Annotated in this window: 104 protein-coding genes, 3 tRNA genes and 1 riboswitch (2 of these 108 running past the window's edge); of the genes, 71 read left to right on the plus strand and 36 right to left on the minus strand. The window is 70.4% G+C overall.

All coding sequences use genetic code 11. The features are described 5' to 3' along the window. Positions 1–1,220 carry the 3' portion of a metallophosphoesterase gene (locus C6Y14_RS34955; RefSeq protein ID WP_318658079.1) on the plus strand. It extends 115 nt beyond the left edge of the window, so the window shows 1,220 of its 1,335 coding nt (coding positions 116–1,335); its start codon lies beyond the left edge, outside the window; it ends in the stop codon at positions 1,218–1,220. A gap of 135 nt (positions 1,221–1,355) precedes the next feature. Here C6Y14_RS34955 and C6Y14_RS34960 read toward each other — a convergent pair whose 3' ends face one another. After that, the gene (locus C6Y14_RS34960; protein WP_107020896.1) at positions 1,356–2,081 is read right to left on the minus strand and encodes a hypothetical protein; all 726 of its coding nucleotides are present in this window, start codon (positions 2,079–2,081) and stop codon (positions 1,356–1,358) included. A gap of 501 nt (positions 2,082–2,582) precedes the next feature. Here C6Y14_RS34960 and C6Y14_RS34965 point away from each other — a divergent pair. The 9 genes from C6Y14_RS34965 to C6Y14_RS35005 all read left to right on the plus strand — a co-directional run bounded on the left by C6Y14_RS34965 (position 2,583) and on the right by C6Y14_RS35005 (position 9,239). Continuing rightward, complete coding sequence (locus tag C6Y14_RS34965) at positions 2,583–3,323, plus strand: hypothetical protein (protein WP_107020897.1); 741 nt, start codon at positions 2,583–2,585, stop codon at positions 3,321–3,323. A gap of 21 nt (positions 3,324–3,344) precedes the next feature. Continuing rightward, positions 3,345–4,196, plus strand: a complete 852-nt coding sequence (locus C6Y14_RS34970) for a hypothetical protein (RefSeq protein ID WP_107020898.1) — start codon at positions 3,345–3,347, stop codon at positions 4,194–4,196. Then, entirely contained in the window at positions 4,193–5,503 is a 1,311-nt protein-coding gene (locus C6Y14_RS34975; protein WP_107020899.1) for a CpaF family protein, read from the plus strand. Before C6Y14_RS34970 ends, C6Y14_RS34975 begins: the two co-directional genes overlap by 4 nt. Positions 5,504–5,591: 88 nt before the next feature. Further along, a complete protein-coding gene (locus C6Y14_RS34980; RefSeq protein WP_199854976.1) occupies positions 5,592–6,566 on the plus strand; it encodes a type II secretion system F family protein in 975 nt (324 codons plus the stop codon). Then, positions 6,563–7,495 (plus strand): type II secretion system F family protein, encoded by a 933-nt coding sequence (locus C6Y14_RS34985; RefSeq protein WP_199854973.1) that lies wholly within the window; start codon positions 6,563–6,565, stop codon positions 7,493–7,495. The genes C6Y14_RS34980 and C6Y14_RS34985 overlap by 4 nt, the downstream gene beginning before the upstream one ends. Before the next feature lie 94 nt (positions 7,496–7,589). Beyond that, entirely contained in the window at positions 7,590–7,841 is a 252-nt protein-coding gene (locus C6Y14_RS34990) for a hypothetical protein (RefSeq protein ID WP_055509289.1), read from the plus strand. A 112-nt stretch (positions 7,842–7,953) separates the two neighbouring features. Next, complete coding sequence (locus C6Y14_RS34995) at positions 7,954–8,334, plus strand: TadE family protein (protein ID WP_107021015.1); 381 nt, start codon at positions 7,954–7,956, stop codon at positions 8,332–8,334. Then, on the plus strand, positions 8,335–8,769 hold the full coding sequence (locus C6Y14_RS35000) for a TadE/TadG family type IV pilus assembly protein (RefSeq protein WP_107020901.1): 435 nt from the start codon (positions 8,335–8,337) through the stop codon (positions 8,767–8,769). 8 nt (positions 8,770–8,777) lie between these two features. Continuing rightward, a complete protein-coding gene (locus tag C6Y14_RS35005; protein WP_107021016.1) occupies positions 8,778–9,239 on the plus strand; it encodes a pilus assembly protein TadG-related protein in 462 nt (153 codons plus the stop codon). A gap of 37 nt (positions 9,240–9,276) precedes the next feature. On the opposite strand, the gene C6Y14_RS35010 is transcribed toward C6Y14_RS35005, so the two are convergent. Further along, complete coding sequence (locus tag C6Y14_RS35010; protein WP_107020902.1) at positions 9,277–10,347, minus strand: hypothetical protein; 1,071 nt, start codon at positions 10,345–10,347, stop codon at positions 9,277–9,279. Next, a complete protein-coding gene (locus C6Y14_RS35015) occupies positions 10,344–10,997 on the minus strand; it encodes a hypothetical protein (RefSeq protein WP_107020903.1) in 654 nt (217 codons plus the stop codon). Before C6Y14_RS35015 ends, C6Y14_RS35010 begins: the two co-directional genes overlap by 4 nt. Before the next feature lie 329 nt (positions 10,998–11,326). On the opposite strand from C6Y14_RS35015, the gene C6Y14_RS35020 reads away from it, so the two are divergent. From C6Y14_RS35020 to C6Y14_RS35035, 4 genes are all read left to right on the plus strand, one after another. Beyond that, complete coding sequence (locus C6Y14_RS35020; RefSeq protein ID WP_107020904.1) at positions 11,327–14,308, plus strand: BTAD domain-containing putative transcriptional regulator; 2,982 nt, start codon at positions 11,327–11,329, stop codon at positions 14,306–14,308. Then, on the plus strand, positions 14,305–15,069 hold the full coding sequence (locus C6Y14_RS35025; RefSeq protein WP_107020905.1) for a prepilin peptidase: 765 nt from the start codon (positions 14,305–14,307) through the stop codon (positions 15,067–15,069). Before C6Y14_RS35020 ends, C6Y14_RS35025 begins: the two co-directional genes overlap by 4 nt. A gap of 103 nt (positions 15,070–15,172) precedes the next feature. Next, positions 15,173–16,372, plus strand: a complete 1,200-nt coding sequence (mqnC, locus tag C6Y14_RS35030) for a cyclic dehypoxanthinyl futalosine synthase (protein WP_107020906.1) — start codon at positions 15,173–15,175, stop codon at positions 16,370–16,372. 26 nt (positions 16,373–16,398) lie between these two features. Continuing rightward, positions 16,399–16,866 carry an imidazolonepropionase-like domain-containing protein gene (locus C6Y14_RS35035; protein ID WP_225891436.1) on the plus strand — a complete coding sequence of 156 codons (468 nt, stop codon included), beginning with the start codon at positions 16,399–16,401 and terminating at the stop codon, positions 16,864–16,866. 150 nt (positions 16,867–17,016) lie between these two features. On the opposite strand, the gene C6Y14_RS35040 is transcribed toward C6Y14_RS35035, so the two are convergent. From C6Y14_RS35040 to C6Y14_RS35055, 4 genes are all read right to left on the minus strand, one after another. Further along, complete coding sequence (locus tag C6Y14_RS35040) at positions 17,017–17,844, minus strand: response regulator (RefSeq protein WP_159074379.1); 828 nt, start codon at positions 17,842–17,844, stop codon at positions 17,017–17,019. Between the two features lie 401 nt (positions 17,845–18,245). Next, complete coding sequence (locus C6Y14_RS35045; protein ID WP_107020907.1) at positions 18,246–18,638, minus strand: hypothetical protein; 393 nt, start codon at positions 18,636–18,638, stop codon at positions 18,246–18,248. Positions 18,639–18,941: 303 nt separating this feature from the next. Continuing rightward, positions 18,942–21,890 carry an nSTAND1 domain-containing NTPase gene (locus tag C6Y14_RS35050; protein ID WP_107020908.1) on the minus strand — a complete coding sequence of 983 codons (2,949 nt, stop codon included), beginning with the start codon at positions 21,888–21,890 and terminating at the stop codon, positions 18,942–18,944. Positions 21,891–22,210: 320 nt separating this feature from the next. Continuing rightward, positions 22,211–22,627 (minus strand): VOC family protein, encoded by a 417-nt coding sequence (locus C6Y14_RS35055; RefSeq protein WP_107020909.1) that lies wholly within the window; start codon positions 22,625–22,627, stop codon positions 22,211–22,213. A gap of 103 nt (positions 22,628–22,730) precedes the next feature. Here C6Y14_RS35055 and C6Y14_RS35060 point away from each other — a divergent pair, with 103 nt between their 5' ends. Next, positions 22,731–23,696, plus strand: a complete 966-nt coding sequence (locus C6Y14_RS35060; RefSeq protein WP_107020910.1) for a helix-turn-helix transcriptional regulator — start codon at positions 22,731–22,733, stop codon at positions 23,694–23,696. Positions 23,697–23,939: 243 nt separating this feature from the next. Here the strand turns inward: C6Y14_RS35060 and C6Y14_RS35065 are convergent, their stop codons facing one another. Next, positions 23,940–24,689 carry a helix-turn-helix transcriptional regulator gene (locus C6Y14_RS35065; protein WP_107020911.1) on the minus strand — a complete coding sequence of 250 codons (750 nt, stop codon included), beginning with the start codon at positions 24,687–24,689 and terminating at the stop codon, positions 23,940–23,942. 142 nt (positions 24,690–24,831) lie between these two features. Between C6Y14_RS35065 and C6Y14_RS35070 the strand changes: the two genes are divergently transcribed. Further along, the gene (locus C6Y14_RS35070; protein WP_107020912.1) at positions 24,832–25,443 is read left to right on the plus strand and encodes a calcium-binding protein; all 612 of its coding nucleotides are present in this window, start codon (positions 24,832–24,834) and stop codon (positions 25,441–25,443) included. A 127-nt stretch (positions 25,444–25,570) separates the two neighbouring features. Here the strand turns inward: C6Y14_RS35070 and C6Y14_RS44320 are convergent, their stop codons facing one another. Further along, positions 25,571–26,611 carry a chitinase gene (locus tag C6Y14_RS44320; protein ID WP_159074380.1) on the minus strand — a complete coding sequence of 347 codons (1,041 nt, stop codon included), beginning with the start codon at positions 26,609–26,611 and terminating at the stop codon, positions 25,571–25,573. 318 nt (positions 26,612–26,929) lie between these two features. On the opposite strand from C6Y14_RS44320, the gene C6Y14_RS35085 reads away from it, so the two are divergent. The 4 genes from C6Y14_RS35085 to C6Y14_RS35100 are packed head-to-tail and all read left to right on the plus strand — an operon-like array spanning position 26,930 to position 31,748. Further along, complete coding sequence (locus C6Y14_RS35085; RefSeq protein ID WP_107020915.1) at positions 26,930–27,358, plus strand: hypothetical protein; 429 nt, start codon at positions 26,930–26,932, stop codon at positions 27,356–27,358. Positions 27,359–27,377: 19 nt separating this feature from the next. Continuing rightward, the gene (locus tag C6Y14_RS35090) at positions 27,378–29,753 is read left to right on the plus strand and encodes a bifunctional polysaccharide deacetylase/glycosyltransferase family 2 protein (RefSeq protein ID WP_107020916.1); all 2,376 of its coding nucleotides are present in this window, start codon (positions 27,378–27,380) and stop codon (positions 29,751–29,753) included. Further along, positions 29,753–31,015 (plus strand): acyltransferase family protein, encoded by a 1,263-nt coding sequence (locus C6Y14_RS35095; protein ID WP_225891438.1) that lies wholly within the window; start codon positions 29,753–29,755, stop codon positions 31,013–31,015. Before C6Y14_RS35090 ends, C6Y14_RS35095 begins: the two co-directional genes overlap by 1 nt. Before the next feature lie 37 nt (positions 31,016–31,052). Beyond that, a complete protein-coding gene (locus tag C6Y14_RS35100) occupies positions 31,053–31,748 on the plus strand; it encodes a demethylmenaquinone methyltransferase (RefSeq protein ID WP_107020917.1) in 696 nt (231 codons plus the stop codon). A gap of 25 nt (positions 31,749–31,773) precedes the next feature. Here C6Y14_RS35100 and C6Y14_RS35105 read toward each other — a convergent pair whose 3' ends face one another. Beyond that, positions 31,774–32,112 carry a PASTA domain-containing protein gene (locus tag C6Y14_RS35105; RefSeq protein ID WP_263973116.1) on the minus strand — a complete coding sequence of 113 codons (339 nt, stop codon included), beginning with the start codon at positions 32,110–32,112 and terminating at the stop codon, positions 31,774–31,776. 91 nt (positions 32,113–32,203) lie between these two features. Continuing rightward, positions 32,204–32,710 carry a GNAT family N-acetyltransferase gene (locus C6Y14_RS35110; RefSeq protein ID WP_107020919.1) on the minus strand — a complete coding sequence of 169 codons (507 nt, stop codon included), beginning with the start codon at positions 32,708–32,710 and terminating at the stop codon, positions 32,204–32,206. A 130-nt stretch (positions 32,711–32,840) separates the two neighbouring features. Between C6Y14_RS35110 and C6Y14_RS35115 the strand changes: the two genes are divergently transcribed. Continuing rightward, on the plus strand, positions 32,841–34,172 hold the full coding sequence (locus tag C6Y14_RS35115; protein ID WP_107020920.1) for a geranylgeranyl reductase family protein: 1,332 nt from the start codon (positions 32,841–32,843) through the stop codon (positions 34,170–34,172). A 170-nt stretch (positions 34,173–34,342) separates the two neighbouring features. Here the strand turns inward: C6Y14_RS35115 and C6Y14_RS35120 are convergent, their stop codons facing one another. Beyond that, positions 34,343–35,179, minus strand: a complete 837-nt coding sequence (locus C6Y14_RS35120; protein ID WP_107020921.1) for a C40 family peptidase — start codon at positions 35,177–35,179, stop codon at positions 34,343–34,345. Positions 35,180–35,968: 789 nt separating this feature from the next. Between C6Y14_RS35120 and C6Y14_RS35125 the strand changes: the two genes are divergently transcribed. The 15 genes from C6Y14_RS35125 to recQ all read left to right on the plus strand — a co-directional run bounded on the left by C6Y14_RS35125 (position 35,969) and on the right by recQ (position 54,525). Further along, on the plus strand, positions 35,969–36,328 hold the full coding sequence (locus C6Y14_RS35125) for an NADH-quinone oxidoreductase subunit A (protein ID WP_033319564.1): 360 nt from the start codon (positions 35,969–35,971) through the stop codon (positions 36,326–36,328). A gap of 94 nt (positions 36,329–36,422) precedes the next feature. Continuing rightward, positions 36,423–36,977 (plus strand): NuoB/complex I 20 kDa subunit family protein, encoded by a 555-nt coding sequence (locus tag C6Y14_RS35130; protein ID WP_018528252.1) that lies wholly within the window; start codon positions 36,423–36,425, stop codon positions 36,975–36,977. Continuing rightward, entirely contained in the window at positions 36,974–37,795 is an 822-nt protein-coding gene (locus C6Y14_RS35135) for an NADH-quinone oxidoreductase subunit C (RefSeq protein ID WP_225891439.1), read from the plus strand. The genes C6Y14_RS35130 and C6Y14_RS35135 overlap by 4 nt, the downstream gene beginning before the upstream one ends. After that, positions 37,792–39,153: an NADH-quinone oxidoreductase subunit D gene (locus C6Y14_RS35140; protein ID WP_107020922.1), complete on the plus strand. Its 1,362-nt coding sequence runs from the start codon at positions 37,792–37,794 to the stop codon at positions 39,151–39,153. Before C6Y14_RS35135 ends, C6Y14_RS35140 begins: the two co-directional genes overlap by 4 nt. Positions 39,154–39,233: 80 nt before the next feature. Further along, positions 39,234–40,151: an NADH-quinone oxidoreductase subunit NuoE gene (gene nuoE / locus C6Y14_RS35145; protein WP_107021020.1), complete on the plus strand. Its 918-nt coding sequence runs from the start codon at positions 39,234–39,236 to the stop codon at positions 40,149–40,151. Next, positions 40,151–41,527, plus strand: coding sequence for an NADH-quinone oxidoreductase subunit NuoF (gene nuoF / locus C6Y14_RS35150; protein ID WP_107020923.1), 1,377 nt, complete (start codon positions 40,151–40,153; stop codon positions 41,525–41,527). The genes nuoE and nuoF overlap by 1 nt, the downstream gene beginning before the upstream one ends. Beyond that, a complete protein-coding gene (locus C6Y14_RS35155; RefSeq protein ID WP_107020924.1) occupies positions 41,524–44,028 on the plus strand; it encodes an NADH-quinone oxidoreductase subunit G in 2,505 nt (834 codons plus the stop codon). The genes nuoF and C6Y14_RS35155 overlap by 4 nt, the downstream gene beginning before the upstream one ends. Continuing rightward, positions 44,025–45,422 carry an NADH-quinone oxidoreductase subunit NuoH gene (gene nuoH / locus C6Y14_RS35160; protein ID WP_107020925.1) on the plus strand — a complete coding sequence of 466 codons (1,398 nt, stop codon included), beginning with the start codon at positions 44,025–44,027 and terminating at the stop codon, positions 45,420–45,422. Before C6Y14_RS35155 ends, nuoH begins: the two co-directional genes overlap by 4 nt. Next, positions 45,415–46,056, plus strand: a complete 642-nt coding sequence (nuoI, locus tag C6Y14_RS35165) for an NADH-quinone oxidoreductase subunit NuoI (RefSeq protein WP_107020926.1) — start codon at positions 45,415–45,417, stop codon at positions 46,054–46,056. Before nuoH ends, nuoI begins: the two co-directional genes overlap by 8 nt. After that, positions 46,053–46,919 (plus strand): NADH-quinone oxidoreductase subunit J, encoded by an 867-nt coding sequence (locus C6Y14_RS35170; RefSeq protein WP_107020927.1) that lies wholly within the window; start codon positions 46,053–46,055, stop codon positions 46,917–46,919. Before nuoI ends, C6Y14_RS35170 begins: the two co-directional genes overlap by 4 nt. Further along, positions 46,916–47,215, plus strand: a complete 300-nt coding sequence (gene nuoK / locus C6Y14_RS35175; protein ID WP_069171239.1) for an NADH-quinone oxidoreductase subunit NuoK — start codon at positions 46,916–46,918, stop codon at positions 47,213–47,215. The genes C6Y14_RS35170 and nuoK (C6Y14_RS35175) overlap by 4 nt, the downstream gene beginning before the upstream one ends. Before the next feature lie 14 nt (positions 47,216–47,229). Next, positions 47,230–49,125 carry an NADH-quinone oxidoreductase subunit L gene (gene nuoL, locus C6Y14_RS35180; protein WP_107020928.1) on the plus strand — a complete coding sequence of 632 codons (1,896 nt, stop codon included), beginning with the start codon at positions 47,230–47,232 and terminating at the stop codon, positions 49,123–49,125. Positions 49,126–49,130: 5 nt separating this feature from the next. Next, on the plus strand, positions 49,131–50,702 hold the full coding sequence (locus C6Y14_RS35185; protein WP_107020929.1) for an NADH-quinone oxidoreductase subunit M: 1,572 nt from the start codon (positions 49,131–49,133) through the stop codon (positions 50,700–50,702). Next, the gene (gene nuoN, locus C6Y14_RS35190; protein WP_107020930.1) at positions 50,699–52,348 is read left to right on the plus strand and encodes an NADH-quinone oxidoreductase subunit NuoN; all 1,650 of its coding nucleotides are present in this window, start codon (positions 50,699–50,701) and stop codon (positions 52,346–52,348) included. The genes C6Y14_RS35185 and nuoN overlap by 4 nt, the downstream gene beginning before the upstream one ends. A 182-nt stretch (positions 52,349–52,530) precedes the next feature. After that, a complete protein-coding gene (gene recQ, locus C6Y14_RS35195; protein WP_107020931.1) occupies positions 52,531–54,525 on the plus strand; it encodes a DNA helicase RecQ in 1,995 nt (664 codons plus the stop codon). A 135-nt stretch (positions 54,526–54,660) separates the two neighbouring features. Here recQ and C6Y14_RS35200 read toward each other — a convergent pair whose 3' ends face one another. From C6Y14_RS35200 to fahA, 7 genes are all read right to left on the minus strand, one after another. Further along, a complete protein-coding gene (locus C6Y14_RS35200; protein WP_404828868.1) occupies positions 54,661–57,471 on the minus strand; it encodes a fumarate reductase/succinate dehydrogenase flavoprotein subunit in 2,811 nt (936 codons plus the stop codon). 11 nt (positions 57,472–57,482) lie between these two features. Then, positions 57,483–58,325 carry an ABC transporter ATP-binding protein gene (locus C6Y14_RS35205; protein WP_107020933.1) on the minus strand — a complete coding sequence of 281 codons (843 nt, stop codon included), beginning with the start codon at positions 58,323–58,325 and terminating at the stop codon, positions 57,483–57,485. Next, on the minus strand, positions 58,309–59,190 hold the full coding sequence (locus C6Y14_RS35210; RefSeq protein ID WP_107020934.1) for an ABC transporter permease: 882 nt from the start codon (positions 59,188–59,190) through the stop codon (positions 58,309–58,311). The genes C6Y14_RS35205 and C6Y14_RS35210 overlap by 17 nt, the downstream gene beginning before the upstream one ends. Beyond that, entirely contained in the window at positions 59,187–60,575 is a 1,389-nt protein-coding gene (locus C6Y14_RS35215) for an ABC transporter substrate-binding protein (RefSeq protein ID WP_107020935.1), read from the minus strand. Before C6Y14_RS35215 ends, C6Y14_RS35210 begins: the two co-directional genes overlap by 4 nt. A gap of 15 nt (positions 60,576–60,590) precedes the next feature. Then, a complete protein-coding gene (locus C6Y14_RS35220) occupies positions 60,591–60,818 on the minus strand; it encodes a 4Fe-4S dicluster domain-containing protein (protein WP_010986276.1) in 228 nt (75 codons plus the stop codon). Positions 60,819–60,866: 48 nt separating this feature from the next. After that, on the minus strand, positions 60,867–61,646 hold the full coding sequence (locus C6Y14_RS35225; RefSeq protein ID WP_107020936.1) for a GntR family transcriptional regulator: 780 nt from the start codon (positions 61,644–61,646) through the stop codon (positions 60,867–60,869). 358 nt (positions 61,647–62,004) lie between these two features. After that, the gene (fahA, locus tag C6Y14_RS35230; protein WP_107020937.1) at positions 62,005–63,279 is read right to left on the minus strand and encodes a fumarylacetoacetase; all 1,275 of its coding nucleotides are present in this window, start codon (positions 63,277–63,279) and stop codon (positions 62,005–62,007) included. A gap of 194 nt (positions 63,280–63,473) precedes the next feature. Here fahA and C6Y14_RS35235 point away from each other — a divergent pair, with 194 nt between their 5' ends. The 3 genes from C6Y14_RS35235 (at position 63,474) to C6Y14_RS35245 (ending at position 67,199) form a co-directional block, all read left to right on the plus strand. Further along, positions 63,474–64,742, plus strand: a complete 1,269-nt coding sequence (locus tag C6Y14_RS35235; protein WP_107020938.1) for a carboxylate--amine ligase — start codon at positions 63,474–63,476, stop codon at positions 64,740–64,742. Between the two features lie 147 nt (positions 64,743–64,889). Then, a complete protein-coding gene (locus C6Y14_RS35240; RefSeq protein WP_107021021.1) occupies positions 64,890–66,098 on the plus strand; it encodes an FAD-dependent oxidoreductase in 1,209 nt (402 codons plus the stop codon). Positions 66,099–66,317: 219 nt separating this feature from the next. Continuing rightward, the gene (locus C6Y14_RS35245; RefSeq protein WP_107020939.1) at positions 66,318–67,199 is read left to right on the plus strand and encodes an HAD family hydrolase; all 882 of its coding nucleotides are present in this window, start codon (positions 66,318–66,320) and stop codon (positions 67,197–67,199) included. Here the strand turns inward: C6Y14_RS35245 and C6Y14_RS35250 are convergent. The 3 genes from C6Y14_RS35250 to C6Y14_RS35260 all read right to left on the minus strand — a co-directional run bounded on the left by C6Y14_RS35250 (position 67,193) and on the right by C6Y14_RS35260 (position 72,022). Then, positions 67,193–67,909 (minus strand): transglycosylase SLT domain-containing protein, encoded by a 717-nt coding sequence (locus C6Y14_RS35250; RefSeq protein WP_107020940.1) that lies wholly within the window; start codon positions 67,907–67,909, stop codon positions 67,193–67,195. The two genes, C6Y14_RS35245 and C6Y14_RS35250, sit on opposite strands and share 7 nt — an antisense overlap. 3 nt (positions 67,910–67,912) lie before the next feature. After that, positions 67,913–68,077: riboswitch (cyclic di-AMP (ydaO/yuaA leader) on the minus strand. Between the two features lie 329 nt (positions 68,078–68,406). Next, positions 68,407–70,503: a CocE/NonD family hydrolase gene (locus tag C6Y14_RS35255; RefSeq protein ID WP_107020941.1), complete on the minus strand. Its 2,097-nt coding sequence runs from the start codon at positions 70,501–70,503 to the stop codon at positions 68,407–68,409. A gap of 10 nt (positions 70,504–70,513) precedes the next feature. Next, positions 70,514–72,022 (minus strand): peptide MFS transporter, encoded by a 1,509-nt coding sequence (locus C6Y14_RS35260; RefSeq protein ID WP_107021022.1) that lies wholly within the window; start codon positions 72,020–72,022, stop codon positions 70,514–70,516. Between C6Y14_RS35260 and C6Y14_RS44325 the strand changes: the two genes are divergently transcribed. The 7 genes from C6Y14_RS44325 (at position 72,015) to C6Y14_RS35285 (ending at position 78,169) form a co-directional block, all read left to right on the plus strand. Further along, positions 72,015–72,263, plus strand: coding sequence for a hypothetical protein (locus tag C6Y14_RS44325; protein WP_159074381.1), 249 nt, complete (start codon positions 72,015–72,017; stop codon positions 72,261–72,263). The two genes, C6Y14_RS35260 and C6Y14_RS44325, sit on opposite strands and share 8 nt — an antisense overlap. Before the next feature lie 97 nt (positions 72,264–72,360). Next, positions 72,361–73,371, plus strand: a complete 1,011-nt coding sequence (locus C6Y14_RS35265; protein ID WP_107020942.1) for a polyprenyl synthetase family protein — start codon at positions 72,361–72,363, stop codon at positions 73,369–73,371. Between the two features lie 160 nt (positions 73,372–73,531). Then, on the plus strand, positions 73,532–73,783 hold the full coding sequence (locus tag C6Y14_RS45345; RefSeq protein ID WP_225891447.1) for a hypothetical protein: 252 nt from the start codon (positions 73,532–73,534) through the stop codon (positions 73,781–73,783). Further along, on the plus strand, positions 73,780–74,574 hold the full coding sequence (locus C6Y14_RS35270; protein ID WP_225891444.1) for a CHRD domain-containing protein: 795 nt from the start codon (positions 73,780–73,782) through the stop codon (positions 74,572–74,574). The genes C6Y14_RS45345 and C6Y14_RS35270 overlap by 4 nt, the downstream gene beginning before the upstream one ends. Positions 74,575–74,842: 268 nt before the next feature. Beyond that, positions 74,843–76,126 (plus strand): LolA family protein, encoded by a 1,284-nt coding sequence (locus C6Y14_RS35275; RefSeq protein ID WP_107020943.1) that lies wholly within the window; start codon positions 74,843–74,845, stop codon positions 76,124–76,126. Between the two features lie 218 nt (positions 76,127–76,344). Then, the gene (locus C6Y14_RS35280; protein ID WP_107021023.1) at positions 76,345–77,268 is read left to right on the plus strand and encodes an ABC transporter ATP-binding protein; all 924 of its coding nucleotides are present in this window, start codon (positions 76,345–76,347) and stop codon (positions 77,266–77,268) included. Next, a complete protein-coding gene (locus tag C6Y14_RS35285; protein WP_107020944.1) occupies positions 77,255–78,169 on the plus strand; it encodes an ABC transporter permease in 915 nt (304 codons plus the stop codon). Before C6Y14_RS35280 ends, C6Y14_RS35285 begins: the two co-directional genes overlap by 14 nt. Here the strand turns inward: C6Y14_RS35285 and C6Y14_RS35290 are convergent. The 3 genes from C6Y14_RS35290 to C6Y14_RS35300 form a co-directional block, all read right to left on the minus strand. Continuing rightward, positions 78,159–78,758, minus strand: a complete 600-nt coding sequence (locus C6Y14_RS35290) for a flavodoxin family protein (RefSeq protein ID WP_107020945.1) — start codon at positions 78,756–78,758, stop codon at positions 78,159–78,161. The genes C6Y14_RS35285 and C6Y14_RS35290 overlap by 11 nt on opposite strands. A 104-nt stretch (positions 78,759–78,862) precedes the next feature. After that, positions 78,863–79,804, minus strand: a complete 942-nt coding sequence (locus tag C6Y14_RS35295) for a M28 family metallopeptidase (protein ID WP_107020946.1) — start codon at positions 79,802–79,804, stop codon at positions 78,863–78,865. Positions 79,805–79,932: 128 nt separating this feature from the next. After that, on the minus strand, positions 79,933–80,397 hold the full coding sequence (locus tag C6Y14_RS35300; protein WP_404828870.1) for a VOC family protein: 465 nt from the start codon (positions 80,395–80,397) through the stop codon (positions 79,933–79,935). A 338-nt stretch (positions 80,398–80,735) separates the two neighbouring features. On the opposite strand from C6Y14_RS35300, the gene C6Y14_RS35305 reads away from it, so the two are divergent. Further along, complete coding sequence (locus tag C6Y14_RS35305; protein WP_107020947.1) at positions 80,736–81,947, plus strand: 4-hydroxybenzoate 3-monooxygenase; 1,212 nt, start codon at positions 80,736–80,738, stop codon at positions 81,945–81,947. Here the strand turns inward: C6Y14_RS35305 and rarD are convergent. After that, a complete protein-coding gene (rarD, locus tag C6Y14_RS35310; RefSeq protein ID WP_404828873.1) occupies positions 81,941–83,020 on the minus strand; it encodes an EamA family transporter RarD in 1,080 nt (359 codons plus the stop codon). The two genes, C6Y14_RS35305 and rarD, sit on opposite strands and share 7 nt — an antisense overlap. A gap of 156 nt (positions 83,021–83,176) precedes the next feature. After that, a complete protein-coding gene (locus tag C6Y14_RS35315) occupies positions 83,177–84,031 on the minus strand; it encodes an SDR family oxidoreductase (protein WP_107020948.1) in 855 nt (284 codons plus the stop codon). 212 nt (positions 84,032–84,243) lie between these two features. Between C6Y14_RS35315 and C6Y14_RS35320 the strand changes: the two genes are divergently transcribed. Beyond that, positions 84,244–84,579 carry a winged helix-turn-helix transcriptional regulator gene (locus C6Y14_RS35320; RefSeq protein WP_225891446.1) on the plus strand — a complete coding sequence of 112 codons (336 nt, stop codon included), beginning with the start codon at positions 84,244–84,246 and terminating at the stop codon, positions 84,577–84,579. A gap of 140 nt (positions 84,580–84,719) precedes the next feature. Here the strand turns inward: C6Y14_RS35320 and C6Y14_RS35325 are convergent, their stop codons facing one another. The 5 genes from C6Y14_RS35325 to C6Y14_RS35345 all read right to left on the minus strand — a co-directional run bounded on the left by C6Y14_RS35325 (position 84,720) and on the right by C6Y14_RS35345 (position 91,867). Continuing rightward, positions 84,720–85,814 carry a 2-oxoacid:ferredoxin oxidoreductase subunit beta gene (locus C6Y14_RS35325; RefSeq protein WP_107020950.1) on the minus strand — a complete coding sequence of 365 codons (1,095 nt, stop codon included), beginning with the start codon at positions 85,812–85,814 and terminating at the stop codon, positions 84,720–84,722. Further along, positions 85,807–87,738: a 2-oxoacid:acceptor oxidoreductase subunit alpha gene (locus C6Y14_RS35330; RefSeq protein ID WP_107020951.1), complete on the minus strand. Its 1,932-nt coding sequence runs from the start codon at positions 87,736–87,738 to the stop codon at positions 85,807–85,809. The genes C6Y14_RS35325 and C6Y14_RS35330 overlap by 8 nt, the downstream gene beginning before the upstream one ends. Positions 87,739–88,066: 328 nt before the next feature. Next, positions 88,067–88,738, minus strand: coding sequence for a response regulator transcription factor (locus C6Y14_RS35335; RefSeq protein ID WP_107020952.1), 672 nt, complete (start codon positions 88,736–88,738; stop codon positions 88,067–88,069). 260 nt (positions 88,739–88,998) lie between these two features. After that, a complete protein-coding gene (locus C6Y14_RS35340; protein WP_107020953.1) occupies positions 88,999–90,357 on the minus strand; it encodes a sensor histidine kinase in 1,359 nt (452 codons plus the stop codon). Between the two features lie 319 nt (positions 90,358–90,676). Continuing rightward, the gene (locus tag C6Y14_RS35345; RefSeq protein ID WP_107020954.1) at positions 90,677–91,867 is read right to left on the minus strand and encodes a sensor histidine kinase; all 1,191 of its coding nucleotides are present in this window, start codon (positions 91,865–91,867) and stop codon (positions 90,677–90,679) included. A gap of 377 nt (positions 91,868–92,244) precedes the next feature. Here C6Y14_RS35345 and C6Y14_RS35350 point away from each other — a divergent pair, with 377 nt between their 5' ends. The 13 genes from C6Y14_RS35350 (at position 92,245) to C6Y14_RS35410 (ending at position 104,564) form a co-directional block, all read left to right on the plus strand. Next, positions 92,245–92,694 (plus strand): NADH-quinone oxidoreductase subunit A, encoded by a 450-nt coding sequence (locus C6Y14_RS35350; protein ID WP_387328384.1) that lies wholly within the window; start codon positions 92,245–92,247, stop codon positions 92,692–92,694. Beyond that, the gene (locus C6Y14_RS35355; protein ID WP_107020955.1) at positions 92,685–93,368 is read left to right on the plus strand and encodes an NADH-quinone oxidoreductase subunit B; all 684 of its coding nucleotides are present in this window, start codon (positions 92,685–92,687) and stop codon (positions 93,366–93,368) included. Before C6Y14_RS35350 ends, C6Y14_RS35355 begins: the two co-directional genes overlap by 10 nt. Further along, a complete protein-coding gene (locus C6Y14_RS35360) occupies positions 93,365–94,555 on the plus strand; it encodes an NADH-quinone oxidoreductase subunit C (protein WP_107020956.1) in 1,191 nt (396 codons plus the stop codon). Before C6Y14_RS35355 ends, C6Y14_RS35360 begins: the two co-directional genes overlap by 4 nt. Then, a complete protein-coding gene (locus C6Y14_RS35365; RefSeq protein ID WP_107020957.1) occupies positions 94,552–95,520 on the plus strand; it encodes a complex I subunit 1/NuoH family protein in 969 nt (322 codons plus the stop codon). The genes C6Y14_RS35360 and C6Y14_RS35365 overlap by 4 nt, the downstream gene beginning before the upstream one ends. A gap of 2 nt (positions 95,521–95,522) precedes the next feature. Then, the gene (locus tag C6Y14_RS35370) at positions 95,523–96,116 is read left to right on the plus strand and encodes a NuoI/complex I 23 kDa subunit family protein (protein ID WP_107020958.1); all 594 of its coding nucleotides are present in this window, start codon (positions 95,523–95,525) and stop codon (positions 96,114–96,116) included. Continuing rightward, positions 96,113–96,832, plus strand: coding sequence for an NADH-quinone oxidoreductase subunit J family protein (locus tag C6Y14_RS35375; protein WP_107020959.1), 720 nt, complete (start codon positions 96,113–96,115; stop codon positions 96,830–96,832). The genes C6Y14_RS35370 and C6Y14_RS35375 overlap by 4 nt, the downstream gene beginning before the upstream one ends. After that, positions 96,832–97,245, plus strand: coding sequence for an NADH-quinone oxidoreductase subunit NuoK (nuoK, locus tag C6Y14_RS35380; protein WP_107020960.1), 414 nt, complete (start codon positions 96,832–96,834; stop codon positions 97,243–97,245). Before C6Y14_RS35375 ends, nuoK (C6Y14_RS35380) begins: the two co-directional genes overlap by 1 nt. Next, the gene (locus C6Y14_RS35385; RefSeq protein WP_107020961.1) at positions 97,242–99,236 is read left to right on the plus strand and encodes an NADH-quinone oxidoreductase subunit 5 family protein; all 1,995 of its coding nucleotides are present in this window, start codon (positions 97,242–97,244) and stop codon (positions 99,234–99,236) included. The genes nuoK (C6Y14_RS35380) and C6Y14_RS35385 overlap by 4 nt, the downstream gene beginning before the upstream one ends. Before the next feature lie 6 nt (positions 99,237–99,242). After that, positions 99,243–100,847 (plus strand): NADH-quinone oxidoreductase subunit M, encoded by a 1,605-nt coding sequence (locus tag C6Y14_RS35390; RefSeq protein WP_107020962.1) that lies wholly within the window; start codon positions 99,243–99,245, stop codon positions 100,845–100,847. After that, positions 100,844–102,391 (plus strand): NADH-quinone oxidoreductase subunit N, encoded by a 1,548-nt coding sequence (locus tag C6Y14_RS35395; protein ID WP_107020963.1) that lies wholly within the window; start codon positions 100,844–100,846, stop codon positions 102,389–102,391. The genes C6Y14_RS35390 and C6Y14_RS35395 overlap by 4 nt, the downstream gene beginning before the upstream one ends. A 251-nt stretch (positions 102,392–102,642) precedes the next feature. Beyond that, positions 102,643–103,506, plus strand: a complete 864-nt coding sequence (gene htpX / locus C6Y14_RS35400) for a zinc metalloprotease HtpX (RefSeq protein WP_107020964.1) — start codon at positions 102,643–102,645, stop codon at positions 103,504–103,506. Then, entirely contained in the window at positions 103,503–103,901 is a 399-nt protein-coding gene (locus C6Y14_RS35405) for a YccF domain-containing protein (RefSeq protein ID WP_107020965.1), read from the plus strand. Before htpX ends, C6Y14_RS35405 begins: the two co-directional genes overlap by 4 nt. Before the next feature lie 96 nt (positions 103,902–103,997). Further along, the gene (locus C6Y14_RS35410; RefSeq protein WP_107020966.1) at positions 103,998–104,564 is read left to right on the plus strand and encodes an SMI1/KNR4 family protein; all 567 of its coding nucleotides are present in this window, start codon (positions 103,998–104,000) and stop codon (positions 104,562–104,564) included. 282 nt (positions 104,565–104,846) lie between these two features. On the opposite strand, the gene C6Y14_RS35415 is transcribed toward C6Y14_RS35410, so the two are convergent. Next, positions 104,847–106,166: an APC family permease gene (locus tag C6Y14_RS35415; RefSeq protein ID WP_107021027.1), complete on the minus strand. Its 1,320-nt coding sequence runs from the start codon at positions 106,164–106,166 to the stop codon at positions 104,847–104,849. 179 nt (positions 106,167–106,345) lie between these two features. On the opposite strand from C6Y14_RS35415, the gene C6Y14_RS35420 reads away from it, so the two are divergent. Next, positions 106,346–106,612: a GlsB/YeaQ/YmgE family stress response membrane protein gene (locus tag C6Y14_RS35420; protein ID WP_107020967.1), complete on the plus strand. Its 267-nt coding sequence runs from the start codon at positions 106,346–106,348 to the stop codon at positions 106,610–106,612. A gap of 103 nt (positions 106,613–106,715) precedes the next feature. Here C6Y14_RS35420 and C6Y14_RS35425 read toward each other — a convergent pair whose 3' ends face one another. Beyond that, on the minus strand, positions 106,716–107,204 hold the full coding sequence (locus C6Y14_RS35425; RefSeq protein WP_107020968.1) for a YajQ family cyclic di-GMP-binding protein: 489 nt from the start codon (positions 107,202–107,204) through the stop codon (positions 106,716–106,718). Positions 107,205–107,405: 201 nt separating this feature from the next. Between C6Y14_RS35425 and C6Y14_RS35430 the strand changes: the two genes are divergently transcribed. Together C6Y14_RS35430 and C6Y14_RS35435 are read left to right on the plus strand one after the other, a co-directional pair. Then, a tRNA-Tyr gene (locus C6Y14_RS35430) sits at positions 107,406–107,487 on the plus strand. A 194-nt stretch (positions 107,488–107,681) separates the two neighbouring features. Continuing rightward, positions 107,682–107,894 (plus strand): hypothetical protein, encoded by a 213-nt coding sequence (locus C6Y14_RS35435; protein WP_107020969.1) that lies wholly within the window; start codon positions 107,682–107,684, stop codon positions 107,892–107,894. 94 nt (positions 107,895–107,988) lie between these two features. Here C6Y14_RS35435 and C6Y14_RS35440 read toward each other — a convergent pair whose 3' ends face one another. Further along, a complete protein-coding gene (locus C6Y14_RS35440) occupies positions 107,989–108,645 on the minus strand; it encodes an NAD(P)H-binding protein (protein WP_107020970.1) in 657 nt (218 codons plus the stop codon). 135 nt (positions 108,646–108,780) lie between these two features. On the opposite strand from C6Y14_RS35440, the gene C6Y14_RS35445 reads away from it, so the two are divergent. Continuing rightward, positions 108,781–109,863, plus strand: coding sequence for a hypothetical protein (locus C6Y14_RS35445; RefSeq protein ID WP_107020971.1), 1,083 nt, complete (start codon positions 108,781–108,783; stop codon positions 109,861–109,863). 223 nt (positions 109,864–110,086) lie between these two features. Here the strand turns inward: C6Y14_RS35445 and C6Y14_RS35450 are convergent, their stop codons facing one another. Next, positions 110,087–111,367 carry an amidohydrolase family protein gene (locus tag C6Y14_RS35450; protein ID WP_107020972.1) on the minus strand — a complete coding sequence of 427 codons (1,281 nt, stop codon included), beginning with the start codon at positions 111,365–111,367 and terminating at the stop codon, positions 110,087–110,089. A 235-nt stretch (positions 111,368–111,602) separates the two neighbouring features. On the opposite strand from C6Y14_RS35450, the gene C6Y14_RS35455 reads away from it, so the two are divergent. From C6Y14_RS35455 to C6Y14_RS35480, 6 genes are all read left to right on the plus strand, one after another. Next, a tRNA-Thr gene (locus C6Y14_RS35455) sits at positions 111,603–111,675 on the plus strand. A gap of 46 nt (positions 111,676–111,721) precedes the next feature. Next, positions 111,722–111,794: transfer RNA gene (locus tag C6Y14_RS35460), tRNA-Met, on the plus strand. A gap of 92 nt (positions 111,795–111,886) precedes the next feature. Then, positions 111,887–112,051, plus strand: a complete 165-nt coding sequence (gene rpmG, locus C6Y14_RS35465) for a 50S ribosomal protein L33 (RefSeq protein ID WP_007265873.1) — start codon at positions 111,887–111,889, stop codon at positions 112,049–112,051. A gap of 109 nt (positions 112,052–112,160) precedes the next feature. Next, the gene (locus tag C6Y14_RS35470) at positions 112,161–112,613 is read left to right on the plus strand and encodes a MaoC family dehydratase N-terminal domain-containing protein (RefSeq protein WP_107020974.1); all 453 of its coding nucleotides are present in this window, start codon (positions 112,161–112,163) and stop codon (positions 112,611–112,613) included. Positions 112,614–112,617: 4 nt separating this feature from the next. Next, positions 112,618–113,046 (plus strand): MaoC family dehydratase, encoded by a 429-nt coding sequence (locus C6Y14_RS35475; protein ID WP_107020975.1) that lies wholly within the window; start codon positions 112,618–112,620, stop codon positions 113,044–113,046. Between the two features lie 133 nt (positions 113,047–113,179). Then, a protein-coding gene (locus tag C6Y14_RS35480) for a TetR/AcrR family transcriptional regulator (RefSeq protein WP_199854974.1) crosses the window boundary here: on the plus strand, positions 113,180–113,526 show its 5' portion. Its footprint extends 223 nt past the window's final position; the window shows 347 of its 570 coding nt (coding positions 1–347); the start codon lies at positions 113,180–113,182; its stop codon lies off the right edge, out of view.

The following is a 113,526-nucleotide window of genomic DNA, read 5'->3' on the forward strand; positions in this document are numbered from 1 at the left end:
TGAACCGGACCGCCTCCGAGGGCCGCGACACCGCTCACCACTATGTGGAGCTGACGGACCTCGAACCCGGGCAGACGTACTACTACCAGGCCCGTTCCCGGGGTTCGGTGGCCACGCCCACACCACTGCACCTGGTGAGCGGCAACGCCGTCGGCACCTCCCTCCATGGATTCGGCTCCCACGGCGGCCCGTACTCCTTCACCACCCCCCAACCCCCTCCCGGGCGGCATGTGTTGTCGATCGCCCTCTGCAACGACCTGCACCTCGGCGAAACCACCGCCGGGCTGGTGACGGGCATGCCGTTGATGCGCGGTATCTCCCAGCGGCTCGGTCTCGGCCCGTACCCGGAGATCATGGGGCGGGCGCTGGTGGAGGAGGCGCATCGGCGCGGGGCCGGCCATCTGCTCGCAGCCGGGGACATATCCGCCGGCGGGGCGCCGCGGGACCTGGCGGAGGCCAGACGCCTGCTGGACGGATTCGGCACGCACGGGCGGGACTACTTCGTCGTACGCGGCAACCATGACCGGCGCGGTCGGCAGGGCCTGCAAGAAGGGCGCGGCGACAACTTCCTGGACGCCTTCCCCGCCAACGGCGGACCGGGCGGCGAGTCCGCGTACTTCGCCCGGGACCTCGGCGGGCTGCGGATCGTTGGGCTGGACACGTACGAGAAGAAGGGGAGCGGCGCAGGGTCCGGCGGGCTCTCCGACGAGCAACTCGCCTGGTTCCGGGCCGATGTGCGGGCGCACAAGGACCAGCCCACCGTGGTCTTCGGGCACCACCCGCTGACCGTACGCAACTCGCCGTTCCCCGTGACCGGCGGACAACGCCTCAACCGCCGCCAGGCCCGCGCGATCCTCGACGCGTACGCCGCCGCCCCCGGCGTCTTCCTCCACCACGCGGGCCACACCCACCGCAACAAGCGCACGGTCCTCCCGCAGGCGCGGCACGTCACCCTGCAGGAGGTGGGCGCCGTGAAGGAGTACCCCGGCGGTTTCTGTCTGCTGCGGATCCACACGGGCGGCTACGCCCTCAACTACTACAAGGCGAGCAGCGACCCGGCGCGCGAGTGGAGCGAGCGGAGCAGGCGTGTGGCGGCGGGCCTGTGGCCGCAGTACGCCCTCGGCCGCTCGGTCCGCGACCGCAACAGCGTCGTCGTACGCGACCTCTCAGGCATCACACCGGCCGTGGCACGACGGCCAGCCCTGCGCGGCGCTGTCTGAACGTCACGCATCGGTCCTGCGCGGCGCCGTCCGAAGCGTCACACGCAGGCCCTGTGTGCGGCGGCAGCTGAAGCCTCACGCACAGGCCCCGACATGTGGTGTCAGCCCAGATGCGGCGTCAACCCAGATGTGGTGTCAGCCCAGCTTCGCGTTCTGCGTCTTCACCACCGTCGTCGCGAGCTCCGTGTCGCTCGGGCGGCCCTCCGCGAGCGCCCTGCCGTCCACCGCGAAGTAGACGGCGACGACGTCACCTCGGCGTACGGCGGCCGAGTGCATCGTGTGCGTGGTGCCCTGGAAGGTCATCGTCGACTTGAAGGCGAGGGACTCGTCGCCCGCCTTGTCGGCCTGCTCGGCGGCGACCGAGTCGTACGGGCTGCTGTTGCCCTTCGCCTCTGCGGTGAATCCGCCGCCGCAGGAGGACACCGATTTGGAGAGGTCCGCCATGGCCGACTCCGCGCCGCCGTCCGCGTAGGTGTTGAGCGTGACGTAGGTGTAGCCGTTGGCGTCCTTCGAGGTGACTCGCGTGAGGTCGGCCGTCGTCTCACCCAGCGGGAGCTGGTTCAGCGCGTACGCCAGCGGGGCGCACTCCTTCTTGTCCACGGTCACCTCGTCCTGGGACTTGGCGAAGGCGTACTCGGTCGCGGGTTCCTCGACCTCGTAAGCGTCCTTGAGCTCGGCCTTGGTGATCATCAGCTTCGCCAGGCGGTCCGCCGGGCTGACCTCCTCGGCCTTGGACGCCGTGGCTCCGGCTCCGGGTTTGCCGGCGGCGTCCGTGTCCGAGTCGCCGCCTCCGCAGGCGGTCAGCCCGGTGAGCAGGGCGAGGGCGAGTGCGGACGTGGCCAGGACGGCGGTTCGCTTCATACGGGACTGGCTCCTCATGGTTTCGGGCAGATCCTGGTGATCCGTCGTCCACCCGTGGCTGAAGATCGTCCCACGCGTCCCGCAGGCCCTCCGTGAGCCTCCGTGAGCATGTCGTGCAGGGACGATGGACGCAGCGTGACCGGTACCCGGCGGGGCGGGAGCGGATGATTCGCTGGTGCACAGTGAGGGCGTCGACCGGAACCCCGTGCGCGGACCCTTCTTCGACAGGGAACCGAACGCCCCGCGTTGCGCGTGGATAACGTCGTGGTGGGTGGGGTTCGCGGTAGTGGTCGCGCCTTGAGGGGCTTATGTGCTGCTGATACGGTGCGGTGGCTTGACACTCGTTCCGGCTGTGGCTGTTCGGCACCTTTGCGGCGGATATTCGACCAGGTCGGGCGGTACGCCCGGTGAGGGCCCGGTGCCCGGAGTGCGTCAAGTTTGCGAAATGTGCCAAGTGTCCTGAATGTTGAAAAACTTCTTGGGTGTACGGGGAGCGGTTGCGTGAAGATCCAAGAGCGTACGGGGGCGGGCAACAACCGTTCCTCCGCGCCGGTTCAGCCGACGATGGGGGAGCGCCTTCCCTCGCCGCCTCGCGAGCGCAAACCCGCACTGGCCGCACTCGCGGTGCTGCTGATCCTCGTGGGCGCGCTCGGGGCGACCATGCTCGTACTGCGCGCCGGTGAACGTGTCGAGGTCGTCAAGGTGACCGGCGACATCCAGGCCGGTGAGTCCGTCGGCGACAAGGTGAAAGCGGTGCTGGTGGCCGACGACGCCGGGATCAACTACGTCAAGTGGACGCAGATCAAGACCCTCAAGAAGCTCAAGGCCAAGTCCACCATCTACGCCGGCACCCTCGTGATCGGCCAGATGTTCGGCACCGAGGCCAGCGTCCCGGACGGCAAGGCCGTCGTCGGCCTCTCCCTCAAGGAGGGGCAGTACCCCGAGGGCATCGAGGTCGGTGACCTCGTGGCCGCCTACCAGGTCGGCAACAACACGTCCGCCAACTCGGGCGACAAGACGGACTCCGGTTCGACGGGCTCGGCCGGTTCGAGCGGTTCCGCGGGCGGCGCCCCGATCGTCGACGACGCCCGTGTCACCAAGGTTCCGGACGACAGCGCCGACAGCACCATCAGCAGCACCAACAAGCGCGTCACCGTGACCGTCGACGAGAGCGATGCCGCCGCGCTGGCCCGTGCCGCCGCGGCCAACGAGGTCGCACTCGTCAAGGTCCCCGGCAACTAGCGGCGGAGAGTCACACACACCATGGCCCTCATCGCCCTCGCCGCGGACAAAGGCTCCCCCGGCGTCACCACGACGGCCGTCGCCCTCGCGGCGGTCTGGCCGCGCCGCGTGCTGCTCGCCGAGACCGACCCGGCCGGCGGCGACCTCGTGTACCGCAGCGCCGCCGCGCACGGCGGACCGCTGAACCCCAACACCGGCATGCTGTCCATAGCCGCCACGGCCCGCCGCGGACTCGTACCGGACCAGATCTGGGACCACGTACAGCCGTTGAGCGGTGGGCTCGACGTGCTCGTCGGGCTCGCGCACGCCGAGCAGGCGGCCGGGCTCGCCGGTCTGTGGCCGACCCTCGGCCGGGCCTTCGCCCAGCTCGCCGACTCCGAGCACGCGCCCGCCGACGTCATCGCGGACTGCGGACGGATCAGCGGGGAGTCCCCGGCCGTCGAGATGTTCGCGCAGGCCGCGCTCGTCCTGCTGGTGTCGCGCACCGAGCCGGAGGCCATCGCGCGGGTGCGCGACCGGGCCGCCGCGCTCACCGCCAAGCTGCACGGCGGACCGCGGGGCGCGGGAGCGCTCGGCACGCCCCTCATCGGTGTCGTGCTCATCACCGACCCGGGCGACTCCGCCAAGATCGTCCACCAGGTCAACGACATGCTGATGGCCTCGCAGACCGGGGCCCGTGTCGTCGGCACGATCGCCGCGGACCCCACGGGCGCCGACCAGTTGGCCGGCCGCAAGCGCGGACGGCTCGACAAGTCGCTGCTCATCCGCTCGGCACGCAAGGTGACCTCGGACCTCTACCAGCAGTTCGGCGCGGCCTGGTCCGTACCGGCCGGCGGTCCCCACGGGCAGCCCGCCGCCGGAGCCGGCCGATGACCGCCGTCGACCATCAGCTCGTCAAGCGGTTCCGGCAGGACGCCGGTGACCGGATCGCCGAGCAGCGCCGCCTCGACCAGGTCTCCGGCGTCACGCCGATGTCCAACGAGGACGAGCGGCAGTACGCCCGCGCGGTCATCGCCCAGATCCTGGAGGACTACGCCCGTACGGAGATCAACTCCGGGCGTACGCCGCTGGACGCCGAGACCGAGGAGCAGTACGCGGCCGCTGTGCACGCCGCGCTCTTCGGGGTCGGCCGCCTGCAGCCCCTGCTGGACAACCCCGACGTCGAGAACATCGACATCAACGGGTACGACCAGGTCTTCGTCGGCTACGCCAACGGCGAGGAGGTCAGGGCCGATCCGGTCGCCGAGACCGACGAGGAGCTCATCGAGCTGATCCAGATCCTCGGCGCGTACTCGGGTCTGTCCTCCCGGCCCTTCGACTCCGCGAACCCGCAGCTCGACCTGCGGCTGCCGGACGGTTCGCGCCTGTCCGCCGTCATGGACGTCACCCGCAGACCCGCGCTGTCCATCCGCCGTGCCCGCATGGGCAAGGTCTTCATGTCCGACCTCGTCGGCAACGGCACGCTCACCCCCGAGGTCGGGCACTTCCTGGCCTGCGCGGTCCGGGCCCGTAAGAACATCATGATCGCGGGCGCCACCAACGCCGGAAAGACGACCCTGCTGCGCGCGCTCGCCAACGAGATCCCGCCGCAGGAACGCCTCATCACCGTCGAACGCGCCCTGGAGCTGGGCCTCGACACCTTCGCCGATCTGCACCCGAACGTCGTGGCGTTCGAGGAGCGGCTGCCCAACTCCGAGGGCCAGGGCATGATCTCGATGGCCGAACTGGTCCGGCGGTCGCTGCGTATGAACCCCTCGCGCGTCATCGTCGGCGAGGTCCTCGGCGACGAGATCGTGACCATGCTGAACGCGATGTCGCAGGGCAACGACGGTTCGCTGTCCACGATCCACGCCAACAGTTCCCACGAGGTGTTCAACCGCATCTCCACGTACGCGCTCCAGGCCACCGAACGCCTGCCCATCGAGGCCAGCCAGATGCTCGTCGCGGGCGCCGTGAACTTCGTCGTCTTCGTCCAGCGCCGCAACAACTTCGAGTCGGGCGGCCGGCTCCAGCGCGTGGTCACCTCGATCCGCGAGGTCAACGGCGTCGACGGCCGCGTCCTGTCCAGCGAGGTGTTCGCCGAGACACCGGACGGCAGGGTCCTGCCGCACGCGCCGATCTCCTGCCTCGAAGACCTGATCCAGTACGGCTATCGCCTGCCCGGCGGGAACTGGGGGTGACTTGATCATGCAAGAACCGACCATGACACCGGCCATGACCACGGGACGGCCGAGCATGACCCTGGCCGCTCTCGACTCGCTCGGCTCCATGGGCGGCCTGTTCTCCACGACGGTCCTGTACGCGCTCGCGTGCGGGATCGCGGTGGGCGGCGGCCTCGCCCTGCTCACCGCCGCGGTCCGCGGCCTGCCCGCCAAGCCCGAGCACGAGAAGCAGAAGGCGAGCGAACGGGCCTCCGAGCTCGTACGGTTCGCCGGCCGACGCGGTTCCGTCGCCGCCATCGCCGGGATCGTCGTCCTGCTGCTCACCCGGTGGGCCGTCGCCGGAATCGCGACCGCCGTCCTCGTCTTCTTCTGGGACAAGCTCTTCGGCGGCGCCTCCGAGGAGAAGGCCGCCATGAAACGCGTGGAGGCCCTCGCCTCCTGGACCGAGTCGCTGCGCGACACCATCGCGGGCGCCGTCGGCCTCGAACAGGCCATCCCCGCCTCCGCCCGCGCCTCCGCGCCGGTCCTGCGCCCGCACCTCGACGCCCTCGTGGACCGCCTGCGCTCCCGTACGCCGCTGCCCGAAGCCCTGCAGCAGCTCGCCGACGAGATCAATGACGCGTCCGCCGACATCATCGTGGCCGCGCTCATCCTCAACGCGCGACTGCGCGGCCCGGGTCTGCGCCAGGTCCTCGGCGCACTCGCCAAGTCGGCGCGTGAGGAGGTCGACATGCGCCAGCGCGTGATGGCCCAGCGCGCCTCGACCCGCCGCTCGGTGCAGATCGTGGTCGCGGTGTCGATCGCCTTCGTGCTCGGCCTGTCCATCTTCAACCGCGAGTTCGTCGAACCGTACGGAACGGCCGTCGGCCAGCTCGTACTCGCGTGTGTCTGCGGTCTGTTCGCGCTCGGCTTCTGGTGGCTGCGCAAGCTGTCCACGATCGAGACGCCGGAGCGGTTCCTGGTGCGGGACGAGTCGGCGGTCCAGTTCGTCCGCCCCCGTACGTCGCCGGGGTCCCAGCCGCCGTCCTCGTCCCCGCAGCAGCCGCTGCCGCTGTCACCGGAGGAGGGGGTACGCCGATGAACTCGACCCTGACCCTGCCCGTCCTGGTCGGTGCCGTCCTGGGCCTGGGCATCTACGTCCTGGTCCGCGCCCTGATGCCCGCCAAGCGCAGCGCGGTCGCCCAGGTCGCCCGCATCGACGCCATGAGGGCGCGGGGAGCGGCGTACGAGTCCGCGCACCGCACCTCGGACGCCGACGCCGGACGGCTCGGCAGCGTACGGGCCCGGGTCGGGCAGCGCGTCGCCGAGCTGTACCTGCAGCAGGGCTGGGAACTGCGCTCGCTGCGGGCCGACCTCGCGGTGCTCGACCGGAGCTGGGAGAACTTCCTCGCGACGAAGGTGCTGCTCGGAGCCGCGGGAGTGTTCTTCGGGCCACTCATGTTCGCGGTCGTCTGGACGCTCGGCTTCGGCCGCAGCCCCGCCATCCCGGTCTGGCTCGCCCTGCTCTTCGCGACCGTGTTCTTCTTCCTGCCCGACCTCGAAGTGCGGCGGGACGCGGCCGAGAAGCGGCGCGACCTGCGGCGCGTCATCGGCGCGTACCTCGACCTCGTGTCCATGAGCCTGGCGGGCGGCCGAGGCCTCCCCGAGGCGCTCATGGCGGCCGCCGAGGTCTCCGACGGCTGGGCCACGCAGCGCATCCGCAACGCGCTCGCGGACGCCCGGATCACCGGCATCAGCCAGTGGCAGGCCCTCGGGTCGCTGGGGGAGGAGATCGGGGTCGAGGAGCTCAAGGACCTGTCGGCCTCCCTGGCGCTGGTCGCGGACGACGGCGCGAAGGTGCGCGAGTCGCTCGCCTCGCGCGCCGAGACGATGCGGCACCGCGAACTCGCCGAGATCGAGGGCAGCGCGGGCGAGAAGTCGCAGTCGATGCTCGTGGCGCAGCTGCTGCTCTGCGCCGGATTCCTGGTCTTCCTGATCTTCCCGGCGGCGATGCGCGTGTTCCAGGTCTGAGGCCGGCGCCCCGCGCCCGGCAGCCGCTTCCGCGACAACTGCATCCGTGAACTGCCCTGCACTGTCTTGAACTGTTTCGAGAGGACAACTCACCATGAACGGACGGAACTACAGCACCGGGATCCCGGGGGTGGACTTCCTGATCACCTTCCTCCAGGGCCGGGTGCAGCGCGCCCGCTCCGGCGAACTCGACCGCGGTGCGTCCGCGGTCGAGTGGGTCATCATCTCGGCGGTCGTCGTGGCGATCGTCGGCGTGGTCGCCGCGATCATCAACGCCGCGCTCAGCGACGGCGCCAACAAGGTCGGCGACTGCATCAAGGGCGCGGACGCGGGCAGCACCTGCTGATTCCGCGACCGTCCCTTCTCTCTCGTACACGGGGTTGCTGGTGAGCGCACGACGCCTGGTCCGCCGGGTACGCCGCCGGGTGGAGGCCGCCTCCGCCCGCGGCGACTCCGGCATGACCGCGATCGAGTTCGTGCTGCTCACTCCGGTCCTCTTCTTCATGATCTTCGCGACCGTGCAGTTCGCGCTGTACTTCTTCGCCGACCACGTGGCCCAGGCGGCGGCCCAGGCCGGAGCGCGCAAGGCCCGTGCCACCGCCGACGAGTCCCCGGGCGCGTGGCGCGGCGAGGCGCGGGACGTCGTGGACAGCTACATCGCGCAGCTGGGGCCGCAGTTGGTGCTCGGCCCCGACGTGAAAGTGCTCCAGCCGGACCCGGACACGGTCGGCGTGGAGATCACGGCGAAGGTGCCGTCGGTGTTCCCCGGACTGGATCTGACCGTGCAGGCGCGGTCGGTGGGGCCGGTGGAGCGGTTCGTCGAGGATGACGGGAACTAGATGCGCGCAGTGGTGAGGCGACTGCTTTCGCGCGGCGCCGACCTCGGTGACCGGGGGCTGTCCACCGTCGAGGTGGTGATCCTCGCACCGGTGATGATCCTCTTCATCCTGGTACTGGTGGCCTTCGGGCAACTGGTCGACGGGCGCGGGGCACTGGACGGGGCGGCCAGGGACGCGGCCCGCTCCGGTTCGCTCCAGCGCGACCAGGGCTCCGCGATGGCGGAGGCGCAGAAGGCCGCGGACGCCGACCTGGCGGACGTCTGCGCCGGTCCGGTCACGGTGAACAAGACCAGCGCCGGTTTCGAGGACGCGGACCTCTTCACCGTGGAGGTCAGCTGCGAGGTGCGGGGCCTCGCGATGCTGGGTCTGGACGTGCCGACCCGCCTTGAGGCGTCGTTCACCTCGCCGCTGGACCCCTTCAAGAGGAAGGCGTGACGGTGCGCGTGAAGAACACCTTGGGCGCGTGGGCGGCGGCGCGCCGCGAACGCCTCGACGACCGCGGGTCGGGCGCCGGCGCGGTGATCATCTTCGCGCTCGTGTTCCTGTCCCTGTCGGCCTTCGTCATCGACGGCGGCCTGTCCATCTCCAAGCGCGAACGGGCCGCCGACATCGCGGAACAGGCCGCCCGTTACGCGGCCCAGGACGTCGACCTCGACGCGCTGTACGAGAACCAGGGCGGCGGCGCCCCGATCCTCTTCGAGAACTGCGGAGCCCGCGTGAAGGCCTTCGCCCAGGAGATGGGCATGACCGGCGCCGACATAGCCGCAACGAACTGCGTCACCGCCAACGCCGACCAGGTCGAGGTGGAGGTCCAGCTCACCTACTCCCCGGTCTTCACAGGAATGTTCTACGGCGGCGACGTGACGGTACGGGGGCGGGCCGTGGCGGAGAACGAGGTGGGGTGAGCGGGAGGCTCGCCGAACTCCGGCGGTGGGTTGCGCGTCAGCGGTTGACCGACTGGATTTCCTGGACGGTCATGGGGCGGGTGGTCTCGAACGTGCCGTTCGGGAGGGTGCCGCCTGCGCCGGCCGTGCCTTCCCAGGTGATCTGCCAGGTGACCGAGGCCGTCAGCTCGTACGGTGTGCCGGCCGTGGCGCGGCGGTAGGAGATGCCGCACGGCGGGTTCGTACCGGCGTCGCCCGTCCTGTACGGGGTGCCGATCGAGCCGTCGTCGTCGATCCCGCAGTCGCCGGAGGCCGGGAAGGTGTCCGCGTCCTCGGTGCCCGGCTCCAGGTGCAGCGCGACGGGCTCGGCGGTCGTCTCCGCCCACAGGTTCGTGTTCGGGAGCTCGGCGCGGACCTTGACCGCCTGGAACGTGCCCTTGTCCAGCCACACCCAGGTCGGCGCGTTCACCGTCGACCTGACGGCCGGCTTCAGCTCGATCTCGGTACCGGGGACTTGGACCTTGTCGTACGCGTACTCGGCGAGGGTTTTGGCGGTGGGGGCGTTCGGGACGGCGGGGATGTCGCCGGCGTTCTGCCAGAACATGACGCGTTCGCAGTCCCACGAGGCCGGGTCGGCGAGGTCGGGGGCCACACCGCGCCAGAAGTAGCCGTCCTTGCCGGTGTTGTAGTCCTCGTACCCCTTGACGGTGTCGAGAGAGCCGTCCTTGAAGTTGTAGGCGTCCTTGCCGTCCCGGTAGTGGTCCGTCCAAAGCTTCTCGCCGCCCCAGGACGTGTGCGGGCTGACGTATCCCAGGCCTTTCGTCTCCGCGAGCGCCTTGAGCTGCGCGGAGGTGAGGACGGGCTCGTACCAGCAGGGCGGTGGCGTCCAGTTCACGTCCGTCGACGAGAGGCTGCCGCTTTTGCCGCCGGTGGGGCCGCTGATCCGGGTGACCTTGATGCGGGAGACGGCGGCGGACACGTCTTGGCCCTGGGCGTCGCCGGAAGCACCGGTTGCCGGAGTGGTCGCCCTGTCCCCGTTCAGGTCGGCGTGGGCGGTGCCGCCGCTCCACAGCACGGCGGCGGCGGTCGCACCCGTGATCAGGAGCCGCGAGGAGGCCGGAATCCTCATGCCCGACATTCCTTCGCCTTGCTGACGACCTCGGAGACCTGCGCTTTCCAGACCTGGGAGGAGCCTGACGGCGGCAGCATGAGCAGCCGGAACTTCAGATAGCTGCTCAGGCTTTCCTCGGTGCGGTTGATCTCCCCGGACTTGATGTCCTTGCTGAAGATCTTCGACTGATTGCTGCAGAAGGTGACGAGGGTGCGTTTGCCATCACTCAGTGTGGTGACGTCCTCGTCGTAGTACTTCTCGGTTCCGGAGGGAGTCCAACCTCCCTTCACGGCGGCCTCGATCTGCGACTTGACGTACTGTGCGGCCTGGCCGCCCGAGTAGTACCGGTAGGCCGGGTCGTCCGGGTCCTGCGCGACGATGCCGTGGTACATCGCCCGCAGGTAGTTCTTCGCGTCGGCTAGTGCGGCCTCGTGCTTCACGTCGGACGGCTTGTCGAAGTCGAAGACGAGGTCGACGTCCTTCGGCAGGCTGAGGTCCGGACCCTCGCCGCCCGCCGATGCGGACGCGGCGGCCGACGGGCTGGCGCTCGACGCCCTGTCCGCGCCCTTGATGTCGTCCGGCGGTGTGTCGTCGTTGCCGCCGCAGGCGGTGAGCAGGAGTGCCGTCGTGGCGGCGAGGGCGGCGGTGGTCACGGTGTGGCGGGCCACGGTGGTACTCCCCCTGTTAAGGCATGTGTGCTCGTGTGCGGCAGGGAACGAAGCTATCAGGGGGGCGTAAAGGCCCTCAGGTCAGCGGCGGGGGATTGTGTGGGGATCGTGAGGGCCGCACCCGTGGCAGTTGCGAAGCCGTACCGATTCGGGTGGCGGGGAGCGGGCGGTTGACCGGGTGAATCGGGTGTAGCGGGCAGATGGTGAGGAAACCGCCACGGTCGAGGCTCGCTCGTTCCGCCCACCCTTCGACAGGCTCAATACGATCTAAGTAGGCTCAGCACACCCCCGCTCTCCCTCCCTTCCCACACGACATCAGGACACCCGCCATGGCGCGACGTACCACTTCCAACCCGTCGGGAAGCTCGCCGGGTCCGAGGAATCGGACGCCGCAGCCCCTGCCCCGGCGCAGCCGCACGGTGGGGGACTTCGTCAAGGCGTTCCTCGCCTTCGTCGCCCTGCTCGTGCTGCTCGTCGGTGTGCCCGGCGCGCTGGCCGTCCAGATCGGCTGGCCGCTGCCCTCCGGGGCGCCGTCGACGGAGTGGCTCCAGCAGGAGATCACCGTCGACACGTTCATCAACGTGCTGACCGTGGTCGTCTGGCTGGCCTGGGCCCAGTTCACCGCCTGCGTGCTCGTCGAGATGAAGGCCGCGCTGTCCGGTGTGGGACTGCCGAACCGCGTGCCGGGGGCCGGCCCGAGCCAGTTGCTCGCGCGCCAGCTCGTCGCCGCGCTGCTGCTGGTCGGTGCCGCCGCGGCGAGCTTCACGCCGGGTCTTTCGCAGTTGGGCCAGCAGTTGGAGGGCAACCAGCGGCCCGCCGTCGCCGCGGCGGCCCAGCAGACCCCGGGCGGGCTGCTGGCGCAGCAGCAGGCGCAGACCGCCGCGAGCGCCGCCGCACTGGCCGAGCAGGCCGCCGACGCCGCGCACGCGGAGGGCGGGGGCGCCCACGCGTCGGAGGACGCCACGAAGTTCTACCGGATCCAGCCGCCCGAGGGCCGTCACCACGACTCCCTGTGGGAGGTCGCCGAGCGCCACCTCGGGGACGGGCGCCGGTACAAGGAGATCTACCAGCTCAACAAGGACCGTGCGCAGCCCGACGGTTCGAAGCTGTCCGAGGCCAGCCTCATCCGGCCCGGCTGGATCATGGAGATGCCCGGTGACGCCCGCGGCGGCGAACTGGTCGAGATGCCCGACGAGGCCCCGAAGGTCTCGCCGGACGTCCAGCGGCAGATCTCCGACTACGCCAGGACCAGCGGCGGCGCCCAGGAGCAGGGCCGGCCGGGACAGCAGGGCGGCGGGTCCGGTGCGCAGGACCGAGACACCGCGCACATCAGTCTTCCCGAGCAGCGCCCCGGCCAGGGGCACGAGCAGGGCGGACAGGGCGGGCAGGAGCATGGCGCGCCCGCCGCCGGTGAGGGCAGCGGGTTCGGGCTGCCGCAGGCGCTCCTCGGCGCGCCCCTTCTCGCCGCCGGGCTCCTCGGTGCCCTCGGCCGGCGCCGCCGCCAGGCGCTGTGGCAGTCCGCGCTGGGTGCCGTCGGCGGGCGCCGCGGCATGGAGCCGCCGACGCCCACCGGCGCCGCCGCCGACGCGCAGGACGCGTTGCTGGTGGGGGCCGACCCCGAGGGCGTACGCCTGCTGGACCTGTCGTTGCGCGGGCTCGCCGCGTCGCTGGCGGGGGAGTCCCGTCCGCTGCCGACCGTGTACGCGGCCTGGATGGGTGGCAACGGCGATCTGCACCTGCAGCTCGCCCAGCCGTCCGGCCGCCCGCCCGCGCCGTGGCAGCTCGGGCAGGATCAGACGTTCTGGATGCTGGCCCGCGCCGACGCCGAGCGGTACGAGGACGTGGACACGGCCGCCCCGTACCCCGGGCTCGTCAGTCTCGGCACGATGGACGACTCGCGGCTGCTGCTCAACCTGGAGTCGGTGCCCGGCATCGTCTCGCTGAGCGGCCGCGAGCAGGACCGGGCGGGCGTCTTCGCCTCCGTGGCCGCCGAGCTGGCGACCAACGGCTGGTCCGACCGCATGACCATCACCCTCGTCGGCTTCGGCGAGGACCTGACGCCGCTCGCCCCCAACCGGCTCCGCCACCTCGACGGCATCGAGGCGCTCGTGGAGACCATGGAGGCCGAGACGCGGCAGCGGCGCGGGGCATTGGGAGCGGCCGGGCACGATTCCGTTCTCACCGGGCGTACGGGCCCGGCCCAGCACACCCGTTGGGCCCCGCACCTCGTCCTGCTCGCCGCCGAGCCGTCCGCCGAGGACGCCGTCAAGCTCGCCGAACTCGCCGCCGACGCCAGCCGGCTGGGCATCGGCTACCTCGTCGGCACCCGGTCGGGCGACCTGCCCGGCGCCGCCTGGGAGATGGAGATCACCAGCGAGGGCAAACTCCTCGCGCCGCTCCTCGGCCTCGAACTCGACGCGCAGCTCCTGCCGGTGTCCCAGCAGCGGGCCGTCGTCGAACTGTTCACCGACGCCGACCCCGAGCACGACGACGACCGGCCCACCCCGACACCGCCGTTCCTCGTCGACATCAGCGAGCAGGGGCGTCCCGCGGTGTACGCGCGGCTCGTCGGCCCGTACGAGATCATCGGGCTCGACACCCCGGACGGTGAGCGCAGCGCGCTGCTCCACGAGGCGCTGGCGCTGCTGCTCCTGCACCGCGAGGGCGTGCACCCGCGGGTGCTGTCCTCCGCGCTCTGGCCGCGCGGGGTCACCGACGACGTACGGGACGCGCTCGTCGAGCGGCTGCGCGCCTGGCTCGGCGCCGACCCGGACGGCACACCGCGGCTCGCCGCCGACGCGACGGGGCGGCTCAAGCTCGCCAAGTCCGTGGTGTCCGACCTGGACGTGCTGCGCTCGCTCTACCACGAGGCCACCCAGGGCCGGGGCGCCGGCAGCCGTGCGGTGCGCGGCCGGCTGCTCACCGACGCGCTCGTGCTCGTACGGGGGCCGCTGCTGGCCGAGCGGCCCGAGGGGCGGTACGGCTGGCTCACCCACGAGATCATCGACGCCCAGCTGCCCCTGCTGGTCGCGGACATCGGTCTCGCCCTCTCCGCGTTCCACCTGGAGAAGGACCGGGCCGAGAAGGCGATCGAGGCGCTCGACGCGGCGCTGGGCTCCGCGCCCGGAGACGAGCGGCTGTGGCACGAGCTGCTGCGGGCCACGCACGCGACCGGCGACAGTGACCGGCTGAAGCGGCTCGCGGCGGACCTCGTCGCCCGCAGCGGCGCGCGCGGGCTGCCGCCGCGCACCGAGGCGCTCCTCGACGAACTGCTGCCGACCTGGCGCAGCGGCGTCGCCGCCGCGGGATGAACGGCCTCGCGCCGATCGACCTGTTGGTGATCGCCGGCGCCGTCCTGTGGGGCGGCGCCGCCGGTCTGTTCGTGCCCCGCCCCGCGTACCGCTTCTCCGTCGGCCCCGACGAGCCGTGGGCGGACCGGTGTCCGGAAGGGCATCCTGTGGGCGGACGGTTCGGGGGCTGGATCGGTCTCGCCCGCTGCCGGGAGTGCGGCGGGCGGCGCGGGCGCGCGTACGGTCCCGGCAGCCTCCCCGTCGCCCTCGCCACCGCGCTCGTGTGCGGTGCCCTCGCCGCGGCCACCGGTACCCGGCCCGAGCTGGCCGTGTGGCTGCTGCTCGCGCCCCTCGGCGTACTCCTCGCCGTCGTGGACTTCCGCGTCCAGCGCCTGCCGGACGTGCTGACGCTGTCACTGGCCGGTGCCGCGCTCGTGCTGCTCGCGGGCGCCTGGGCCGCGCCCGAGCACGCGGGTGACTGGCCGACCGCGCTGTACGGCTCCCTGGCTCTCGGCGGCGGCTACTTCGTCCTCTTCCTCATCAGCCCCAACGGCATGGGCTTCGGCGACGTGAAACTCGCCCTCGGTCTCGGCGCCGTCCTCGGCTGGTACGGCTGGGGGACCGTGCTGCTCGGCACGTTCGCGGGGTTCCTGTTCGGCGGCCTGTACGGGATGGGGCTGGTCGTGGCCCGCAGGGCCGGGCGCAAGACGTCCATCCCCTTCGGCCCCTTCCTGATCGCGGGCGCCCTCGTGGGCCTGCTCATCGGGGCGTTCGCCGCCTGATCCCGGCCCCAGCTCGGGTGTGCACCGCCTGACGTCGGGTGATCACATCGTCTGGCGTACGCTGGATCAGTCCGTCCACACCCCTATGAAAGGGACCGCTCCGGTGACCGAGAAGGCCGACCTCCAGTCCGTCCTCGACCGTGCCGCCGAGGGTGGGCGGATCACCCCGGAAGAGGCGCTCGACCTCTACCGCGACGCTCCGCTGCACGCGCTGGGCTCCGCGGCCGACGCCGTACGCCGCCGCCGGTACGCCGGTACGGAGCACATCGCGACGTACATCATCGAGCGGAACATCAACTACACGAACGTCTGCGTCACGGCGTGCAAGTTCTGCGCGTTCTACGCCCCGCCGAAGGCCAAGGACAAGGGCTGGACGCGCGACCTCGACGACATCCTGCGCCGCTGCGCGGAGACCGTCGAGCTGGGCGGCACGCAGATCATGTTCCAGGGCGGGCACCACCCGGACTTCGGTGTCGAGTACTACGAGGAGCACTTCTCCGCGATCAAGGCCGCGTACCCGCAGCTCGTCATCCACAGCCTGGGTGCGAGCGAGGTCGAGCACATGGCCCGGATCTCCAAGGTCAGCGCCGAGGAGGCGATCCGGCGCATTCACGCGGCCGGCCTCGACTCCTTCGCCGGCGCGGGCGCCGAACTGCTGCCCGCGCGGCCCCGCAAGGCCATCGCCCCGCTCAAGGAGAGCGGCGAGCGCTGGCTGGAGATCATGGAGATCGCGCACAACCTGGGCGTGGAGTCCACGTCCACCATGCTCATGGGCACCGGCGAGACCAACGCCGAGCGCATCGAGCACCTGCGCATGATCCGTGACGTACAGGACCGCACAGGCGGCTTCCGCGCCTTCATCCCGTACACGTACCAGCCCGAGAACAACCACCTCAAGGGGCGTACGCAGGCCACGCTCTTCGAGTACCTGCGGATGATCGCCATCGCCCGGCTGTTCATGGACAACGTGGCCCACATCCAGGGCTCGTGGCTCACCACCGGCAAGGAGGTCGGCCAGCTGTCGCTCCACTACGGCGCGGACGACCTCGGCTCGATCATGCTGGAGGAGAACGTCGTCTCGTCGGCCGGTGCCAAGCACCGCTCGAACCGTATGGAGATCATCGACCTGATCCGCAAGGCGGGGCGCGTCCCGGCGCAGCGGGCCACGACGTACGAGCACCTCGTCGTCCACGACGACCCGGCGAACGACCCCGTCGACGACCGGGTCCAGTCGCACATCTCGTCGACCGCGATCGAGGGCGGGACCGCCCACCCCGAGCTGAAGCTGCTCGCGTCCAACTAGGCGCGAAGCGGAGGGGGTTCGGCCCGGTGGCGCTGACCATTCACGCGGCGGACGAGCTGAGGTACAGCTGGGACGACGCCGGCCCCGGTCCCGGTCCCGTCAAGGGTGGGGCCGTCGCGGTGGAGGGGGACCGGGTCGCCGCGACGGGAGCTCTGGAGGAGCTGCGAGAGCGGTTTCCGGGGGCTCGGGTGCGGGTGTGGCCCGGGGTGCTCGGGCCCGGGCTGGTCCACCTGGGGCCCGTGCCGGACGCGCCTTCGCCTCGGGAGCGGGTGCATGCTCTGCTGAAACTGGGGGCGGTTGCCGTGCTGGCGGAGTACGCGGATACGGCGGACCTGCGGGGTGCCGCCGAGCGCAACGGTGTCGTGGTCCTGCCCCGGGTTCGCCCCGCGGTGATCGTCGAGGCGGGGCGGGCCGATCTCGCTGTCTTCGGCGGCGAGGACGGGGTGTGTCTGGCGACGGTGTGCGGTGGGCGGTTGGTGCATCGGCGCCGATAGCTCCGCCGTGAGCTTTGCTGTTCGTGCGCGTGTCCGGTGCCGAAGGGATCGGTCGAGCACGTGCAGGACGGAGCCTGCACGTGGCCACCGCCTACGCGCACCGATTGCGCAGAACGGGCCTGGCGTTGCGCACGCAGCCGGCCGTACGGGTCAGGCGGGTCCCAGGCCGGCGTTGCGGGCCCGGACGATTGCCGCAGCCCGGTCGTTGACCTGGAGCTTGGAGAAGATGGATCCGACGTGGTTGCGGACGGTCTTGTCGGCGACGAACAGGCGGTGTGCGATCTGGTGGTAGCCCAGTCCGTCGGCGAGCAGGCCGAGGACTTCGCGTTCGCGGGCGGTGAGGGTGGGAAACGCTTCCTTTGCGGGGGCGCCGGCGAAGGAGGCGAACAGGGCGGCCAGGCGCTCGGCCACGGCCGAGCTGAAGACGACACCGCCGTTGCCCACGGTGTGCAGGGCGCGCAGGATCTCCTCGCACACAGCCGCCTTGAGAAGGTAGCCACGCGCGCCGGCGCGCATGGCCGCGAGCAGGTTGTCGTCGTCATCCATCGTGGTCATCACCACCACGCGGGTGCCGGGGTGTACGCGCAGCAGACGGCGGATGGCCTCGATGCCGGAGATGCCCGGCAGCCCGAGATCCATGACGACGAGGTCGGGCAGAACACGGGCGGCGACTTCCAGGGCGCTCTCACCGCTGTGAGCCTGGCCGACGACGGTGAAGCCGTCGTCCAGGTCGACAGCCGCGGCGAGTCCTTGTCGGAACAGGGGGTGGTTGTCGACCAGCAGGACCCGATAGCGGTCCGGGCCGCCTTCGCCTGCCCCCAGAGGACCTGTTGCCGGCTGGGCCGGTACCGGGAGTTGGGGGCTGCCCGCGGGGGCCGCCGCAGCGGTTGCTCGGAGGAAACCGGCCTGGCTGAGGTGGACCGGATGAATGGCAGCCCGGGGCGTACGGGCGGTGCTGTCAGGTGAGCTGTCGTGCATGAACGCTCCTAGGCTTTCCGGTCGTCGTCCGGTCGTCGTCCGGTCCGCGGTGGACCCGATGCACCGTTTGTAGCCGCTCACCCGTTGTTCAAGGCAGGTCGGCCGATGCCGAACAAACGGATGCCGAACAACGTGAGCCGGCCGGTACAGGGCCGACTCGCCCCGAACTCATCGGGTGCGCACCGGCCGGGACCGCCGACGGCCGCAGGGCGAACCGGCCTTGCTCCGGTTCACCCTGCGGCCGTCGGCCGTCGGCGGTCCTCAGGTGTGGACGGTGAGCGCACGTTCCGGCGGTGGGACCCGACCGACCACGTCGCCTTGTCGCCGTCCTGTCCCGCGGCCCGGGCGGGGCGTGTCCTGTGGGGCAGCTCGCCGGGCTGCCGCACAGGACACGGACCCGGTCAGCCGACGATCGCCATGATCACGCGGGCGATCTCCAGGGCGAGGTTGCCGGGAACTCCGCACCCCTGCAGGAACTGAGCGATCTTCTCCACCGCCCAGGACTCGGCGCGCTCAAGGAAGTCGGCCAGCTGCAGGGCGTGACGCAGCACGTACTCGGCGGCCTGCTCGCTGAAGTGCCGCACCAGCCAGGCCAGCGCCTTCCCGCCGTATCGCAGGGCGGCGACGACGAGCCGGCGCTTGAACCCGGCGGCCTGCGCCCGGGACATCTCGTCCAGCTGTGCGAATGCCGCCCTCAGCTCCTCCCCTTCAGTGGTGTCCTGCCCGGCCTCACGCATCCGCTCGACGAGGTCGTCGAGGTCGGCGGTGGTGATGTTGCCCGGAGCTTCCGACATGACAGTGATCCTTTCGTGGTTCCACCAGGACTTCTGGTCGTCCTGGCGGGGTGAGATCACTGTCGGCCGCCCGGTGTCCCAGGCACCTGAGGCATCCGCCTCATCGGCGCCCGGCTCCTGCTCGGCGCGAGGTGCGCAGTCGCTGCGGGCTCACCTTTGGGCCCGCGCTCACGTTCGGTGGCGACATCCGCCGCGACGCTCAGGTCGGCGTCCGGCCGTCGCGCCTCGTGCCGGCCTCGGCCTCGGCCTCGGCCCCAGGTCTTGTACCGGACCGTCCGCAGGCGGGGTTCCGGCCGGTCCGGGTCACCTGCGGCGTGGGCAGGGCGGGGCGTAGTCGAGGAGGGGGAAGTGGCGGGCCCACTCGGCGCGGGTGATGGTGCTGTGGACGTGCCCGCAGGCGTCGGCGAGGACCCGGTCGAGGTCGGTGTACCAGATCTGGACACTGAAGTGGGCGGTCACGGTCAGGAACGTGCCGTCCGCCTTGAGGTAGCGGACCTCCTTGACCGTCCCGCGGGGGTTGGTGAGGTGGGCCAGCGGGGCAGGGTGCGTGCGGTCGGTCACGTCCCAGACGTTCACCGCACCGTCCACGCCGACGGTCACCGCCGTGCGGCCGTGGGAAGCGAAGTCCACGCCGGTGACGATGTCGGCGTGTCTCGCCAGCTCGCCCAGCTCATGGTGGCGGGGAAGATCGCTGACGTCCCACAGCTTCGCCGTGTGGTCGTCGCTTCCGCTCAGCAGGGTGCGGCCGTCCGGGCTGTAGGCGAGGGCGTCCACGGCGTGCAGATGTCCCCTGAGGACGGTGACGAGGGCAGCGTGGCGCGGGTCGGTCACGTCCCAGAGGCGGACGTCGTGGCCGTCGGAGCCCGAGGCCAGGGTCTCTCCGTCGGGGCTGAACACCACAGGCTTGACGTTGCGGGCGTGCCCGGTGAGCTTGTCGAGCATGCGGGGGCGGGTGGGGTCGGTGATGTCCCAGAGCCGGATGGTGTCGTCGTAGCTGCTGGTGGCGGCGATGTCGCTGCCGTGGCGCACGGCGACGGAGTAGACGGCGTCGGTGTGCCCTGTGGACCGCTTCGACAGCAGCGTCGGGTCCTGGGGATCGCGCACGTCCCACAGCCGGAGTGTGCGGTCACTGTCCACACCGAGCAGCGTGTTGCCGTCGGGGGTGAACTGGATCGGGCCCGAGCCGGCTCTGCCGACGCGGGTGGCGCCGAGTCGGCGCGGCTGCCGTGGATCTTTCATGTCCCACAGGACGATGTGCGGGCCGTTGGCCATGGCCAGCATGCGGCCGTCGGCGGTCACGGCCGGTGTGTGCCCGGCCGGTGTGCGCTCGGCCGGTGTGCGCCCGATCAGTCGGGGGCTGGTCGTCCCGGGGTCGATCGACGCGACGGACAGGGTGCTGAGCAGGGCGTCCTGGGTGCGTTTCTGCGCGGTCCGGAAGTAGGAGGCCAGGGCGATCTGGATGGCCAGGGACGGTTTGTAGGGGCTGAGGCGCACGGCTTCGTCGGAAGCTCGCAGGGCCACGGTCTCATTACGCTGCCGGGTGACGGTGTGCTGTGCCTCCACGGCGAAACCAGCGGCGGCCACGGCGCACACGAGCAGGACGACCAGGGCCGCGGCCAGTCGGCGCAGTCGGCGCAGCCGGTGGCGGTCTCGCAGCTGCGTCTGTCGCGCCGCTGACCGGCCGGCGTCGAGGAAGGCACGTTCCCGGGCGGTCAGTGCCTGCGGCGGGAGGTCCGTAGCCGCGGTGAGGCGTACACCGCGGTACAGGATGTCGGGGTCGTGGTCCAGGGACTCCCAGACGGTGGTGGCCTCGGTGAGCGCGCGGTGCAGACGTTCCTGGTCGCGGTCCTCCTCCAGCCATCCGGCGAGCCGGGGCCAGCAGCGGATCAACGCTTCGTGAGCGATCTCCACGTGGTCGCCGTCGGCGCTCAGCAGCCGGGCCCGGGTCGCCTGTTCGATGACGAACCCGGTATCGGGACCGCCGTCGAGTTCCCGACGGGGCACACGGCGCTTGGTGTCCTCGGTGCCCTCGCCCAACGCGACGAGCCGCAGGAACAGCCGCCGCGCCGCCCTTTGCCGGTTCAAGTCAAGGGCGTGGTGGAACTCTTCGGCGGTTTGGGTGAGCGCCCCCTCGAAGCCGCCCGCCGCGTGGTAGCCGGCCAGTGTGAGCGCGTTGCCCCGCCGCCGCTTCCACGTCTCCAGCAGAGCGTGCGAGAGCAGGGGCAGGGCGCCCGGCCGGCCGTGGGCGTCGGCCGTGAGGGTCGTCAGCAGAGCACTTTCGACGGTGAGCCGGGAGCGGGCCGCAGGCTGGACGATCGCCGCCCTCAGTTCCTCGGTGGTCATCGGGCCGACGGGATGCTGCGTGTGGGCCAGGGCGTCGACGAGGCCGGGTAGCCGCGTGCAGTGCGTGTAGAAGTCGGACCGTACGGCGAGGGCGACCCGCGTGCGGCTGTCGGGGGCCTGCGCCGCGTACACAAGGGCGTCGACGAACCGCTCCCGTTCCTGCGCGTCGCGGCAGACGGTGAACACCTCCTCGAACTGGTCGACGACGATGAGCAGTTCGTCCGCCGCGAAGCCTGCCTCTTGTTGCCTGGCGAGGATCCTGCGCACCGTCCGATGGAAGGCGTGCGGCTCGGCCGTGAGTGCGGTCTGCACCGGCTCGTGAGCCATATCGGCTCGGGCGGCCAGACGGACGGCGCATTCCTCCAGCGGATGCGGGCCGGGTGTGAAGATCAGTGAGGTGCTTTCGGAAAAAGCGGGAAGAACACCTGCGCGCAACACCGAAGACTTGCCGGATCCTGATGCACCGAACAGCACAAGGAGCCGTTTTTCCTTCAAATGCTCGACAAGTGTGCCGGTGATTTTTTCGCGGCCGAAGAAAAACCCCGCATCGGCCTGCCCGAACGCTGCCAGACCGACATAGGGGGGTTTCGCATCGCTCCTTCGCCGGTCCTGCGTGCCCGTCCCGGTCCACGTGTCCGTGCCGGCGACCGCGTCAGCCGTCCGTTGCCAGATCAGTTTCCATTCCCGCTCGTCACCGCCGCAGGCACGGACATAGGCGAGGGTGACGGCCAGGCTGGGCAGTTGACGTCCCCCCGCCGCCGAGGACAGCGTCGCGATCCCGTAGTGCGCGTCTCGCGCGAGGTCCCGGTAGGTGGGACGGCCGGCCTGTTCCCGCAGTTTCCGTAAACGCATCGCGAATTCGAACAGTGGGCCGCCGTCCGGGTCCAGAGGGCTCTCTCCCCGTGGCATACGCTCACCCTTCCCCCGGGTCGCACGAATTTGTTCGGAATCCGTCTGTTCGGAATCTGATTGTTCGGCATCCGTTTGTTCGTCGTCGGCCGACTGGCCTTGAACCCAGATTAGCGGCTACAAATCGTGCACAAGGTCCGGCGTTGAGAGACCGGACAGCGAGACGAAAAGAGAAAGAGGGTGGCGCTCTGTCTGCCCACGTCCCGCGAAACCACTGGAGCTTTCATGCGCGACCGCACGCCTGCGTTCGCGGTCTTGACCCTCTGAGACGTGCCCTCTGGGACGTGCCCTCTGGGACATGCCCTCCGGGACGTGGCCGCTCAGCCCATGGCCGCGTACTTCTCCTTCGCCTGCCGCGTCACCGGGGTGAAGAAGTTGATGAGGTTGCCGTCGGGGTCGCGGAGCAGGAGGGAGCGGTTGCCCCAGGGCATCGTCGTGGGCTCCGCCACGAGGTCGGTGACGCTCTCGGTGACGTACTCGGTCAGGTTCTGGTGGACGGCGTCCACGTCGTCGACGAGGAACTCGGTGATCACGCTGTGGTTCTCCGCCGGACGGGCCGAGCCCGGGGCGAACAGCGGAACCGTGCGGGTGCTCGCGATGGCGAGGGTGGCGTTCGGGGTGCCGAGTTCGGCGAAGTCGTCGTTGGCCCAGGCCGCCTTCAGCCCCGTAACCCGTTCGTAGAACGCGACGAGGCGGGCGACGTCGCCGGTGATGACGCGGATCGAGACGAAGTTCATGGTGATCTCCTGGTCTTCCAGCCGTGGAAGCTGTCTGCTGTGCTTCGCAGGCTAGGACCGATAGAGGACAGTTTCGGCCCGGTATCGGCGTTAGGCTGCGAACATGCCCAAACCCGCCGGCCGCGTACTGACCCTCCTGGAGCTGCTGCAGTCCGGCGGCACCCGGACCGTGGCCGAACTGGCCGAGCGGCTCGGCGTCGACGGACGGACCGTGCGGCGGTACGTGGGTCAGCTGATCGACCTCGACGTGCCCGTGGAGTCGGTGCGCGGCCGGTACGGCGGCTACCGGCTGGGCCCCGGACATCGCCTCCCGCCGCTCATGCTCGGCGACGACGAGGCGCTGGCCGTGCTGCTCGGCCTGCTCGCCGGCCGCCGGACCGGGCTGGTGACGGCGGGGCGCACGGCGAGCGAGACGGCGTCGGCGAAGATCCGCCGGGTGCTGCCCCGGCATGTGGCCCGTCGGCTCGACGTACTCCTGGACTCGCTGGCCTTCACGGACCGGCCCGGCGAGTTCGACACCCCGGACGCCGACGTCCTGCTCACCCTCGCCGACGCGGTGGGCCACCGCCGGCCGGTCGCGATGAGATACACCGGCGGCGACGGCCGGCGCGGCGAACGCACGCTGCACGCCTACGGGATCGTCGCCCACGCGGGCCGGTGGTACGTCACGGGCCGGGACGCGGACAGCGGTGAGGACCGTACGTTCCGGCTCGACCGCATCACGGACGCGCGGACGCTGCCGGGCTCGTTCGAACCACCCGAGGGCGTGGACCCGGCCGAGCGGGTGGTGTCCGGGTTCGCGACGGCCGAGTACCGCTACGAGGTGACCCTGCGGATCCAGGGGACGACCGAGCAGATCCGCGCCCGCCTCCCCGCGAGCGTGGCCACCCTGGAGGAGACCGACGAGGAGGGCTGGCGACGGGTCCGGATCCGGGCGGAGCACCTCGACTGGCTCCCCCCGGTCCTGGCCTCCCTCGACCGCCCCTTCGTCATCGAGACCCCGGATGAACTACGCACCCTCACCACCGAATTCGCCGCCCGCCTGACCGCCTACGCCGACCATCCCTGACCCAAGAGGCGCAGCCCTGAAGGGGCACGGGGAACGGCGCAATCTTTTGTCTTCTAGGGGCACGGGGAACGGCCGAGTCTTCTGTCTTTGAGGGGCGCGGGGAACGGCCGAGTCTTTCGGCTTTCAGGGGCGCGGGGAACGGCGCAATCTTTTAAGGGGCGCGGGGAACTGCGCGACCAGCCACAGCGAACCCGCACCCGAAGAACTCACCCCGCGTCGGACGCGGTCTTCAGGGACGTCGTCTCAGGGTCCGTACGGCTCGGGCTCTGGGAAGACCCGGGCAAGCGCCTCGATACGGCTGGAGACCCCGAGCTTGTGGAAGGTGTTCTCCAGATGCTTCCGCACGGTGCTCGGTGAGATGACGAACTGCCGGGCGATCGCTTCGGTGCTCAACCCGTTCGCCACGGCACGCAGGATGTCGAGTTGGCGAGGAGTCAGCCGTACGGGCTCGCGGCGGCGGCGCGCGGCAGTGTGGTAGACGTCGATCAGGTGAGGGCGCAGCAGTTGCAAGGTGAGCAGGTCGCGGTCAGTGAACGGTTTCGCCCTTTCGCGGCTGAGGTTGTACATGCGGATACGCCCCGGGGCAGTGGGCAGCGGCACGACCACCATGGTGAGGAAGGGCCGCATGTACTCGCTGTAGAGAGCCAGGTTGCGGAACTCCCGAACCCCCATGTAGTCCGAGAGCTGGGCGACGCCGAGGTGTCCGTGACTGCGCTCGACGTCGACACAGTGCGGATGCTGGTGCTTCCAGCGCCACCAGGGTTCGTCGTCCGGCTCGGGGTAGCTTCCGCCGTACTCGACGGCCTGACTGGCCAGGACCCGCCTGGTGGGGAGATCGACCTCGCAGAACTCGGCCAGGTCGCAAGGGACCAGCCGGCCCAGCCCCTGCAGCAGCGACAACGGCGGGCCCTCTCCGGTGGTGTCGTGCCGGGCCTCGTCGATGACGTCGAGCATCGCCCGCAAGTGGCTTTCGGTGATCGAGTGACGGCTCATCTTCTCGGCCCCTCATGCAGACCTGCCCGTCCAACGCTACGCCTCTCCGCGGGCGGGATTCGTCAAATGACGAATGGTGGTTGCGGCGGCACAGGAACACCGTGGTTGACGAACCATCCGATCCCATGAACGGGGTGAAGTCATGCAACACCGATCACAGCCGGTTTCCGCCCGACGAGTCGGCCTTTCGAGCGGGCGGATCCGCCCCGGGTTCCTGCTCGCGGCCGGCGGAGTGCTGGCCGTGCTGGCCACGACTGTCCCGCAGAGCTGGGCTGCGACGGCCGCGCCGGCCACGTGCCTCAACGAGGCCGCAACCATCTCGGGAGGCCCGGGCAACGACACCCTCTTCGGCACACCGGGCAAGGACGTCATCGTCGGCCTCGGCGGAGACGACCGTATCTACGGCCGCGGAGGCGCCGACCTCATCTGTGGATACAGGGGGAACGACGTGTTGTCGGGCGGTGGCGGAAACGACTCGCTGGAAGGGGGCAACGGTCAAAACCGGCACTGGAACTGGGGCAACGACCACTTGTACGGAGGTAAGGGCAAGGACACGCTGAATGGAAGTGCCGGCCGGGACACGATCGGCCCCTCCGTCGACAACGGCAAACGCGACAGGGTGTTCGGCCACGGCGGACGCGACACGCTGAACGTACGGGACGGAAGGCCCAATGACAGGGTCAACGGCGGTCCTGGGTGGGACTGGTGCGTCGGGGACCGGGGCGAGCACATGATCAACTGCGAAGCCCCCTGACCGTCGGCGGAGTCGATGGAGTCGATCCGCCGAATGTCGTGCGCCTCACCTTCGTCCGCTCACCGAGGCGGGTCGAGGGCGAGGCGCACTGCCGACTCAGGAGTCCCCGAGTCCCCGGGCCCCCGAGTCATCCCGTGAACGCCTCGCCGAAGTCCCCCGCCCCCTGCTCGACCCCGCTGCAATTCGTCGCCGCGTCATCCGACGCGGCGTCGTCCCCCTCGCACTGCTGATCCCGGAACGTCGACCACATCGACACCCACGCGACCCCCTTCTGCTCCGCGAACGCCCGTACCTCCGCCGCGTCCGCCAAGGTGAACGTCTCGTTGTCCACGTCGTTGACGCCCAGCATCGACGTCAGGGCGAGCCCCTTCCACGCCCCCGCGTCCGACAGTCCGAAGATCTCCTTCAGCTGGTCGTGGGCCGCCCGCGCCGACGTCTTCGCGTAGTCGCCCATGTCCTCGTCGTACGAACTGCCGTAGTTCATGGTCATGATGTTGACCGTGGACACCACGACGCCGTTGTCGTTGGCGGACTCCAGCAGCGCCACGCCGTCGTCGTCGAGCCCGGACGGCATGACGGGCAGCGTGAAGGTGACCGACAGGTCCGCGCGCTCCTTCTGCAGCAGCGCGATCGCCTCCGAGCGCAGCGCGACCGAGTCGGAGTCGGTCAACTGCGTGCCCTCGACGTCGAAGTCGGCCTCCGTCGCCCCGGCCGCGTCGAGCGCCTTCCCGTAGGCGGCGGCCAGCTCCGTCGCGCTGTCACAGGTGGAGGCCAGTTCCTTCCCGGACGCCCCGCCGAAGGAGACGCGCACGGCCGCGCCCGACTCCGTCAGCGCCGAGATACGGGATTTCACCGCCGAGTCGCCGATCGCGGTCGTGCCGTTCCAGGAGGGCGTACAGGCGCTGCCGTCCGCGATGACGAAGGCCAGGTTGTACGTCGAGGGGGAGCCCGCCGAGTCGTTGTCGGAGGCGGTGGTGGCGCTGACGTACGGGGCGTAGGCGGTGCCCGACGAGCTGTCCGACGAGCCGCCGGACGCGCTCCCGGAGGGTGACGCGCTGCTCTGCCGACTGCCCGACCCGTTCGAGTCGTCCGCCCCCGAGGAACACCCCGCGGTGGCCAGGGCGATCACGCAGACGAGCCCGGCAGCCGGCTTCAGGAAAGTCCTCATCGCGCATGCTCCCAATCTCGTGATTTCTGTCTCAGCCTGTCTCAGGATGGAAACAAAGTGTGTTCCCGAAGTGGAAATGTCTCACGGGCGGCCCCGCCGCACGAAGACAGCGAATTCAGGGGAAGTGCACGGAAACGGCCCGGCAAACAGGGTCAACCGGACATCGATATGCGGACATTGGGCATCTTCTCGGCGGTCCGTGCGCTGTCCGGTGATCAAGGATTCTCTCAGGGAAAAGACAGACTCGGGCGTTTCTCATGGCCGTCTCACAACAGAATCAGAGTTTCGGACACATAAACGCTCCCTAATATCCGGGGAATGCATTCCGAGCCTGCCATCGAATCCCGCGCCGCTGTGCGCGGCCGCCGCCGCAAACGCGGCAACGGGCCTGAGGACGGTCCCGTGTTCGTTGACAACTCCGGTCGCAGGGCCAGGCTTCTGCGCCGGATCGGCACCCTCCTCGGTGTCGTCTGTATCGGGTACGCGGTTGTGCTCGGCATGGCGTTCATGGGGTGGGGCCCCTCGCTCACCCCGTCCTCGCTGCTGCCCTTCGGGGGCGGCGGCCCGAACGGCGGTCAGAACTCAGGACCCGGCGGCGGGCTCCAGCCGCAGGGCGGTACCGGCAGTCCGCCCGCGCGGCCCACCGGCGCCCCGCCCTCGGGCGTCGCGACCGGCGCGGCACCCACCGCCGCCCCGTCGGCGTCCGTCTCCGCCCCGTCCGCGTCCGCCTCCGCGGCCGCCAACTGACCGGAACGGACCCACACCCATGGCTACTACGACGCCCCCGCGCGGCCGTCGGCGGGCCCCGTCCCGGATGACCCGGGCCGCGGGCAAGGCAGCGGCGCTGCAGAAACCGCGTGTCATCCTCGCCCTGCTGCTCCTTCTCGCGCTCACCAGCGTGATGCTGCTGGACGGCTATCTGCGTTCGGAGGTCGGCGGCGACGAGCGCGTACGCAGCGACGCCAGCTCCAGCAAGGTCCCGGACTCCGTCATCGACGGCGGGCCGATCCTCTCCTTCAGGAACGGTGAGGCACGGTCCACGTCCGTCCCGGAGAAGACCATCGCGCTCACCTTCGACGACGGCCCCAACCCCACGTGGACACCCCAGATCCTGAAGATCCTGGAGGAGAACGACGTCCCGGGTACGTTCTTCCTGGTCGGCTCGATGGTCTCGCGCTACCCGTCGATCGTGAACGACCTGGTGGACCAGGGCAATGAGGTCGGCATCCACACCTTCACGCACGTCGATCTCTCGTACCAGAGCAGCAGCCGGATCGAGCGGGAGATGGATCAGACGCAGCTCGCCCTGGCGGGTGCGGCGGGCATCACGACGACGCTGTTCCGTGCCCCGTACTCCTCGGAGACGGACGCCATCGACAACTACAGCTGGCCCGTCTACAAGAAGCTCGGCGCCGAGGGCTACACCAGCGTCTTCGTCGACACCGACAGCGACGACTGGAAGCGGCCCGGCGTCTCGAAGATCATCAAGTGGGCCACGCCGTCGAAGAACAAGGGCGCCTCGGTGCTCTTCCACGACGCGGGCGGCGAGCGTTCGCAGACGGTTGCCGCGCTCGGCACGTACATCAAGAAGATGAAGGCGAAGGGCTACACCTTCACCACGATCAGCGGCGCCACGCAGCAGGCGGACGCGGCCGCGCAGCAGTCGGGCACGGACGACGACGCCACCTCCGACGCCACCTCCGATGACGACGCCGGCGCCGACGACGCCGGCGCCGCGGCCGGCGCGAACCAGCAGGCGGACGGCCAGCAGCCCGGCGGCGGCGAGGCGCCCGGCGGTCAGGCCCCCGGCGGTCAGCAGGGCCAGGGTGCCCAGGGCGGCAACGCGCTCCAGGCCGCCCACCGCACCGCCACCGGCACCACCCTCTACGAGGGCAAGGCGCTCGTCGCCGCGGTCGCCGTCGCCGAGTGGACCGTACCGGGGCTCGCGACCGGGCTCGCGATCGTGGGCGTCGCCGTCATGGGCCGCTTCGGGATGATGCTGGTCCTCGCCCGCAGGCACTACCGCAAACGCAACAGACGCCGGTTCAGCTGGGGGGAGCCCGTCACCCGGCCGGTCACCGTCATCGTGCCCGCGTACAACGAGAAGGAGTGCATCGCCAACACCCTGAAGTCGCTGGCGCGGAGCACCCATCCGATCGAGATCATCGTGGTGGACGACGGTTCCACGGACGGCACCAAGGAGATCGCCGAGGCGCTCGGCATGCCGAACGTGCGCGTCATCCGCCAGGAGAACGCGGGCAAACCGGCTGCCCTCAACAACGGTGTGCGGCACGCCCGTTACGACATCGTCGTGATGATGGACGGCGACACCGTCTTCGAGGCGGACACCGTACGGCAGCTGGTGCAGCCCTTCGCCGACCCCGGCGTCGGCGCGGTCGCGGGCAACGCCAAGGTCGGCAACCGCAACACGATCATCGGCGCCTGGCAGCACATCGAGTACGTGATGGGCTTCAACCTCGACCGCCGTATGTACGACCTGCTGCGCTGCATGCCCACCATCCCGGGCGCGATCGGCGCGTTCCGCCGGGAGGCCGTGCTCGCGGTCGGCGGGATGAGCGAGGACACCCTCGCCGAGGACACCGACATCACCATCGCCATGCACCGGGAGGGCTGGCGGGTCGTCTACCAGGAGCACGCCAAGGCCTGGACCGAGGCCCCGGCCTCCCTCAAGCAGCTGTGGTCCCAGCGCTACCGCTGGTCGTACGGGACCATGCAGGCGCTGTGGAAGCACCGCAAGTCCCTGACCGACAAGGGGCCCTCGGGCCGCTTCGGGCGGGTCGGCATGCCACTCGTGGTGATCTTCCAGATCGTCACGCCGGTCTTCGCCCCGCTGATCGACGTGTTCACCGTCTACTCGATGATCTTCATCGACTTCAAGGCGTCGCTGCTCGCCTGGCTGGCCGTCCTCGGCGTCCAGCTCGTCTGCGCGGCGTACGCGTTCCGGCTCGACAAGGAGAAGTACCGGTATCTGCTGATGATGCCGCTGCAGCAGCTCGCGTACCGGCAGATGATGTACCTCGTCCTGATCCACTCCTGCATCACGGCCCTCACGGGCGGCCGGCTGCGCTGGCAGAAGCTGAAGCGCACGGGAGAGGTCGGTACGCCGGCGGGGGTGGGCTGATGGGCTCGCACCGCCGTGGTGGTCCGTCTCCGGCGCCCGCCCCGCCGCCCGCCCCGCCGAGCGTTCCGGCGCCCGCCCCGCCGAGCGCCCCGGTGGCCGTCGGGCCGGGCGCGCTCTCGGACACGGCCCGTCTGCCGTGGGTGAGGCCGGAGCCGGGGCTGGAACCGGAGCCGGGGCCGCGGCCGGAGCCGGTGGCCGCCACGGAAGCCCCGCCGAAGCCGCGCCGCGGCGCCGGACGTGACCGGTACTTCGACACCCTCCGGGCTGTCGCCCTCGTCCGGGTCGTGACCTACCACACCTTCGGCTGGGCCTGGGCGGGCATGGTCCTCCCCTCCATGGGGATCATGTTCGCGCTCGCCGGCACCCTGATGGCGAAGTCCCTGGAGCGGCCCGCCCTCAAGGTGATCAGGAGCCGGATCCGCCGACTCCTGCCGCCCTTCTGGTTCTGGGGTCTCTTCGTCGTGGTCGCGATGCTGATCCACGGCTGGATGCCGGGTTGGCAGATCGTCTACTGGGTCGTGCCGCTGGGCGATCCGCCGGGCAACGCGTGGGGTGAGCAGGCCTGGGAGATCCTCTGGTACCTGCGCACCTACCTCTGGTTCGTCCTGCTGTCGCCCCTGCTGCTGAAGGTCTTCCGGCTGGCCCCGGTCGCCGTCCTGGTCCTCTCGCTCGCCCCGATCGTGGTCCTCCAGTTCCTCTGGGAGCCGCCCGACGACCGCTTCGGCGTCGGACTCCTCGACCTGGCCACGTACCTGTTCTGCTGGATCCTCGGCTTCGCGCACCGCGACGGCGTCCTGGAGCGGCTGAAACCGTTCGCCGTCGTCGTCCTGTCGCTCGCCGCGATCGGGTACGGCGGCTGGTACGCCCTCACGCACCGGGCCGAGACCGGCTCGTACGACCTCGACGACATCCCGTACGCCCAGGCGTTCTGGTCGGCCGGGTTCGTGACCCTGCTGATGTACGCGAAGGCGCGCCTCGGGATCGACTTCGCGTGGCTGGCGCGCTTCAAGCGCCTCGACCGGGTCGTGCGGATCTTCAACGCGCGCGCGGTGACGATCTACCTCTGGCACGAGCTGGCGCTGATCCTCGCCATCCCGCTGATCGACCAGTTCTGGAACGTCCCGGCCTTCGAGACGTATCTGCCGCTGGAGAGCCAGTGGTTCATGTTCGGCGTCGGCTGGATCCTCATCGGCGTGTTCGTCCTGCTGTGCGGATGGGTGGAGGACGTGGCGGCGAAGGCGAAACCGCGACTGCTGCCCTGAGCCGGGTTCATGGGATGCGTACTGCCACAATGGGTCCGTGACCCGCGCATCCCTGAACAAACAGCCGCACGAAGTCGCCTCGATGTTCGACGACGTCGCGGAACGCTACGACCTGACGAACGACGTGCTGTCGCTGGGCCAGGACCGGGTGTGGCGCAAGGAGGTCGCGAAGGCGGTCGACGCGCGGCCCGCGCAGAAGATCCTGGACCTCGCGGCGGGCACCGCCACCTCCTCGCTGCCCTTCGCGCGCACGGGCGCGTACGTCGTCCCCTGCGACTTCTCCCTCGGGATGCTCAGGGTCGGCAAGAAGAACCACCCCTGGCTGCCGCTCACGGCGGGCGACGCGACGAAGCTGCCGTTCAAGGACGACACCTTCGACGCGGTGACGATCTCCTTCGGCCTGCGCAACGTCCAGGACACGGACACCGCGCTGCGGGAGCTGTACCGGGTGACGAAGCCCGGCGGACGCGTGGTGATCTGCGAGTTCTCGCACCCGACCTGGGCGCCGTTCCGCACGGTCTACACCGAGTACCTGATGCGCGCGCTGCCGCCGGTGGCCCGCGCGGTCTCCTCGAACCCCGAGGCGTACGTCTACCTCGCCGAGTCGATCCGTGAATGGCCCGACCAGCCCGCCCTCGCCGAGCGGCTGATCAAGGCCGGCTGGTCGAAGGTGGCCTGGCGCAACCTCTCGGGCGGCATCGTCGCGCTGCACCGCGGTTTCAAGCAGGGCTGAGGCATCTCCGGGCAGCGGCCGGCGCTCACCTGAGGAGTGCGAAGGGGTCGTGCGGAGGGTCGAGTTCGCGCTGCAGGCCGCCCGACGGCGGCTGGGGCAGTCGCGGTTCGCGCACCCCCGCGCCCCCGCCGCCCTCGCCCTCGCCGAGGTCGAACCACACCGTCACGACCGCCCCGCGCGGCACCTCGGAACCGGGCAGCGGGTACTGGCGTACGACGTAGTCGACGACCGTCAGATCGAAGTCGGGCCGGTCGGGCGCGGCGAGGAGCACCCCACGCGCCTCGGCCGTCTCGCGCGCGTCCACGGCCATCAGGCCGACGAGCCGCGGTACGCGCACTTCGGGTGTCTTGCGTGGTATGCGCACAGACGTCACCCCCAGCGGTACCGGCAGGGTAAGCCCATGCCGGGCCCCGCCGGAAGGCGTCGGAGGGCGGGCCGCCGCCGGTCCGGGCCCCTCAGAGAGCCAGCCGGTAGCAGTGCCCGAACTGGTCCGTCTTCGGGGACGTGAACGTCTCCGACAGCTCCATGCCCAGCCGTCTGGTCACGGCGATCGAGCGTTCGTTGCGGGAGTTCACCATGGCCACCACGCGGGTGACGCCCGTCGCGCGCACCCGCTCCAGCGTGGCCTGCGCCGCCGCGGTCACGTACCCCTTGCCCCAGTACTCCCGGCCGAGCCGCCAGCCGATCTCGATCTCGCCCTTGGGGCCCCACTCGTGCGGCCACGGCTGGGCGCCGGTGAAGCCGATGACCCGGCCGTCCTCGTCGAGCATGGTCCAGAAGCAGAACCCGTGCTCGGCGTCGTGCCGGCGCTGGCGGGCGGTCAGCTCCTCGTACACGGACAGTTCGGCGGATTTCCCGCCGTGGAACTCCATCACGTCCGGGTGGTCGAAGGCCCGGTGCCAGGCGAAGGCGTCCTCGTCGGTGGGGACGCGCAGGTGTACCACGGGGAGAGCTCGGTTCACGGGGCAGCCCTTCAGCCAGGTGATCAGTACCGCTGCATAGACTGCCCATGTCCCGTGCCTGTCAGCACGCGGATTTCGAGACTTCGCGCTACGAGATTTTCGAGCCTTCGAGCCTTGGGGAGACCCCGCCGTGACCGAGTCCCAGTCCCAGCCCCTCTCCGAACATGCCGCGCCCCTCTCGGAACACTCCGCCGATGTGATCGTCGTCGGGGCGGGCCCGGCCGGTTCCACCACGGCGTACTACCTGGCCAAGGCCGGGCTTGATGTCCTGCTCCTGGAGAAGACGGCGTTCCCGCGGGAGAAGGTGTGCGGCGACGGACTGACGCCCCGCGCCACCAAACAGCTCGTCTCCATGGGGATCGACATCTCGGAGGAGGCGGGCTGGCTCCGGAACAAGGGGCTCCGCATCATCGGCGGCGGCGTCCGCCTCCAGCTGGACTGGCCGGAACTCGCCTCCTACCCGGACTACGGACTCGTCCGCAAGCGCGACGACTTCGACGAGCAGCTGGCCCGCCAGGCGCAGAAGGCCGGCGCGCGCCTGTACGAGCGCTGCAACGTCGGAGCCCCGATCGTCGACGACCGCACGGGCCACATCACGGGCGTCCACGCGAAGCTCGGCGACGCCGACTCCAAGGAGAAGCGCGAGGTCACCTTCCACGCGCCCCTGGTCGTCGCCGCCGACGGCAACTCCACCCGGCTGTCCCTGGCGATGGGCCTGCACCGCCGCGAGGACCGCCCGATGGGCGTCGCCGTGCGGACGTACTTCACGTCCCCGCGCCACGACGACGACTACCTGGAGTCGTGGCTGGAGCTGTGGGACCGCCGCGGACCCGGCGAGGACCGGCTGCTGCCGGGCTACGGCTGGATCTTCGGCATGGGCGACGGCACCTCCAACGTCGGCCTGGGCGTCCTCAACACCTCGGCCGCCTTCAAGGAACTCGACTGGCGCGAGGTCCTCAAGGCATGGTGCGCCTCGATGCCCGCGGACTGGGGCTACACCCCGGAGAACATGACCATCCCGATCCGCGGGGCCGCCCTGCCGATGGCCTTCAACCGCCAGCCCCACTACACGAAGGGCCTGCTGCTCGTCGGCGACGCCGGCGGCATGGTGAACCCCTTCAACGGCGAGGGCATCGCGTACGCCATGGAATCGGGGCAGATCGCCGCGGACGTCATCGTCCAGGCGCAGGCCCGCGCGACCCCCGCCCAGCGCGAACTCGCCCTGCAGCGCTACCCGAAGGTCCTCAAGGACACCTACGGCGGCTACTACACGCTCGGCCGCGCCTTCGTGAAGCTCATCGGCAACCCGAAGGTCATGAAGATCGCCGCCGAACGCGGTCTGACGCATCCCGTGCTGATGAAGTTCACCCTGAAGATGCTCGCCAACCTGACGGACCCGACGGGCGGCGACGCGATGGACCGCATCATCAACGGCCTGACGAAGGTGGCCCCCAGGGCCTGACGGGACCGGGGCCCGCCCGGGCCCCCGTTCCCGCCGCCCGGTTCCCGCCCCCCCGTGCGCGCGCATGCCTGCGGGCCGTACGCGCGCACGCTTGTGGGCCGTTTCCCCCGCCGGGGAAACGGCCCACAAAAGCGTTCAAAAGGTGTGCCCCAAGGGCGTGTGACCGAAGGTCAGAGCACCCGGACCGCACCGCTCGCCGGGTAGCCCGACAGATCCTGGATGACGACGCCCTTCGAGGGGTTCGCCGCGTCCAGGTACTGGCCGCCGCCGATGTAGACACCCACGTGGTACGCCGAGCCCGCGCCACCCCAGTACAGGATGTCGCCGACCTGGATGTTGGACAGCGAGACCGGGGTGCCGGCCACGGACTGGTCCTGGGAGACGCGCGGCAGGTCGACACCGACCTGCTTGAACGCCGCCTGGACGAGGCTGGAGCAGTCCCACGCGTCGGGTCCGGAGGCGCCCATGACGTAGGCGTCGCCGACCTGCGCCCGCAGGAAGCTGATGACGGTCCCGACGCTGCCGCTGGCGGGAGCCACGGCGTCGCTGCTGGCGGCCGTGGAGGCCGTCGTGAGGGTCGTGCGGCCCGCGGAGCGGGTGGCGCGCTCGGCGGCCTCCTTGCGGGCCGCCTCGGCCTTCTCCTTGGCCTCGGTCTTCTTCTTCGCGTCCGCGAGGTCCGACTTGGCCTGCTTCGCGGCCTTTTGGGCAGCGGCGTCACGCTCGGCACGCAGCTGGTAGTCGGCCGCGGCCTGCTGGGTCACCTCCGCGGACTCGGCGACCTGAGCGGTCATGTCTGCCGTGAGGGTGGGCAGCTCGATGGTCTGGGTCACCGGCTCGGCCGCGTTGGCCGTTCCGGCGGCACCGGCCACTGCCAGGGTGCCGAGGACGCCACCGGCAACTCCGGCGCGCATCGCGAGCGCCGAACTGCTGCGAGGCCGGGGTTTCCGGTGGCTTCGTATGTGAGCGGTGTGGGACATAGGGACAACCGGTATCAGGGGCTCCTCCATACCTTCAAGAAACGTGTGGTGCGCCACAATTGTTCAACGGACGCGCGAATCGGGGTCGTGACGCCCTTTATTGACGCCGTAACGGGCAATCTGGACAGTGCCCGACGCGCCTGTGATCACGGCCTTTTCGCGTTACGTCCGAATTGCCCGCGACCTACCACTCGTTGAGCCGGTTGGCCAAGCCCGGTTGTTTCCGGCCTGTTACCGATGTGACGCACGTCACGGAACGGTAGCCCCGGCGAGCGCGTTGCGCGTGCGGATCGTGGGGAGACTCGGCGCCGATCCGGAGGGTGGCCCCGGGTCGGGTCGACGCCGCCCTCCGCTCGTGAACGGATGCACGCACCCCCGCTGTCCACAACGGACATCCCAACTCCCCCCGACGTGTGAACGAGTTCCTCTATCAAGCACCCAGGTCCAGCACCAATTTGCCTTGGATCCGCCTGGCTTGATAGTGCGCCAAGACCTGGACCAGCGACGACGGGTGAAAATGTCACCTCTGGTGATCACTCGGACGCTTCTCGTACGAAGATCGGCACTGATCCGACTTCATGATCCTTGGCCGGGTGGTGGAGATCACAAAGACGTTGTCGTACCCCGTGTCGCAGATCACAGACCGGCAGGCATAGGATGCGGGGCAGTTGGGCTTGTGACCTGCTTCACATGTGCGCGATCTTCGTGTGAGCCGCACGGGGTTCCGTACACCTCACGAGAGTCGTGGGGTTCGTGGAGCAGGGGCGACGCCTGATGCAACCGCCAGCAGTCAATGCCGACTGAGAGGAGCGAGGAGCGGTGAACGCGTATGCGCCCATCCTCGTACTGGGAGCCCTCGGGGCAGGCTTTGCGATCTTCTCCGTGGTCATGGCCACGCTTATCGGTCCAAAGCGATACAACCGGGCCAAGCTCGAAGCCTACGAGTGCGGAATCGAGCCGACCCCCACGCCGGCGGGCGGCGGGCGGTTCCCCATCAAGTACTACCTGACGGCGATGCTCTTCATCATTTTCGATATCGAGATCGTCTTCCTCTATCCCTGGGCCGTCACCTTCGACGCGCTCGGGGTCTTCGGGCTCGTGGAGATGCTGCTCTTCGTGCTCACCGTCTTCGTCGCCTACGCGTACGTGTGGCGGCGCGGCGGCCTGGAATGGGACTGAACCCCGTATGGGACCGACACCCGTAAGGGCCCCGCATGGGACTGACCCCCGCAAGGGACTGAGCCCCGTATAGGGGACAGAGGAGCCATTGAGCATGGGACTCGAAGAAAAGCTGCCGAGCGGCTTCCTGCTGACCACCGTCGAGCAGGCCGCGGGGTGGGTGCGCAAGTCGTCCGTCTTTCCCGCCACCTTCGGCCTCGCCTGCTGCGCCATCGAGATGATGACGACAGGGGCGGGCCGCTACGACCTGGCGCGCTTCGGCATGGAGGTCTTCCGCGGCTCGCCGCGGCAGGCCGACCTGATGATCGTCGCCGGGCGTGTCAGCCAGAAGATGGCACCGGTTCTGAGGCAGGTCTACGACCAGATGCCGAACCCCAAGTGGGTGATCTCCATGGGGGTCTGCGCCTCTTCGGGCGGCATGTTCAACAACTACGCGATCGTGCAGGGCGTCGATCACATCGTCCCCGTCGACATCTACCTCCCGGGCTGCCCGCCGCGGCCCGAGATGCTGATGGACGCGATCCTCAAGCTCCACCAGAAGATCCAGTCCTCGAAGCTCGGCGTGAACGCCGAGGAAGCGGCCCGTGAGGCGGAGGAAGCGGCGCTCAAGGCGCTCCCCACCATCGAGATGAAGGGGCTGCTGCGGTGAGCGACGCGAACGGCAACGCCAAGAGCCCGACCGGAGACGGCAAGGGCAGGAGCCCCGGAGACGGCAAGGGCACGGGCCCGGCCGGCGACGGCACGAACGGCGCCAACCCGGAGAAGGACCTCGGCGCCTCCAACCTCCCGGGCCAGCGCGGCGACGGCGGCGAGGAGATCCGCGTCCAGCGCGGCATGTTCGGCGCGAACAACGGCGGGGACACCTCCGGATACGGCGGCCTGGTCCGCTCGATCCGCCTCCCCGGCCCGGCCGCCCGCCCTTACGGCGGCTGGTTCGACGAGGTCGCCGACGAACTCGAAGGCGCCCTGGAGGAACAGGGCCTGGTCCCGGAGAACGCGATCGACAAGACGATCGTCGACCGCGACGAGCTCACCTTCCACGTCGAACGCGAGCACCTGCTCCAGGTCGCCAGGACCCTGCGCGACGACCCGGCCCTGCGCTTCGAGCTCTGCACCGGAGTGAGCGGGGTGCACTACCCGGCCGACAAGGGCCGCGAACTGCACGCCGTCTACCACCTGCGCTCGCTCACCCACAACCGGCTGATCCGCCTCGAAGTCAGTGCCCCCGACAGCGACCCGCGCATCCCGTCCCTCGTCACGGTCTATCCGACCAACGACTGGCACGAGCGCGAGACGTACGACTTCTTCGGCATCGTCTTCGAAGGTCACCCGGCGCTGACGCGGATCATGATGCCGGACGACTGGCAGGGCTTCCCGCAGCGCAAGGACTATCCCCTCGGCGGTATCGCCGTCGAGTACAAGGGCGCCCAGATCCCGGCTCCGGACCAGCGGAGGTCGTACTCATGAGCACGCAGTCAACGAGCGCGCAGTCGGCGGACGCGACGAACGCGCAGTCGGCGTCGGCGCGGGAGACCACCGAGGGCACCGTCTACACGGTCACCGGTGGCGACTGGGACGAGGTCGTCGAGACCGCCGCCAAGGCCGACGACGAGCGCATCGTCGTCAACATGGGCCCTCAGCACCCGTCCACCCACGGTGTGCTCCGGCTCATCCTGGAGATCGAGGGCGAGACGGTCACCGAGGCCCGCTGCGGCATCGGTTACCTGCACACCGGTATCGAGAAGAACCTCGAATACCGGACGTGGACCCAGGGCACCACCTTCGTGACGCGCATGGACTACCTGACGTCCTTCTTCAACGAGACCGCCTACTGTCTCGCCGTCGAGAAGCTCCTCGGCATCGAGGACCAGGTCCCGGACCGCGCGACGATCATCCGGGTGCTCCTGATGGAGCTGAACCGGCTCTCCTCGCACCTGGTGTGCATCGCCACCGGCGGTATGGAGCTGGGCGCCACCACGATCATGATCTACGGCTTCCGTGATCGTGAACTCATTCTCGACATCTACGAACTCATCACCGGCCTGCGCATGAACCACGCGTTCATCCGCCCCGGCGGCCTCGCCCAGGACCTGCCCCCGGGCGCGGTGGACCACATCCGCGAGTTCGTGAAGAAGATGCAGAAGAACCTTCCCGAGTACGACAAGCTCGCCACCGGGAACCCCATCTTCAAGGCCCGTATGCAGGACGTCGGCCACCTGGACCTGACCGGCTGCATGGCCCTCGGTGCCACCGGACCGATCCTGCGGTCCGCAGGCCTCCCGCACGACCTGCGCAAGGCCCAGCCGTACTGCGGCTACGAGACGTACGACTTCGACGTCCCGACCACGGACACCGCCGACGCGTACGGGCGCTTCCTCATCCGGCTGGAAGAGATGCGCCAGTCGCTCGCGATCGTCGAGCAGTGCCTGGACCGGCTGGAGCCCGGTCCGGTCATGGTCACCGACAAGAAGATCGCCTGGCCCGCCCAGCTCGCGCTCGGCCCCGACGGCCTCGGCAACTCGCTCGACCACATCAAGAAGATCATGGGCACCTCCATGGAGGCCCTGATCCACCACTTCAAGCTGGTGACCGAGGGCTTCCGCGTCCCGCCGGGACAGGCGTACGCGGCCGTCGAGTCACCCAAGGGGGAACTCGGGGTGCACGTCGTGTCCGACGGAGGCACCCGCCCCTACCGGGTCCACTACCGGGACCCGTCCTTCACCAACCTGCAGGCCATGGCGGCGATGTGCGAGGGCGGCCAGATCGCCGACGTCATCGTGGCCGTCGCCTCCATCGACCCCGTGATGGGAGGCGTCGACCGGTGACCACCATTCCTTCCGGGCCGGGCGTACAGCCACAGGGCACACAGCCGCAGGGCCCGGGGCCGCAGGGCGTCAGCCTGGGCATGCCCCAACTGCCCGCGCCCGACTATCCGGCCGACGTCCGGACCCGGCTCGAAGCGGACGCGCGCGAGGTCATCGCCCGCTACCCGGACTCCCGGTCCGCCCTCCTTCCGCTGCTGCACCTCGTGCAGTCGGAGGAAGGCCATGTCACGCGCACGGGGCAGCGGTTCTGCGCGGAGGTGCTCGGCCTCACCACGGCCGAGGTGACCGCGGTCGCGACCTTCTACTCCATGTACCGCCGCAAGCCGAGCGGCGACTACCAGGTGGGCGTCTGCACCAACACGCTGTGCGCGGTCATGGGCGGCGACGCCATCTTCGAAGCCCTCCAGGAGCACCTGGGCGTCGGCAACGGCGAGACCACCGACGACGGCAAGGTCACCCTGGAGCACATCGAGTGCAACGCGGCCTGCGACTTCGCTCCGGTCGTGATGGTCAACTGGGAGTTCTTCGACAACCAGACCGTGGACAGCGCGAAGGGCCTCGTCGACGACCTGCGCGCGGGCACCGAGGTCGAGCCGACCCGCGGCGCCCCCCTGTGCACCTTCAAGGACACCGCCCGCATCCTGGCGGGCTTCCCCGACGAACGCCCCGGCGCCGTCGAGGCGAGCGGCGGCGCGGGCCCCGCCTCGCTGGTGGGCCTGCGGCTGGCCAAGGGGGAGACGGGTCCCGCGCGCGTGGTGCATCCGCGCGGGTCCAAGGCTGCCGGATCGTCCGCGGCCCCCGGTTCTTCCGGAGCCCCAGGAGCCCCCGGGTCCTCCGGGTCCTCCCGGGACGGGTCGGCGCACGACCCGTCACCGGCCGACCCGTCGCCGTCCGGCCAGCCCTCGTCCAAGCACCTCAGTTCGCACGACGCACCGCAGGACACGTCGGCCTCCGACCCGGACCACCCGGCCGGGCCCGCCGCCGAGGAGGGGGAGTGATGACCTTGTCCACTCAGTACGGGGGCACCTCCCGGCCGGAGACCGGAGCGGACCCCGAGAAGGTGCTCGCACCGGTGCTTTCGGCCTTCTGGGACGAGGACAGGTCCTGGACGCTGGACACCTACCGGCGGCACGACGGGTACGAGGGTCTGCGCAAGGCGCTCGCCATGTCACCGGACGACCTCATCGCCTATGTGAAGGAATCCGGACTGCGCGGCCGCGGCGGCGCGGGATTCCCGACGGGAATGAAGTGGCAGTTCATTCCCCAGGGCGACGGAAAGCCTCACTATCTAGTTGTCAACGCCGACGAATCGGAGCCCGGGACCTGCAAGGACATCCCGCTCCTCTTCGCGAACCCGCACAGCCTCATCGAGGGCATCGTGATCGCCTGTTACGCGATCCGGTCTTCGCATGCGTTCATCTATCTGCGGGGTGAAGTCGTCCCCGTGCTGCGGCGGTTGCACGAGGCCGTACGCGAGGCACAGGAGGCGGGCTACCTGGGGGAGAACATCCTGGGCAGCGGACTCGACCTCCAGCTCACCGTGCACGCGGGCGCGGGCGCGTACATCTGTGGTGAGGAGACCGCACTCCTCGACTCGCTCGAAGGCCGCCGTGGGCAGCCGCGACTCCGTCCCCCTTTCCCCGCGGTCGCGGGACTTTATGCCTGTCCCACTGTGGTGAACAACGTCGAGTCGATCGCGTCGGTTCCCGCGATTCTCCACAAGGGCAAGGAATGGTTCCGCTCGATGGGCAGCGAGAAGTCCCCGGGCTTCACGCTCTACTCGCTCAGCGGCCATGTCACCAGCCCCGGCCAGTACGAGGCCCCGCTCGGTGTCACCCTCCGCCAGCTCCTCGACATGAGCGGCGGCATCCGGGCCGGACACCGCCTCAAGTTCTGGACGCCGGGCGGCTCCTCGACCCCGATGTTCACCGACGAACACCTCGACGTCCCTCTCGACTACGAGGGAGTGGGCGCCGCGGGTTCCATGCTCGGCACGAAAGCACTCCAGTGCTTCGACGAGACGACCTGTGTCGTACGGGCCGTCACCCGGTGGACCGAGTTCTACGCCCACGAGTCCTGCGGCAAGTGCACACCCTGCCGCGAAGGCACGTACTGGCTCGTGCAGTTGCTGCGCGACATCGAGGCCGGCAAGGGCGTCATGTCCGACCTCGACAAGCTGAACGACATCGCCGACAACATCAACGGCAAGTCCTTCTGCGCGCTGGGCGACGGCGCCGCCTCACCGATCTTCTCCTCCCTCAAGTACTTCCGTGAGGAGTACGAGGAGCACATCACGGGCCGCGGCTGCCCCTTCGACCCCGCCAGGTCGACGGTCTGGGCCGACAAGGACAAGCACACGGAGGTGAACGCATGACCGTGACCACGAGCGCTCCCTCCGGAGGCGGGGAAGCGGCGGTCCCGCCGGAGGACCTCGTCTCGCTGACCATCGACGGCGTCGAGATCAGCGTGCCCAAGGGCACCCTGGTCATCCGCGCCGCCGAACAGCTCGGCATCGAGATCCCCCGCTTCTGCGACCACCCCCTCCTCGACCCGGCCGGCGCCTGCCGCCAGTGCATCGTCGAGGTCGAGGGCCAGCGCAAGCCCATGGCGTCCTGCACGATCACCTGCACGGACGGGATGGTCGTCAAGACCCATCTCACCTCTCCTGTCGCCGAGAAGGCCCAGAAGGGTGTGATGGAGCTGCTGCTCATCAACCACCCGCTGGACTGCCCCGTCTGCGACAAGGGCGGCGAGTGCCCGCTGCAGAACCAGGCCATGTCCCACGGCGACTCCGAGTCCCGCTTCGAGGGCAAGAAGCGGACGTACGAGAAGCCCGTCCCGATCTCCACCCAGGTGCTGCTCGACCGCGAGCGGTGCGTGCTGTGCGCCCGCTGCACCCGGTTCTCCAACCAGGTCGCGGGCGACCCCATGATCGAACTGATCGAGCGGGGCGCGCTCCAGCAGGTCGGCACCGGCGAGGGCGACCCCTTCGAGTCGTACTTCTCCGGGAACACCATCCAGATCTGCCCCGTCGGGGCGCTCACCTCGGCGGCGTACCGATTCCGCTCGCGGCCCTTCGACCTCGTCTCCTCGCCCTCCGTGTGCGAGCACTGCTCCGGCGGCTGCGCGACCCGCACCGACCACCGGCGCGGCAAGGTCATGCGGCGCATCGCGGCCAATGACCCCGAGGTCAACGAGGAGTGGATCTGCGACAAGGGACGGTTCGGCTTCCGGTACGCGCAGCAGCGGGACCGGCTGACGACGCCCCTGGTGCGCGGCGCTTCCGGTGAGCTGGAGCCCGCCTCCTGGCCCGAGGCACTGGAGGCGGCGGCCCAGGGACTCCTGGCGGCCCGCTCCCGGGCCGGTGTCCTCACCGGCGGCCGGCTGACCGTCGAGGACTCCTACGCGTACAGCAAGTTCGCGCGCGTGGCCCTCGACACCAACGACATCGACTTCCGCGCGCGCGTGCACAGCGCCGAGGAGGCCGACTTCCTGGCCGCCCGCGTCGCCGGCCGCGGCCGGGACCTCGACGGTACGGGCGTCACGTACACGGCACTGGAGAAGGCGCCCGCGGTCCTGCTCGCCGGATTCGAGTCCGAGGAGGAGGCGCCCGGCGTCTTCCTGCGGCTGCGCAAGGCGTGGCGCGGACACGGACAGCAGACCTTCTCGCTGGCCACGCACGCGACCCGCGGCCTGGAGAAGGCGGGCGGCACCCTGCTGTCGGCCGCCCCCGGCACCGAGACCGCGTGGCTGGACGCGCTCGCCTCAGGCACCGGCCTGGAGGACGACGGGGCGAAGGCCGCCGAGGCACTGCGCCTGCCGGGCGCCGTGATCGTCGTCGGTGAACGGCTGGCCTCCGTGGCGGGCGGGCTCACCGCCGCCGTACGGACCGCCACCGCCACCGGCGCCCAGCTGGTGTGGATCCCGCGCAGGGCCGGGGAGCGCGGCGCGATCGAGGCGGGGGCGATGCCCTCGCTGCTGCCCGGCGGACGCCCCGCCACCGACCCGCGCGCGCGGGACGAGGTCATCGGGGCCTGGCGGATCGGCGCGCTTCCGCACCGGCACGGCCGTGACACCGGACAGATCGTCGAGGCCGCCGCCACCGGCGAACTCTCCGCGCTCGTCGTGGCGGGCGTCGAGGTCGCCGACCTCCCCGACCCCACGCGCGCGCGTGCGGCCCTGTCCGAAGTGGGCTTCCTGGTCTCGCTCGAACTGCGTCCCAGTGAGATCACCGCGCACGCGGACGTCGTGTTCCCGGTCGCCGCGGTCGCCGAGAAGGCGGGCACCTTCCTCAACTGGGAGGGCCGGGCCCGTCTCTTCGAGGCCGCCCTCAAGCCCGACCAGATGACCCGCCGGGTGGCGCCCACCGACGCGCGCGTCCTGCAGATGCTGGCCGACGCCATGGACGTCCACCTGGGACTGCCCGACCTGCGGACCGTGCGCGCGGAGCTGGACCGGCTCGGCGCCTGGGACGGGCCGCGGGCCGCCGAACCGCTGGTGAGCGCGGCGCAGTCGCCGCGGCCCGCCGCCGGGGAGGCCGTGCTCGCCGGGCACCGGCTGCTGCTCGACCAGGGCCGCCTCCAGGAGGGCGACGAGGCGCTCGCCGGGACCCGGCACGAGGCCCACGCGCGCGTGTCGGCCGCCACGGCCGCCGAGGCGGGCGTCAAGGACGGCGACACGCTGGCCGTCACCGGGCCCTCGGGAGCGGTCGAACTCCCGCTGCGGATCACGCAGATGCCCGACCGGGTGGTCTGGCTCCCGCTGAACTCCGCCGGGGGAGGCGTCGCCTCGGACACGGGCGCGGCCCCCGGCGCACTCGTCCGCATCGGTCCGGCGACGCTCGCCGGCGAGGCCCCCAAGGAGGTGGAGGCATGACCCCGAACCTCACCGCGCCGGTCTACCTGGCCGCGGAGGACCTCTCCGTGTTCGGCCGGGACGTCTGGTGGCTGGTCGTCATCAAGGCGGTCTTCTGCTTCGCCTTCCTGATGCTCACCGTGCTCTTCTCCATCGTGTGGGAGCGCAAGGTCGTCGCCTGGATGCAGCTGCGCATCGGCCCCAACCGGCACGGCCCCTGGGGCATGCTCCAGTCGCTCGCCGACGGCATCAAGCTGATGCTCAAGGAAGACCTGATCGTCAAGCGCGCGGACAAGGTCGTCTACGTCCTCGCGCCGATCGTGGCGGCCATCCCGGCCTTCATGGCGATCGCCGTGATCCCCTTCGGGCCGCCCGGCAACGAGATCTCGATCTTCGGCCAGCGCACCACGATGCAGCTCACGGACCTGCCGATCGCGATGCTCTACATCCTCGCGGTCGCCTCGGTGGGCATCTACGGCATCGTGCTCGCGGGCTGGTCCTCCGGGTCGACGTATCCGCTGCTCGGCGGCCTGCGCTCGTGCGCGCAGATGATCTCCTACGAGATCGCCATGGGCGCCGCGTTCGCGTCGGTGTTCCTGTACTCCGGCTCGATGTCCACCTCGGAGATCGTCGCCCAGCAGGAGGACCGCTGGTTCGTCATCCTGCTGCCGGTGTCGTTCCTGATCTACATCGTGACGATGGTCGGCGAGACCAACCGCGCCCCCTTCGACATGCCGGAGTCCGAGGGCGACCTGGTCGGCGGCTTCAACACCGAGTACTCGTCCATCAAGTTCGCGCTGTTCATGCTCGCCGAGTACGTGAACATGGTGACCGTCTCGGCGGTCTCCGTGACGCTCTTCCTGGGCGGCTGGCGGGCCCCCTGGCCGATCAGCACCTTCTGGGAGGGCGCCAACCACGGCTGGTGGCCGATGCTGTGGTTCGTCATCAAGGTGCAGCTGCTGCTGTTCTTCTTCATCTGGCTGCGCGGCACGCTGCCCCGCGTCCGCTACGACCAGCTGATGAAGCTCGGCTGGAAGGTCCTGATCCCGGTCTCCGTGGTCTGGCTGATGCTCGTCGCGACCGTACGGACCCTGCGCAACGAGAACTACGACTTCGCCGACATCGCCCTGTACGTGGGCGGCGGCGTCCTCGTCCTGCTGCTGCTCTCGTTCGTCGTCGACATGTTCCGCGAACGCAAGGACGCCGAGGGCGCCAAGCAGGCACTGGACGAAACCGCCGCCTTCGACCCGATGGCGGGCGGCTATCCCGTGCCGCCGCTGCCCGGACAGGAGTTGCCGCCGGTGCCCAGGCGCCGCCCGCGCCGGGAGCGGGAGTTGATTGTCAGTGGTGGCATGAATACTGACAGTGACGGATCCGATGGACCTCGTGACGGAAAGGAGGCGTCCGATGGCTGATGAGCAGAAGGAGACCAAACCCGGTTTCCAGAACCCCGTCGCAGGCTTCGGCGTGACCTTCAAGGCCATGTTCAAGAAGCGGCTGACCGAGCAGTATCCGGAGCAGGAGAAGACCACCGCACCGCGCTTCCACGGCCGGCACCAGCTCAACCGGCATCCGGACGGCCTGGAGAAGTGCGTCGGCTGCGAGCTGTGCGCCTGGGCGTGTCCCGCCGACGCCATCTATGTGGAGGGCGCGGACAACACCGAGGAGGAGCGCTACTCCCCGGGCGAGCGGTACGGACGCGTCTACCAGATCAACTACGCCCGCTGCATCCTGTGCGGCCTGTGCATCGAGGCGTGCCCCACGCGCGCGCTGACGATGACCAACGAGTTCGAGCTGGCCGACAGCAGCCGCGCCAACCTCATCTACACCAAGGAGCAGCTGCTCGCCGGTCTGGAGGAGGGCATGGTCGAGTCGCCGCACTCGATCTTCCCGGGCACGGACGAGCAGGACTACTACCGGGGGCTGGTGACGGAGGCCGCGCCCGGCACGGTGCCGCAGGTCGCCGTCTCCAAGGGCGAGGTCCCGCAGGAGAGCGAGTCCACCTTCGGTCCTGACGAGCCCGCGTCGGAGCAGGTGATCGGCCGATGACCGCCCAACTGGCCGCCCACTCCGGCTCCCTGGCCGCCGACGCCGGCGCCTTGCTGGCGGCCTACTCGACCTCCACGGGCGAGGCCGTCCAGTTCTGGATCCTCGGTACGGTCGCCGTGATCGGCGCCCTGTGCACCGTCCTCATGAAGAAGTCCGTGCACAGCGCGCTCTGCCTCGCCGGCACCATGATCGTCCTGGCGGTGTTCTACCTCGCCAACGGCGCCTACTTCCTGGGCATCGTGCAGGTAGTCGTCTACACGGGCGCGATCATGATGCTGTTCCTCTTCGTGGTCATGCTCGTCGGTGTCACCGCGGCGGACTCCCTCAAGGAGACCATCAAGGGCCAGCGCTGGCTGGCCCTCCTGTGCGGCCTGGGCTTCGGCATCCTGCTGTGCGCCGGCATCGGCAACGCGTCACTGACCGAGTTCGAGGGCCTGGCCCAGGCCAACGCGGGCGGCAACGTGGAGGGCCTCGCGGCCCTCATCTTCACGAAGTACGTCTTCGCCTTCGAGATCACCGGCGCCCTGCTCATCACGGCCGCCGTCGGCGCGATGGTGCTCACCCACCGCGAGCGCACCGAACGGGCCAAGACCCAGCGCGAGCTGGCCGAGGAACGCGTACGGGCGAACAAGCAGCTTCCGCCGCTGCCCGCACCCGGTGTGTACGCCCGGCACAACGCGGTGGACATCGCCGGTCTCCTCCCGGACGGCACCCCGTCCGAACTGACCGTCATCAGCACGCTGCGCGAGCGCGGCCAGATCCGCGATGTGTCGGACCAGGCCATCAAGGACCTCAAAGCGCTCGAACAGCGTTCCGGGGAGCGGCTCGGCCGCGAAGGCCGCGAAGAGGAGGCCGCGAAGTGAACCCCGTCAACTACCTGTACCTCGCCGCCCTGTTGTTCACGATCGGCGCCTCGGGTGTCCTGATCAGGCGGAACGCGATCGTGGTGTTCATGTGCATCGAGCTGATGCTCAACGCGTGCAACCTCGCGTTCGTCGCCTTCTCCCGGATGCACGGCAATCTCGACGGCCAGATCATCGCCTTCTTCACGATGGTCGTCGCCGCCGCGGAGGTCGTGGTCGGGCTCGCGATCATCGTGTCGCTGTTCCGTTCCCGCCACTCGGCCTCGGTCGACGACGCCAGCCTGATGAAGCTGTAAGGGGTCGCTGAATCGTGGACAACTTGATTGCGCTGCTTGTCGCGGCACCTCTGCTCGGAGCGGCCGTACTGCTGTGCGGCGGCAGGCGGCTCGATGCCGTCGGCCACTGGATCGGCACGGTCCTCGCGTCCGCCTCCTTCGTGATCGGCGCGATCCTCTTCGCCGACATGCTGGGCAAGGACGAGGAACACCGGGCCATCGGGCAGCACCTGTTCAGCTGGATCCCCGTCGAAGGCTTCCAGGCGGACGTCGCCTTCCAGCTCGACCAGCTGTCGATGACGTTCGTGCTGCTGATCACCGGCGTCGGCTCGCTCATCCACGTGTACTCGATCGGGTACATGGAGCACGACGAGCGCCGCCGCCGTTTCTTCGGCTATCTGAACCTCTTCCTCGCGGCGATGCTGCTGCTCGTCCTCGCCGACAACTACCTGCTCCTGTACGTCGGCTGGGAGGGCGTGGGCCTCGCCTCGTACCTGCTCATCGGCTTCTGGCAGCACAAGCCCAGTGCCGCGACCGCCGCGAAGAAGGCCTTCCTGGTCAACCGCGTCGGTGACATGGGCCTGTCGATCGCCATCATGCTGATGTTCACCACCTTCGGGACCTTCGCCTTCGGGCCGGTCCTGGAGGCCACCGGTGAGACCGGCGAGGGCAAGCTCACCGCCATCGGGCTGATGCTGCTGCTCGCCGCCTGCGGCAAGTCCGCCCAGGTGCCGCTGCAGTCCTGGCTCGGGGACGCGATGGAGGGCCCGACCCCGGTCTCGGCCCTCATCCACGCCGCGACCATGGTGACCGCGGGGGTGTACCTGATCGTCCGCTCCGGGGAGATCTTCAACGCCGCCCCGGACGCCCAGCTCGTCACCACCGTCGTCGGAGCGGTCACGCTCCTCTTCGGTGCGATCGTCGGTTGCGCCAAGGACGACATCAAGAAGGCGCTCGCCGGTTCGACCATGTCGCAGATCGGCTACATGATCCTCGCGGCGGGCCTCGGCCCGATCGGCTACGTCTTCGCGATCATGCACCTGGTGACGCACGGCTTCTTCAAGGCCGGGCTCTTCCTCGGCGCCGGTTCGGTCATGCACGGCATGAACGACGAGGTCGACATGAGGAAGTACGGCGGCCTGCGCAAGCACATGCCCGTCACCTTCGTGACGTTCGGCCTCGGCTACCTCGCCATCATCGGCTTCCCGGGCCTGTCCGGCTTCTTCTCCAAGGACAAGATCATCGAGGCCGCCTTCGCCAAGGGCGGCACCGAGGGCTGGATCCTCGGAAGCGTGGCCCTGCTGGGCGCGGCCATCACCGCGTTCTACATGACGCGCGTGATGCTGATGACCTTCTTCGGCGAGAAGCGCTGGCAGCCGGACGAGAAGGGCAACGAACCGCACCCGCACGAGTCGCCGAGGTCCATGACGATCCCCATGATCGTGCTGGCCTTCGGATCGGTCTTCGCGGGCGGCTTCTTCGGCATCGGCGACCGCTTCCTGCACTGGCTGGAGCCCGTCACCGAGCACGCCCACGGACACCCGCCGATCGGCGCGACGGCCATCACGCTCTCCACGGTGACCGTCATGATCGTCGGCGTCGGCCTCGCCTACCTGCAGTACGGGCGCCGTCCCGTCCCGGTCGTCGCCCCGCGCGGCTCCCTGCTCACCAGGGCCGCCCGGCGCGACCTCCTCCAGGACGACTTCAACCACGTCGTCCTGGTGCGCGGCGGCGAACACCTCACGCGCTCCCTGGTGTACGTCGACCACACCCTGGTCGACGGGGTCGTCAACGGCACGGCGGCCTCGATGGGCGGTCTGTCCGGACGGCTCCGCAAGCTGCAGAACGGCTACGCGCGCTCGTACGCCGTCTCGATGTTCGGCGGTGCGGCGATCCTCATCGCCGCGACCCTGCTGATGAGGGCGGTCTGATACCGATGTCCTTTCCTCTGCTGACAGCGACGGCGGCCCTCCCGGCGATCGGGGCGATCGCCACGGCCGCCGTGCCGGCCGCCCGCCGCACCGCCGCCAAATGGCTGGCGCTGCTCGTCTCGCTCGCCACCCTGGCCCTCGCCGTGATCGTCCTGGTCCGCTTCGACCCCGACGGCGACCGCTACCAGCTCACCGAATCGCACTCCTGGATCAAGGACTTCGGGGTGCGGTACGAGCTGGGCGTGGACGGCATCGCGGTGGCGCTGATCGCGCTGACCGCCCTGCTCATCCCGTTCGTGATCCTCGCGGGCTGGCACGACGCCGACCCGCTGGAGACCCACAGCAGCCGCTGGCGGCCGACCCAGGGCTTCTTCGCCCTGATCCTCGCCGTCGAGGCGATGGTGATCATCTCCTTCGAGGCCACCGACGTCTTCCTCTTCTACATCTTCTTCGAAGCCATGCTCATCCCGATGTACTTCCTCATCGGCGGCTTCGGGGACCGGGCCCACGCGGGCTCGGACGAACACGCGGCGGCACAGCGTTCGTACGCCGCCGTGAAGTTCCTCCTCTACAACCTGGCCGGCGGCCTGATCATGCTGGCCGCCGTGATCGGCCTCTACGTGGTGGCGGGGAACTTCTCGCTCCAGGAGATCGCCGAGGCGCGGGCCAACGGCTCGCTGGACATGGCGACCAACACCGAACGATGGCTGTTCCTGGGCTTCTTCTTCGCCTTCGCGGTGAAGGCGCCCCTGTGGCCGCTCCACACCTGGCTGCCCAACGCCATGGGGGAGTCCACCGCCCCGGTCGCCGTACTGATCACCGCGGTGGTCGACAAGGTGGGCACCTTCGCGATGCTCCGCTTCTGCCTCCAGCTCTTCCCGGAGGCCTCGAAGTGGGCGACGCCCGCGATCCTCGTCCTCGCCCTGATCAGCATCATCTACGGGGCGCTGCTCGCGGTCGGCCAACGGGACATCAAGCGCCTTGTGGCGTACGCGTCGATCTCCCACTTCGGGTTCATCATCATGGGCATCTTCGCGATGACCAGCCAGGGGCAGTCGGGCGCGACGCTCTACATGGTCAACCACGGGATCTCGACCGCCGCGCTGATGCTGGTGGCCGGCTTCCTGATCACCCGGCGCGGCTCGCGTCTGATCGCCGACTACGGAGGGGTGCAGAAAGTCGCCCCGGTGCTCGCGGGCACCTTCCTGATCGGCAGCCTGGCGACGCTGTCGCTACCGGGACTGGCGCCGTTCGTGAGTGAGTTCCTGGTCCTGATCGGCACGTTCGCGCGCTACCCGGTGATCGGGATCATCGCCACCTTCGGCATCGTCCTCGCCGCGCTCTACACCCTCGTCCTCTACCAGCGGACGATGACGGGCCCGGTGAAGCCCGAGGTCTCGGCGATGCCCGACCTCAAGGTGCGCGAGCTCGTGGTGGTCGCCCCGCTGATCGCCCTGCTGATCTTCCTCGGCGTCTACCCGAAGCCCCTGACCGACATCGTCAACCCGGCGGTCAAGCAGACCATGTCCGACGTACACAAGAAGGACCCCAAGCCCGAGGTGGAGGCCGCCAAGTGAGCACTACAGCCGTCCACAGCCTGTGGACAACGGCGGCCGATCCGATCCAGAAGATCGACGCGCCGAACATCGAGTACGGGCAGCTGGCCCCCACCCTGATCGTCATCGGGGCGGCGGTCATCGGCATCCTGGTCGAGGCCTTCGTGCCCCGCAGGTCCCGCTACTACGTGCAGGTCTTCGTCTCCGTCGTCGCCCTCGCCGCCGCGTTCGCCGCGGTGGTCGCCCTCGCGGCGAGCGGATACGGCACCACGAAGGCCGGGATCGCCGCGATGGGCGCCGTCGCGGTCGACGGACCCGCGCTCTTCCTGCAGGGCGTCATCCTGCTCGCCGGCGTACTGGGCGTGTTCACGTTCGCCGAACGGCGCCTCGATCCCGTGGCGCACGGCAACCGCGTCGACTCGTTCGCCGCGCAGGCCGCCTCCGTACCGGGCAGCGACAGCGAGAAGGCCGCCGTCAAGGCGGGCTTCACCACCACCGAGGTGTTCCCGCTGCTGCTCTTCGCCATCGGCGGCATGCTCGTCTTCCCGGCGGCGAACGACTTGCTGACCCTCTTCATCGCGCTCGAAGTCTTCTCGCTGCCGCTGTACCTGCTCTGCGCCGTGGCCCGCCGCAAGCGGATCATGTCGCAGGAGGCCGCGGTCAAGTACTTCCTGCTCGGCGCCTTCGCCTCCGCGTTCACCCTCTTCGGCATCGCCCTGCTCTACGGCTACGCCGGCTCCGTGTCGTACGCGACGATCGCCCAGGTCGTCGACGGCACGGTCGAGACGGTGAACCCGGCCCTCGCCGACACCATGGGCAACGACGCGCTGCTGCTCATCGGCGCCGCGATGGTCGTCATGGGCCTGCTGTTCAAGGTCGGCGCGGTGCCGTTCCACATGTGGACCCCGGACGTCTACCAGGGCGCGCCGACCCCGGTGACCGGCTTCATGGCCGCCGCGACCAAGGTGGCCGCCTTCGGCGCGCTGCTGCGGCTCCTGTACGTCGTCCTGCCGGGCCTGCGCTGGGACTGGCGGCCGGTGATGATGGGCGTCGCCGTCGTCACCATGCTGGGCGGCGCGATCGTCGCGATCACCCAGACCGACATCAAGCGGCTCCTCGCGTACTCGTCCATCGCGCACGCGGGATTCATCCTCGCGGGTGTCATCGCGATGACACCGGACGGTGTGTCGTCGGTGCTCTTCTACCTGGGCGCCTACTCGTTCGTGACGATCGGCGCGTTCGCGGTGGTCACCCTCGTCCGTGACGCGGGCGGCGAGGCCACGCACCTGTCCAAGTGGGCCGGTCTCGGACGCAGGTCACCGCTGGTGGCCGCCGTGTTCGCGGTCTATCTGCTGGCCTTCGCGGGCATCCCGCTGACCTCCGGCTTCGCGGGCAAGTTCGCCGTGTTCAAGGCGGCGGCCGAGGGCGGCGCGGGCGCGCTGGTCGTGGTCGGTGTGATCTCGTCGGCCATCGCGGCGTTCTTCTACATCCGGGTGATCGTGCTGATGTTCTTCAGCGAACCGCGTCCGGAGGGACCCACGGTCGCCGTGCCGTCGCCCCTGACGATGACGGCTATCGCGGTGGGCGTGGCGGTCACGCTGGTGCTCGGTGTGGCGCCGCAGTACTTCCTGGATCTGGCGGGTCAGGCGGGCGTCTTCGTCCGCTGAGGTCTTACGGTCCGTGGGCCCCGGTTCCGCCTGGAACCGGGGCCCACGCCGTTCTCCGGGCACGGTCCGGCGGGCACACCGCGCAGATACTCCGTCGCAGCCTGTGGATAACTCCGACGCTGTCGGTGCGGACCCCTATCGTGGACGCAGTGGTCGAGGCGCGACGTACGGGGGACGGGACGATGGGCGGGACGGGTGTGATGACAGAGGTGGCGGAGAGCGAAGCGCTCGCAACGCTCCACCGGGTCTTCGGTTACGAGGCCTTCCGCGGCGAGCAGGAAGCCGTCATCGAGCATGTGGTGAGCGGCGGGGACGCGGTCGTCCTCATGCCCACGGGCGGCGGAAAGTCGCTCTGCTACCAGATTCCGGCCCTGGTCAGACCCGGCACGGGCGTGGTGGTCTCCCCGCTGATCGCGCTGATGCAGGACCAGGTGGACGCGCTGCGGGCGCTCGGCGTGCGCGCCGGGTTCATGAACTCCACGCAGGACTTCGACGAGCGGCGCACGGTCGAGGCCGAGTTCCTCGCGGGCGAGCTCGACCTGATCTACCTCGCGCCGGAGCGGCTGCGCCTGGAGTCCACGCTCGACCTCCTCAAGCGCGGAAAGATCTCCGTCTTCGCGATCGACGAGGCGCACTGCGTCTCCTCGTGGGGCCACGACTTCCGCCCCGACTACCTCTCGCTCTCCCTGCTCGGCGAGCGCTGGCCGGACGTACCGCGCATCGCGCTGACCGCGACGGCCACGCACGCGACGCACAAAGAGATCACCGAGCGCCTGGGCATGCCGGACGCCCGCCACTTCGTGGCCAGCTTCGACCGGCCCAACATCCAGTACCGGATCGTGCCGAAGGCCGACCCGAAGAAGCAGCTGCTGGCCTTCCTCCAGGAGGAGCACGCGGGCGACGCGGGCATCGTGTACTGCCTGTCGCGCAACTCGGTGGAGAAGACGGCCGAGTTCCTCGCCCGCAACGGCATCGCGGCGGTGCCGTACCACGCGGGTCTCGACTCGGGCACGCGCGCCGCCCACCAGTCGCGGTTCCTGCGCGAGGAGGGCCTGGTGGTGTGCGCGACCATCGCCTTCGGCATGGGCATCGACAAGCCGGACGTCCGGTTCGTCGCCCACCTGGACCTGCCCAAGTCCGTCGAGGGCTACTACCAGGAGACGGGCCGCGCGGGCCGTGACGGGATGCCGTCCACAGCCTGGATGGCCTACGGCCTGAACGACGTCATACAGCAGCGCAAGATGATTCAGTCGAGCGAGGGCGACGAGGCGTTCCGCCGCCGGGCCGCCGCGCATCTCGAAGCGATGCTCGCGCTGTGCGAGACCGCCCAGTGCCGGCGCGGTCAGCTGCTCACCTACTTCGGCCAGGACGACGTGGCCGAGGCATGCGGGAACTGCGACACCTGTCTGGTCCCGCCCGAGACCTGGGACGGCACGGTCGCGGCCCAGAAGGTGCTGTCCACGGTGGTGCGGCTGCAGCGCGAGCGGGGGCAGAAGTTCGGGGCGATCCAGATCGTCGACATCCTGCTCGGGCGCAAGACGGCCAAGGTCATCCAGTTCGACCACGACCAGCTGTCCGTCTTCGGCATCGGTGAGGAGCTGGACGAGGGCGCGTGGCGCGGTGTCGTACGGCAGATGCTGGCCCAGGGCCTCCTCGCGGTCGAGGGCGCGTACGGGACGCTGGTGCTGACCGAGGCGAGCGGCACGGTGCTGCGGCGGGAGCGGGAGGTGCCGCTGCGCAAGGAGCAGCCGAAGCCGGCGACGTCCCGCGGCTCGTCCTCCTCGTCCGGTTCCGGCCGGGCCGAGCGCAAGGCCAAGGCGGCGGCCGCGGCGGCCGAGATGCCCTCCGAACTGCTCCCCGCCTTCGAGGCACTGCGCTCCTGGCGTGCGGGCCAGGCCAAGGAGCAGGGAGTCCCGGCGTACGTCATCTTCCACGACGCGACCCTGCGGGAGATCGCCACACTGTGGCCCACCTCGGTCCCGGAGCTGGGCGGCATCAGCGGCATCGGCGAGAAGAAACTGGCGACGTACGGGGAGGGCGTGGTCGGCGTCCTCGCATCCCTGGACAAGCCCGCGGCAACCCAGAAACCAACCCCTCCACGCCGCAGCGACGGCGACCCCGACCTCCACTGGCCAGAAATGGAACCAGAACCAGAACCGGAGGACTGGGACGCATAGGGGCACCCGTGCCCCCTAAGGGGCGCGGGGAACGGCGCGCTCAACCCCCACACACCCGCACCCAACACCCAACGGCAAGCCCCCGCCTCTAAGGGGCGCGGGGAACTGCGCGACCAGCCCCCACCGGCCCGCGCGTCACAACGCCCGTGACGCGTAGGCCCTGACATCCGCGTCGGTGTCCGACGAGACGCCGGCGAGCGCCGTCCGCGCGGCTTCGGCCACCGCGGTCGAGTCGTCGGCGGCCTTCGTACCCGCGTGCCGGACGAGCGCCAGCACCGCCGCCTTGCGGACGTCCGCGTTCGGATCGCCCAGCGCCTCGGCGAGCGCCGGCACGGCGACGCCGGCATCCGCCACGGACAGCGCGGCGGAGGCCCCGGCCCGCACCTGCCACGCGGGGTCGGACAGCGCAAGAACGGCCCGCGCGGCCGACCCCGCCGAGCCCCCCGTCCCGCCCAGCGCAGCAAACGCAGCCCCGCGGACCAGCGCATCCGCATCCTCGGTGAGCCGGTCGAGCGCATCGAGGACGACACCGGCCCCGGTACCGGCGCCCGCGCCCGGACCCACCGTGGCCAGCGCCTTGGCCACGGCCACCCGCACCTCCCGGGAGGGATCGGCCGCCGCCAGGGCCAGGGCGTCGGCCGCGTCGACCGACACCAGCGCCCGGACCGCCTCGATGCGGACCGACGCGTCGGGGGCGTCCAGCGCGGGAGCGAAGAGACCGGCGTCGCCCAGCCGCAGGGCCCGCAGGACGTCGAGCGCGGCGGCGCGCACGACGGGGTCGGACTGGGCGAGGGCGAGCGTGAGCGGCTCGCGCAGGGCCGGTTCGGGTGTGAGCGTCTCGACGAGTTCGCGCAGGGAGGCCGCGGCGGCGGCGCGTACGGCACGGTCGGCGTCGACGAGCGCACCGGCCAGCGCGGGACCCGTACCGACGGGGGCGGTCTCGGTGAGCACGGCGACGGCAGCCCGTCGTACGGCGGGCTCGGGGTCGGTCAGATAGGGCAGGACGGCGACGAGTTCGGGCTCCTCCTCGGCGAGGGCGAGAAGGTCGAGGAGCCGCGGCGAGGCACCGGCGCCGGCGTGAAGGCCGGTGTCGATGTCGGGCCCCGCGGTGGTGGTCGGCCCGGCGGCGACCGGCGCCGCGTCCCGGGCGCCGGCCGTGGCCACCCCCTCGGGGTGGACCTCGCCGATGTGCCGGGAGGCCCCGCCGACGGGGGCGAAACCGTCGACGGGGACGGCGTAGGGAGCGACGGGACGAGCGGTGAAGGTCATCGAACCGGAGGGGGACTTGTGCAGGTCGAGGTGGTGGAACCAGGAGGAGTCGTCGCGCGCGGGATGATCCGTGCGGTCGTGGTAGAGCCCCCAGCGGGACTCCGTGCGGGCCAGCGAGGCACGGGCCGCCATCTCCGCGCAGTCGCGGATGAAGGTGACCTCCGCGCACCGCATCAGCTCGTGCGGAGTGCGCCCGCCCATCTCGGAGATGTCCACGCGCATCCGCTCGAAGGACTCCAGGGCGAGCGACAGCCGGGCCCCGGATTTGGGCGGGGCCACGTAGTCGTTCACGAAGCGGCGGAGCTTGTACTCGACCTGGGTCTGGGGCGGCCCGTCCGGGTTGGACAGCGGACGGTAGACCAGCTCGTGCGCCTCGCGCAGCTGGTCCTGCGGCAACTCGTCCTCGTGGGCGCGGTACTGCGCCGCGTCCGCTCCCGCGAGGTCCCCGAACACGAACGCGCCGATCATGTAGTTGTGCGGGACACAGGCCAGGTCCCCGGCGGCGTACAGCCGCGGCACGGTCGTCCGCGCCTGGTCGTCGACCCGTACGCCCGAGGCCGAGTGGCCGCCGCACAGACCGATCTCGGAGATGTGCATCTCCACGTCGTGGGTGCGGTAGTCGTGCCCGCGGCCGGCGTGGAAGGTGCCGCGGGTGGGCCGCTCGGTCGAGTGCAGGATCGACTCCAGCGAGGCGATCGACTCCTCCGGGAGATGGCTGAGCTTCAGGTAGACGGGACCGCGGTCGGAGGCGACCTCCGCGGCGAACTCCGCCATCATCTGCCCCGACCAGTAGTCGGAGTCGACGAAGCGCTCGCCGTGCCGGTTGACCTGGTAGCCGCCGAAGGGGTTGGCGACGTACGCGCAGGCGGGCCCGTTGTAGTCCTTGATCAGCGGGTTGATCTGGAAGCACTCGATGCCGGTCAGTTCCGCGCCGGCGTGGTAGGCCATGGCGTAGCCGTCACCGGCGTTCGTCGGGTTCTCGTACGTCCCGTAGAGGTAGCCGGAGGCGGGCAGGCCGAGCCGGCCGCAGGCGCCGGTGGCCAGGATCACCGCGCCCGCGCGGACGGTGACGAACTGCCCGGTGCGGGTGTTGAAGCCCGCCGCGCCCACCGCCCGCCCGCCGTCGGTCAGTACGCGCACCGGCATGACCCGGTTCTCGATCCGGATGCGTTCGCGCATCTCGCGCCGCCGCAACTGCCGGTAGAGGACCTTCTTCACGTCCTTGCCCTCGGGCATCGGCAGCACGTACGAGCCGGACCGGTGGACCTGGCGCACCGCGTACTCGCCGTACTCGTCCTTCTCGAACTTCACGCCGTACGACTCCAGCCGCTGGACCATCGCGAAACCGCGGGTGGCGGTCTGGCGGACGGTGGACTGGTCGACGATGCCGTCGTTGGCGCGGGTGATCTCGGCGACGTAGTCGTCGGGTTCGGCGCGGCCCGGGACGACCGCGTTGTTGACGCCGTCCATGCCCATGGCGAGCGCGCCGGAGTGCCGTACGTGTGCCTTCTCCAGGAGGAGCACGTCGGCGCCGTGCTCGGCGGCGGTCAGCGCCGCCATCGTGCCGGCCGTGCCGCCGCCGATGACGAGGACGTCGCAGGAGAGCTCCTCGGCGTCACCGAGAGCGGGGATCTCCACAAGGGTGCCCGGAGCGTCCGGGCCGGCCGGGGTTTTCACCAAGGTGCCTTTCAGGTGCTGAGGGAGGTGAGGACTTCGCGCCGCAGGGCCGCCCGCGCCGGGTCGTCGTGCGCCGCACGGTCGCGGGGGCGCGGCACCTCGCATACGGCGGTCAGCCGGCCGGATCCGAGGAGCGCCACGCGGTCCCCGAGGAACAGGGCCTCGTCCACGTCGTGGGTGACGAAGACGACGGTCGCGCCCGTGCCGTGCAGCACCTCCACCAGCAGGTCCTGCATGCCGGCGCGGGTCTGGGCGTCGAGGGCGCCGAACGGTTCGTCCATCAGGACGGCGCGCGGACGCGGGGCGAGCGCACGGGCCAGTTGCGCGCGCTGGCGCTGGCCCCCGGAGACGCGGTGCGGCAACTGCCCCGACCGGTCGGCGAGTCCGACCCGGTCGAGCCAGGACTGGGCCTGCCTCCTGCGTTCGGTACGCGGCACGCCCTTGATGGCCAAGGGCAGTTCGACGTTGGCGCGCAGGGTGAGCCAGGGGAGCAGCGCGTCCTCCTGGAACACCAGCGCGCGGGTGGCCGCCGGTCCCTCGATCCGCAGGCCGTCCTGTTCCACCGCCCCGGCCAGGGCGGGCAGCAGTCCGGCCAGGGTGCGCAGCAGCGTCGACTTGCCGCAGCCCGAGGAGCCGACGACGGTGAGGATCTCGCCCGGCGAGACGTCCAGGTCGACGTCGGCCAGGGCGGTGGAGTCGGGGCGGCCGAGGGTGGCCGCACGGAGGGTGAGCCGGGTACCGCGTACCGGCGCGGGCTCGTTCACGGAAGCCGCCGAAGCCGCCGAAGCCGCCGAAGCCGCTGGGTCCGCCGGGGCCCGTCCGGTGGATGTGCGGGTCTCAGACGAGGTGCTCATCGCGGGCCTCCTCGGGCCGGACGGCGGTGGGGGCGGGGCCCGCCGGAGCGGCGCGGCCGGGTGTCCTGGCGCGGGCCCCGGGGACGTACGACGTGCGGGGGAGCCAGCGGGTCAGGCGGCGGCCGAGGAGTTCCACGGCCGTGGAGGTGAGCCAGCCAAGGATGCCGATCGTCACCATGCCGACGAAGACGCCGGGGTAGTCGACGACGGTGTAGTCCTGCCAGGTGCGGTAGCCGACGCCGTACTGGCCGGAGATCATCTCGGCGGAGATCACACAGATCCACGAGACGCCGATACCGACCGAGAGGCCGCCGAAGATGCCGGGCAGGGCGCCCGGCAGGACCACCGTGGCGAGGATCCGGCCGCGCCCGCCGCCCATGGTGCGCACCGCCTCCTCCCAGACGGGGGTCAGCGCGCGGACCGCGTGCCGGGTGGAGACCAGTACGGGGAAGAAGGCGGCGGCGCAGGTGATGAAGACGATGCCCTGTTCGTTGCTGGGGAACAGCAGGATCGCCACGGGGACGAGGGCGATCGCGGGGATCGGCCTGAGCACTTCGAGGAGCGGGCCGAGCAGGTCCTCGGCGAGCCGGGAGCGGGCCACGGCCACGCCGGTGGCGATGCCGAGGACGGCTGCCAGGAGGAAGCCCGTGAGGATCCGGGTGAGGCTGTCGGTGAGATCAGTCCAGTAGTCGTCCCCGCCGAGCCGTTCGCCGAAGGCGCGGGCCACGTCGGCGACGGTCGGGAACTGCGAGAACCGCAGCCACAGGTCCACGTCCAGGCTGGTCAGCAGCTGCCAGGCGACCAGGGCGGTGGTGAGGGAGGCGGCGCGCAGCGCATAGCGGGCCGCTCCGGTGCGCCCCCTCACGACGGCTCCGGAGCGTCCGCGGCGCGCGCCAGCGCGCCGGCGTACGGGAGCGTGCGCGCGCCCTCGTGCCCGGCGGCGTACGCCCGCGCGCCGGCCGCCGTGACGAACGGCAGCAGCGCGTCTTTGTCGGCCACCCAGACGGCCTTGTCGGCGAACCAGAGGGTCCCGGTGGTGGTGTCGGGGACGTACGCGGCACGGACGGAGGCTTTGTGCGCGGAGACGTGACGCAGGAGAGCGGAGGGCGACGTGAAGGTACGGGTCTCGGTGGCGCCCTCGGGCCACACCTCGCTCGCGGTGGCGGGAGGAGCCGCGGCGAGCTGCTCGGCGTACGCACTCGTGCCCAGCGCGCGCTTGACGTATCGGTCGTCCACGAAGGCGTCCACGTCGATGTCCCCGACGAGCTTCGCGGACTTCAGGACGGCGACGTCCTTCTTCAGGGCGGAGATCAGCCGGGGTTGCAGTGCCAGGCCGAAGGTGGCGATGCCGTGCCCGCCGTTGTAGAGGTGGACGACCTCGGCGGGCAGCCCGGTAGCCTTCGCGACCTTCTCCGACGCGCTCACGGGATGGTCGTGGAGGTAGTCCGTCGCCTGCGACTGCGCTTTGAGGAAGGCTTCGAGCACGGCGGGGCGCTTCTTCGCGAAGTCCTGGCGGGCGGTGACCCCGTGGAAGGTCGGCAGGTTCAGTTCGGCGCCGTCGTAGAGGGCTTTCGCCTTGCCCTGGAAGGCGAGCAGGCCGGGCCAGGCGACGAACTGCGAGAGCGCGTCCGCGCTGCCCGCCGAGAGCGCCGAAGCCCCCACCGCGGGCTGCTGGTTGAGCTTCTCGATGTCGTCCTGCGGGTCGATCCCGGCGCGCTGCAGGGCCCGTACGAGGGTGCCGTCGGCCGCCGAGCCGATACTCGTCGACACCTTCTTGCCGCGCAGGTCCTTCAGGGAGGAGAGCTTCGAGTCCGGTGCGGTGACGATGGTGTTGAGGCCGCCGCGCAGGTTGTAGCCGGTGACGGAGACGAGGCGGGTGGGGCGGCCGAGCTGGGTGCCGCGGGCCGCGTTGATCAGCAGCGGGAAGTCGCCCATCGAGCCGATGTCGATCTTTCCGGCGGTCATCTGCGCGGTGATCGGGGCGCCGGTCGCGTAGTCCTGCCAGTTCACCTTGTAGGTCCTGCCGTCGCCCAGCGCGTTCAGCTGCTTCTCGAAGTAGCCGAGGGAGCGCAGGAGGGTGCCCGCCGTGACCGTGTTGATGGTCTTGGACTGGTAGCCGACGGTGACGGTGACCGTGGAGCCGTCACCGGCCTCGGCGTCGCCGCCGCAGCCGGCCAGCGGGAGCAGCAGGGCGACGGCGGTGGCCGCGACCGCGGAACGCCTCGGGGGCGTGCGTTTCTTGCAGGTCATGGGGGTTCGGGCCTCTCACCGGAGCAGATAGGGCATGTTGACCGTGACGGCTCCGGTGGGACAGCGGGCCGCGCACGGGCCGCAGTACCAGCACTCGTCGACGTGCATGTAGGCCTTGCCGTTGCTCTCGTCGATGGCGAGGGAGTCCAGCGGGCACATGTCCACACAGAGCGTGCAGCCGTCGATGCACTTCGACTCGTCGATGGTCACGGGCACGTCGGCCCGCTGGGGCGCCAAGGGCATGGCTGTCTCCAGGGAAGTCCCGCCGAGGCGGGCGAGGGGGTGAAGGAGTCAGAGCGAGCGGCGCAGCAGACCGCTCATCGTGATGCGGTCGCCGCGGAAGCGGATGAACTCCAGGTCGACGGGCCGGCCGTCGGCGAGGTGCGTGAGACGTTCCAGCATCAGGACGGCCGAGCCGCGCGGGGCCTGCAGCACGGTCGCGGAGTGCGCGTCGGCGTTGACGGCCTCCAGGGTGATCTCGGCGTGGCCGAGCGGCTGTCCGGTGATGGCTTCCAGGAGGCGGAAGACGTCGGTGTTCTCCAGGTCGGCGCCGAGCAGGGCGGTGCCGAGGTCGAGCGGGATGTAGGTGAGGTCGAGGGAGAGCGGCAGGCCGTTCAGCCGCCGGAGCCGTTCGATGTAGAGGACGTCGGAGCCGACGGGTACGCGGAGCCGTTCGGCGACCGGGGCCGGTGCGGCGACGGGGCCGGCCGAGCGGACCTCGTTGCTGACGCGGCCGTGTTCGCGCAGGGTCTCCGCGAGTCCCATCAGCCGGTCGAGCCCGTGCGGGTACTTCTCGGCGACGACGACCGTGCCGACGCCGGGCAGCCGTTCCACCAGGCCCTCGGCCCGCAGCAGGTCGAGGGCCTGGCGCACGGTGTTGCGCGTGGTGCGGTAGTCGGCGCCTATGGCGGTCTCGTGCGGCAGCGTGCCGTCCGGGAAGCCGCCCGTCAGCACCTGCTGGCGCAGCAGGTCGGCGAGCTGTCTGGCCTGGTCCGCACGCAGCCTGCGCCGGCGGGCGGCGACGGTGGTCGCGCCCTGGCCGGCGTGGTCTCGGATGCGTTCGGTGGGCATGCGTCGGACCCTACCCAGGGGGTGGGGGAGTTGGTGTTGCTGGAGTGTTGCGCCACCGGTCGCTCCGCGGGGTGTGCGGTTGAGCTGGGCTTATGCCCGGGGTGCGGCAAGATCTGCCACTGCGCTGGCTGCTGTGGTGTGCGGGTTTCGGCGGCGCGGGGTTGTTCGTCGGGTGCGGGTCCGGTGGGGGCTTGTCGCGCAGTTCCCCGCGCCCCTGACGGGCGCCCTGGCGGGCGGCCCTTGAGGGTGGCCCTGGCGGGGCCGGTCGGTACGTGCACGGGTGCGGGTCCGGTGGGGGCTTGTCGCGCAGTTCCCCGCGCCCCTGGAGGGGCGCCCGGGTGGGCGCCTTCCCCAAGGGTTACGCGGTTGGCACCACCCTGCCTGTCACCTCGCCGAGGCCTACCCGGGTGCCGTGTGGGCCCGGGGCCCAGGCCGTCAGGGTTACCACGTCGGCGTCCTCCAGGAACGTTCGCTTGCCCGTGGGGAGTTCGAGGGTGTCGCGGCCGTTCCAGGTCAGTTCGAGGAGCGAACCCCGTTCGTCGTCCGAGGCCCCGCTCACCGTGCCCGACCCGTACAGGTCGCCCGTGCGCAGCGAGGCGCCGTTCACGGTCATGTGGGCCAGCTGCTGCGCGGCCGTCCAGTACATCGTGGAGAACGGCGGCTCGGACACCACATGGCCGTTGACCGCGACGGAGATGCGCAGGTCGTAGCCGCCGGGGTCCTCCGAGGCGTCCTCGGTCGTGTCGTCCAGGTAGGGGAGGAGGGGGTGCGTGCGCGCGGGGGGCGCGACCCGGGCGTCCTCCAGTGCGTCGAGCGGGGTGATCCAGGCAGACACCGACGTGGCGAAGGACTTGCCGAGGAAGGGGCCGAGAGGGACGTACTCCCAGGCCTGGAGGTCGCGTGCGGACCAGTCGTTGAGGAGGCAGAGCCCGAAGACGTGGTCGCGGAAGTCGCTCAGCGCCACCGGCGTGCCCATCGGGGAGGGCGTACCGACGACGAAGCCGACCTCCGCCTCGATGTCCAGCCGGACGGACGGGCCGAAGACCGGCGCCGGGTCCGCCGGAGCCTTGCGCTGGCCCGACGGGCGTACGACGTCGGTCCCCGAGACCACCACCGTGCCCGACCGGCCGTGGTAGCCGATCGGCAGATGCTTCCAGTTGGGGGTGAGGGAGTCCTCGGCGTCGGGCCGGAAGATCCGGCCGACGTTCCGGGCGTGGTTCTCGGAGGCGTAGAAGTCGACGTAGTCGGCCACCTCGAAGGGGAGATGGAGGGTCACCTCGGAGAGCGGGTGCATCAGGGGCGCGACCGTCTCGCGGTGCGCGGGCACCGTCACCCACGCGGTGAGCGCCCGCCGGACGTCCGACCACGCCGTGCGGCCGGCCGCGAGCAGCGGGTTGAGCGTGGGGCGCGCGAGCAGGGCCGCGTACGGGGAGCCCAGTTCCACCGCGGCGGCCCCCGCGTCCAGGACGTGGTCGCCCAGCCGCACGCCCACACTCCGGCGACCGGCGCCGCCCGAGGAGCCGCCGGAGGAGCCCTCAGGGGAGCCGTCCGGGGAGTTGTTCAGGGAGAAGACGCCGTACGGAAGATTGTGCGGGCCGAAGGGATCGCCCTCGGGGACATCGAAGGGGGGCATGGGGTGCTGCCTCGCTTTCCGTGTGGGTGGAGCACACGTTACGGGGAGGCGCCGCCCGTGGGCAGTGTCTAAAGAGTTCGCAATGTCCGATTAAGGGTGGGGTCGGAGTAATTCATTCCGGCTTAGCTTCCTTCAGGGGGGCACGGACGGGGTGGGTCCGGGTCCAGGGATGTGTGGGACACGTGGGGGGACCCGTGGCCAAAAGCTCTGCCAGCGTGCCGTTGTATCTGGACCGGGAAGTACCCGGCCTGATCGTGAAGTTCGGCGACTACCCGCTCCATCACGGCGGAGTGGGCGCGATCCGCAGCCTGGGACGGCTGGGGGTCCCGATGTACGCGATCACCGAGGACAGATACACGCCCGCCGCGGTCTCGCGCCATCTGCGGCGCGCGTTCGTCTGGCCGACCACGGGGACGGAGCGGACGGAGCGGCTCGTCGAGGGGCTGCTGGGTGTCGGGCGCCGGATCGGCCGCCCCGCGGTCCTCGTCCCGACCGACGAGGAGGCCGCGGTCCTGATCGCCGAGCACCAGGCCGAGCTCACGGGAAACTTCCTGTTCCCCAGGGTGGCGGCCGGGCTGCCCCGGCGCCTGGCCAGCAAACAGGGACTGCACGAACTCTGCGTCGAGCACGGCGTACCCAGCCCGGCGGCGGCGTTCCCGGAGTCGTACGGGGAGATCGAGGACTTCGCGGCGAAGGCGAGGTTCCCGATCGTGGCCAAGAACCGTGAGGCGTTCGTGCGCCGCGCGCGGCCCGCCGTGCACGGGACGACCCGCATCACCACCCAGGAGGGCCTGTTACGGCTCGCCCGCGACTGGGGCGAGCGGCCCGGCGTGATCCTGCAGGAGTATCTGCCCCGGGAGGACGCCGAGGACTGGATCGTGCACGCCTACTTCGACGCGGACTCGGCGCCGCTCGCGATGTTCACCGGCGTCAAGGTCCGCTCCTGGCCCCCGCACGCGGGCATGACGGCGAACGCGTACGTCGTCGACAACCCGGAACTGGCCGACCTGGCCGCGCGGTTCATCAAACAGATCGGCTTCAGCGGCGTCATCGACCTCGACCTGCGCTTCGACCGCCGCGACGGCCGGTACAAACTGCTCGACTTCAATCCGCGGATGGGCGCCCAGTTCCGGCTCTTCGAGAACGAGTCGGGGATCGACGTCATCCGCGCCATGCATTTGGATCTGACCGGCCGGGCCGTCCCGGAGGGGGAACAGCTCGCCGGCCGCCGCTACATCGTGGAGAACATCGACCTGCCCGCCCTGCTCGCGTACCGCCGCAGCGGCTATACGACTCCGCACGCTCCCGACCGCCCGAGCGGTACGGAGCTGGCGTGGCTGGCGGCGGACGACCTGCGGCCGTTCTTCACGATGCTGGCGCGCTTCGTACGGCCCGGCGCGAAGCATCTGTACCAGCTGTGGAGGGACGGTCGCGGCGCCCGCGTGGCCCCGGGCCACCGATGACCGCGGCCGGTCCGTGACGGCCCGGCGGAGCGGGGGAGCGGGGGAGACGTAGGCCCGCAGCCGTGGAGGGCGGGTGCGGGGTGACCACGGAAGCACGGAAGCACGGAAGCACGGAATGGCGAAGTGGCGTTCTGGGGAGGGGACTTCGTGATGGAGCCGGTGGCAGTGATCGGTGCCGGGCCTTTCGGCCTGTCCACCGCCGCGCATCTGAGGGCGCGCGGCATTCCGGTACGGGTGTTCGGTGAACCCATGGTGAGCTGGCGGGCGAACATGCCCGAGGGGATGCTCCTCAAGTCGACCCCGGCCGCATCGAACATCGACGCCCCGCAGCCGGGGCACGACCTCGTCGACTACTGCGACGCGGCGGGCATTCCGCGCCTGGTCACGGACGAGGACATCGTCCCGGTCGAGACGTTCGTCGCGTACGGGGAGTGGTTCCGGCAGCGGCTCGTGCCGGAACTGGAACGGGTGCGCGTCGTCTCGGTCGACCGCCGGGCCGACCTGCGGGGCTTCGAACTCAAGCTGGACTCGGGGGAGGTGTTCACCACGCGGGCGGTCGTCGTGGCCACCGGTCTGTCCGGGCTCGCGCATCTGCCCCGCGAACTGGCCGTGGCCGCGCCCGACGGGCCGGCGCCCACCGGTCCGGTCTCGCACAGCTCGCAACTGCACGACCTGTCACGGTTCTCCGGCCGGGAACTGATCGTCGTCGGCGCGGGCCAGTCCGCCCTGGAGACGGCGGCGCTCGCCGCCGAGACAGGCGCACAGGTGCGCGTGGTGGCGCGCGGAAAGAGGTCTGTCGACTTCGGCGCGCCCCCGTGGCAGCAGCCGCTGCTGCGCCCCGAGTCGCCCTTCGGCCGGGCCTGGTCGCTGTGGGCGCTCACCTACTACCCGCACCCCTACCGTCATCTGCCCCCGGCGGTCAGGCACTTCCTGGTCCGCCGTGTCCTCGGCCCTCTCGGCGCCTGGTGGCTGCGCGACCGGTTCGAGGGAAAGGTGCAGGTGAGCGAGGTGGCGCGGATCCTCCGCGCCTCCGGGGAGACCGCCGGGCGGCCTGCCCTCACCGTCCGGACCCTCGGCGGCCGCATCGAGGAACTGTCCGCGGACCACATCGTCGCCGCCACCGGCTACCGCGTCGACCTCGCCGCGATGGACTTCCTCGGCCATGAGCTGCGGACACGGCTGGCCGTCAGCCGCGGGACACCGAGGCTGGGCGCCGGATTCAGCTCCTCCGTGCCCGGTCTGTACTTCACGGGGCTGCCGGCCGCGGCCTCGTACGGACCGGTGATGCGGTTCGTGTGCGGGACGGAGTTCGCCTCGCCGCGGCTGGTCCGGCATCTGGCGGCACGGTACCGCTGAACCCGGGGCGCGGGCGCGCTCGATGGGAGCGCGCGCGGGCGCACGCGGGCGGTCTGGAGGGGGCGTGAATCAGGTCGGCACGGTGGCCGATATGTCATGGGATCGGCCTGAACTCCAGGGGTCTGCTGGGGCCCGCGACGACGCGTGGGGTGGTCGAGGTGCCGGACGACGTCCGGTTCCCGTCGAGTCGCTGGGGGATTCGATCCGTATTCTCTGATCATGGCCCCACCGATTGCATATTCACTCATCGCCACTGACCTGGACGGGACGCTGCTGCGCGGCGACGACACCCTCTCGGACCGGTCGCGCGCGGCGCTGGCGATGGCGGTCGGGGCAGGCGCCCGGCACCTCGTGGTGACGGGGCGCCCCGCGCCGCGCGTACGGCCGCTGCTGGACGAACTCGGCAGCCAGGGGCTCGCGGTGTGCGGACAGGGCGCGCAGTTGTACGACGCCGGCGCGGACCGCATGGTGTGGTCCGTCACGCTCGAACGTGAGCTGGCCGAGGTGGCTCTCGGCAAGATCGAGGCGGAGGTCGGCGAGGTGTACGCGGCCGTCGACCAGGACGGAGTCGACGGACTCACGCTCATCGAGCCGGGTTACGAGATGCCCCACCCGACGCTGCCGGCGGTACGGGTGCTGCGGCGCGACGATCTGTGGACCCAGCCCATCAGCAAGGTGCTGCTGCGGCATCCCCTGCTCTCCGACGACGAGTTGGCGTCGGCCGCGCGTGGAGCGGTCGGTTCTCTCGCCACCGTGACGATGTCCGGGCCCGGTACCGTCGAACTCCAGCCATGCGGCATCACGAAGGCCACGGGCCTCGCCCTCGCCGCCGGCCGGCTGGGCCTGACGTCGGCGCAGACCATCGCCTTCGGGGACATGCCGAACGACATCCCGATGTTCGACTGGGCCGCGCGCGGGGTCGCGATGGCCAACGCGCATCCCGAACTCAAGTCCGTCGCCGACGAGATCACCCTCTCGAACGAGGACGACGGCATCGCGGTGGTCCTGGAGCGCATGTTCTCCGGCGACCGGACCGGCCGGACGGGCCCCCGTGTCGGCCGGCAGGCCGGTCCGGGGACCCGGGCGAGCGTCGGTCAGTAGGCGCCGAAGACGTTGTCGATCGAGCCGTAGCGCGCGGCGGCGTAGTTGCACGCCGCCGTGATGTTGGCGACCGGGTCGAAGGGGTCCAGCGACGTCCCGGTCACGTGGTACGCCGAGAAGGTCGGGTCGATGACCTGCAGAAGCCCCTTCGAGGGCGTACCGGCGACCGCGTTGGAGTCCCAGTTGTTCATGGCCTGCGGGTTGCCCGACGACTCGCGGATGATGTTGCGGTGGATGCCGTCGTAGGTGCCCGGGATGCCCTGCTGGGCCATGACGTCCAGGGACTGCCTGATCCAGCCGTCGAGGTCGTCCGTGTAGGTCTTCGCCGAGGCCGGGGTGACGGCCGACGCCGTGGACGCCTTGGACGCGGTGGCCGTCTTCGCCGAGGTCCCGCCGTTCTTGGTGCCCACGGTCAGCTTGAGGCCCGGCCGGATGACCCCCGGGTCGTCTCCGATGACCGCGCGGTTGGCCTTGTAGAGCTTCTTCCAGTCGCCCGAGGTGTGCGCCTTGGCGATCTTGGACAGGGTGTCGCCCTGGACCACCTTGTAGGTGACCAGCGAGACCTGCGGGACCGCGTCCGGGGTGGCGGCCTGGGCGCCGGTGGCTCCCACGAGGGGGAGCGCGAGTGCGGCTCCGCCCGTGCCGGCGGCGACGATGCCACGGGTGAGGGTGCTGTTCCTGGGACGGCGGTGCTTGCCTCGTGCGGGCATGGCGAATGTCCTCTCCGGCGCCTGCGAGGTGAGCTGTCGGGTTCGGGCGGGAGATGCCCGGCCGCGTGGGGTGCGCGACTTGACCCCTAGCCGTTCCGAATGACGGACCGGCGGCTTACCTGGGTCCCCCGCTCCTGCCGTACGCGAGTGAATGGGTGACTGGGGATTCCGGGCGGCGGCAGGATTAGGCGATCCGTCCGGAGTGACGTGAACGTATGCGAGAGCACATGCCGTGAACAAGCCCCGAATTCGCGCAGCGACGGCTATGAACTGCCATGTCGGGCGAATATCTCTTGATCAAAACGGAAGGCGAAGTTCAACTTGCTTTCCGCAAAGGGAAATCGACAGGACCGGCGAAATGATCACCGCGCGCGGGCGTGACTCAATTCACTGGCGCGGGCGGCCAATGTCCATAAAAAAGGTGATACGCAATATTCTGCGGCTGCCGGATACCAGCCGCCGTGGGCGGTTCCAGTGGTGCGTGAACCCGCCCCGGCTCATCCAGCCGTACGCGGAATCCTTTTCTCCCAGGTGCGGTGGAACGCCACTTCGTCGCCGTCCTTGCAGATCACTTCGTTCGAGGTGATGAAGTCCGTCTCGTCGCAGGTGATTTCGGAGTGCGTCTCGACACTCGCGTCCCACGGCATTTCCGGCCGGTGCAGTCGGACGGACCAGTCGGACCGGGTACGTGCGGACAACGGGTCGGACTCATTGATCGTGTACGTCTCCAGCGCGTCCTCGGTGAATTCGAGACCGTCCGGATAGACGCGGGTGCCGCCGTACCGCGGATCCACTTCCAGGCGCCATTCGCCCTTGGCGACATCGCGGACCACGAGGCGTTCGGGGCGCGGCTCGTCCAGCGTGGCGGGGAAGTTGACGCCCAGTGGAGCCGACTGCTCCGGTTCCTCGAAGGCGATGGAGGGGTCCGACTCCTGGGCGCGGAGCGGGAGTTCCAGCACGCTGCCCGACGGAGTGAGGGTGAAGCCCGCCTCCGAGCCCGGCTGGGGCCAGATCCACGGCCAGTACGCGGAGGAGACGGCGAGCCGGATGCGGTGGCCCGGCGGGAAGGCGTGGCCGATGCCGTTCAGTTCGAAGAGCACCTCCTCCGTAGAGCCCGGTTCCCAGGGAACCACCTGGTCACGACCATGACGGGCTGTCAGGTTCAGGACGCCTCGGGTGACGAGGGTCGAGGCGCCGTCGGGGGCCACGTCGCACAGACGGGCCACTACTTGTCCACGTTCCGCCGCGGAGGTGAGCCTCAGGCGCACGCGCGGGCGGCCCAGTACCCAGATCTCCTCCGGGACCTCGAACTCGAAGCACACCGACCGCGCGTCCTCCTCCCGCTGGTCCGGCGGCAGGTCGGCCTCGTTGCCGAACGGGAAGAAGCGGCCCGCGTCCAGCCCGGTGTGCTGGGGGGAGCGCACCACCACTGGGGCGCCCTGGAGCGCGTACGGGACGTGGGCGACCAGGGGGGAGGGCCAGGCGTGGTCGCCGACCCAGCGGCCGGGCAGCACCGGGTACACCGTCGCGGGCGGGTGCGAGTCGCTGACGTACGAGCGCAGCAGCGGCTCGGACATCACCCCGGAGCCGGAGCCGGAGCTGGAGCCAGAGCCGGTGCTGGAGCCAGAGCCGGTGCTGCTGCCGGTGCCGGTGCCGGTGCCGGTGCCCGTCTCGGCGTCGGCGTCGGTGTCGGTGTCCTTCAGCCAGTGGTCCCACCAGCGCAGCGTCTCCTGGAGGAAGCCGATGGCGGGGCCCGGCGGCAGCCCCCGGTCCGGGTACTGGTGCGACCAGGGCCCGATCAGGCCCCGTACGCGGTCCGGCGGGAGGTGTTCCACGAGGCGCAGCACGGTGTCCCGGTACGGGTCGTGCCAGCCGCCGACCGCGAGCACGGCCGCGCGGATCGCCGAGTAGTCCTCGCAGACGCTGCCGCGCCGCCACTGCTCGTCCCTCGTCTGGTGGGAGAGCCAGGTGTGCAGGAACGGATCGACCGACTCCAGCCGTTCCACCCACAGGTCCCGCCAGGACGCGCCCACGTACGCGGGGTCGGGCGGGCGCGACACGAACGCGAGCATGGTCGCCGCCCACGCGTGCATGTCGACGGCGAGTACGGAACCACCCATGTAGTGCACGTCGTTGTCGTAGCGGTCGTCCGAGGAGCAGACGGTGACGACCGCCTTGAGGGGCTCGGGCGCGAGGGCCGCGATCTGGAGGGAGTTGAAGCCGCCCCAGGAGATGCCGAACATACCGACCTTGCCGGAGCACCAGGGTTGCGCGGCGAGCCAGTCGACGACCTCGACCCCGTCGGCCAGTTCCGTCGCGGAGTACTCGTCGCCCGGCAGGCCCTCGGAGTTGCCGTGCCCGCGGACGTCCACGCGCACGGAGGCGTAGCCGTGGCCCGCGTACCAGGGGTGGCGCTGCCGGTCGCGCGGGGCGGTCCAGTCGGTCAGCCGGTAGGGGAGGTATTCGAGCAGGGCCGGTACGGGTTCGCCGCCGAGCGGACGCCACACGCGCGCGTAGAGCTTGGTTCCGTCCCTGAGGGGAATGCGGATGTCCTCGTGAAACGTCTCGCAGGGGAAGGACGTACGGATGCGCATGGGTGTCACCTCAGTGGACGGGGTGCATCGTGCGGCGCAGCCAGGGCGCCGCGGCGATCACGAGCAGACCGGCGGCCACGGCGATCGCGCCGTTGACACCGAAGTAGGCGGGCTTGGAGACGTCGTCGTAGAGCTTCACGGTCTGGGCCTGGATGCCGTTGGCGAGGGCCAGCGAGAGGAACCAGAGGGACATGGTCTGGCTGGCGAAGGCCTTCGGGGCGAGCTTCGTGGTGGCCGACATGCCGGAGGTCTCCAGGAGGATGTCGCCGAGCCCCAGCAGGAAGTACGAGCCGACGATCCACCAGACGGACATCAGGTAGTCGTCGCCGTCGTGGCCGGAGGTCGGCAGCACCATCAGCAGGAACGACAGCCCGCCGAGCACCACTCCGAACGCGATCTTGTTGGAGGCGTGCGGCTGGCGGTGCCCCATCCGCACCCACAGCGCGGCCACCACGGGGGCCAGCGCGACCTCGAAGGCGCCCAGGGCGGACGCGTACCAGCCGGCCGGGAACTCGAAGCCGAGGATCGTCGTCTCGGCGTTCGACGCGGCCAGCAGGATCATCGTCGAGTACGCCTGGAAGAGGATGAAGTTGAAGACCGTGGACGCCAGGAAGAGGACGATGTACGGGCGCAGCCGGCCCCGTTCCCCGGCGGTCACCCTCGGACTCCTGAACATCACCGTGAAGTAGACGACCGGCGCGATCACCGAGATCAGGGTGAGCAGGTCCACGAAGCGGTCCATGGTGAGCACTCCGGAGAGGGCCAGTACGACCGCGAGGACGGCCGCGGCCAGGAGCCCCAGGACGATCAGCCGGACCGCGCGGCGCATGGCGCGGGGCGGCAGCGCGAACTCGGCCGCCTGTCTGCGTCCGGCCAGGTGACGGCGGCCCGCGACGTACTGGATGAGGCCGAGGGTCATGCCGACGGCCGCGGCGGAGAAGCCCCAGTGCCAGCCCCGGTGGTCGCCCAGCCAGCCGGTGATCAGCGGGCCCGCGAAGGCGCCCGTGTTGATGGCCATGTAGTAGAGCGCGAAACCGGCGTCGCGGCGGTCGTCGTCGGTGCGGTAGAGCTTGCCGACCATGGTGGCGACGTTCGGCTTGAGCAGGCCCGTGCCCGCGCTGATCAGACCGAGGCCGGCCCAGGTGGCCGCCGCGGTGGGCACCGCCATCGCGTAGTGGCCGCAGGCGATCAGGATCCCGCCCCACAGGACCGCCCGGTACGAGCCGAGGACCCGGTCGGCGAGCCAGCCGCCGGCCACCGAGACCAGGTAGACCAGCGTCCCGTACGCGGCCGACACGGAGGCGGCCGTTCCGGCGGACATGCCCATGCCTCCGTGGGCGACCGTGTCCGCGAAGTACAGGACGAGGATCGCCTGCATCCCCAGGAACGAGAAGCGCTCCCACACCTCAAGTCCGGAGAGGGTGAGCAGGCCCCTGGGCTGGCCGAGGAAGGCGTGGTCGTCGGCGGCGTCCGGAGGCTCGTCCCCGGGCTCCGGATCAGGTGCGGAACCGGTGTCGATCGCACTGTGGGACAAGATCCACCACTTCCCGCACCACTTCCTGAAAAGCCATCCTCTTCCAGGAGGTATCCGTCAGTTGTCAGTCATATCGGCAGATCACGAACATACCTCCCGTGGTCCGATACCGCCCGGCCTGACCGAAGGGGCAAAAGGGATCAGCCGGCGGGTGTCCGGCAGGGTGGTGGCGGGTGACGGGCGGGCGCTCATCGTGATCGAAAGACGACCGGATACGCTGACTTGAGTGCCAGCAGCGACACATCGACAAACACCCACAGCACAGAGCACACCCAGAGCATCCAGAGACCGCCGTTGAGAGCGTCAGCAGACAGGAGACCCTCGTGACCGTCGTCGGGCCGTTCGGGCTGAGCGTGCGGGACCAGGCTCTCGAAGCCGATGTCCAGGCCGGATTGGCGGCTGTCGAGGAGGGACTGCTCGAAGCGACCAAGAGCGAGGTCCCGTTCATCACGGAGGCGGCCCAGCACCTCGTGCGCGCGGGCGGCAAGCGGTTCCGGCCGCTGCTCGTGATGCTCGCCGCCCAGTTCGGTGATCCGTACGCGCCGGGGATCGTGCCGTCGGCGGTCGTCGTCGAGCTGACCCACCTCGCCACGCTGTACCACGACGACGTGATGGACGAGGCGGACGTGCGCCGCGGGGTGCCCAGCGCCAACAGCCGCTGGGACAACTCGGTCGCGGTCCTCACCGGCGACTTCCTCTTCGCGCGCGCCTCGCACATCCTGGCCGACCTCGGCCCCGAGGCCGTACGGGTCCAGGCGGAGGCGTTCGAGCGGCTGGTCACCGGCCAGATCCTGGAGACGGCGGGACCGCGCGACGGACGCGACCCGGTCGACCACTACATGGACGTGCTCGGCGGCAAGACCGGCTCCCTGATCGCCGTGGCGGGACGGTTCGGCGCGATGATGTCGGGCGCCGACGAGACGGTCGTCGACGTGCTGACGCAGTACGGGGAGCGGCTCGGCGTCGCCTTCCAGCTCGCCGACGACGTGCTGGACATCGCGAGCGACTCGCGCGAGTCCGGCAAGACGCCGGGCACCGATCTGCGCGAGGGCATTCCGACCATGCCGGTCCTGCGGCTGCGCGAGCGCGTCGAGCGGCTGGGGCTCGCCGAGGACATCGCCCTCGCCGACCTGCTCGCCTCCGATCTGAGCGACGACGCACGGCACGCGGAGGCGCTGGCCAGGCTGCGTGTCCATCCCGCGCTCGACCAGGCCCGCCGTGACACCGTGCGGTACGCGGAGGACGCCCGCGCCACGCTGGCACCGCTCCCGGAGTGCGACGCGAAGGCGGCTCTGGTGGAGCTGTGCGACGCGGTGGTGCACCGCGCGGGCTGACCTGCGCGTCTCTCCGTCGGCGGCGTGACCGCCGGGCGACACCCCTCAGCGTGTGGCGCAGGTCACATGCCTGGATTAAGTCCAGTATGAGATTCGTTCCGCAATCCGGTGCAGAGGCCGACGCAGGGGGCGTCGGCGGGATCACGGGAGAGAAAGAATCATGGGGACGATCGTCACGTTCGCACAGCGCCGCAGGAAGCTCGTCATGACCGGTGTCGCGGTGGCCGCCGCGGCCGGTGTCGCCGCCGCCGTGCTCCCCGCGGTGGCCGACACCGGCAGCACCGGCCGGGGTACGGGTTCGAGCACCGGCGCGGACCGCTCGCGGCACGCGGGTCACGGCGAAGGATCCATCGGGGTGCAGAGCGGCTCACTCGCGGCGGCAAGGGCGGCACCATCCTCGCCGCCAGCCTGAACGGCGCGAACGAGGTACCGGTCCAGGGCGGCCCCGCGGTCGGCGACAAGGACGGCGCGGCGCTCGAATTCGTGAAGGTCAAGGGCGACAAGGTGTCCGTCGCCGTCAAGTGGCGCGGCACCGGCAAGCCGGTCATGCTCCACATCCACCAGGGCGCCAAGGGCGTCAACGGCGGCGTCAAGGTCGACTTCACCAAGCTGCTCGACGACGCCCGGGGACGCACGGTCACCGGCACGGTCAAGGTGAAGGACGCGGCCCTGCTCGGGAAGCTGAAGGCCGACCCGGGCAGCTTCTACGCCAACCTGCACACCGCCGAGTTCCCGGGCGGGGCCGTCCGCGGCCAGCTCCACAAGGTGACCACGGACTTCGACTTCCGGCACGCGCTGAACAACTTCCAGGCCTCCGTGATCAAGGGCAAGCAGATCTACGAGTGCAAGAAGTCGGCCGACGGCACCAAGGCCTTCGCGCAGCGTGACGTGAGCGCCGTGCTGGGCGGGCCCATCGCCCACTCGTTCGTGAAGCCCGACTCGGGTACGCCGCAGTGGATCGCCGCCGACCGCAGCGCGGTGACCGGTGCGTTGATCTCCAAGACCCCGAACGGCGACAGGAACATCCCCGAACTGGACCTCAGGGCCACGCAGTCCGGCAAGCACCGGGGCCTGCTCGCGGGCACCGCGGAGATCCTGCGCCTGAACACCGTGGGCGGGGTGGCCCCGGCCGGTTCCTGCAAGGTGGGGACGATCGTGGGAGTGCCGTACGGGGCGGACTACGTCTTCGTGAACAACCGGTAGGCACAGGGCAGGCGAAGGGTTTCAGCGCGCTTCTGCGAGTGACATGGACGGCGTCTCCCCCGCACGACCCCTACGGGTCGGGGGCGGCGCCGTCCACCCGTGTCATACCCCAGGTGTACAAGGAGTTGGCTCCGAGGTCTGACGCTTACGGCCGACCGATTTGGTCAGATGGGACACACCACTTCACAGCAGTTCGGGTGACAATGGCGGCCAGGGTGGACGAGTGCGTGGACGGTTAGCCGCCGCCGACAACGGAGGTAGGGCACACATGGCACCGTACGGATCCGACGACAGCACGACCGAGGACGAGGCGGACGACAGGCGCGGCGGCCGGCAGAAAGCCGCGCGCTATGTCGTTCCCGTCGCGGTGGTGGGGGTGGCGGCGGCGACCATCGGGCTGGTCCCGGCGTTCGCGGGCTCCGGCGACCCCGACCTGCCGAAGGTCAGCGCCCAGCAGCTCATCGAGAAGATCGCCGCCTCGGACGTACAGCAGCTGTCCGGCACGGTGAAGATCAGCACGGACCTCGGCCTGCCGGACCTCGGCGGCCTGGAGAGCAGCCTCGGCGGTGCTGCCACGGGCGGCGGGCGCGGCGGCTCGGGCTCGTCCGCGGACCCGTCGTCCAAGCTGATGGAACTGGCGTCCGGTACGCACACCCTGCGGGTCGCGTCCGACGGGGAGGACAAGCAGAAGCTGTCGCTCCTCGACAAGGCCGCCGAGTACAGCGTGATCCACAACGGCGACGAGGTGTGGGCGTACGACAGCGCGTCGAACGAGGCGTACCACGTGAAGGACGCCGCCGCTTCCTCCGACTCCGCGGAGAAGGGGAAGAAGGGCAGGTCCGAGGACGTGCCGGCCACGCCCAAGGAGCTGGCCGAGGAGGCACTGAAGGCGTCGGACGACACGACGTCCGTGACCGTCGACGGTACGGCGCGGATCGCCGGGCGGGACGCCTACAAGCTGCTGATCAAGCCGAAGGAGTCCGGTTCCACGGTCGGCGCGATCTCCGTCGCCGTGGACGCGAAGACCGGCCTGCCGCTGAAGTTCACGCTCACCCCGGCGAGCGGCGGCGCGGCCGTCGTCGACGCGGGCTTCACCAAGGTCGACTTCTCCAGGCCGGCGGCGTCCACCTTCGACTTCACCCCGCCGAAGGGCGCGAAGGTCACCGAGGGCGACGAGTCGAAGTCCGACGGCCCGGCGGGCAGGGGTGACGCGGACAGGGGGGAGAAGGCACGTCCCGGGAGCGGGAGCGGGAGCGGCAAGGACGGCGAGGAGCTGGGCAAGGAGTTCCAGGGCCTGAACGTCATCGGCGAGGGCTGGAGCTCCATCGCCCGGTTCGACACCGGCGGCGAGGGCCTGCCGTCGGAGAGCTCCGGCGGGGGCGACGCGGGCCGGTTCCTGGACTCGCTGGGCGACCAGGTGAGCGGCAAGTTCGGCTCGGGCACGGTCTTCTCGACCCGCCTGGTCAACGCGCTCATCACGGATGACGGCAAGGTCTACGCGGGCGCGGTCACCAAGGACGCGCTGGTGAAGGCGGCCAACGCGGCGAAGTAGGTCCTGTATCCGCCGGCCTCCGACGGCGGGGTGCCCCGAGCGCGGGGGTGCCCCGAGGGCGGAGGTTCCCCAAGGGGCGGGGGCTTCCCCGAAGGCAAGGCGAAGTGAGGGAGTCGATGGCGGAACTGTCCACCGCGGACGGGGACACGACGGGTGACGGCGGCACGGCGGGCGGCTCGGCGGGCGTCCCAGCGGGTACGGGCGACCCGGGCGACACCATGATCGCCACCCGCGCGCTGACCAAGCGCTACCGCGGTGGACAGCTCGCCGTCGACGGCCTCGACCTGGCCGTCCCGGCGGGCAGCGTCTTCGGCTTCCTCGGACCGAACGGCTCGGGGAAGACCACCACCATCAGAATGCTGATGGGCCTGATCGAGCCGACCTCCGGCACGGCCCGCGTCCTCGGCCGGCCCATGCCGCGCGCCACGCGCACCGTGCTGCCGCACGTGGGCGCGCTCATCGAGGGCCCCGCGCTCTACGGCTTCCTCTCCGGCCGCGACAACCTTCTGCGGTACGACTCCGCCGACCCGGCCGCCGACCCGCGCACCCGGCGTGCCCGCGTGGCGACGGCGCTCGACCGGGTCGGGCTGACGGCCGCCGCGGGCAAGAAGGCGAAGGCCTACTCGCTGGGGATGAAGCAGCGGCTCGGGCTCGCGGCGGCGCTGCTGCAGCCCCGGAAACTGCTCGTGCTGGACGAACCGACCAATGGACTCGACCCGCAGGGGATGCGGGAGATCCGCGCCCTCGTCCGTGAGCTGGCCTCGGACGGCACGACCGTGTTCCTCTCCTCGCATCTGCTCGACGAGATCGAGCAGGTCTGCACGCACGCCGCGGTGATGGCGCAGGGCCGGCTGATCACCCAGGGCCCGGTGGCCGAGCTGGCGGCGGGCGCGCGCAGCCGGCTCGTCGTGACCACCCCCGACCCGGGCGACGCGGCCCGGGTGCTGAAGGAACAGGGTCTGAGCGATGTCGTGGTCGCCGAGGACCGGGTGAGCGCCGACCCACCGGACCGCGACCTCGCCGAGGTGAACGCGGCCCTGGTCACGGCGGGCGTCCGCGTCCGCGGCTTCGGGATCGAGCGGGCCTCGCTGGAGGACGCGTTCGTGGCGCTCACGGGGGAGGGCTTCGATGTCGCGGGCTGAGACCGCCGAGCCGTCGGCGGCGCGGAAGAGCACGGGAGGAGCCGCCGCGGGCCGGTCGCCGAGCCCCCTGTGGACCCTCGGCCTGCTGGGCAACGAACTGGGCACCACGCTCCGCCGCTGGCGGACCATCGCACTGCTCGGGGTGCTCGCCGCGGTGCCGGTGCTGGTCGGCATCGCGGTCAGGATCGAGACGAGCGACGGGTCGTCCGCCGGAGGCGGCGGGGGAGAGGGACCCGCGTTCATCGCGCAGATCACCAATAACGGACTGTTCCTGGTGTTCACCGCGCTCGCCGCCACCCTGCCGTTCTTCCTGCCGATGGCGGTCGGCGTCATCGCGGGCGACGCGATCGCGGGCGAGGCCAACGCGGGGACGCTGCGCTATCTGCTGGTGGCACCGGCGGGGCGTACGCGCCTGCTGATCACCAAGTACGCGACCACGCTGGCCTTCTGCGTCATCGCCACCCTCGTCGTGGCGACCTCGGCACTCATCGTCGGCGCGCTCCTGTTCCCGCTGGGCGAGCTGACGACGATCTCCGGCACCCGCATCAGTTTCGGTGAGGGGCTGGGCCGGGCCCTGCTGATCGCGCTGACCGTGGCCGCGTCACTGATCGGGATCGCGGCGCTGGGGCTGTTCGTCTCGACCCTCACGAACAGCGGGATCGCGGCGATGGCGACGACGGTCGGTCTTCTGATCACCGTGCAGATCCTCGACCAGATCCCCCAGCTGCACGCGATCCAGCCGTACATCTTCTCGCACTACTGGCTGTCCTTCGCCGACCTCATGCGCGATCCCGTCTACTGGGACGACCTGATCCGCAACCTGGAACTCCAGGCGTTGTACGCGGCGGTGTTCGGCGCGGCGGCCTGGGCGCGGTTCACGGCGAAGGACATCACGGCGTAGCGAGCGACGGGACCTCGTAGGGGAAGCGGGCGAGCGGCGGTTCCTGGGCGAAGAACGTCTTGGCGGCGGCCAGGGCGGCGGAGTCGTTCAGTACGTCCCCGGGCTTGCTGCCGTTGCCGAGGAGGACTCCGCCGAAGCGCATCCCCAGGTAGGCGGCCGAGTGGTTGAGGGTGCCGACGAGGGGTTCGGCGACCTCTTCCTCCTCGTGCGCGAGCGCGGTGACGCCCCACAGGGTGCGTCCGGCCATCGTCTTCTTGAACTCGATGCCGGGGGTGCGCAGCCAGCCCGACCAGTGGTCGAGGTAGCGCTTGGTGGACGCGGACACGGAGTACCAGTACAGCGGTGAGGCGATGACGAGGTCCGTCGCCGCGAGCGTCGCGTCGAGAAGCGTCGCCGTGTGGTCGCCGGACGGCCGGACGTGGTCACTGTCGTGGCGCAGGTCCTCGAAGTCGGGCAGCGGGTGCTCGGCCAGGTCGATCCAGCGCCGGGTGACATCGGCGGGCAGCTGTTCCGCGGCCTTGCGGGCCAGCAGCTCCGTATTGCCGTTGGCGCGGCTGCTGCCCAGGAGGAAGAGGAAGTGGCGGGTCATGAGAGCTCCGTCATGTAGGGCGTCCGACGACTACACGCGTATGCAGTATATGCACACGCATGCAGTCGTGGACAGGCCCTCACTCCGGAGCGGACCGGGCCGGGTTACTCCGACAGCTCCCACACCGCGTACGCCAGCGCGTCGCTGTTGCGGTTCAGGGCGGTGTCGTTGATGTTCGTCGTCGTGTCGCACGAGGAGTGGTAGCAGCGGTCGAACGCCACGCCCGCCGTGCCGCCCCACTTGGTCACCTGGGCCGCGGTCTTGCGGGTGCTGGCGCCGGTGAACAGGCCGCCGACGGGGATGCCCGCGCTCTTGAAGTACGCGTGGTCCGAGCGGCCGTCGCCCTCGGTCTCGATCTCGGTCGCGACGCCGAGACCGGTGAAGTAGTCCTTGAAGGTCTTCTCGATGGCCGGGTCGTCGTCGTAGACGAAGTAGCCGGGGTTCGGCGACCCGATCATGTCGAAGTTCAGATAGCCGCTGATCTTCGCGCGGTTGGCGGTGGTCAGGCTGTTGACGTAGTAGCGCGAGCCGACCATGCCCAGCTCCTCCGCGCCCCACCAGGCGAACCGCAGATGCTTGGTGGGCTGGTACTGCGCCCGGGACACGGCGAGCGCTGCCTCCAGGACGGCCGCGGAACCGGAGCCGTTGTCGTTGATGCCGGCCCCCGCGGAGACGCTGTCGAGGTGGGAGCCCGACATGACGACCTGGTTGGTGTCGCCGCCGGGCCAGTCGGCGATCAGGTTGTAGCCGGTGCTGCCGGAGGAGGTGAACTGCTGGATGGTGGTGGTGAATCCGGCCGCGTCCAGCTTGGCCTTCACGTAGTCGAGGGAGGCCTTGTAGCCGGCGCGGCCGTGGGCGCGGTTGCCGCCGTTGGCGGTGGCGATGGACTGCAGCTGGGTGAGATGGGCCTTGACGTTGGCCAGGGGTATGTCCGGTGCGGCGGCCACGCGCGCGGGCGCGGCGTCGGCTATCGCGCTCGTCGTGAGCAACGCGGCGATCGCCATGGCGGCGGCACCCGTGGCGCGTCCGGGAACGGAGAGCTTCATGTGGGGGGCTCCGAATTCCTTTGGATTCCTTGGATTCCTTGCGGAAATGGGTGCCTGATGGTGAAGCTGAGGCTGACGTCCCGTCAAGAGCGCAATCCGGTCAGCCGCGTTCGCATAGCGGATGCGGCTCAGTGGAGGCAGAACTCGTTGCCCTCCGGGTCCGCCATCACCACCCACTCGCCCGACGGTTCCTTCACCTCGCGGACGACCGTCGCCCCGAGCCCGGTCAGCCGCGCGACCTCCGCGTCCCGCTTCCCGTCCTCGGCATGCAGGTCGATGTGCAGCCGGTTCTTCACGGTCTTCGGCTCCGGTACGCGCTGGAACAGCAGCCGCCGCCCGAGCCCGACTCCGGTCTCCTCCTGATACGGGTCCTGCGGGTGCCGTACGCCGGTCGCGTCCCGCCAGGCGTGCCGGCCGTGCGACTCGACGACCAGCTCGGAAGGTGCGGCGCCGGCGCTCAGCAGGCGCTCGATCAGCGGGCTGTGGTCCTCGACCAGGTAGTTGAGGGCGGCGCCCCAGAAATCGGCCTGGGCGTGCGGGTCGACGCTGTCGACGACGAGCTTCCAGTGCATGGGTTCGGTCATGGTGACCATTTATAGGCGGAACCTGGGCGAGGCGGGGCCCATTGGGCGCGATGGGGGCGGGCCTCAAAGATTGCGCAGTTCCCCGCGCCCCTGGGTGGTTCAGCCCTACGGCGTTTGAGGAGCGAGGGTTCGTCTGCGGGTCCGGTGGGGGGCGGGCCTCAAAGATTGCGCAGTTCCCCGCGCCCCTGGGCCATTCAGCCTCTCCGGCGTTTGAGGAGCGGGGGTTCGGGGGCGGAGCCCCTGAGACAGGTACGGGACGGGTAGGGGCGGCGGGGGCGAGAAAACCCCCGCGGACACTCCTCGGACACCCCTCGGACACCCCCTCTCGAATTCGCCATACTGTTCGCATGACCGCAGACGCCCCTGCCTCCGTCCAGCGCACCCGCGTCGTCATCGTGGGCGCCGGCCCCGCCGGACTCACGCTCGCCAACATCCTGCGGGCAGCCTCCGTGGACTGCGTGGTGCTGGAGAACGAGAGCAGGCGGTTCATCGAACAGCGCCCGCGCGCGGGTTTCCTGGAGGAGTGGGCGGTCCGCGCGCTGGACGGGCGGGGCCTCGCGGACCGGCTGCTGCAGAACACGGTCGTGCACACCGAGTGCGAGTTCCGCTTCGCGGGGGAGAGGCACCGGTTCCCGTACACGGGTGTGTCGGGGCAGCGGCACTACGTCTATCCGCAGCCGCTCCTGGTGACGGACCTGGTGCGGGAGTACGCGGACGTCCGCGGCGGCGACATCCGCTTCGGCGTGCGTGACGTGGAGCCGGCCGGCACGGACACCGACCACCCGTCGGTGGCGTACACCGATCCGGAGACGGGTGAACGCGTGCGGTTCGACTGCGACTTCGTCGCGGGGTGCGACGGCGCACGCGGTGTGACCCGCGACCTCATGCCCGCGGAGCACGTCACGGTCGCCCGGCACGATCTCGGCGTCGGCTGGCTGGCCCTCCTCGCCGAGGCGCCCCCGTCCTCCGACTGCGTGGTCTTCGGGATCCATCCGCGCGGGTTCGCCGGTCACATGGCCCGCAGTCCGCAGGTCACCCGCTACTACCTGGAGTGCCCGCCGGGCGACGACCCGGACAACTGGTCGCACGACCGCGTCTGGTCCGAGCTGCACGAACGGCTCGCGGCGGACGGGGCCCGGCCGCTCATCGAGGGCGAGCTGATCGAGAAGCGGGTCCTGGCCATGCACAACTACGTGGTGGAGCCGATGGCGTACGGGCGGCTGTATCTGGTGGGGGACTCGGCCCATCTGCTCGCACCGATCGGCGCGAAGGGCATGAACCTCGCGATCCACGACTCCCTGCTGCTCGGCGACGCGCTGGTCGCCCACTACGGCAAGGGGGACGACAGCGGGCTGCGCGGCTACTCGCAGAGGTGTCTGCGGCGGGTGTGGCAGTACCAGGAGTTCTCGCAGTGGCTGTCCGAGGTGTACCACGGTGTCTCGTCCGGCGATCCGTTCCGTGCGGGGGTCGCGCGGGCGCGCATGCGGCGGACCCTCGGTTCGCCCGCCGCCGCGGCCGGATTCGCCGAACTGTTCCTCGGCAAGGACACCGACTACTGAGGGCGGCTCGCCCGCTCCCGCTCGGCCGCCGTGGTGGCATCGGCCGCCGACGGCTCCGCGGCCACCGAGGCCTCGGCTGTCGCCTCGGCCGACGCCTCCGCGGTCGCGGACGCCGCGGCGATCGCCGCGTTCCGCAGGGCCGTCCGCGACCGGCGGGCCGTGCGCAGCGCGTCCCAGGTCAGCAGCGACAGCGCGGCCCACACCAGCGCGAACCCGGCCCACCGCTCGGGCGGCATCTCCTCGTGGAAGTACAGGACGCCGAGCAGGAACTGCAGCACGGGCGCCAGATACTGCAGCAGCCCCAGCGTGGACAGCGGCACCCGGATCGCCGCCGCGCCGAAGCACACGAGCGGCAGGGCGGTGACGACACCGGTCGCGGCCAGCAGTACGGCGTGCCCGGCGCCCTCGTTGCCGAAGGTCGCGTCGCCCTGGGCGGACAGCCACACCAGATAGCCGAGCGCGGGCAGGAACTGGACGGCGGTCTCGGCGGCCAGCGACTCCAGGCCGCCGAGGTTGAGCTTCTTCTTCACCAGGCCGTAGGTGGCGAAGGAGAAGGCGAGGCAGAGGGAGATCCACGGCGGCTGGCCGTAGCCGACGGTCAGGACGAGCACCGCGGCGAAGCCGGTGCCGACCGCCGCCCACTGGGCGGGCCGCAGCCGTTCCTTCAGGAGCAGGACGCCGATCGCGATGGTGACCAGGGGATTGATGAAGTAGCCGAGGGACGCCTCCACCACATGGCCGCTGTTCACGGCCCAGATGTAGACGCCCCAGTTGACGGTGATCACGGCCGCCGCGACGGTGATCAGGCCCAGCTTGCGCGGCTGGCGCAGCAACGGGAGGGCCCAGGACCAGCGGCGCATCACCACGAGGGCGATCAGCACGAAACCGAGGGACCAGACCATGCGGTGGGCGAGGATCTCTCCGGCGCTCGCGGGTTCGAGGAACGGCCAGAAGAGGGGCACGAGTCCCCACATGCCGTACGCCGCGAAACCGTTCAGCAGACCGATCCGCTGTTCGCCCTTGGACTCCGGACCCGTGTCCGGACCTATGTGCTGCTCGCCCTCGGACTTCACCGGCACGGCCCTTCTATCGCTGTGGCTCCAAACTCAAAGAAGGTAGCGCCAAGCACCCCCGTACGTCATGCCCGTATCGCCATACGGTCATGACAGGCGGGGGTGCGTATCCCGTGCGGGTACGGGTGCGGGTCTCGGTTTGGGGCGGGGTGGGGCTCAGCCCTTGAGCGCCGCCGCGACCGACTCCGCGATCGGCGTGGTCGGGCGGCCGGTCAGCCGGGAGAGGTCGCCCGAGTCGACGATCAGCTCGCCCTTCTCGATGGACACGTCGACACCGGCCAGGATCTCGGCGAACGGCGCGGGCAGGCCGGCGCCGGTCAGGATGCCCTTGAACGTCTCGGCGGGGACGGCGTTGTACACGATCTCCTTGCCGGACGCCTGCGCCACCACGGCGGCGTACTCGGCGAAGCTGAAGGCGGTGTCGCCGCCCAGCTCGTACGTCTTGTTCTCGTGGCCCTCGCCGGTCAGTACGGCCACGGCGGCGGCCGCGTAGTCCGCGCGGGAGGCGGCGGAGATCCGGCCCTCGCCCGCGGCCTGGACGACGGCACCGTGTTCGAGTACGGGGGCCAGGTTCTCGGTGTAGTTCTCGTTGTACCAGCCGTTGCGCAGCAGGGCGTACGTCACGCCGGACTCCAGGACGGCCGCCTCGGTGCCCCGGTGGTCGTCGGCCAGCGCGGCGGTCAGGGAACCGGGGGCGCTGGTGTACGCGAAGAGCGCGACCCCGGCGGCCTTGGCGGCGTCGAGGACGACCTTGTGCTGGGCGACACGGCCCTTGTCGAATTCGTTGCCGGAGATCAGCAGCACCCGGTCGCCGGCGGAGAAGACGCTGTCGAACGTCTCGGGAGCGTTGTAGTCGGCGACCGCGATCCGCACACCGCGGGCGGCGAGGTCCGCCGCCTTCTCCTTGCTGCGGACGACGGCGACGACCTGGTCGGCCGGGACCTTCTCCAGCAGGCCCTCGATGACGTGCTTGCCGAGGTGTCCGGTGGCTCCGGTGACGACAATGCTCATGGTGGAAACAACTCCTTGTGGGGTGGGTACGTACTCACCATAGGAGCTGCACTAACTCTGGGAAAGTACCCACTTTGAAGTAAGGTACCTCCATGACGGTAAGTGCATCGGCAGTGAACGATCCGGCAGTGAACGACCCGGCAGTGACCAGCCGGACGGCGACCGGCCCGGCAGCGACCTCGATCGTGGACAAGTACTCCACCGGCGAGGGGATGTGCCCCTACCGCCTCGTCCTGGAGCACGTCACCAGCCGCTGGGGCGTCCTCGTCCTGATCGAGCTGCGGGAGCGCCCGTACCGCTTCAGCGAGCTGCGCCGGGCCATCGGCAGGGTCAGCGAGAAGATGCTCACGCAGACCCTGCAGACCCTGGAACGCGACGGCCTCGTGCACCGCGACGCCAAGCCGGTCATCCCCCCGCGCGTCGACTACTCCCTCACGGACCTGGGCAGAGAGGCCGCCGAACAGGTCCTGGCCCTGGCCCTGTGGACGGAGCAACGGATGGACGCGGTGGAAAAGGCCAGGCAGGCATACGACGAGGCCCGGTCCTAGGAACCGGGCCTCACGTGACCGGGCCGCACCCCGTCAGCTTCGGGGTCGTGCCCCGTCAGGGGCGCGGGGAACTGCGCGACCGGCCACGACGCACCCGCGGCCAACGAGCCAACCCCTCCGCGGAGCGGCAGGAAAGGCCCCTATCCGACAACCGTCCAGGCATCCCCACCCGTGAGCAGCGCGGACAGATCCCCCTTGCCGTTCTGCTCGATCGCGGAGTCGAGCTGCTCGGCCATCTGCGTGTCGTAGACCGCCCGGTCGACGGCCCGCAGCACCCCGATCGGCGTGTGATGCAGCGTGTCCGGATCGGCGAGCCGGGACAGCGCGAACGCCGTCGTCGGCGAGGCGGAGTGCGCGTCATGGACCAGGATCGCCGGCTCGTTCTCCGGTGTGACGGTGACGACCTTCAGATCACCGCTCACCGCGTCGCGCACGACCCCCTTGGAACCGAGGCCGTCCTCCAGCGGTGCGCCGAAGCGGATCGGCCGCCCGTGCTCCAGGCGGATCACCGCCTCCTCGGCCTGCTGGCGGTCCTTGAGGACCTCGAAGGCGCCGTCGTTGAAGATGTTGCAGTTCTGGTAGATCTCGACGAGGGCGGTGCCCGGGTGGGCGGCGGCCTGCCGCAGGACCTCGGTGAGGTGCTTGCGGTCGGAGTCCACGGTCCGCGCCACGAACGACGCCTCCGCGCCGATGGCGAGGGACACCGGGTTGAAGGGCGCGTCGAGCGAACCCATCGGCGTGGACTTGGTGATCTTCCCGACCTCGGAGGTCGGCGAGTACTGGCCCTTGGTGAGCCCGTAGATCCGGTTGTTGAAGAGCAGGATCTTCAGGTTCACGTTCCGCCGCAGCGCGTGGATCAGATGGTTGCCGCCGATGGACAGCGCGTCGCCGTCCCCGGTGACGACCCACACCGACAGGTCCTGGCGCGATGACGCGAGCCCGGTCGCGATGGCGGGCGCGCGGCCGTGGATGGAGTGCATCCCGTACGTGTTCATGTAGTACGGGAAGCGGGACGAGCATCCGATGCCCGAGACGAAGACGATGTTCTCCTTCGCCAGGCCGAGTTCGGGCATGAAGCCCTGTACGGCGGCGAGGATCGCGTAGTCACCGCAGCCGGGGCACCAGCGCACTTCCTGATCGGACTTGAAGTCCTTCATGGACTGCCTGGCCTCGGCTTTGGGCACCAGAGTGAGCGCCTCGATCGTGCCCGAGCCTTCCGTGGTCGTCTCAGCCATCGATGGCCTCCTTGAGAGCCGTGGCGAGCTGCTCAGCCTTGAACGGCATGCCGTTCACCTGGTTGTACGAGTGGGCGTCCACCAGGTACTTCGCCCGGACCAGCGTGGCCAGCTGGCCGAGGTTCATCTCGGGGATGACCACTTTGTCGTAACGCCCCAGCACCGCGGCGAGATTCCGCGGGAAGGGGTTGAGGTGGCGCAGATGGGCCTGCGCGATGTGCTCCCCGGCCGCCCGCAGCCGGCGTACCGCCGCAGTGATCGGTCCGTAGGTCGAACCCCAGCCCAGTACCAGCGTGTTCGCCGTCCCGGTGAGGTCGTCGACCTCCACATCCGGTACGTCGATGCCGTCGATCTTCGCCTGGCGTGTACGGACCATGAAGTCGTGGTTGGCCGGGTCGTAGCTGATGTTGCCCGTGCCGTCCTGCTTCTCGATGCCGCCGATGCGGTGCTCAAGACCCGGCGTGCCCGGGATCGCCCACGGCCGGGCCAGCGTCTTGGGGTCGCGCTTGTAGGGCCAGAAGACCTCGGTGCCGTCGTCCAGCGTGTGGTTGGGTCCCTGCGCGAACTGCACCCGCAGATCGGGCAGTTCGTCGGTCTCGGGGATCCGCCACGGCTCCGAGCCGTTGGCCAGGTAGCCGTCGGAGAGCAGCAGGACGGGCGTGCGGTACGCGAGCGCGATCCGGGCCGCCTCGACGGCCGCGTCGAAACAGTCGGCGGGCGTACGGGGCGCCACGATCGGCACCGGCGCCTCGCCGTTGCGCCCGTACATCGCCTGCAGCAGGTCGGCCTGCTCGGTCTTGGTCGGCAGCCCGGTCGAGGGCCCGCCGCGCTGGATGTCGATGACGAGCAGCGGCAGTTCGAGGGAGACGGCGAGCCCGATCGTCTCGCTCTTGAGCGCCACGCCGGGTCCGGAGGTCGTGGTCACCGCGAGCGACCCGCCGAAGGCCGCGCCCAGCGCCGCCCCGATCCCCGCGATCTCGTCCTCGGCCTGGAAGGTGCGTACACCGAAGTTCTTGTGCTTGCTCAGCTCGTGCAGGATGTCGGAGGCGGGGGTGATCGGGTACGAGCCCAGGTACAGCGGCAGGTCGGCCTGCCGGGAGGCGGCGATCAGCCCGTACGACAGCGCCAGGTTCCCGGAGATGTTCCGGTAGGTGCCCGTCGGGAAGGCCTGGGTGGCGGGGGCGATCTCGTACGAGACGGCGAAGTCCTCGGTCGTCTCGCCGAAGTTCCAGCCCGCCCGGAACGCGGCGATGTTGGCCGCCGCGATGTCTGGCTTCCTGGCGAACTTGGTCCGCAGGAATTTCTCGGTGCCCTCGGTCGGCCGGTGGTACATCCACGACAGCAGGCCCAGCGCGAACATGTTCTTGCTGCGCTCCGCCTCCTTGCGGGACAGGTCGAACGACTTCAGCGCCTCGACGGTCAGCGTGGTCAGCGGCACGGGGTGGACGGAGAACCCGTCCAGCGAACCGTCCTCCAGCGGGCTGGCCGCGTACCCGACCTTCGACATCGCCCGTTTGGTGAACTCGTCCGTGTTGACGATGATCTCCGCGCCGCGCGGAACGTCGGCGATGTTCGCCTTCAGCGCGGCCGGATTCATCGCCACCAGCACGTTGGGCGCGTCGCCAGGCGTGAGAATGTCGTGGTCGGCGAAATGCAGCTGAAAAGAAGAAACGCCCGGCAGTGTTCCTGCGGGCGCACGGATCTCGGCGGGGAAGTTCGGCAGTGTCGAAAGGTCGTTCCCGAACGATGCCGTCTCGGAGGTGAAGCGGTCTCCGGTGAGCTGCATACCGTCACCCGAGTCCCCCGCGAACCGGATGATCACCCGATCGAGCCGGCGTACGTCCTTCTCACCCGCCGGTTTGCGCTGTTCTCCTACGACGGCTCCGTCGGCCTGCTCAGCTGGACTGCTGACCTGACTGGTCACTGAAGTGAACCTCCTTCGAGGCGGCTGTCCGGGTGAGGCCCTCCCGCAGGCCTCCACCCCGGGCCCAACCCTACGTCGGCAAGGGGTGCCCGCCCCGGGAAGCTCTCATGACGGACGCCGTTTCGAGACTGTCGTACATCCTGTTTTGCCACGATTGCTCCGCCCCCCGGAGTTACCAGTGAAGACGCTCCGTACACATTCTCGGTTCTCACACTCGGACCACGCTGTACCGCCGGTGCCGGCCCCCGACACCGACCCCTGACACAGTGTCAGCTTCCCCGGGTATCAGACAGCTCAGAACTTCAGACAGCTCAGAACTTCAGCCGGCTCAGGACTTCAGATAGGTGAGGACCGCGAGGACGCGCCGGTGGTCCCCGTCGCTCTGGGACAGCCCCAGTTTCATGAAGATGTTGCTCACGTGCTTCTCGACCGCGCCGTCGCTGACCACGAGCTGCCGGGCGACCGCGGAGTTGGTCCGTCCTTCGGCCATCAGCCCCAGGACCTCCCTCTCACGCGGGGTGAGCCCCGCGAGGACGTCCTGCTTCCGGCTGCGCCCGAGCAGCTGCGCGACGACCTCGGGGTCGAGAGCGGTGCCGCCGCGGGCCACGCGGACCACCGCGTCCACGAACTCCCGTACTTCGGCTACCCGGTCCTTGAGGAGATAGCCGACGCCGGTGGTGGAACCGGCCAGCAGTTCGGTGGCGTACTGCTCCTCCACGTACTGCGACAGCACCAGGACGCCGAGCCCCGGGTGCTGCCTGCGCAACTGCACGGCCGCCTTCACACCCTCGTCCGTGTGGGTCGGCGGCATCCGGACGTCCGCGACGACGACGTCCGGCAGCGCGTCCTGCGCCGCGAACTCGGTGATCGTCTTGATCAGCGCGTCCCCGTCCCCGACGCCGGCGATCACCTCGTGCCCGCGGTCGGTCAGCAACCGGGTCAGGCCCTCCCGCAGCAGCACTGAATCCTCGGCGATGACCACGCGCACTCTGTCCTCCACGATTCCCGGCCCCCCAGCCCGTCCCGGACGGCGCACCGGGTCGATCCCCGCCCACGCCCGGCACATACGTCAGCCCCCAGCATCCCAGCATCGGGGCGTGTGCGCGGCACGTTTCCCTCCGCGCAGTTCCCCGCGCCCCTGAAAAGGGGCGCGGGGAACTGCGCAGTCTTTTCGCCTTTGGGGGGCGGGGGGCGAAGCCCCCGGTTTCGGGAAGGGGCGGGGCCGGGGAGAGAAGACCCCACCGGCCCCGGAGCGAGACCTCAGGCCGCCCGCCAGGGCAACTCCGCGGTCACCCGAGTAGGCCCGGCCGCAGGCGAATCGACCACGAGAATCCCGTCCACCGCGTCGAGCCGCCCCGCAAGCCCCGCAAGCCCGGACCCCGCCCCCGCATCGGCCCCACCGACCCCGTTGTCGACGACCTGAAGCATCAGCCGGTTCTCGATCCGCCAGACGTCGACCGTCGCCCGCGTGGCCCGCGAGTGCTTGCTGATGTTCTGCAGCAGCTCGGACACCGTGAAGTACGCGATCCCCTCGATGGCGGGCGCCGGCCGGGCCGGCAGATCGACCTCGACCTGCACGGGCACGGTGCACCGGGAGGCGACCGAGGACAGCGCGGCGTCGAGCCCGCGGTCGGTCAGCACGGCGGGATGGATCCCGCGGGCAAGATCCCGCAGCTCCTGAAGCGCCGTCTTCACCTCGCCGTGCGCCTCGCCGACCATCCGCGCCGCCGCCTCCGGATCCTCCGCCAGCTTCTCCTTCGCCAGCCCCAGATCCATCGCCAGCGCCACCAGCCGGGCCTGCGCCCCGTCATGCAGGTCGCGCTCGATGCGCCGCAGGTCGGCCGCCGCCGTGTCGACCACGACGCCCCGGTCCGACTCCAGTTCCACCACGCGGGTGGCCAGCTTCGAGGGGCCCAGCAGCCCGCCCACGAGGAGCCGGTCCACCAGGGTCAGCGACCGTATGATCCACGGCGTCGCGAGCGTGAGCAGCAGCCCGACCAGCGCGGTCACGGTGATCTCGAAGGGGTTGTCCAGGTAGATCCGGTGTCCCTCGTCCCCGTACAGCTGCAGTCCGTCCTGGCCGCCGGACATGGGGAAGACCCAGAACCACAGCGGGTACGTCAGCATCGTCCAGCCGGTCGTCCACAGGGTGATGGCGACGGAGAAGGCGAACACGGCCCACGGGAAGTGGATGACCGTGTAGACGAGGTGGCGCCAGGACGCGCCGCTCCGCAGCGTCGCCCCCATCCACCCCATGGGGCTGCGCTTGCGCATCCGCAGCGGTTCCGGCGCTGCGACGTCGACCCCCAGCAGGACGCGGGCGCGCGCCCGTTCCAGCGCGCCCAGTGCGCGGCAGCCGGCGAGGCCCGCGGCGAGCACCGGGACGCCGAGGAAGGTGATCAGCAGGCCCGCGCCGAGCGACATCATCGTCACGGCGAAGGTGAACATGAAGATGCTCAGCGGCAGACTCAGCATCACGTAGACGAACTCACGCAGGCTGCGGGCCTCGACCGGCGCCCGCAGCGCGGCGGGGAGCCGGTGCCACCGCTTCCCGGTGCCCTCCCCCCGGAATCCGGGGCCGTCGTCCCACCCGTATCCCTGTCCGTACTCCGTGGCCATGGCCGCCGTCCGTTCCTGTTCGTCAGCCGCTGCTGTTCGTCAGCCGCTTCGTCCGCTGGTGTACCTCCACTGTGCTGCGTGCGGCGCCCGCGGAACATGGAGCGCGTCGGCGTCTCGGCCGGGGGGTTTTCCCTACCCCGGCGCACGGGCCGTGCGGTGACCCGGGCACACGCACGTACACCTCTACGCGACCATGCACGCACGTACGTACGCCCCCGTACGCGCCCCGGTCGGGGCGCGTACGGGGGCGTACGAGGTGTACAGGGGCGTCGCCCCTCCTGAGGACTGCCTGGCCGGGGGAGACGCCCTGGCCAGGGCGTCACTCCGTCCGGTCGCGCCAGGGCAGCTCCGCCGTGATCGTCGTCGGCCCGCCATCCGGCGAGTCGATGACGAACAGCCCGTCCACCGCACCGAGCCGGTCCGCGAGCCCCGCCATCCCCGTACCGCCGTCGAGGGAGGCACCCCCGCGGCCGTCGTCCCAGACCTGTATGAGCAGCCGGTTCTCCGAACGCCACACGTCGACCGAGGCGGACCGCGCCCCGCTGTGCTTGCTGACGTTCTGCAGCAGCTCGGAGACGGTGAAGTACGCGATGCCCTCGATGGCCGCGGCCGGGCGGGCCGGCAGATCGGCCGTCACCTTCACCGGCACCGTGCAGCGGGCGCCGACCGAGGACAGCGCGGCGTCCAGTCCGCGGTCGGTGAGGACCGCCGGGTGGATACCGCGGGCCAGGTCCCGCAGTTCCTGCAACGCCAGCTTCACCTCGCCGTGCGCCTCGTCGACCATGGCCGCGACGGTCTCGTCCGCCTGTCCCTCCAGCAGCTTCTCCTTCGCCAGGCCGAGCCCCATCGCGAGGTTCACCAGCCGGGCCTGCGCCCCGTCGTGCAGGTCCCGCTCGATACGCCGCAGGTCGGCCGCGGCCGTGTCGACGACCACCCCGCGGTCCGACTCCAGTTCGGCGATCCGCTGTTCCAGCTCGTCGGAGGGCGACAGCAGGGCGCGCACCATGGCCCGGTCGGCGTTGGCGAGACCGCGCGCGAGGAACGGCAGCACCGGCCACAGCACGAAGAGCGACGTCAGCATGAGGGTGAAGGTGATGATGCTCCACGGCAGCCGCATCAGCTCGTAGAGCACCGTCCGCCAGCCGACCGGATCCTTCAGGGCCATCCACAGCCACCCGAAGAAACCGCCCCGCCCGCGGAACGGCAACGGGCTCGGCTCGTCCACCCGCACCCCGAGCAGACCCCTGGCCCGCATCCGCTCGAACTTCCCCAACTGGCGCGCGCCCAGCAGCCCGAACGCCAGCACCGGCAGCCCGATCACGGTCACCGTCAGCCCCGCTCCCAGGAACAGCACGGTGACGACATAGGTGAAGCCGACGAGGGACGACGGCAGGTTGGCCAGGAGATGCGCGATCTCCTTCCAGGTGTGCCGGTCGTAGGCGAAGCGCGGGGGTGGCGGCCTGTCGGTGCCGATGCCCAGGGTGTCGACGGCCGGAATGCGTTCGGTCATAGGCGCCACCTTGCCGAACCGCGGCCCGCGGCGCCATGAGGTGGGCCGCCTCCGTCTCCGGGGGAAAACCCCACCATCGGCGGCTCCGGCCCTCCTCGACCGCCGTCCGGGAACCCAACTGCACCATGCCTAACCGTGACGGGCTGCTTACGGTCTCTTTAGCAGGCCCTAGACTCCGGTGCGTACAGATCGTCGAACGCGGCGCACCGCACGGCGCGCACGCAGGCGCACGCCTGGCACTGCGGACTCGTACGGGCCCGTCGTACGTGGTCGTACGGGCTCCTGCTGCACGTGGTCGTACGGGCTCGTACGGGCTAGCTGCACGGCATCACACCAGGTCACACGAGGTCATCCAGGCCAGGGAGCGAGGGGCGGACGTGCCGGAACCGACCATGGTCGCGGCGACCGGAACCACGGGAACCGGAGCCGGTACCGCGGCCACCGGAACCTCCCTCGCGGCGGACTACTTCCAGTCCTACTCGGTCGTCGGACTGCTCGCCGTGGTCGGCGTGCTGTTCGTCGCCGTCGCCTTCGGAGCGGGCCGCCTGCTGCGCCCCGTCGTCCCGACCCCCGAGAAGCTCATGACGTACGAGTGCGGGGTCGACCCCGTCGGCGAGGGCTGGGCCCACACCCAGGTCCGCTACTACGTCTACGCGTTCCTGTACGTGATCTTCGCCGTCGACTCGATCTTCCTCTTCCCCTGGGCGACGGTGTTCGCCGCGCCCGGCTACGGCGCGGCGACGCTCGTGGAGATGTTCCTCTTCCTCGGCTTCCTGGCCGTCGGTCTGCTGTACGCATACAAGAAGGGCGTCCTCACATGGACGTGACCCCCACGGCCGCCTCGACCCCGTCGACGTCCTCGGCCGCCCCGGCGACTCCGGTCCCGCCGGCTCCCGAGCCGGTGCTGCTGCCGGAGCCGAAGCGGCTGGGCGCGCTCGCCCGGCTGGCCCCCGAGCCGATGAAGGTGGTCCTGAACTGGGGCCGCCGCTACTCGCTCTGGGTCTTCAACTTCGGACTCGCCTGCTGCGCGATCGAGTTCATCGCCGCGTCGATGGCCCGCCACGACTTCATCCGCCTCGGCGTCATCCCGTTCGCCCCCGGCCCGCGCCAGGCCGACCTGATGGTGGTCTCCGGCACGGTCACCGACAAGATGGCCCCGGCCGTGAAGCGCCTGTACGAGCAGATGCCCGAACCGAAGTACGTCATCTCCTTCGGCGCCTGCTCGAACTGCGGCGGCCCGTACTGGGACTCGTACTCCGTGACGAAGGGCGTCGACCAGATCATCCCGGTCGACGTGTACGTACCGGGCTGCCCGCCCCGCCCGGAGGCGCTCCTCCAGGGCATCCTCAAGCTCCAGGAGAAGATCGCCCGGGAGTCCCTGGGGGAGCGGTACGCGTCCTCGGGCGCCGGCCGCCCCTCCGTCGCCGCGCTGCAGAGCGGCCTCGTCCAGCCGCCGGCCGCGGCGCCCACCACGGCTGCGACCGCGGAGGACGCCCGATGACCGGGACCACCGGCTGGCTCCCCGCTTCCGTGGGGGAACTCTTCGGCCCCGACGCCACGGCCGAGGAGTCGTACGAGCTGCTGACGGTCGACGTGCCCCCGGCGTCCTGGCTCGCCTCCCTGCAGAGCGCGCGCGACACCCTGGGCTGCACCTACTTCGACTGGCTGAGCGCCGTCGACGAACCGGGCATGCCATCCGGCACACCCGACGCGGCAGCCGACGCGGCAGCCGGTGCGGAGTCCGGCGCCGCACCAGGTTCCGGACCCGGCGCCGCATCGGCCGGAGGCTTCCGCGTGTCGGCCCATCTCGTCGCGCTGGCCCCCGTACGCCGTCTCCTCGTCCGTACGACGGTCCCGCACTCCGCACCCGCCCTCCCCTCCGCCGTCGAGATCTACGCGGGCGCCGCCTGGCACGAACGCGAGACCCACGAGATGTTCGGGGTCACCTTCGAGGGCCACCCCGGGCTGGACCCGCTCCTGCTCCCCGAGGGCTTCGAGGGCCACCCCCTGCGCAAGGACTTCGTCCTGGCGGCCCGCGTGGCGAAGGCCTGGCCGGGCGCGAAGGAGCCGGGGGAGTCGGAGCACGGCGGCCCGAAACGCCGCCAGATGCTCCCGCCGGGAGTCCCCGACCCGAACGAGTGGGGCCCCCTCAAGGGCCAGCTCCCCCCGGCCCCCGCCCGCCCGACCCGAGGCGCGGGCCGCGCGGCGGGTGCGCGAGGAGCGGCGGGCGCGCCCGCCGGCGGCGAGCGCCCACCCCGGCGGACCCGCACGGCGGCCGGCGGCTCGGCGAGCCAGACGACGACACCACCACCGTCGCCGCCACCGGCCGCCACGGCTTCGGCCACACCTGCGCCCGCGTCCACGCCCGCGTCCACGCCTGCGCCCAAGGCGCCGGTCGAACCGACGACTCCGACCGAGCCGAAGGCGCCCGCCGATTCGAAGGCGCCCGTCGACCCCAATGCGCCCGCCGAGCCGAACGCGCCCGCCGAACCGAAGGCGCCCGCAGCGCCACGCGGTTCGGACGCCCCGTGGCACCAGGCCCGCCCGGCCTTCGACGAGCCCGCACCACCGCCGAAGCCACAGTCCGGCAAACCTTCGTCCGCCCCAGACGACCCTGACGCCCGTGACGTCCCTGACGACCCCGACCGCCCCGACGATCCCGAAAGCCCCACAGGAGGCGCGCAGTGAACGACGCGCTCGACGTCGCGCTGCGACTCCTCGTCGTCTTCGTCGTGTTCCTGACGTTCCCCCTGATCGTGGGTCAGGCCGAGCACAAGGTGATGGCCCACATGCAGGGCCGCCTCGGCCCCATGTACGCGGGCGGCTTCCACGGCTGGGCCCAACTCGTCGCGGACGGCGTGAAGTTCGCCCAGAAGGAAGACGTGGTCCCGGCCGACGCGGACCGCCGTGTCTTCCAGCTCGCCCCCGCCGTGGCCCTCCTCCCGTATCTCATGGTCCTCCTCGTCATCCCGATCGGCCCGGGCGAGGGCGCGGTCGGCGAGGTCGTCGACGCGGGCATCTTCTTCGTCCTCGCCGTGATGGGCGTCAGCGTCCTCGGCTCGCTCATGGCCGGCTGGGCCTCGGCCAACAAGTTCTCCCTCCTCGGCGGTCTGCGCACCGCCGCCCAGCTCCTCGCGTACGAACTCCCCATGCTGCTGACCGCCGCCTCGGTCGCCATGGCGGCCGGCACGGTCTCCCTCCCCGGCATCGTCGACGCCTTCGAGTGGTGGTGGCTGCCCTGGCAGATCGTCGGCGCGATCGTCTTCTTCGTGGCGGGCCTCGCCGAACTCCAGCGCCCGCCCTTCGACATGCCGGTCGCCGACTCGGAGATCATCTTCGGCGCCTACACCGAGTACACCGGCCTGCGCTTCGCCCTGTTCCTCCTCGCCGAGTACGCCGGAATCGTCGTCCTGTGCGGCCTGACCACCGTGCTCTTCCTGGGTGGCTGGCACGGCCCGTGGGGCGCCGACGGCCTCGGCTGGGTCTGGACCCTGCTGAAGGCGGCCGTCCTCGCCTTCGTCGTCATCTGGCTGCGCGTCACCTACCCCCGCCTGCGCGAGGACCAGCTCCAGAAACTCGCCTGGACCCTCCTCGTCCCCCTCTCCCTCGCCCAGATCGCCCTCACCGGCATCGTCAAGGTGGTGATCGCGTAACCATGTCCCCCTTTCCCGGCTCCGGCCTGGCCAAGGGCCTGGCCGTCACCCTGCGCACGATGACGAAGAAGACCGTCACCGCGCAGTACCCCGACGCCCAGCCCGAACTCCCGCCCCGCACCCGCGGCGTCATCGGGCTCTTCGAGGAGAACTGCACGGTCTGCATGCTGTGCGCCCGTGAGTGCCCGGACTGGTGCATCTACATCGACTCCCACAAGGAGACGGTCCCGGCCGCCGCCCCCGGTGGCCGCGAGCGCAGCCGCAACGTCCTCGACCGCTTCGCCATCGACTTCTCCCTCTGCATGTACTGCGGTATCTGCATCGAGGTCTGCCCGTTCGACGCCCTCTTCTGGTCCCCCGAGTTCGAGTACGCCGAGACCGACATCCACGAACTCACCCACGAACGCGACAAGCTCCGCGACTGGATGTGGACCGTCCCGGCCCCGCCGGCCCTCGACCCCGGCGCCGAGGAACCCAAGGAGATCGCCGCCGCCCGCAAGACCGCCGAGAAACTCGCCACGGCCCAGGCACAGCCGGAGCCCGGCGTCACCGGCCCCACCGATCCCACCGATCCGCCGCAGGGAGGCGCATCGTGAGTCCCGCCGCGGCCACCGTCTCGGCGGCGCAGGCCACGACCACCGCCGCCGAGACCCACGGCTTCCTCTCCCCGACGGGCGTCGAGATCGCCTTCCTCCTCGTCGGCCTGGTCACCTTCGGCGCCGCCGTCGTCACGGTCACCACGAAGCAACTGGTGCACGCCGCCCTGTGGCTGGTCGTCGCCCTCGGCGGCCTCGCCGTCGAATACCTCCTCCTCACGGCCGAGTTCATCGCCTGGGTGCAGGTCCTCATCTACGTCGGTTCCGTCGTCGTCCTCCTCCTCTTCGGCCTGATGCTCACCAGGGCCCCGATCGGCCGCTCCCCGGACGCCGACTCCGGCAACCGCTGGGTGGCCCTCGCCGTCGCGATCGCCGCGGCCGCCGCCCTCGTCTGGGTGGTCGTCGACGCCTTCCGGACGACCTGGATCGACCTGGACGGCGCCGCCGCCGGCTCCACCGCGGTCACCGGCGCGAGCCTCTTCCAGAGCTGGGTGCTCCCCTTCGAGGCCCTCTCGGTCCTGCTGCTCGCCGCGCTGGTCGGCGCGATCGTCCTCTCCCGCAAGACGAAGGCGAGGACGCAGGCGCAGGAGGCGGCCGGGGGAACGACCACCGCGAGCCCCCTGCGCCCTCCGAGCCCGGGGCCCGACGCCACCCGAAGCGCCGTCCGGGGCGCCGCCAGGAGCGATGCCCGGAGTGACAAGGAAGGCGCCCGCTGATGCATCTCGCCTACCCGGCCGTACTCTCCGCCCTCCTCTTCGCCACCGGCCTCTACGGAGTCCTCGCCCGCCGCAACGCGATCCTGGTCCTGATGTCCGTCGAGCTGATGCTCAACGCCGTCAACCTCAACCTCGTCGCCTTCGACGTCTGGCTCAGCAAGACAGCCCGGGACACCCTGCACTCCGGTCAGGCCCTGACCCTGTTCACGATCGCCATCGCCGCCGCCGAGATCGGTATCGGCCTCGCGATCGTCCTCGCCGTCCACCGCAACCGCGGCACCGCGGACATCGACAGGCTCCGCGACACCGCCGAACCCGGCAACGACGACCCCGACGACGACTCCGATGACGACTCCGACGGCTCCGGGTCCACCCGGAGCGAACCGGCCGAGAAGGCTGAGGCCACCGCGTGACCACGACCACCCTCGCCGTCCTCGTCCCCCTCCTCCCGTTCCTGGGCGCCGCGGCCGGCCTGCTCCTGGGCCGCACCGCCCCCGGCTTCGCACGCCCCCTCGCCGTCCTGCCCTCCGTCGCCGCCCTCGCCCTCGCCGCGGTCGTCGCCGTACGCCAGGGCGGCGGACAGGCCGTGGACGCGGCGACCGAGCTCACCCCGACCGGTTCGGTCCCCGTCGAACTCGCCCTGCACATCGACGGCTTCGCCGCCCTCGTCGCGATCCTCGTCGGCCTGGTAGCGACCTGCGTGCAGATCTACTCGACGGGCTACCTGCGCCACGATCCGCGCTACACCTCGTACGCCGCTCTCGTCTCCCTCTTCACCTCCGCCATGCTGCTCGTCGTCTACTCCGGCGACCTGATGGTGCTGCTGGTCGGCTGGGAGATCATGGGCATCTGCTCGTACTTCCTCGTCGGCCACTACTGGGAGACCCCGGAGGCCCGCGCCGCCTCCATCAAGGCCTTCCTCGTCACCAAGCTCGGCGATGTCCCCTTCCTGATCGGTCTGTTCGCGCTCGCCGCCGACACCGGTTCGTTCCGCATCACGAAGATCCTCGGCAACGTCGCGAGCGGCGGACTCGACCACCCGACCCTCATCGCCCTGCTGCTCCTCGCCGGAGTGGCGGGCAAGTCGGCGCAGTTCCCGCTCCACACCTGGCTCCCCGACGCGATGGCGGGCCCCACGCCCGTCTCCGCGCTGATCCACGCCGCGACGATGGTCGCCGCCGGTGTCTACTTCATCGCCCGGCTCCTCCCGGTCTTCACCGCCTCCGCGGCCGCGCTGGTCGTCCTCGCCGTGATGGCCGCCGTGACGATGGCCGGCTCGGCCCTCGCCGCGCTCGCCCAGGACGACATCAAGCGGGTCCTCGCGTACTCGACGATCGGCCAGCTCGGCTACATGACCGGCGCCCTCGCCGTCGGCGACCGCGGTGCCGCCGTCTTCCACCTCCTCGCCCACGGCGCCTTCAAGGCGCTGCTGTTCCTCGCGGCCGGCGTGATCATCCACGCCGCCGGCACCAACTCGCTGGCCGCCATGTCCCGGATGAAGGACCTGCGCGCCCGCGTCCCCGACGCCTACTGGACGATGACCGTGGCGCTCCTCGCGCTCGCCGCGATCCCGCCCTTCAGCGGCTTCTTCTCCAAGGAGTCCGTCCTCGGAGCCGCCGAGCACGCCGCCGTCGGCCACGCCGAGAGCGTCCCCGGAGCCGCGGGCTGGATCGTCCTCGTCTCCGGCCTGGTGACCGCCCTGCTCACCGCCGCCTACGCGATGCGCCTGTGGCTGCTCGCCTTCCACGGCCACGGCACCGAGGCTCCCGACCACGGCAGGCAGCCCGTCGCCATGAACTCCGTGCTGTGGCTGCTCGCCCTTCCGTCACTCGCTTTCGGACTCGCCACCGGCGTGCTCCCCGACTGGTTCGACGGCCGGGACCTCACCCCGACCCTCACGACCGCCGTCCTCGGTACGGGTGTCGCCCTGGTAGGCGGCATCGTCACGTACGGCGCCTGGCGGCACACCACCGCCATGGCCGGCCGCGTCCCGCTGGGCGCGGTCGCCGCCCACCCGGACGCCGACGGCGGCCTGGTCGAGGCCGAGGCCATCGCCAGCCACGAACCCGCGTACGGCAACGTGGCCTCCGCGCCCGACCCGGCGGACCCAGGCCGCCTGCTGCTCGGCCCGCTGCACCGCCACGCGGCCGTCGGCTTCCACCTCGACGCGGTGTACGCGGCGCTCTTCGTCCGCCCGGTCCAGGCCGCGGCCACCCTCGTCCGGTTCCTCGACCGCGAGGTCGTCGACACCTACGTGCGCGGCGCGGGCGCCCTGCCCCGCTGGCTCGGCGCCGCCGTGCGACGCGCCCAGACCGGCAATCTGCAGACCTATGTGAGCGCGCTGCTCGCCGGCACCGTCGTCCTGGTGGTCGCCGCCCTCCTCGTCGCCACCGCGGGAGCGTGAGCAGGCGTGATCGATATCAATGAGTCCGTGATGCAGTTTCTTCTGGCGTTCATCGTGGTCGCCCCGCTCATCGGGGCGGTCACGGCTCTCCTGCCGGCCCCGCCCGGGCTGAAGGGGAAGTCGCCCGAGCAGGCCGTGCTGCGGCACGGCACGACCGTCACGGGCGCCGTACTCATCGCCGCGATCGTCCTCGCGCTCGGCTTCGACCACGACACTCCGGTCAAGGCACAGCGGATGCAGGCCACGACGGACATCAGCTGGATCCCCGCACTCGACGTGCGGATCCACCTCGGCATCGACGGCATCTCCCTCCCCCTCCTTGTGCTGACCGCGCTGCTGACCTTCCTGTGCGCGCTGTACTCCTACTTCAAAATGCCGTCGGGTCCGTCCCCGAAGGCATTCGTGGCGCTCGTCCTCGTGCTGGAGTCCGGCACCCTCGCGACCTTCGCCGTCCTCGACCTGCTGCTGTTCTTCCTCGCGTTCGAGATGGTGCTCATCCCGATGTACTTCCTCATCGCCCGCTGGGGCGGTGAGCAACGAACCCAGGCGGCCTGGAAGTTCATCCTCTACACACTGCTCGGTTCCGTGGTCATGCTGCTGGGCCTGCTCCTGATCGGAATCAAGGCGGGCACTTTCGACATGGTGGCACTCGCCACTGACAATCACCCCGCGCTGACCACATCGGTGCAGGTCATCGCCGTTCTGGCGATCGGGATCGGGCTCGCGGTCAAGACGCCGATGTGGCCGTTCCACAGCTGGCTGCCGGACGCGCACACCGCCGCCCCGACCGTCGGCTCGGTCCTGCTGGCCGGAGTCCTGCTGAAGATGGGCACGTACGGGTTCGTCCGGATCCTGCTGCCGATCACGCCGGACGGCATGAGCACCTTCGCCCCGTATCTCGCGGCCTTCGCGGTCGTCGGGATCATCTACGGTTCGCTGGCCTGCCTGGCGCTCGCCAAGCAGGGCGCGAAGGGCGACCTCAAACGCCTCATCGCGTACTCCTCGGTCGGCCACATGGGCTTCGTACTCCTCGGCATCGCGTCGATGACCCCGACCGGCGTGAACGGCGCGCTGTTCGCGAACATTGCCCACGGCCTCATCACCGGGCTGCTCTTCTTCCTCGTCGGCGCGCTCAAGGACCGCACGGGCACGACCGACCTCGACACCCTGGCGCAGACGACCGGGGCCGCGCTCTACGGCCGTGCCCCGCGTCTCGGCGGCCTGCTCGCCTTCGCCGCCGTCGCCTCGCTCGGACTGCCGGGCCTCGCCGGGTTCTGGGGCGAGATGCTCGCGCTGTTCGGCGCGTTCGACCCGGCGGACGGTCTCAGCAGGCCCGCGTTCCTGACGTTCATGGCGATCGCCGCGTTCGGCACGCTGCTCACGGCCGCGTACATGCTCGTCGTGGTCCGCCGCGTCTGCATGGGCGACACCTCACAGCACGCACAGCACTCGGAGCAGGGGCGTCCGGAGCTCGCCGACGTCCGGACCTACGAGTTCGCCGCCTGGACCCCGCTCGTCGTCCTCACCGTCGTCGCCGGGCTCTGGCCCAAGACACTCCTCGGCCTGACCGACCCGGCCGTGCAGCAGCTCCTCTCAGGAGGCACCCGATGAGCCCCCAGGCCCAGGATCAGGCAGCGTCCCTGGTCCAGTCCGTCGACTGGCTCGCGATCGCCCCGCCCACCATCGCGGCGGTCGTCGCACTCGCGGTGCTCGTGGCCGACCTCTTCGTGGACGGCAGGAAGAAGGCCCTGCTCGGCTGGGTCTCCGTCGCGGGCCTCGCCCTCGCCGCGCTCGCCCTGCTGCCCCTCCTGGACGGCGACCGCTCCACGTTCTGCCTGACGGGCGACGCGGACGTGTGCAGCTATACGGCGGACCGGTTCACGCTGGTCATCCAGTTCCTCGTCCTCGGCGGCGCGCTCCTCGCGGCACTCCTGTCGATGACCGCCCTGAAGGATGCGGGCAAGGACGCCGGCGGAGACACCGACAAGGCACTTCCCGAAGGGGAGTTCTGGTTCCTGCTGCTCTCCTCGGCCGCCGGCGCCGCCCTGCTGCCCGCCTCGCGCGATCTCGCCACGCTGATCGTCGCCCTGGAGGTCGCCTCCCTGCCCGCCTTCGCTCTCGTCGGCATCAAGCTCGGCGACCGGAAGTCCTCCGAAGCGGCCCTGAAGTTCTTCCTGTCCTCGGTCACCGCGACCGCCGTGAGCCTGATGGGCGTCAGCTTCGTCTACGCGTCGACAGGCACCCTGCACCTCACGGAGATCGCCACCAGGATCGAGGACGTCGATCCCCAACTGCACACGCTCGCCCAGGCGGGCGTGGTCCTCACCCTCGTGGGCTTCGCCTTCAAGACGGCCGCCGTGCCCTTCCACTTCTGGGTACCCGACACCTACGTAGGAGCGCCTCTCCCGGTCGCCGCCTACCTGTCGGTCGTCGGCAAGGCCGTCGGCTTCTCCGGCCTGATCCTCGTCACCGTGATCGCCCTCCCGTCGTACGCGGACGTCTGGGGCCCGGCACTGGCCGTCCTGGCCGCCCTCACCATGACGATCGGCAACGTCGGCGCCCTGCGTCAGCGGGCCACGCGCGCGTACAGCGCGGTACGCCTCCTCGCCTGGTCCTCCGTGGGACAGGCCGGCTACCTCCTGGTGCCGATCGCCGCCGCCGCGTACTCCGAGGACGCCCAGAAGGCCGTCGGCTCCACCGTCGCGTACGCCCTCATGTACGCCGCCGTGAACCTCGGAGCTTTCGCGGTGGCCGCCCTGGTGGCCCGTACGAAGCCACTCAACAGGATCAGCGACTACCGCGGCCTGTACGCCTCCCGCCCCCTCGCCGCGCTCGTCCTCGGCTTCTTCCTGCTCTGCCTGGCAGGTCTGCCGCCGGGCATCATCGGCCTCTTCGCGAAGGTCACCGTCTTCTCGGCGGCCGTCGAGGCGGGACTCGGCTGGCTCGCCGTGGTCATGGCCGTCAACGTCGTGATCGCGCTCTTCTACTACCTCCAGTGGACGACCCTGCTGTTCCGCGCCCCCGAGGGCGAACCCGAGTCGCACCGCGTCCCGGCCCCCCTCACCGCGGCGATCGCCCTGACCGCCGTCCTCGGCGTCGCGCTCTCCGGGGCACCCCAGCTCATCCTGCGCTTCTCGGACACCGGCCTCTTCTGACGCCGCCACGGCAGGCATGCGCACGCGCGCGGGCAAGCGCCACCCTCCACGCGCGCGTGGACCATGTCGTCCCGTCGCCCGGACATCACCCGGACAGCCGACGCGCGAGCCCGTGCGCACAAGGGAACTAGTGCTCCCCGCCTGGCGTTGACCAGTGAGGGAGGGTCCACTGGACCGTGGAGTCACGGAACCAGTGACGTCAGAGATCGACAAGCAAGGGTTCCCCTGCCGCACGATTTGGAGGGCGTACCGTGCACCGCCGGCACAACGGGCTCAGGACCGCCGTACTCCTCGGGGGACTGTCCGCACTCATCATCGTCATCGGCAGCTTCTTCGGGCGTATGGGCCTCGTCGTCGCACTGGTCATCGCGATCGGCACGAACGCGTACGCGTACTGGAACAGCGACAAACTGGCTCTACGCGCGATGCGCGCGCGCCCGGTGAGCGAATTCGAGGCCCCGGCGCTCTACAAAATGGTCCGCGAGCTCTCCACACAGGCCCGCCAGCCCATGCCCCGCCTGTACATCTCCCCGACGGAAGCACCGAACGCGTTCGCGACGGGCCGTAACCCCCGCAACGCCGCCGTGTGCTGCACCGAGGGCATCCTGCGCATCCTGAACGAGCGGGAGCTGCGCGGCGTCATCGGCCACGAACTGAGCCACGTCTACAACCGCGACATCCTCATCTCGTCCGTCGCCGGCGCCCTGGCCTCCGTGATCATGTTCCTGGTCAACTTCGCCTGGCTGATCCCGATCGGCCGCTCCAATGACGACGACGGCCCCGGCCTCCTCGGCATGCTGATGATCATGATCCTCGGCCCGCTCGCCGCGTCCGTCATCCAGCTCGCCATCAGCCGCTCCCGAGAGTACGAGGCGGACGCGTCCGGCGCGCAGCTCACCGGCGACCCGCTGGCCCTCGCGAGCGCCCTGCGCAAACTGGAGGCGGGCACGAAGCAGCTGCCGCTGCCTCCGGAGCCGCGCATCGAGACGGCGAGCCACATGATGATCGCCAACCCCTTCCGCCCGGGCCAGGGACTGTCCAAAATGTTCTCGACGCACCCGCCCATGGCGGAGCGCATCGCCCGGCTCGAACAGATGGCAGGTCGCCACCAGTGAAGACAATCCTCAACATCATCTGGCTCGTCCTGAGCGGCTTCTGGCTATTCCTCGGCTACCTGCTCGCGGGCGTGCTGCTCTGCATCACGATCATCGGAATCCCGTTCGGCGTCGCCGCTTTCCGTATCGGTGCCTACGCGCTGTGGCCGTTCGGCCGGACGACGGTTGAGCGCCGCGACGCGGGAGCGCCGTCCTTCATCGTCAACGTCCTCTGGCTGATCCTCGCAGGCTGGTGGCTGGCCCTCGCCCACATCGTCACGGGCCTCATCCAGTGTGTGACGATCATCGGCATCCCCCTGGGCATCGCCAACTTCAAGCTGATCCCGGTCTCGCTGTTCCCTCTGGGACGCGAGATCGTGCGTACGGACCAGCCGTTCACGTCGTCGGTCCGGTAGGGCGTAGGGCGGCGAGGGGGCGGGGCGCCTACGCCTAATGCCGAGGGTTATCCACAGGCCGGCTCGAATGTCAGTGACGCGCTGCATCATGAATGCATGACCGAGACCGAGCAGTTGCTGGTACGTGTCCTCGCCGAGGCACGCAACTCCCGGCCGTGGGGCTGGCCTTCGCTCCCCGAGCCCGTGGACGCCGCCATGCTCGCCCGCGCCGAGTCCGCCCTCGGCTTCTCCGTCCCGCCGCTGCTCGCCGCGCTCTATCTGCGGATAGGGGACGGTGGGTTCGGCCCGGAGTACGGTCTGCTGCCCCTGCTCGACAGCCCGCCCTCGGGAGAGCCCGCGGTCGTCGCGCAGTACCTCGCCCATCGCGAGAGCGGCCGCAAGGACCCCGCCTGGCCCTGGCCGGAAGGCATCCTGCCGATATCCCACTGGGGCTGCGGAATGTACGCCTGCGTGGACTGCCGTACGCCGGACGCCACGGTGCTCCTGTTCGAGCCGAACGCCGACGACGCCGACCACGCCTGGTACGTGGACGCGCCCACCCTCACGGTCTGGCTCGACGCGTGGCTCCAGGGCACCGGCTGGTACGACGAACTGAACGACGACACGGACCTGCAGCCCTGGCCCGACTTCCGCACACGGACGACAACGACACGAGCGTCATAGCGGACGGCCCCCCCACCCCGCCCACTCCTGCAGGGGGCGCGGGGAACGGCGCGAGCAACCCACAACAACCCGCACGTTCGACACCGCCCCAACACCGTCCCCCCTAGGGGCCCGAGGAACGGCGCGAGCAACCCACAACAACCCGCACGTTCGGCACCACCCCAACCCCCTCCCTCCAAGGGGCGCGGGGAACGGCGCACCCAGCCCTCACCGACCCGCACGCCCTCACCGACCCCCGGCACCCACACACCCGAAGCCGGCCGCAGGCCCAAACGCAAGCGATCAACCCGCGCGAATCCACCGCCGCACCCCGTACACGCCCGCCCCCAGCCCCAGCACACCGACCCCCACGGCCACGGACACCCACGGCAAGGCGAAAGCCAGCGTCAGGCACCCCGCAAGCCCCACCGCAGGCAGAACCCGCGACACCGCCGCCGAAGCCAGCGTCCATGCCGAGGCATTGGTGATCGCGTAGTACACCAGCACCCCGAAGGAGGAGAAGCCGATCGCACCCCGCACATCCACCGTCGCGGCCAGCACCGCGACCACCGCCCCGACGCAGAGCTCCGCCCGATGGGGCACCCGGAAGCGCGGATGCACGGCGGCCAGCCCACCCGGCAGATGCCGGTCACGGGCCATGGCCAGCGTCGTCCGCGACACCCCCAGAATCAGCGCGAGAAGGGAGCCGAGCGCCGCCACCGCGGCACCCACCCGTACGACCGGGACGAGCCCCGGCACCCCGGCGGCGCGCACCGCGTCGGCGAGCGGCGCCGTCGCCTGCCTCAGCCGCGTCGGCCCCAGCACGGACACGACAGCCACCGCCACAGCCGCGTACACGACCAGTGCGACACCCAGAGCGAGCGGGATCGCGCGCGGAATGGTGCGCGCCGGATCCCGTACCTCCTCGCCGAGGGTCGCGATCCGCGCGTACCCGGCGAACGCGAAGAACAGCAGCCCCGCCGCCTGAAGCAGTCCTCCCGCGCCCCCGGAGGCACCCACGCCGAGCCGCCCGGCATCGGAGTCCCCCGAGGTCAGACAGACGACCACGACGGAAGCGAGGACCGCGAGGACCACCGCGACGATCACCCGCGTCAGCCACGCGGACTTCTGCACTCCGCCGTAGTTCACCGCGGTCAGTGCCACCACCGCCCCGACGGCCACCGCGTGCGCCTGCCCCGGCCACACGTACGTGCTCACGGTGAGCGCCATCGCCGCGCACGAGGAGGTCTTGCCCACGACGAACGACCAGCCCGCCAGATATCCCCAGAACTCGCCGAGCCGCTCGCGGCCGTACACGTACGTCCCGCCCGACGCGGGATACCGGGCGGCCAGGCGTGCCGAAGCAGTGGCGTTGCAGTAGGCGACGACGGCGGCGATGCCCAGTGCGAGGAGCAGCCCGGATCCCGCGGCCCGTGCCGCGGGCCCCAGCGCGGCGAAGATCCCCGCACCGATCATCGAGCCGAGGCCGATGACCACGGCGTCCCCGACACCGAGCGTCCGCCGCAGCTCCGCCGCGCCGCTCGCTGCTCCAGCACCGGCCCAGGCCCCGGACTCGACCCCGGACCCGGACGAACCCGGCCGGGCGGGATCGGACTGTGTCATGAACCGCACCCTACTGATCAGTGCAACCGGCAACCGTCGCGCCGGCGTCCTCCTCAGCAACAAGGAGCGAACACAAGAGCGAAACGCGGAGCGGCAAAAACAGCCCAGCGCGGTATGACCACAGGCTTGTGCGAGCAGGATCACAGCACAGGTACAGCACGAAAGGGCAGGTTCACGGCATGGGCATCATCAGCTGGATCATTCTGGGGCTGCTGGCCGGAGCCATCGCCAAGTTCCTGCTGCCGGGACGCGATCCGGGCGGCTTCATAGGCACGACACTGATCGGCGTCGCGGGCGCCTTCATCGGCGGTTGGATATCCGCCCGTTGGCTGGACCACCCGATCTCCAAGAGCTTCTACGACGGAGCCACCTGGGCCGCCGCGATCGGCGGCGCGCTGGTTCTGCTGATCGGCTACCGCATCCTGTTCGGCAACTCGCGCGACTGAGTGCGCGCCCCCGAGGCCGCAGCCAGCAGGCGAGAAGGGTGGGCACCCGAGGTGCCCACCCTTTCTCGTACGCGCGGCCGGCGTCCGTGGAACGACCGGCACGTCACCGGTAGTTGACGAACTGCAGCGCGAAGTCGAAGTCCTTGCCCTTGAGCAGGGCCTGCACGGCCTGCAGGTCGTCACGGCTCTTCGAGCTGACCCGCAGCTCGTCGCCCTGCACCTGCGCCTTCACGCCCTTCGGGCCCTCGTCACGAATGATCTTCGCGACCTTCTTCGCGTTGTCCTGGGAGATGCCCTCCTCGATCGAAGAGAAGATCTTGTACTCCTTGCCGGAGAGCTGCGGCTCACCGGCGTCCAGCGCCTTCAGCGAGATGCCGCGCTTGATCAGCTTGGTCTCGAACACGTCGAGGATGGCCTTCACCCGCTCCTCGGAGTTCGCCTCCATGAGGATCTTCTCGCCGGACCAGGAGATGGAGGCGCCCACGTTCTTGAAGTCGTAGCGCTGCGAGATCTCCTTGGCGGCCTGGTTGAGGGCGTTGTCGACCTCCTGCCGCTCGACCTTCGAGACGATGTCGAAACTGGAGTCGGCCATGTCCTGTGGCTCCTTGTATCGGGGTGCGTAGTGGCGGCCGCCGAACCCGCTTCGGTCCCGGGCCGCATCCGCATAAGCCTAGCCACCCCCTCCCCTCCGAGCACCGATCAATCGAGTGGCGAAGCACCCCCGAGCATCGGGTATCGTTTACGTCGTTGCCACGGAGCGCCGCCGAAAGACGGTTCGAATGGCAGCAACCCCGGCGGTGTGCCCGAGCGGCCAAAGGGAGCAGACTGTAAATCTGCCGGCTCAGCCTTCCCAGGTTCGAATCCTGGCGCCGCCACGCTGAGAGAAGAAACCCTCTCTGAAATGCGAGTAAGCATTTCAGAGAGGGTTTTTTCGTGCTCGGACGGCCTCGGACGGCTCCGGGACCGTCCGCCCGATGGCCCGACTGCTCCGGGACCCCGAACCACGGGACGCTGAGCGCCCGGAGCGCCCCAGCAGCCGCGCCCCGCGTTCTCTCCGTACCCTGACCCCATGTCCTCACGTCGCCGGATCTGCCCCGAGTGCCGTCGCGAGATCGCTGTCGTCGCGGGGCGGTTCGCCCGGCACGACCCGGCGGGGGCCCGGGGGAGCGGGGAACTCGTTTCCTGCCCGGGGTCGCGCAGGCAGGCGGAGCTGGGGGCCTCCCAGCCCGCGCTGGACGGGTACGTCGTGGCGGACTTCCCCGGCCAGCTGCCGCTTTTCTGAGCCGCACCGAGCCCTGCGGCCGGGATCTGAGGCCGAGCCCTCGGCCGGTCCCCTCGGCCGGTCCCCTCGGCCGAGTTCCTCGGACCGCTTCCCGTCAGTTCCCCGCGACCGACTTGACCGCCACCGACACCGGTGCGGAGCCGCTGATCAGTTCCAGGGTCAGGCCGGCTGTCGCCGGGGTGTCCACCAGTTCCGCGAGGACCGCGGCGACGTCGTCGCGCGGGACCGGCCCGCGGCCCGTGGCGGCCTCCAGACGGACGAGGCCCGTGCCCGCGTCGTTCGTCAGCATCCCGGGGCGCAGGATCGTCCAGTCCAGGCCGCGGTGGGCGCGTACGTACGCGTCGGCCTCGCCCTTGGCGCGCAGATACCCGTCGAACACTTCGTCCCCGGGGTGCTCCGGATCCGCGCCCATGGAGGAGACGACCACATGGCGTCGCACTCCGGCCCTGGCCGCCGCGTCCGCGAAGAGCACCGCGGCTCCCCGGTCCACGGTTTCCTTGCGGGCCGCCCCGCTGTCCGGGCCCGCGCCCGCCGCGAAGATCGCGGCGTCCGCGCCCCGCAGATGCGCGGAGACCTCCTCCAGCGAAGCGGACTCCAGATCGCACAGCACCGGCTCGGCGCCGGCCGTCCGCAGATCGTCGCCCTGTTCGGCTCGGCGGATGATCCCCGCGACCTCGTCACCGCGCGCGGAGAGCAACCGCTCAAGCCGCAACGCGATCTGACCATGACCTCCAGCGATAACAATGCGCATGTTTCCGACCGTACGCCCGGATGGAGACACCTGCCGCACAACCCTGTGGATAACTCGTGAGTCTCCTGAGAGATCAGGTTGTACGAGGGGGACGCCGTCAGGCGTCATAAGGAGACCGTCATCACCGCCACACGCATGAGCCCCGCCACCCGCAAGAGCCCTGTCATACGCAGGACGCTCACCGCGGTCGGCTGCACCACCGCCCTGCTCTCCGCGGTGGCCGCCTGCGGCACGGTGGAGAACCTCACCGCCGGTCAGAAGGTGGACCAGGCTGTCGAGGGACTCGGCAAGAAGAAGTCGCTCGCCTTCGAGTTGGGGCTCGACGCCAAGCCCTCGGCACTCGTGAAGCTGGCCGGGGAGGAGGAGCCCGGCGAGGAGATGCCGCCCGAACTGGCGAAACTGTTCGTAGGAGTACGGGTCAAGGTGTCGGTCGAGTCGCGCAAGCCGCTCGCCGACTCGGGTGAGAAGGATCTCGTCGGTACGGGCATGTCGGTCTCGGGGCCCGACGGCGTCCTCGCCGAGTACCGCCTCGTCGGCGACCACACCTACTACCGGGCCGACATGAAGGCGTTCGGCGAGGCGATGGGCTTCCCCCTGCCGAGCGCCGACGAGCTCCCGGAGAGCGAGAAGGACCTCAAGCCGGTACTTGAGGGCAAGTGGGTCAAGATCGACAACCGCGAACTCGACCGCGCCGCGAAGGACGCCACCGGCAAGGGCGGCGAGAACGGCAAGGGCAAGGCCGGCAAGGCCGATCCGGCAGACGAGATCGACAGCGGGACCCAGCAGAAGATCCTCGACGCCGTGCGCTCGGTCGTCGCCCGCGAGGTCACCTTCAGCGACAAGGGAGGCAGCGACGGTGTCGAACGGGTCGTCGCCAAGGCCTCGTTCCGTGACCTGCTCACCGGCATCCTCGACAAACTGCGGCCGCTGGCCGGCGAACTCCCGGCGGGCGCCGAACTGCCCACCGACGAGGACCTGAAGGACGCTCCGGACAAGAAGGTCGCCGTCGACTTCTCACTGAAGAACGGTGATCTGACCCGCGTCGCCGTCGACCTCGCCACCTTGGCGGACGACCCGAAGGGCGCGAAGCTGCCGCTGGTCGTCACGTTCGGCGAAGCCGGGGACGTCAGCGCCCCGTCCGGCGCCACCAAGCTGCCCGCGGGAGAGTTCGGCGGCCCGGGCAACCCGTTCACCAGCGGTCTGCTGGGCGGCTTCTGACACTCAGTTCGCCGACAGTCGCGCGCATCGACAGCTGCGTGCACCGGTGCCTGCATTCACCATTCACCGGTAATCGCATCCGCCACACAGGAGAGGCAGGCACGCGCGCGTAGAGGTCATAAACGGCCCTCACGCGCGCGTGCCGCGCACCGCACCGCAGCACCTCACCGCGAACCACGGCTCACAGATCACGGCACACAGACCACGGATCGCGGCTCACGGCTCACGACTGCCCCGTACGCCCCTGGCGCGGCAGGTCCAGCGCCACGGCCGCCGCCGAGCCGCAGTACTCCCGCACCGCGCTCGTCCGCGCCACCACGCGCCCCCGGTGCACCACGATCCGGCTGTACGCCAGCGACAGCGCCCCGTCGAGCCGGTCCCCGCGCACCGCGAGCAGCTCCGCCGGGAAGCCGGCCTCCACGCGCACCTCGGGCAGCCCCAGCACCGCCCGCGCCGACGAACTCACCGCGTCGTACGCGTCGGTGGACCGCAGCCCGTACCGCGAGGCCAGCAGATACGCCGCCTCCAGCGGGTCCCCGCGGCCCACGGGGTTCGACAGGTCCCGCAGGGCGCCGCTCCCGGCCGCGACCCGCACCCCGGCGGCCCGCAGCAGCCGTACCGGAGCCGTGCCGCGGCGGTCCACGCCCGAACAGCCGCCCTGGGGCAGGCAGACGACGGTCACGCCGGCCGCGGCGAGCTGGTCGGCCGAGCGTGAGGCCACCTCGGAGGGCAGGCGGCTCAGCCCTCCGAGGTGGCTGAGGGTCACCCCGGGCCGCAACCCGCCCGCCATCGCCGCGAGGCGCCCGAGCCGCGCCGGATCGTCACCGTCCGTATGCAGATCGACCGGGCAGCCCTGCTCCGAGGCGACCTCCAGGACCGCCTCCACATAGCCCGTCGGATCCGGGTCCAGATCCGGACAACCGCCCACTACGGAGGCGCCCATCTTCACCGCGTCCCGCAGCATCGCCAGCCCGTCGGCCCCGGCGAGTCCGGTGAGGACCCGGGGCATCGCCACGACCGTCAGCTCGACGAGCCCCCGCAGCGCGCGCCGCGCCTGGAGCACCGCCGCCATCGAGCCCAGCCCCTGCACGTCGCCCACGCGCACATGCGAGCGGACGGCGGTCGCCCCGTGCCCCAACTGCAGGAGAGCGGCCTCGGTCGTACGGCGCTGGACCTCCTTGCCCTCGTACGAGACCGGGCCCTCGCCGTCGGCCGACAGGGCCGTGTCGCCGTGGGCGTGGGGCTCGGCCGGGGCAGGCAGGAGCAGATGGCCGGAGAGGTCCACGCGCGCGGTGTGCGCGGTGAGGCTGCCCGCCGTGCCGACCGCCTCGATGCGTCCGCCGGCCAGCCGCACGTCCACCAGCCTGCCGTCGGTGAGCCGCGCACCGCAGAGCAGCAGGTCGGACCCGTTGTCCCGGCCGGACGGGCCCGGGGAACCCGAGGAGCCCGACGAGGACGAGGAGCTCGACGAGGAGTGGTGCGGCTGCGGCTGGCTGTCTGGCATCGCGCTCCTGGGGCTCGTCGGCTGCGGAGGAGGGGCACAAGATCACGCAGCGTGAGTCGAGCCTAGGGTGACGATCGGCGCACATCGAGGAGGAGCGGAATAGTCATACCGGTGTGGTCCGTCGTGCCGGAGAGGCGGGTGGAACAGCCGGTGAGGACCCGGGAACGGGCCGGGGCAGGTGCCGCGAAACGGATTTGGGCGATCGGCTGCCGAGCGTGTAATGTCTTCATCGCTCGCCCCAATAGCTCAGTCGGTAGAGCGTCTCCATGGTAAGGAGAAGGTCTACGGTTCGATTCCGTATTGGGGCTCTGGTGTGGGAAGTTCCCGTCGAAAGACGGGAACTGATCACATCAAAGCGGTGTAGCTCAGTCGGTAGAGCAAGCGGCTCATAATCGCTGTGTCACCGGTTCAAGTCCGGTCACCGCTACTGACGGTAGCCGATTGCGGGGTCGGTCCTTCAATCGGTTACTCTTTTATGCGTTAATCCATGTCTCATCCGTCCCGGCAAGGAGCACTCACGTGGCTGCCACCGACGTCCGCCCGAAGATCACGCTGGCCTGCGTGGAGTGCAAGGAGCGGAACTACATCACCAAGAAGAACCGGCGTAACAACCCGGATCGCATGGAGATGAAGAAGCACTGCCCGCGTTGCAACTCGCACACTGCGCACCGCGAAACGCGATAAAAAAGGCTCGTTCACGAGGCCGTCCCCTGTAATCGGGGGGCGGCCTCGCGTCGTTGACACCCGCTGCGAACCAGCTGCGAACCAGTGCGAATCAGGAGGTGCCGAGCCGATGGCGCTCGACCAGTCCTTCGTGGGGCGGTCCTACCCGCCCACCGACCCGTACGAGGTCGGCCGGGAGAAGATCCGTGAGTTCGCGGAGGCGGTGGGAGACCCCAATCCCGCCTACCGGGACCCGGACGCGGCCAAGGCCCTCGGTCACCCCGATGTGATCGCACCGCCGACTTTCGTGTTCGCGATCACCTTCAAGGCCGCGGGACAGGTCGTCCAGGACCCGCAACTGGGTCTCGACTACAGCCGCGTCGTGCACGGCGACCAGAAGTTCGTCCACCGGCGCCCGGTGCGCGCGGGGGACCGGCTCACGGTCACGTCCACCATCGAGGCGATCAAGTCGATGGCGGGCAACGACATCCTGGACATTCGCGGCGAGGTCCGCGACGAGGCCGGCGAGCACGTGGTGACCGCCTGGACCAAGCTCGTGTCCCGTGCGGCCGAGGGGGCGTGAACAGATGACCGCGAAGATCGCGTACGACGACGTCGAGGTCGGCACCGAGCTGCCGGCCCAGACCTTCCGAGTGACCCGCGCCACGCTCGTGCAGTACGCGGGAGCCTCGGGGGACTTCAATCCGATCCACTGGAACGAGAAGTTCGCCAAGGAGGTGGGCCTCCCGGACGTCATCGCGCACGGCATGTTCACCATGGCCGAGGCGATCCGGGTCGTCACCGACTGGGCCGGCGACCCGGGCGCGGTCGTCGAGTACGGCGTCCGCTTCACCAAGCCCGTCGTCGTCCCGAACGACGACGAGGGCGCCACGATCGAGGTCAGCGGCAAGGTCGCCGTCAAGCTCGACGACAACACCGTCCGCGTCGACCTCGTCGCGACGAGCGCGGGCCAGAAGGTGCTGGGCATGTCCCGGGCCGTCGTACGACTCGCCTGATGGGCTGAAGAGACACGAGTAAGGGGCGTCCGCTACTGCGGGCGCCCCTTACTCGTACGTTCCCCTCGCCACTTCGCTGTCCCTCCGGAGCACGCTCTTGACTTAGTTAGTGATTGAGTACTAACTTCGTCGCATGGTCAGGATGAGCGCAGAGGAACGGCGTGAGAGCGTCATTCGCGCGGCGATGAGCGAGTTCGCCCGGGGCGGGTACTACGGCACGTCCACCGAGGTGATCGCCAAGCGCGTGGGGGTCTCGCAGCCGTACCTCTTCCGGCTCTTCCCCGGCAAGAAGGCGATCTTCCTCGCGGCCGCGGAACGCTGTCTGGAGGACACGATCCGCGCGTTCGCGGCGGCTTCCGAGGGGCTGCACGGCGAAGAGGCCCTGCACTCCATGGCGGACGCGTACACGAGGGTCATCGCCGAGGAGCCGGAGCGGCTGCTCATGCAGATGCAGATGTACGTCGCGGTGGCGGCGGCCGA

The sequence above is a fragment of the Streptomyces dioscori genome, from assembly GCF_003024195.1.
Taxonomy (GTDB): Bacteria; Actinomycetota; Actinomycetes; order Streptomycetales; family Streptomycetaceae; genus Streptomyces; species Streptomyces dioscori.

What these genes read in the sequence shown, in the direction of transcription:
- C6Y14_RS45345 (WP_225891447.1), top strand. Translation starts at nt 73,532, where the DNA reads ATGGGGACGATCGTCACGTTCGCACAGCGCCGCAGGAAGCTCGTCATG.
- C6Y14_RS35040 (WP_159074379.1), bottom strand. Translation starts at nt 17,844, where the DNA reads ATGCACGACAGCTCACCTGACAGCACCGCCCGTACGCCCCGGGCTGCC.
- C6Y14_RS35130 (WP_018528252.1), top strand. Translation starts at nt 36,423, where the DNA reads ATGGGACTCGAAGAAAAGCTGCCGAGCGGCTTCCTGCTGACCACCGTC.
- C6Y14_RS35285 (WP_107020944.1), top strand. Translation starts at nt 77,255, where the DNA reads ATGTCGCGGGCTGAGACCGCCGAGCCGTCGGCGGCGCGGAAGAGCACG.
- C6Y14_RS34975 (WP_107020899.1), top strand. Translation starts at nt 4,193, where the DNA reads ATGACCGCCGTCGACCATCAGCTCGTCAAGCGGTTCCGGCAGGACGCC.
- nuoH (WP_107020925.1), top strand. Translation starts at nt 44,025, where the DNA reads ATGACCCCGAACCTCACCGCGCCGGTCTACCTGGCCGCGGAGGACCTC.
- C6Y14_RS35300 (WP_404828870.1), bottom strand. Translation starts at nt 80,397, where the DNA reads ATGGTCACCATGACCGAACCCATGCACTGGAAGCTCGTCGTCGACAGC.
- C6Y14_RS35295 (WP_107020946.1), bottom strand. Translation starts at nt 79,804, where the DNA reads ATGAAGCTCTCCGTTCCCGGACGCGCCACGGGTGCCGCCGCCATGGCG.
- C6Y14_RS35220 (WP_010986276.1), bottom strand. Translation starts at nt 60,818, where the DNA reads ATGCCCTTGGCGCCCCAGCGGGCCGACGTGCCCGTGACCATCGACGAG.
- C6Y14_RS34970 (WP_107020898.1), top strand. Translation starts at nt 3,345, where the DNA reads ATGGCCCTCATCGCCCTCGCCGCGGACAAAGGCTCCCCCGGCGTCACC.
- C6Y14_RS35045 (WP_107020907.1), bottom strand. Translation starts at nt 18,638, where the DNA reads ATGTCGGAAGCTCCGGGCAACATCACCACCGCCGACCTCGACGACCTC.
- C6Y14_RS35020 (WP_107020904.1), top strand. Translation starts at nt 11,327, where the DNA reads ATGGCGCGACGTACCACTTCCAACCCGTCGGGAAGCTCGCCGGGTCCG.
- C6Y14_RS35085 (WP_107020915.1), top strand. Translation starts at nt 26,930, where the DNA reads ATGCATTCCGAGCCTGCCATCGAATCCCGCGCCGCTGTGCGCGGCCGC.
- C6Y14_RS35435 (WP_107020969.1), top strand. Translation starts at nt 107,682, where the DNA reads ATGTCCTCACGTCGCCGGATCTGCCCCGAGTGCCGTCGCGAGATCGCT.
- C6Y14_RS34990 (WP_055509289.1), top strand. Translation starts at nt 7,590, where the DNA reads ATGAACGGACGGAACTACAGCACCGGGATCCCGGGGGTGGACTTCCTG.
- C6Y14_RS35010 (WP_107020902.1), bottom strand. Translation starts at nt 10,347, where the DNA reads ATGAGGATTCCGGCCTCCTCGCGGCTCCTGATCACGGGTGCGACCGCC.
- C6Y14_RS35355 (WP_107020955.1), top strand. Translation starts at nt 92,685, where the DNA reads ATGGACGTGACCCCCACGGCCGCCTCGACCCCGTCGACGTCCTCGGCC.
- C6Y14_RS35340 (WP_107020953.1), bottom strand. Translation starts at nt 90,357, where the DNA reads ATGGCCACGGAGTACGGACAGGGATACGGGTGGGACGACGGCCCCGGA.
- C6Y14_RS35250 (WP_107020940.1), bottom strand. Translation starts at nt 67,909, where the DNA reads ATGCCCGCACGAGGCAAGCACCGCCGTCCCAGGAACAGCACCCTCACC.
- C6Y14_RS35255 (WP_107020941.1), bottom strand. Translation starts at nt 70,503, where the DNA reads ATGCGCATCCGTACGTCCTTCCCCTGCGAGACGTTTCACGAGGACATC.
- C6Y14_RS35000 (WP_107020901.1), top strand. Translation starts at nt 8,335, where the DNA reads ATGCGCGCAGTGGTGAGGCGACTGCTTTCGCGCGGCGCCGACCTCGGT.
- C6Y14_RS35185 (WP_107020929.1), top strand. Translation starts at nt 49,131, where the DNA reads ATGTCCTTTCCTCTGCTGACAGCGACGGCGGCCCTCCCGGCGATCGGG.
- C6Y14_RS35445 (WP_107020971.1), top strand. Translation starts at nt 108,781, where the DNA reads ATGAGCCCCGCCACCCGCAAGAGCCCTGTCATACGCAGGACGCTCACC.
- C6Y14_RS35410 (WP_107020966.1), top strand. Translation starts at nt 103,998, where the DNA reads ATGACCGAGACCGAGCAGTTGCTGGTACGTGTCCTCGCCGAGGCACGC.
- C6Y14_RS35050 (WP_107020908.1), bottom strand. Translation starts at nt 21,890, where the DNA reads ATGCCACGGGGAGAGAGCCCTCTGGACCCGGACGGCGGCCCACTGTTC.
- C6Y14_RS35325 (WP_107020950.1), bottom strand. Translation starts at nt 85,814, where the DNA reads ATGGCTGAGACGACCACGGAAGGCTCGGGCACGATCGAGGCGCTCACT.
- recQ (WP_107020931.1), top strand. Translation starts at nt 52,531, where the DNA reads ATGGGCGGGACGGGTGTGATGACAGAGGTGGCGGAGAGCGAAGCGCTC.
- C6Y14_RS35315 (WP_107020948.1), bottom strand. Translation starts at nt 84,031, where the DNA reads ATGAGCATTGTCGTCACCGGAGCCACCGGACACCTCGGCAAGCACGTC.
- C6Y14_RS35370 (WP_107020958.1), top strand. Translation starts at nt 95,523, where the DNA reads ATGTCCCCCTTTCCCGGCTCCGGCCTGGCCAAGGGCCTGGCCGTCACC.
- nuoF (WP_107020923.1), top strand. Translation starts at nt 40,151, where the DNA reads ATGACCTTGTCCACTCAGTACGGGGGCACCTCCCGGCCGGAGACCGGA.
- C6Y14_RS35245 (WP_107020939.1), top strand. Translation starts at nt 66,318, where the DNA reads ATGGCCCCACCGATTGCATATTCACTCATCGCCACTGACCTGGACGGG.
- C6Y14_RS35170 (WP_107020927.1), top strand. Translation starts at nt 46,053, where the DNA reads ATGACCGCCCAACTGGCCGCCCACTCCGGCTCCCTGGCCGCCGACGCC.
- C6Y14_RS35290 (WP_107020945.1), bottom strand. Translation starts at nt 78,758, where the DNA reads ATGACCCGCCACTTCCTCTTCCTCCTGGGCAGCAGCCGCGCCAACGGC.
- C6Y14_RS34985 (WP_199854973.1), top strand. Translation starts at nt 6,563, where the DNA reads ATGAACTCGACCCTGACCCTGCCCGTCCTGGTCGGTGCCGTCCTGGGC.
- C6Y14_RS35065 (WP_107020911.1), bottom strand. Translation starts at nt 24,689, where the DNA reads ATGAGCCGTCACTCGATCACCGAAAGCCACTTGCGGGCGATGCTCGAC.
- C6Y14_RS35415 (WP_107021027.1), bottom strand. Translation starts at nt 106,166, where the DNA reads ATGACACAGTCCGATCCCGCCCGGCCGGGTTCGTCCGGGTCCGGGGTC.
- C6Y14_RS35440 (WP_107020970.1), bottom strand. Translation starts at nt 108,645, where the DNA reads ATGCGCATTGTTATCGCTGGAGGTCATGGTCAGATCGCGTTGCGGCTT.
- C6Y14_RS35225 (WP_107020936.1), bottom strand. Translation starts at nt 61,646, where the DNA reads ATGCCCACCGAACGCATCCGAGACCACGCCGGCCAGGGCGCGACCACC.
- C6Y14_RS35470 (WP_107020974.1), top strand. Translation starts at nt 112,161, where the DNA reads ATGGCGCTCGACCAGTCCTTCGTGGGGCGGTCCTACCCGCCCACCGAC.
- C6Y14_RS35205 (WP_107020933.1), bottom strand. Translation starts at nt 58,325, where the DNA reads ATGAGCACCTCGTCTGAGACCCGCACATCCACCGGACGGGCCCCGGCG.
- C6Y14_RS35420 (WP_107020967.1), top strand. Translation starts at nt 106,346, where the DNA reads ATGGGCATCATCAGCTGGATCATTCTGGGGCTGCTGGCCGGAGCCATC.
- C6Y14_RS35275 (WP_107020943.1), top strand. Translation starts at nt 74,843, where the DNA reads ATGGCACCGTACGGATCCGACGACAGCACGACCGAGGACGAGGCGGAC.
- C6Y14_RS35090 (WP_107020916.1), top strand. Translation starts at nt 27,378, where the DNA reads ATGGCTACTACGACGCCCCCGCGCGGCCGTCGGCGGGCCCCGTCCCGG.
- C6Y14_RS34980 (WP_199854976.1), top strand. Translation starts at nt 5,592, where the DNA reads ATGGGCGGCCTGTTCTCCACGACGGTCCTGTACGCGCTCGCGTGCGGG.
- C6Y14_RS35215 (WP_107020935.1), bottom strand. Translation starts at nt 60,575, where the DNA reads ATGACCTGCAAGAAACGCACGCCCCCGAGGCGTTCCGCGGTCGCGGCC.
- C6Y14_RS35060 (WP_107020910.1), top strand. Translation starts at nt 22,731, where the DNA reads ATGCCCAAACCCGCCGGCCGCGTACTGACCCTCCTGGAGCTGCTGCAG.
- C6Y14_RS35395 (WP_107020963.1), top strand. Translation starts at nt 100,844, where the DNA reads ATGAGCCCCCAGGCCCAGGATCAGGCAGCGTCCCTGGTCCAGTCCGTC.
- C6Y14_RS35140 (WP_107020922.1), top strand. Translation starts at nt 37,792, where the DNA reads ATGAGCACGCAGTCAACGAGCGCGCAGTCGGCGGACGCGACGAACGCG.
- C6Y14_RS35120 (WP_107020921.1), bottom strand. Translation starts at nt 35,179, where the DNA reads ATGGAGGAGCCCCTGATACCGGTTGTCCCTATGTCCCACACCGCTCAC.
- nuoI (WP_107020926.1), top strand. Translation starts at nt 45,415, where the DNA reads ATGGCTGATGAGCAGAAGGAGACCAAACCCGGTTTCCAGAACCCCGTC.
- C6Y14_RS35095 (WP_225891438.1), top strand. Translation starts at nt 29,753, where the DNA reads ATGGGCTCGCACCGCCGTGGTGGTCCGTCTCCGGCGCCCGCCCCGCCG.
- C6Y14_RS35345 (WP_107020954.1), bottom strand. Translation starts at nt 91,867, where the DNA reads ATGACCGAACGCATTCCGGCCGTCGACACCCTGGGCATCGGCACCGAC.
- C6Y14_RS35360 (WP_107020956.1), top strand. Translation starts at nt 93,365, where the DNA reads ATGACCGGGACCACCGGCTGGCTCCCCGCTTCCGTGGGGGAACTCTTC.
- C6Y14_RS35450 (WP_107020972.1), bottom strand. Translation starts at nt 111,367, where the DNA reads ATGCCAGACAGCCAGCCGCAGCCGCACCACTCCTCGTCGAGCTCCTCG.
- C6Y14_RS35280 (WP_107021023.1), top strand. Translation starts at nt 76,345, where the DNA reads ATGATCGCCACCCGCGCGCTGACCAAGCGCTACCGCGGTGGACAGCTC.
- C6Y14_RS35025 (WP_107020905.1), top strand. Translation starts at nt 14,305, where the DNA reads ATGAACGGCCTCGCGCCGATCGACCTGTTGGTGATCGCCGGCGCCGTC.
- nuoK (WP_107020960.1), top strand. Translation starts at nt 96,832, where the DNA reads ATGCATCTCGCCTACCCGGCCGTACTCTCCGCCCTCCTCTTCGCCACC.
- C6Y14_RS35305 (WP_107020947.1), top strand. Translation starts at nt 80,736, where the DNA reads ATGACCGCAGACGCCCCTGCCTCCGTCCAGCGCACCCGCGTCGTCATC.
- C6Y14_RS35320 (WP_225891446.1), top strand. Translation starts at nt 84,244, where the DNA reads ATGTGCCCCTACCGCCTCGTCCTGGAGCACGTCACCAGCCGCTGGGGC.
- C6Y14_RS35055 (WP_107020909.1), bottom strand. Translation starts at nt 22,627, where the DNA reads ATGAACTTCGTCTCGATCCGCGTCATCACCGGCGACGTCGCCCGCCTC.
- C6Y14_RS35475 (WP_107020975.1), top strand. Translation starts at nt 112,618, where the DNA reads ATGACCGCGAAGATCGCGTACGACGACGTCGAGGTCGGCACCGAGCTG.
- C6Y14_RS44320 (WP_159074380.1), bottom strand. Translation starts at nt 26,611, where the DNA reads ATGAGGACTTTCCTGAAGCCGGCTGCCGGGCTCGTCTGCGTGATCGCC.
- C6Y14_RS35155 (WP_107020924.1), top strand. Translation starts at nt 41,524, where the DNA reads ATGACCGTGACCACGAGCGCTCCCTCCGGAGGCGGGGAAGCGGCGGTC.
- C6Y14_RS34995 (WP_107021015.1), top strand. Translation starts at nt 7,954, where the DNA reads ATGACCGCGATCGAGTTCGTGCTGCTCACTCCGGTCCTCTTCTTCATG.
- fahA (WP_107020937.1), bottom strand. Translation starts at nt 63,279, where the DNA reads ATGCCCCCCTTCGATGTCCCCGAGGGCGATCCCTTCGGCCCGCACAAT.
- C6Y14_RS35070 (WP_107020912.1), top strand. Translation starts at nt 24,832, where the DNA reads ATGCAACACCGATCACAGCCGGTTTCCGCCCGACGAGTCGGCCTTTCG.
- nuoE (WP_107021020.1), top strand. Translation starts at nt 39,234, where the DNA reads ATGCCCCAACTGCCCGCGCCCGACTATCCGGCCGACGTCCGGACCCGG.
- C6Y14_RS35425 (WP_107020968.1), bottom strand. Translation starts at nt 107,204, where the DNA reads ATGGCCGACTCCAGTTTCGACATCGTCTCGAAGGTCGAGCGGCAGGAG.
- C6Y14_RS34960 (WP_107020896.1), bottom strand. Translation starts at nt 2,081, where the DNA reads ATGAAGCGAACCGCCGTCCTGGCCACGTCCGCACTCGCCCTCGCCCTG.